This window comes from Lentilactobacillus buchneri, assembly GCF_018314255.1.
GTDB classification, from domain to species: Bacteria; Bacillota; Bacilli; order Lactobacillales; family Lactobacillaceae; genus Lentilactobacillus; species Lentilactobacillus buchneri.
The window spans coordinates 1,557,126-1,672,468 of record NZ_CP073066.1 but is presented as its reverse complement, the minus strand read 5'-3'; the positions used below and the strand labels follow the sequence as shown (position 1 = coordinate 1,672,468).

General features: G+C 45.2%; 104 protein-coding genes and 1 pseudogene. 40 read left to right on the top strand and 65 right to left on the bottom strand.

Going from position 1 to position 115,343, the window contains the following annotated elements; translation table 11 throughout:
- Positions 1–84 precede the first annotated feature (84 nt).
- Positions 85–531, top strand: a complete 447-nt coding sequence (locus KE627_RS07855) for an Lrp/AsnC family transcriptional regulator (RefSeq protein WP_013727227.1) — start codon at positions 85–87, stop codon at positions 529–531.
- A gap of 205 nt (positions 532–736) precedes the next feature.
- Positions 737–2,137, top strand: a complete 1,401-nt coding sequence (locus tag KE627_RS07850) for an amino acid permease (RefSeq protein ID WP_013727226.1) — start codon at positions 737–739, stop codon at positions 2,135–2,137.
- A 123-nt stretch (positions 2,138–2,260) separates the two neighbouring features.
- Here the strand turns inward: KE627_RS07850 and KE627_RS12350 are convergent, their stop codons facing one another.
- The 8 genes from KE627_RS12350 to KE627_RS07810 form a co-directional block, all read right to left on the bottom strand.
- Positions 2,261–2,503 carry an HsmA family protein gene (locus KE627_RS12350; protein ID WP_225424178.1) on the bottom strand — a complete coding sequence of 81 codons (243 nt, stop codon included), beginning with the start codon at positions 2,501–2,503 and terminating at the stop codon, positions 2,261–2,263.
- Between the two features lie 106 nt (positions 2,504–2,609).
- Complete coding sequence (xylB, locus tag KE627_RS07840) at positions 2,610–4,121, bottom strand: xylulokinase (protein WP_056939257.1); 1,512 nt, start codon at positions 4,119–4,121, stop codon at positions 2,610–2,612.
- 75 nt (positions 4,122–4,196) lie between these two features.
- Positions 4,197–5,534, bottom strand: coding sequence for a xylose isomerase (gene xylA, locus KE627_RS07835; RefSeq protein WP_013727223.1), 1,338 nt, complete (start codon positions 5,532–5,534; stop codon positions 4,197–4,199).
- 144 nt (positions 5,535–5,678) lie between these two features.
- Positions 5,679–7,007, bottom strand: coding sequence for a glycoside hydrolase family 30 protein (locus KE627_RS07830; RefSeq protein ID WP_013727222.1), 1,329 nt, complete (start codon positions 7,005–7,007; stop codon positions 5,679–5,681).
- 95 nt (positions 7,008–7,102) lie between these two features.
- Complete coding sequence (locus KE627_RS07825) at positions 7,103–8,404, bottom strand: MFS transporter (RefSeq protein WP_013727221.1); 1,302 nt, start codon at positions 8,402–8,404, stop codon at positions 7,103–7,105.
- Between the two features lie 460 nt (positions 8,405–8,864).
- The gene (locus KE627_RS07820) at positions 8,865–10,010 is read right to left on the bottom strand and encodes a right-handed parallel beta-helix repeat-containing protein (protein WP_240034479.1); all 1,146 of its coding nucleotides are present in this window, start codon (positions 10,008–10,010) and stop codon (positions 8,865–8,867) included.
- A gap of 67 nt (positions 10,011–10,077) precedes the next feature.
- Positions 10,078–11,007 (bottom strand): IS30-like element ISLpl1 family transposase, encoded by a 930-nt coding sequence (locus tag KE627_RS07815; RefSeq protein ID WP_211772853.1) that lies wholly within the window; start codon positions 11,005–11,007, stop codon positions 10,078–10,080.
- Positions 11,008–11,278: 271 nt separating this feature from the next.
- A complete protein-coding gene (locus KE627_RS07810; protein ID WP_049775760.1) occupies positions 11,279–11,863 on the bottom strand; it encodes a DUF1565 domain-containing protein in 585 nt (194 codons plus the stop codon).
- A 126-nt stretch (positions 11,864–11,989) separates the two neighbouring features.
- Between KE627_RS07810 and KE627_RS07805 the strand changes: the two genes are divergently transcribed.
- Positions 11,990–12,793, top strand: a complete 804-nt coding sequence (locus KE627_RS07805) for a helix-turn-helix domain-containing protein (RefSeq protein WP_013727220.1) — start codon at positions 11,990–11,992, stop codon at positions 12,791–12,793.
- A 105-nt stretch (positions 12,794–12,898) separates the two neighbouring features.
- On the opposite strand, the gene KE627_RS07800 is transcribed toward KE627_RS07805, so the two are convergent.
- The 5 genes from KE627_RS07800 to pyrF all read right to left on the bottom strand — a co-directional run bounded on the left by KE627_RS07800 (position 12,899) and on the right by pyrF (position 19,266).
- Positions 12,899–14,065: an ROK family protein gene (locus tag KE627_RS07800; RefSeq protein WP_056938865.1), complete on the bottom strand. Its 1,167-nt coding sequence runs from the start codon at positions 14,063–14,065 to the stop codon at positions 12,899–12,901.
- A gap of 280 nt (positions 14,066–14,345) precedes the next feature.
- Complete coding sequence (locus tag KE627_RS07795; RefSeq protein ID WP_056938864.1) at positions 14,346–16,871, bottom strand: excinuclease ABC subunit UvrA; 2,526 nt, start codon at positions 16,869–16,871, stop codon at positions 14,346–14,348.
- 104 nt (positions 16,872–16,975) lie between these two features.
- Positions 16,976–17,920, bottom strand: coding sequence for a dihydroorotate oxidase (locus KE627_RS07790; protein WP_013727217.1), 945 nt, complete (start codon positions 17,918–17,920; stop codon positions 16,976–16,978).
- Positions 17,910–18,557, bottom strand: a complete 648-nt coding sequence (gene pyrE, locus KE627_RS07785) for an orotate phosphoribosyltransferase (RefSeq protein ID WP_013727216.1) — start codon at positions 18,555–18,557, stop codon at positions 17,910–17,912. The genes KE627_RS07790 and pyrE overlap by 11 nt, the downstream gene beginning before the upstream one ends.
- Complete coding sequence (gene pyrF / locus KE627_RS07780) at positions 18,547–19,266, bottom strand: orotidine-5'-phosphate decarboxylase (protein WP_013727215.1); 720 nt, start codon at positions 19,264–19,266, stop codon at positions 18,547–18,549. Before pyrF ends, pyrE begins: the two co-directional genes overlap by 11 nt.
- Positions 19,267–19,530: 264 nt before the next feature.
- Here pyrF and KE627_RS07775 point away from each other — a divergent pair, with 264 nt between their 5' ends.
- From KE627_RS07775 to yaaA, 6 genes are all read left to right on the top strand, one after another.
- Positions 19,531–19,761 carry a hypothetical protein gene (locus KE627_RS07775; RefSeq protein ID WP_013727214.1) on the top strand — a complete coding sequence of 77 codons (231 nt, stop codon included), beginning with the start codon at positions 19,531–19,533 and terminating at the stop codon, positions 19,759–19,761.
- Positions 19,736–20,101, top strand: a complete 366-nt coding sequence (locus tag KE627_RS07770) for a type II toxin-antitoxin system PemK/MazF family toxin (protein ID WP_056938863.1) — start codon at positions 19,736–19,738, stop codon at positions 20,099–20,101. The genes KE627_RS07775 and KE627_RS07770 overlap by 26 nt, the downstream gene beginning before the upstream one ends.
- An 86-nt stretch (positions 20,102–20,187) precedes the next feature.
- Positions 20,188–21,438: an MFS transporter gene (locus KE627_RS07765; protein ID WP_056938862.1), complete on the top strand. Its 1,251-nt coding sequence runs from the start codon at positions 20,188–20,190 to the stop codon at positions 21,436–21,438.
- 114 nt (positions 21,439–21,552) lie between these two features.
- Positions 21,553–22,251 (top strand): HAD family hydrolase, encoded by a 699-nt coding sequence (locus KE627_RS07760; protein WP_056938861.1) that lies wholly within the window; start codon positions 21,553–21,555, stop codon positions 22,249–22,251.
- Between the two features lie 277 nt (positions 22,252–22,528).
- Positions 22,529–23,407: a proline iminopeptidase gene (gene pepI, locus KE627_RS07755; protein WP_013727210.1), complete on the top strand. Its 879-nt coding sequence runs from the start codon at positions 22,529–22,531 to the stop codon at positions 23,405–23,407.
- 2 nt (positions 23,408–23,409) lie between these two features.
- The gene (gene yaaA / locus KE627_RS07750; RefSeq protein WP_056938860.1) at positions 23,410–24,150 is read left to right on the top strand and encodes a peroxide stress protein YaaA; all 741 of its coding nucleotides are present in this window, start codon (positions 23,410–23,412) and stop codon (positions 24,148–24,150) included.
- 197 nt (positions 24,151–24,347) lie between these two features.
- On the opposite strand, the gene purD is transcribed toward yaaA, so the two are convergent.
- The 11 genes from purD to purE form a co-directional block, all read right to left on the bottom strand.
- The gene (gene purD, locus KE627_RS07745) at positions 24,348–25,580 is read right to left on the bottom strand and encodes a phosphoribosylamine--glycine ligase (protein ID WP_013727208.1); all 1,233 of its coding nucleotides are present in this window, start codon (positions 25,578–25,580) and stop codon (positions 24,348–24,350) included.
- A 492-nt stretch (positions 25,581–26,072) separates the two neighbouring features.
- On the bottom strand, positions 26,073–27,602 hold the full coding sequence (purH, locus tag KE627_RS07740) for a bifunctional phosphoribosylaminoimidazolecarboxamide formyltransferase/IMP cyclohydrolase (protein ID WP_013727207.1): 1,530 nt from the start codon (positions 27,600–27,602) through the stop codon (positions 26,073–26,075).
- Positions 27,602–28,189 (bottom strand): phosphoribosylglycinamide formyltransferase, encoded by a 588-nt coding sequence (purN, locus tag KE627_RS07735; protein ID WP_013727206.1) that lies wholly within the window; start codon positions 28,187–28,189, stop codon positions 27,602–27,604. Before purN ends, purH begins: the two co-directional genes overlap by 1 nt.
- Positions 28,186–29,202 carry a phosphoribosylformylglycinamidine cyclo-ligase gene (gene purM / locus KE627_RS07730; protein ID WP_013727205.1) on the bottom strand — a complete coding sequence of 339 codons (1,017 nt, stop codon included), beginning with the start codon at positions 29,200–29,202 and terminating at the stop codon, positions 28,186–28,188. The genes purN and purM overlap by 4 nt, the downstream gene beginning before the upstream one ends.
- A 10-nt stretch (positions 29,203–29,212) precedes the next feature.
- Complete coding sequence (gene purF, locus KE627_RS07725; RefSeq protein WP_056938866.1) at positions 29,213–30,655, bottom strand: amidophosphoribosyltransferase; 1,443 nt, start codon at positions 30,653–30,655, stop codon at positions 29,213–29,215.
- Complete coding sequence (gene purL, locus KE627_RS07720) at positions 30,640–32,874, bottom strand: phosphoribosylformylglycinamidine synthase subunit PurL (RefSeq protein ID WP_136861087.1); 2,235 nt, start codon at positions 32,872–32,874, stop codon at positions 30,640–30,642. The genes purF and purL overlap by 16 nt, the downstream gene beginning before the upstream one ends.
- Positions 32,867–33,550 carry a phosphoribosylformylglycinamidine synthase subunit PurQ gene (purQ, locus tag KE627_RS07715; RefSeq protein ID WP_013727202.1) on the bottom strand — a complete coding sequence of 228 codons (684 nt, stop codon included), beginning with the start codon at positions 33,548–33,550 and terminating at the stop codon, positions 32,867–32,869. The genes purL and purQ overlap by 8 nt, the downstream gene beginning before the upstream one ends.
- On the bottom strand, positions 33,547–33,810 hold the full coding sequence (gene purS / locus KE627_RS07710) for a phosphoribosylformylglycinamidine synthase subunit PurS (RefSeq protein ID WP_056938858.1): 264 nt from the start codon (positions 33,808–33,810) through the stop codon (positions 33,547–33,549). The genes purQ and purS overlap by 4 nt, the downstream gene beginning before the upstream one ends.
- On the bottom strand, positions 33,810–34,541 hold the full coding sequence (gene purC / locus KE627_RS07705; protein WP_013727200.1) for a phosphoribosylaminoimidazolesuccinocarboxamide synthase: 732 nt from the start codon (positions 34,539–34,541) through the stop codon (positions 33,810–33,812). The genes purS and purC overlap by 1 nt, the downstream gene beginning before the upstream one ends.
- Position 34,542: 1 nt before the next feature.
- A complete protein-coding gene (gene purK / locus KE627_RS07700) occupies positions 34,543–35,676 on the bottom strand; it encodes a 5-(carboxyamino)imidazole ribonucleotide synthase (protein WP_013727199.1) in 1,134 nt (377 codons plus the stop codon).
- Positions 35,657–36,145 carry a 5-(carboxyamino)imidazole ribonucleotide mutase gene (purE, locus tag KE627_RS07695; RefSeq protein ID WP_013727198.1) on the bottom strand — a complete coding sequence of 163 codons (489 nt, stop codon included), beginning with the start codon at positions 36,143–36,145 and terminating at the stop codon, positions 35,657–35,659. The genes purK and purE overlap by 20 nt, the downstream gene beginning before the upstream one ends.
- A gap of 270 nt (positions 36,146–36,415) precedes the next feature.
- Here purE and KE627_RS07690 point away from each other — a divergent pair.
- Positions 36,416–37,392, top strand: a pseudogene (locus KE627_RS07690) (aldo/keto reductase).
- A gap of 67 nt (positions 37,393–37,459) precedes the next feature.
- A complete protein-coding gene (locus KE627_RS07685) occupies positions 37,460–37,771 on the top strand; it encodes a hypothetical protein (RefSeq protein WP_013727197.1) in 312 nt (103 codons plus the stop codon).
- A 74-nt stretch (positions 37,772–37,845) separates the two neighbouring features.
- Here KE627_RS07685 and KE627_RS07680 read toward each other — a convergent pair whose 3' ends face one another.
- The 3 genes from KE627_RS07680 to KE627_RS07670 are packed head-to-tail and all read right to left on the bottom strand — an operon-like array spanning position 37,846 to position 40,565.
- On the bottom strand, positions 37,846–38,394 hold the full coding sequence (locus KE627_RS07680; RefSeq protein WP_013727196.1) for a ferritin-like domain-containing protein: 549 nt from the start codon (positions 38,392–38,394) through the stop codon (positions 37,846–37,848).
- Positions 38,395–38,403: 9 nt separating this feature from the next.
- A complete protein-coding gene (locus KE627_RS07675) occupies positions 38,404–38,625 on the bottom strand; it encodes a heavy-metal-associated domain-containing protein (RefSeq protein ID WP_003582479.1) in 222 nt (73 codons plus the stop codon).
- Between the two features lie 20 nt (positions 38,626–38,645).
- Complete coding sequence (locus KE627_RS07670; RefSeq protein WP_211772852.1) at positions 38,646–40,565, bottom strand: heavy metal translocating P-type ATPase; 1,920 nt, start codon at positions 40,563–40,565, stop codon at positions 38,646–38,648.
- 124 nt (positions 40,566–40,689) lie between these two features.
- Between KE627_RS07670 and KE627_RS07665 the strand changes: the two genes are divergently transcribed.
- The 3 genes from KE627_RS07665 to KE627_RS07655 all read left to right on the top strand — a co-directional run bounded on the left by KE627_RS07665 (position 40,690) and on the right by KE627_RS07655 (position 43,177).
- The gene (locus KE627_RS07665; protein WP_170174835.1) at positions 40,690–40,848 is read left to right on the top strand and encodes a hypothetical protein; all 159 of its coding nucleotides are present in this window, start codon (positions 40,690–40,692) and stop codon (positions 40,846–40,848) included.
- 80 nt (positions 40,849–40,928) lie between these two features.
- Positions 40,929–41,561, top strand: a complete 633-nt coding sequence (locus KE627_RS07660) for an NAD(P)H-binding protein (RefSeq protein WP_013727194.1) — start codon at positions 40,929–40,931, stop codon at positions 41,559–41,561.
- Between the two features lie 281 nt (positions 41,562–41,842).
- Positions 41,843–43,177 (top strand): ammonium transporter, encoded by a 1,335-nt coding sequence (locus tag KE627_RS07655; RefSeq protein ID WP_013727193.1) that lies wholly within the window; start codon positions 41,843–41,845, stop codon positions 43,175–43,177.
- Between the two features lie 96 nt (positions 43,178–43,273).
- Here KE627_RS07655 and KE627_RS07650 read toward each other — a convergent pair whose 3' ends face one another.
- Positions 43,274–43,783 (bottom strand): type 1 glutamine amidotransferase domain-containing protein, encoded by a 510-nt coding sequence (locus KE627_RS07650; protein WP_056938856.1) that lies wholly within the window; start codon positions 43,781–43,783, stop codon positions 43,274–43,276.
- Between the two features lie 103 nt (positions 43,784–43,886).
- On the opposite strand from KE627_RS07650, the gene KE627_RS07645 reads away from it, so the two are divergent.
- Genes KE627_RS07645 through KE627_RS07635 form a run of 3 tightly spaced genes read left to right on the top strand, consistent with a single transcriptional unit; the run spans position 43,887 to position 45,736 of the window.
- A complete protein-coding gene (locus tag KE627_RS07645; RefSeq protein ID WP_013727191.1) occupies positions 43,887–44,297 on the top strand; it encodes a winged helix-turn-helix transcriptional regulator in 411 nt (136 codons plus the stop codon).
- Positions 44,294–44,785, top strand: coding sequence for an 8-oxo-dGTP diphosphatase (locus tag KE627_RS07640; RefSeq protein ID WP_013727190.1), 492 nt, complete (start codon positions 44,294–44,296; stop codon positions 44,783–44,785). Before KE627_RS07645 ends, KE627_RS07640 begins: the two co-directional genes overlap by 4 nt.
- 45 nt (positions 44,786–44,830) lie before the next feature.
- On the top strand, positions 44,831–45,736 hold the full coding sequence (locus KE627_RS07635) for a diacylglycerol/lipid kinase family protein (RefSeq protein ID WP_013727189.1): 906 nt from the start codon (positions 44,831–44,833) through the stop codon (positions 45,734–45,736).
- Positions 45,737–45,845: 109 nt separating this feature from the next.
- Here the strand turns inward: KE627_RS07635 and KE627_RS07630 are convergent, their stop codons facing one another.
- The 5 genes from KE627_RS07630 to KE627_RS07610 form a co-directional block, all read right to left on the bottom strand.
- The gene (locus tag KE627_RS07630) at positions 45,846–47,270 is read right to left on the bottom strand and encodes an NAD-dependent succinate-semialdehyde dehydrogenase (protein WP_013727188.1); all 1,425 of its coding nucleotides are present in this window, start codon (positions 47,268–47,270) and stop codon (positions 45,846–45,848) included.
- A gap of 191 nt (positions 47,271–47,461) precedes the next feature.
- On the bottom strand, positions 47,462–48,811 hold the full coding sequence (locus KE627_RS07625) for an MFS transporter (protein ID WP_013727187.1): 1,350 nt from the start codon (positions 48,809–48,811) through the stop codon (positions 47,462–47,464).
- Positions 48,812–48,891: 80 nt separating this feature from the next.
- Positions 48,892–49,338, bottom strand: coding sequence for a universal stress protein (locus tag KE627_RS07620; RefSeq protein ID WP_013727186.1), 447 nt, complete (start codon positions 49,336–49,338; stop codon positions 48,892–48,894).
- Between the two features lie 72 nt (positions 49,339–49,410).
- Entirely contained in the window at positions 49,411–51,003 is a 1,593-nt protein-coding gene (locus tag KE627_RS07615) for an Nramp family divalent metal transporter (RefSeq protein ID WP_056938855.1), read from the bottom strand.
- 136 nt (positions 51,004–51,139) lie between these two features.
- Positions 51,140–51,625 carry a MarR family winged helix-turn-helix transcriptional regulator gene (locus KE627_RS07610; protein WP_013727184.1) on the bottom strand — a complete coding sequence of 162 codons (486 nt, stop codon included), beginning with the start codon at positions 51,623–51,625 and terminating at the stop codon, positions 51,140–51,142.
- Positions 51,626–51,740: 115 nt separating this feature from the next.
- Here KE627_RS07610 and KE627_RS07605 point away from each other — a divergent pair, with 115 nt between their 5' ends.
- Complete coding sequence (locus KE627_RS07605) at positions 51,741–52,334, top strand: NAD(P)H-dependent oxidoreductase (RefSeq protein ID WP_056938854.1); 594 nt, start codon at positions 51,741–51,743, stop codon at positions 52,332–52,334.
- Between the two features lie 39 nt (positions 52,335–52,373).
- Complete coding sequence (locus KE627_RS07600; RefSeq protein ID WP_056938853.1) at positions 52,374–53,240, top strand: tyrosine-protein phosphatase; 867 nt, start codon at positions 52,374–52,376, stop codon at positions 53,238–53,240.
- 270 nt (positions 53,241–53,510) lie between these two features.
- Here the strand turns inward: KE627_RS07600 and KE627_RS07595 are convergent, their stop codons facing one another.
- Entirely contained in the window at positions 53,511–54,368 is an 858-nt protein-coding gene (locus KE627_RS07595; protein ID WP_013727182.1) for a helix-turn-helix domain-containing protein, read from the bottom strand.
- A gap of 176 nt (positions 54,369–54,544) precedes the next feature.
- Between KE627_RS07595 and KE627_RS07590 the strand changes: the two genes are divergently transcribed.
- Genes KE627_RS07590 through KE627_RS07580 form a run of 3 tightly spaced genes read left to right on the top strand, consistent with a single transcriptional unit; the run spans position 54,545 to position 57,429 of the window.
- Positions 54,545–55,663, top strand: coding sequence for an acyl-CoA dehydrogenase family protein (locus KE627_RS07590; RefSeq protein WP_013727181.1), 1,119 nt, complete (start codon positions 54,545–54,547; stop codon positions 55,661–55,663).
- 13 nt (positions 55,664–55,676) lie between these two features.
- On the top strand, positions 55,677–56,450 hold the full coding sequence (locus KE627_RS07585; protein WP_013727180.1) for an electron transfer flavoprotein subunit beta/FixA family protein: 774 nt from the start codon (positions 55,677–55,679) through the stop codon (positions 56,448–56,450).
- A gap of 13 nt (positions 56,451–56,463) precedes the next feature.
- A complete protein-coding gene (locus KE627_RS07580; RefSeq protein ID WP_056938852.1) occupies positions 56,464–57,429 on the top strand; it encodes an electron transfer flavoprotein subunit alpha/FixB family protein in 966 nt (321 codons plus the stop codon).
- A gap of 265 nt (positions 57,430–57,694) precedes the next feature.
- Here the strand turns inward: KE627_RS07580 and KE627_RS07575 are convergent, their stop codons facing one another.
- From KE627_RS07575 to KE627_RS07545, 7 genes are all read right to left on the bottom strand, one after another.
- Complete coding sequence (locus KE627_RS07575) at positions 57,695–58,396, bottom strand: DUF4430 domain-containing protein (RefSeq protein ID WP_013727179.1); 702 nt, start codon at positions 58,394–58,396, stop codon at positions 57,695–57,697.
- A gap of 17 nt (positions 58,397–58,413) precedes the next feature.
- Complete coding sequence (locus KE627_RS07570; RefSeq protein WP_013727178.1) at positions 58,414–59,460, bottom strand: prenyltransferase/squalene oxidase repeat-containing protein; 1,047 nt, start codon at positions 59,458–59,460, stop codon at positions 58,414–58,416.
- Positions 59,461–59,476: 16 nt separating this feature from the next.
- Positions 59,477–60,187 (bottom strand): ECF transporter S component, encoded by a 711-nt coding sequence (locus tag KE627_RS07565; protein WP_013727177.1) that lies wholly within the window; start codon positions 60,185–60,187, stop codon positions 59,477–59,479.
- Complete coding sequence (locus KE627_RS07560) at positions 60,177–61,838, bottom strand: ABC transporter ATP-binding protein (RefSeq protein WP_013727176.1); 1,662 nt, start codon at positions 61,836–61,838, stop codon at positions 60,177–60,179. Before KE627_RS07560 ends, KE627_RS07565 begins: the two co-directional genes overlap by 11 nt.
- Positions 61,826–62,701, bottom strand: coding sequence for an energy-coupling factor transporter transmembrane component T (locus KE627_RS07555; RefSeq protein ID WP_153108638.1), 876 nt, complete (start codon positions 62,699–62,701; stop codon positions 61,826–61,828). Before KE627_RS07555 ends, KE627_RS07560 begins: the two co-directional genes overlap by 13 nt.
- Positions 62,702–62,823: 122 nt before the next feature.
- Positions 62,824–63,423 (bottom strand): pentapeptide repeat-containing protein, encoded by a 600-nt coding sequence (locus tag KE627_RS07550; protein ID WP_013727174.1) that lies wholly within the window; start codon positions 63,421–63,423, stop codon positions 62,824–62,826.
- A gap of 1 nt (position 63,424) precedes the next feature.
- Complete coding sequence (locus KE627_RS07545) at positions 63,425–64,798, bottom strand: cytosine permease (protein WP_013727173.1); 1,374 nt, start codon at positions 64,796–64,798, stop codon at positions 63,425–63,427.
- Between the two features lie 300 nt (positions 64,799–65,098).
- Here KE627_RS07545 and KE627_RS07540 point away from each other — a divergent pair, with 300 nt between their 5' ends.
- From KE627_RS07540 to metF, 6 genes are all read left to right on the top strand, one after another.
- Positions 65,099–65,836, top strand: coding sequence for an ABC transporter ATP-binding protein (locus tag KE627_RS07540; RefSeq protein WP_013727172.1), 738 nt, complete (start codon positions 65,099–65,101; stop codon positions 65,834–65,836).
- A complete protein-coding gene (locus tag KE627_RS07535) occupies positions 65,814–66,983 on the top strand; it encodes an ABC transporter permease (RefSeq protein WP_013727171.1) in 1,170 nt (389 codons plus the stop codon). Before KE627_RS07540 ends, KE627_RS07535 begins: the two co-directional genes overlap by 23 nt.
- 9 nt (positions 66,984–66,992) lie before the next feature.
- Entirely contained in the window at positions 66,993–67,670 is a 678-nt protein-coding gene (locus KE627_RS07530) for a TetR/AcrR family transcriptional regulator (RefSeq protein ID WP_056938851.1), read from the top strand.
- A gap of 409 nt (positions 67,671–68,079) precedes the next feature.
- Entirely contained in the window at positions 68,080–68,553 is a 474-nt protein-coding gene (locus KE627_RS07525; RefSeq protein WP_013727169.1) for an S-ribosylhomocysteine lyase, read from the top strand.
- Between the two features lie 375 nt (positions 68,554–68,928).
- Entirely contained in the window at positions 68,929–71,214 is a 2,286-nt protein-coding gene (metE, locus tag KE627_RS07520) for a 5-methyltetrahydropteroyltriglutamate--homocysteine S-methyltransferase (RefSeq protein WP_013727168.1), read from the top strand.
- Positions 71,192–72,091, top strand: coding sequence for a methylenetetrahydrofolate reductase [NAD(P)H] (gene metF / locus KE627_RS07515; protein ID WP_013727167.1), 900 nt, complete (start codon positions 71,192–71,194; stop codon positions 72,089–72,091). Before metE ends, metF begins: the two co-directional genes overlap by 23 nt.
- A 457-nt stretch (positions 72,092–72,548) precedes the next feature.
- Here metF and KE627_RS07510 read toward each other — a convergent pair whose 3' ends face one another.
- Positions 72,549–73,667 carry an aminotransferase gene (locus KE627_RS07510; RefSeq protein ID WP_013727166.1) on the bottom strand — a complete coding sequence of 373 codons (1,119 nt, stop codon included), beginning with the start codon at positions 73,665–73,667 and terminating at the stop codon, positions 72,549–72,551.
- 225 nt (positions 73,668–73,892) lie between these two features.
- Between KE627_RS07510 and KE627_RS07505 the strand changes: the two genes are divergently transcribed.
- The 3 genes from KE627_RS07505 (at position 73,893) to KE627_RS07495 (ending at position 76,580) form a co-directional block, all read left to right on the top strand.
- Positions 73,893–74,303, top strand: a complete 411-nt coding sequence (locus KE627_RS07505) for a Spx/MgsR family RNA polymerase-binding regulatory protein (protein ID WP_044502584.1) — start codon at positions 73,893–73,895, stop codon at positions 74,301–74,303.
- 84 nt (positions 74,304–74,387) lie between these two features.
- Positions 74,388–75,455 carry a YdcF family protein gene (locus tag KE627_RS07500; protein WP_013727164.1) on the top strand — a complete coding sequence of 356 codons (1,068 nt, stop codon included), beginning with the start codon at positions 74,388–74,390 and terminating at the stop codon, positions 75,453–75,455.
- 21 nt (positions 75,456–75,476) lie between these two features.
- Complete coding sequence (locus tag KE627_RS07495) at positions 75,477–76,580, top strand: VanZ family protein (protein ID WP_013727163.1); 1,104 nt, start codon at positions 75,477–75,479, stop codon at positions 76,578–76,580.
- A 114-nt stretch (positions 76,581–76,694) separates the two neighbouring features.
- On the opposite strand, the gene ppx is transcribed toward KE627_RS07495, so the two are convergent.
- From ppx to KE627_RS07480, 3 genes are read right to left on the bottom strand one after another with little or no spacing between them, the layout of a single operon-like run.
- Positions 76,695–77,642, bottom strand: a complete 948-nt coding sequence (ppx, locus tag KE627_RS07490) for an exopolyphosphatase (protein ID WP_013727162.1) — start codon at positions 77,640–77,642, stop codon at positions 76,695–76,697.
- Positions 77,642–79,819 (bottom strand): RNA degradosome polyphosphate kinase, encoded by a 2,178-nt coding sequence (locus KE627_RS07485; protein WP_013727161.1) that lies wholly within the window; start codon positions 79,817–79,819, stop codon positions 77,642–77,644. The genes ppx and KE627_RS07485 overlap by 1 nt, the downstream gene beginning before the upstream one ends.
- Positions 79,816–81,360: a Ppx/GppA phosphatase family protein gene (locus KE627_RS07480; protein WP_056939213.1), complete on the bottom strand. Its 1,545-nt coding sequence runs from the start codon at positions 81,358–81,360 to the stop codon at positions 79,816–79,818. Before KE627_RS07480 ends, KE627_RS07485 begins: the two co-directional genes overlap by 4 nt.
- Positions 81,361–81,603: 243 nt before the next feature.
- Here KE627_RS07480 and KE627_RS07475 point away from each other — a divergent pair, with 243 nt between their 5' ends.
- From KE627_RS07475 to rpmG, 3 genes are all read left to right on the top strand, one after another.
- Positions 81,604–82,473 carry an aldo/keto reductase gene (locus KE627_RS07475; RefSeq protein WP_014939341.1) on the top strand — a complete coding sequence of 290 codons (870 nt, stop codon included), beginning with the start codon at positions 81,604–81,606 and terminating at the stop codon, positions 82,471–82,473.
- A gap of 154 nt (positions 82,474–82,627) precedes the next feature.
- Positions 82,628–84,451, top strand: a complete 1,824-nt coding sequence (locus KE627_RS07470) for a heavy metal translocating P-type ATPase (protein ID WP_056939214.1) — start codon at positions 82,628–82,630, stop codon at positions 84,449–84,451.
- Positions 84,452–84,575: 124 nt separating this feature from the next.
- Positions 84,576–84,725: a 50S ribosomal protein L33 gene (gene rpmG, locus KE627_RS07465; RefSeq protein ID WP_013727157.1), complete on the top strand. Its 150-nt coding sequence runs from the start codon at positions 84,576–84,578 to the stop codon at positions 84,723–84,725.
- Between the two features lie 124 nt (positions 84,726–84,849).
- Here rpmG and KE627_RS07460 read toward each other — a convergent pair whose 3' ends face one another.
- The 9 genes from KE627_RS07460 to menB all read right to left on the bottom strand — a co-directional run bounded on the left by KE627_RS07460 (position 84,850) and on the right by menB (position 95,572).
- A complete protein-coding gene (locus KE627_RS07460) occupies positions 84,850–86,337 on the bottom strand; it encodes a hypothetical protein (protein WP_013727156.1) in 1,488 nt (495 codons plus the stop codon).
- 103 nt (positions 86,338–86,440) lie between these two features.
- Entirely contained in the window at positions 86,441–87,226 is a 786-nt protein-coding gene (locus KE627_RS07455; protein ID WP_013727155.1) for a MurR/RpiR family transcriptional regulator, read from the bottom strand.
- A 9-nt stretch (positions 87,227–87,235) separates the two neighbouring features.
- The gene (aguA, locus tag KE627_RS07450) at positions 87,236–88,324 is read right to left on the bottom strand and encodes an agmatine deiminase (RefSeq protein WP_013727154.1); all 1,089 of its coding nucleotides are present in this window, start codon (positions 88,322–88,324) and stop codon (positions 87,236–87,238) included.
- Positions 88,325–88,462: 138 nt separating this feature from the next.
- On the bottom strand, positions 88,463–89,422 hold the full coding sequence (gene arcC / locus KE627_RS07445; RefSeq protein ID WP_013727153.1) for a carbamate kinase: 960 nt from the start codon (positions 89,420–89,422) through the stop codon (positions 88,463–88,465).
- An 11-nt stretch (positions 89,423–89,433) separates the two neighbouring features.
- On the bottom strand, positions 89,434–90,531 hold the full coding sequence (gene aguA / locus KE627_RS07440; RefSeq protein WP_013727152.1) for an agmatine deiminase: 1,098 nt from the start codon (positions 90,529–90,531) through the stop codon (positions 89,434–89,436).
- Between the two features lie 32 nt (positions 90,532–90,563).
- The gene (locus tag KE627_RS07435; RefSeq protein ID WP_013727151.1) at positions 90,564–91,979 is read right to left on the bottom strand and encodes an APC family permease; all 1,416 of its coding nucleotides are present in this window, start codon (positions 91,977–91,979) and stop codon (positions 90,564–90,566) included.
- Positions 91,980–92,012: 33 nt separating this feature from the next.
- Positions 92,013–93,047 (bottom strand): putrescine carbamoyltransferase, encoded by a 1,035-nt coding sequence (ptcA, locus tag KE627_RS07430; protein ID WP_056939215.1) that lies wholly within the window; start codon positions 93,045–93,047, stop codon positions 92,013–92,015.
- A 270-nt stretch (positions 93,048–93,317) separates the two neighbouring features.
- A complete protein-coding gene (locus tag KE627_RS07425) occupies positions 93,318–94,742 on the bottom strand; it encodes an o-succinylbenzoate--CoA ligase (protein ID WP_013727149.1) in 1,425 nt (474 codons plus the stop codon).
- 8 nt (positions 94,743–94,750) lie between these two features.
- A complete protein-coding gene (menB, locus tag KE627_RS07420; RefSeq protein ID WP_013727148.1) occupies positions 94,751–95,572 on the bottom strand; it encodes a 1,4-dihydroxy-2-naphthoyl-CoA synthase in 822 nt (273 codons plus the stop codon).
- Positions 95,573–95,607: 35 nt separating this feature from the next.
- Between menB and KE627_RS07415 the strand changes: the two genes are divergently transcribed.
- The gene (locus KE627_RS07415) at positions 95,608–95,979 is read left to right on the top strand and encodes a PaaI family thioesterase (RefSeq protein ID WP_013727147.1); all 372 of its coding nucleotides are present in this window, start codon (positions 95,608–95,610) and stop codon (positions 95,977–95,979) included.
- Positions 95,980–96,212: 233 nt separating this feature from the next.
- Here KE627_RS07415 and KE627_RS07410 read toward each other — a convergent pair whose 3' ends face one another.
- From KE627_RS07410 to KE627_RS07390, 5 genes are all read right to left on the bottom strand, one after another.
- Positions 96,213–96,908 carry an ABC transporter ATP-binding protein gene (locus KE627_RS07410; RefSeq protein ID WP_013727146.1) on the bottom strand — a complete coding sequence of 232 codons (696 nt, stop codon included), beginning with the start codon at positions 96,906–96,908 and terminating at the stop codon, positions 96,213–96,215.
- A 2-nt stretch (positions 96,909–96,910) separates the two neighbouring features.
- Entirely contained in the window at positions 96,911–97,975 is a 1,065-nt protein-coding gene (locus KE627_RS07405) for an ABC transporter permease (RefSeq protein ID WP_013727145.1), read from the bottom strand.
- The gene (locus KE627_RS07400) at positions 97,975–98,499 is read right to left on the bottom strand and encodes a TetR/AcrR family transcriptional regulator (protein WP_013727144.1); all 525 of its coding nucleotides are present in this window, start codon (positions 98,497–98,499) and stop codon (positions 97,975–97,977) included. The genes KE627_RS07405 and KE627_RS07400 overlap by 1 nt, the downstream gene beginning before the upstream one ends.
- A 138-nt stretch (positions 98,500–98,637) precedes the next feature.
- Positions 98,638–99,702: a hypothetical protein gene (locus tag KE627_RS07395; protein WP_056939216.1), complete on the bottom strand. Its 1,065-nt coding sequence runs from the start codon at positions 99,700–99,702 to the stop codon at positions 98,638–98,640.
- A gap of 53 nt (positions 99,703–99,755) precedes the next feature.
- Complete coding sequence (locus KE627_RS07390; RefSeq protein WP_146971951.1) at positions 99,756–100,685, bottom strand: IS30-like element ISLpl1 family transposase; 930 nt, start codon at positions 100,683–100,685, stop codon at positions 99,756–99,758.
- Between the two features lie 140 nt (positions 100,686–100,825).
- Between KE627_RS07390 and KE627_RS07385 the strand changes: the two genes are divergently transcribed.
- The 4 genes from KE627_RS07385 (at position 100,826) to gap (ending at position 106,547) form a co-directional block, all read left to right on the top strand.
- Positions 100,826–102,595 (top strand): DUF5776 domain-containing protein, encoded by a 1,770-nt coding sequence (locus KE627_RS07385; RefSeq protein ID WP_082602325.1) that lies wholly within the window; start codon positions 100,826–100,828, stop codon positions 102,593–102,595.
- A 118-nt stretch (positions 102,596–102,713) separates the two neighbouring features.
- Positions 102,714–103,571 (top strand): DegV family protein, encoded by an 858-nt coding sequence (locus KE627_RS07380; RefSeq protein WP_056939251.1) that lies wholly within the window; start codon positions 102,714–102,716, stop codon positions 103,569–103,571.
- A 332-nt stretch (positions 103,572–103,903) separates the two neighbouring features.
- Positions 103,904–105,322, top strand: a complete 1,419-nt coding sequence (locus KE627_RS07375; RefSeq protein WP_056939250.1) for an MFS transporter — start codon at positions 103,904–103,906, stop codon at positions 105,320–105,322.
- A gap of 205 nt (positions 105,323–105,527) precedes the next feature.
- Positions 105,528–106,547, top strand: a complete 1,020-nt coding sequence (gene gap, locus KE627_RS07370) for a type I glyceraldehyde-3-phosphate dehydrogenase (RefSeq protein ID WP_013728858.1) — start codon at positions 105,528–105,530, stop codon at positions 106,545–106,547.
- 63 nt (positions 106,548–106,610) lie between these two features.
- On the opposite strand, the gene KE627_RS07365 is transcribed toward gap, so the two are convergent.
- The 5 genes from KE627_RS07365 to KE627_RS07350 all read right to left on the bottom strand — a co-directional run bounded on the left by KE627_RS07365 (position 106,611) and on the right by KE627_RS07350 (position 112,755).
- Positions 106,611–107,009: a hypothetical protein gene (locus tag KE627_RS07365; protein WP_013728859.1), complete on the bottom strand. Its 399-nt coding sequence runs from the start codon at positions 107,007–107,009 to the stop codon at positions 106,611–106,613.
- A 210-nt stretch (positions 107,010–107,219) separates the two neighbouring features.
- Positions 107,220–108,953, bottom strand: a complete 1,734-nt coding sequence (locus KE627_RS12345) for a MucBP domain-containing protein (protein ID WP_056939249.1) — start codon at positions 108,951–108,953, stop codon at positions 107,220–107,222.
- Positions 108,890–110,125, bottom strand: coding sequence for a MucBP domain-containing protein (locus KE627_RS12340; RefSeq protein ID WP_240034484.1), 1,236 nt, complete (start codon positions 110,123–110,125; stop codon positions 108,890–108,892). The genes KE627_RS12345 and KE627_RS12340 overlap by 64 nt, the downstream gene beginning before the upstream one ends.
- A 193-nt stretch (positions 110,126–110,318) precedes the next feature.
- Complete coding sequence (locus tag KE627_RS07355; protein ID WP_013728862.1) at positions 110,319–111,944, bottom strand: ABC-F family ATP-binding cassette domain-containing protein; 1,626 nt, start codon at positions 111,942–111,944, stop codon at positions 110,319–110,321.
- Positions 111,945–112,095: 151 nt separating this feature from the next.
- Positions 112,096–112,755, bottom strand: a complete 660-nt coding sequence (locus KE627_RS07350) for a histidine phosphatase family protein (protein WP_013728863.1) — start codon at positions 112,753–112,755, stop codon at positions 112,096–112,098.
- A 185-nt stretch (positions 112,756–112,940) separates the two neighbouring features.
- Between KE627_RS07350 and KE627_RS07345 the strand changes: the two genes are divergently transcribed.
- Positions 112,941–113,762, top strand: coding sequence for a ZIP family metal transporter (locus KE627_RS07345; RefSeq protein WP_013728864.1), 822 nt, complete (start codon positions 112,941–112,943; stop codon positions 113,760–113,762).
- A gap of 377 nt (positions 113,763–114,139) precedes the next feature.
- Here KE627_RS07345 and KE627_RS07340 read toward each other — a convergent pair whose 3' ends face one another.
- Positions 114,140–115,069, bottom strand: a complete 930-nt coding sequence (locus tag KE627_RS07340) for an IS30-like element ISLpl1 family transposase (RefSeq protein WP_068479136.1) — start codon at positions 115,067–115,069, stop codon at positions 114,140–114,142.
- Positions 115,070–115,343 lie beyond the last annotated feature (274 nt).

Here is a 115,343-nt window from a genome sequence, read left to right as displayed (position 1 = left end):
ACGCATTTACCAACGAGCTTTCTCAAAACCATTCAAAATGGTGAATGGTATAATGTACGCAAACTATTTTTAAGGAGAAAACGAATGGACAAATTAGATCGCAAAATTTTAAATATCATTCAAGAAGACGGCCGGGCATCCATCAAGAGCATCGCTGAAAAATGTTTCATCTCCGCGCCATCCGCGTCCGTTCGCCTGCAAAATCTTGAAAATCATGGGTTCATCAACGGCTATACCGCCAATGTCAATTACGAAAAGTTGGGCTATTTGATCAAAGCATTTGTCCGAATTGACGTTAGTTACGTTGAAATGCCTAAGTTTGTTGACTTCATTTCAAAAATTCCCAATGTGGTGGAATGCAACTACATCACCGGAGACGCCTCGGTTCAGCTGAAGGTTTTCTATAAAACCATGACCGAACTGAATGAATTCAACGCGTCTCTTAAGGAGTTCGGCTACAGTCACACAAACGTTGCCTTCACAACGAATATTGGCCCTCGCCCACTAAAACTGCCGGAAAACGACGAATAGTCAAGAGCTGCAAAAAGTTTTTTATTTTCATAGGCAAACCGGCAATCCTGCCTTTTTTTCATGAAAAAATAATCAAAATCACAAAATCATCTGAAAACTTCCTCTCTAAAATGCCCGATTTAGACACCGTGGTGTTAGTATAATGACAAATTAATTAGAGGCCTCTAATTTGATTCATCATTACCAACAGAGAGGAAGTTTATTCATGCAAAAAACAGAAGTAACTGAAAACGCAGACGGCACCCGCCGCTCCTTGAGCAACCGCAACGTTCAGATGATCGCTATCGGAGGCACGATTGGAACCGGCTTATTCTTAGGTTCCGGGACCACCATCAGTAAAACCGGCCCATCAATTTTATTAGTCTATTTAGTGTTAGGTATCTTTTTCTTCTTAATGATGCGTGCCATCGGTGAAATGCTTTATTCAGATCCATCACAACACACATTTGTCTCATTCATTACCCGATATTTAGGACCCACCGTCGGCCACTTTACCGGCTGGACTTACTGGCTGGGACTTTCATTTTGTGCCATGGCAGAAATTACCGCCATCTCTACATATGTTCAGTTTTGGTTCCCAAATATCCCGTCGTGGCTGATTCAAATTGTGTTCTTAGGAACGCTGGCAGCTGTTAACTTAATCGCCGCCAAGGTCTTTGGTGAGGCTGAATTCTGGTTCGCTTTAATCAAAATCATCGCGATTGTCGCCTTAATCGCCACCGGGGTCTTCATGATGTTTACCCACTCGACCACCCCACTTGGCCACGCATCCGTTCAAAATATTTTCCATAACTTCTCAATGTTCCCTCACGGTGGCTTGAGTTTCATCTCAGCCTTCCCAATGGTCTTCTTTGCCTTTCAAGGAATTGAATTTGTCAGCATTACCATCGGTGAAGCCGAAACACCGCATCGAATCATCAAAAAAGCCGTTAACGAAACGCTACTGAAAATTTTGATCTTCTACTTTGGCGCTTTAATCGTGATCATGGGCATCATCCCATGGACCCATTTGACGCCTGCCAGCAGCCCATTTGTCCAGGTCTTCAAATTAGCCGGCTTCCCGGCAGCAGCAGCTGTCATTAACTTTGTTGTTTTGACATCCGCTTCATCGTCTTTGAACAGCTTTATCTTCTCGGCTGGCCGTCACTTCTACCAGCTGGCTACTGAGACGCCTAAGGATAGCTTTATGAACCGCCATTTTGCTAAGATTTCTAAAAATGGGGTTCCAGCCGCTGCGATTGGCTTTTCCGCATTGTGCCTCTTGATTACCCCGTTGATGAGTCTGACCAACGCCACGGCCTCAGTCTTTACGATCGTTGCTGGTTCTTCAAATGACATGTATATCCTGGTATACGCCTTGGCAATGATGGCTCATCGGAAATACCGTGAATCCAGTGACTTTCTGCCAAATGGTTTCAAAATGCCTTGGTACAATTTCACCAGCCCCCTCACCATTGCCTTCTTCGCCATTATCTTTGTGACCTTGTTCTTCATCCCACAAGATATTATCGGTGCGGTCGGTGCCATCATCTGGACAGTTGTCTTCGGCGGTGTAACCTACCTGCATCAACGCAGTTTGGCGGTTGCCGAAGCTCAGAATGATTAATTGAAAAATGGCATTCGTTTTAATTTCAGATATGTCGTTAAAATAATCTTTTCAACCAAACTAATTGTCAAAAGGGTCAAAACATCATCAAACTGGTGTTTTGACCCTTTCGTGTCCGATTGCTTAGTTGCTCATTCCCATTACCAACCCGGCAACGTACGGGATCAGCCAGAACAGCCATACAAGCAAGCTGAACTTGTGGAAATTGCGTTTGGACTTTTCACTCCCCAGCCATAAAACGTAACCGGCCCACAGAAAATGAAAAGCCATCAAGACAATTGCGGCTAAACCAGTTACCAAATGCAGGACAGGCGTGGCAGCCCCCGAGGTGATGGCGATGATTGCGACAATTAATTTGAAATCCATGATGAATTCCTCCATAAAGTTGAGTTGTTTTTTTGGGAGTGACATCGCGTCACCTTTTTTAAATAAAAAATGGAACCTGCAGTTTCGAAGTTCCATCGGATGGTTGCTAACGCTGATTATCTCGTCGGAAATCAACCAGCTCATGCGTGATTTCTTTGGTACTTGGATAAATTTTTCGATAAATTTGATGCAATTGACGATACTTTTCCACGTTATCCGGCTCAGGTAAAAAGACATCTTTGAACTGGATAAAGGTCTTGGCACACTCGGAGATGTCATGATACCATCCCAGGCCAACCGCAGCCAGCATGGCAGCTCCCAGTCCCGGCCCCTGTTCATTTTGCAGGGAGACCACTTTGACATTGAAAATATTGGCCTGGATCTGCTGCCAGAGGGGACTCTTGGCTCCGCCGCCAATCGAGATGACTGTCTCAAATTGGTTTCCTTTCGCCTCATACAAATCCAAAATATCTCTGAAGGAAAAGATAATTCCCTCCAATACGGCGCGAACAAAATCGTGGCGCTGATGGATTCCGTCAATGCCGATAAAGCTGCCGCGGATGTCCGCATCGGCGTATGGCGCCCGCTCACCAACAATGTACGGGGCAAAGAGCAACCCATTAGCGCCGACTGTTGATTTGGCGGCACTATCCACGACTGCAGTAAAGTCCTCGTTTTCGGCAAAGGTCTTTTTGAACCAACTCAGTGAAAATCCTGCGGCCAAGGTAACGCCCATTGAGTAATAGGCATTGGGAATGGCATGGTCCTCGTATTGAATCACGCCATCATAATTGGTTTCCTTTTGGGGTTCATATTTTAAAATCACTCCGGAAGTTCCAATGCTGGAGAGCACCTTTGTGGGTCCGTCAATGCCGGCACCCACTGCGCCACAAGCATTATCAGCACCGCCGCCAAAGGTTTTGGTGTGGGTGGATAATCCAGAATATTCTGCGTACCACTCATTAATATTCCCCGTCTCATCAATGGATCTGACTAATGGCGGACAAATCTTCTCGGGAATATCAAATGCATCTAAAATCTCTTTGCTCCATTGCTGTTTGTCGACATCAAACATCACAGTTCCAGTTGCGTCCGAGGAATCAATTGCCAATTGACCAGTCATTCTGAACCTTAGGTAATCCTTTGGCAATAACATCGTTTTAGCCTGCTGAAAGATCTGGGGCTGATTTTCCTTCACCCACAACAGTTTGGGCAGCGTAAAGCCTTCCAACGGCTTGTTATGGGTAATTTCTATGAACCGACTACCCATTTTAGCCATGATCTCTTGGCGCTGTTGGGTAGAACGAGTGTCATTCCAAAGCATGGCTGGACGCAGGACTTCATTATTGCTATCGAGCAAGACGAGCCCATGCATCTGACCGGAATAACTGATACCGACAATTTGGTCGGGGGTGAGCTTATCTTTTAAAATGAGTCGAACAATTGAAACAGTCGTGGCACTGACCCAGTCTTCGGGGTCTTGTTCCGCGTAACCCGGTTGTGGCTGTTGTAGTGGGAAATCCATTCCTTCCTGGGCAATGATTTCACCAGTCCGACTTACCGCAGTTACTTTAACAGAGCTGGTGCCTAGATCGACACCCAGTACGCATTCAGTCATATCTTCTCCTCCTCGAAAAAAATGAGAATGAAAAATTAATCCCATTCCCATTAATTATTGTATTTGATCAGGATGTTACTTTAAAGTCTGAATGATGTAATGGTTAATTGTATCTTTAATCTCTTCAAGATGATCTGAATGAGTTGCATCGCGAAGATCTTTTTGAGTTTTATCCAGTGAATAATTTTCAAGATCTGCCATACTTGCTTTTCCAGATTCAATATCTGCACCAATTCCTGAGTCAAATGAACTATAGCGGTTTTTAACGATGTCATCAAGGACGCCGTCGTTTTTCATTGCAACAGCAACTCTCAAGCCGGCTGCAAAGCTATCCATTCCGACAATGTGGCCATAGAACAAGTCATTTGGTTCAAATGAAGAACGTCGTGGCTTGGCATCAAAGTTCAATCCGCCGCGAGGTCCAATACTACCATTTTCAACAACTTCAGTCATTGCCGCAGTCGTCTCGTATAAGTTTGAAGGGTATTCGTCAATATCCCAGCCAATCAGCTTATCACCTTGGTTGGCATCCAATGAGCCCAACAAACCGGCTTCTCGAGCAACTCGGATTTCGTGTTGATAGGTATGGCCGGCCAAGTTCGCGTGGTTACCTTCCAAATTAAGCTTGAAGTCTTTATCAAGGCCATATTCTTTCATAAAGGCAATCGTAGTGGCAGCATCAAAATCATATTGATGAGTGGTTGGTTCCTTTGGCTTTGGTTCAAGCAGCATTTGTGCATCAAAACCAATTTCGTTGGCGTAGTCTTTAGCCATATGGAATAATTTGGCAGCATGTTCTTGTTCACGTTTCATATCAGTGTTCCAAAGTGATTCATAACCTTCACGGCCGCCCCAGAATACGTAGTTTTCCGATCCGACACGCTTACCAATTTCCAAACTGTGCTTTAATTGCGCTGCTGAGTAAGCAAAAATGTCAGCATATGGTGAAGTACCGGCACCCTCAACAAAACGGGGATTGGTAAATAAGTTGGATGTGTTCCAAAGCACTTTCATTCCAGAAGTTTTTTGGTTTTCAACGATTTTGTCAACAACCTTGTCCAGGTTTCTATTGGTTTCGCGAAGCGTATCGCCTTCGGGAGCTAAATCCCGATCGTGGAAACAAAGAAAGTCAACGCCTAATTTATCATAAAATTCAAATGCGGCATCCACTTTAGCCAACGCTTGATCCATTGGGTCAGTGTACTTGTCATATGGGCGAATAGCCGTTCCATCACCAAACGGATCGACTAACCGTTGGTCAAATGTGTGCCAATAAGCGACCGCAAAGCGTAACCAATCACGCATTTTCTTACCACCAACGACTTCATCCGGATTATAATATTGAAATCCTAATCCTGACTTTTTCTCTCCGGTACCAACATACTTAATTTTATCGACATTCCAATAACTCATAATAAGCAAGCCTCCAGGTTTTGTTAGTTAGTTAGTTGGTTATATAAACCAACTTACATTTTAAATTTATCATGTCGCAAATACTTTTTCAAGCTCTTTTAAAATATTTAAATCTATCCAGCCGTTTTTTCAGCCCGCGCCTCGTTAAGAGAAAACGAATGTGTTGAATGAATGTTCTTTTAAGTGAGCCTCGTATGTTTTGCCCTTAACATCAATCGAGATGTCTCGATCATGGTTCATACTATTAGACATCACCACAATGACACTACCATCGGTATTCTCATAAGCAGTTGCTTCCCCAGCAGCGTGGCCGCCATACGAAAGCAAGTGAGCACCTGGTCGAACGTAATGTGCGTAATGCTTCATAACGTAATATTCAGGGTTATAGGTCGTCTGACCAGTCTTTGAATCAACCGAAATCATGCTGTTCTGTAACCAACCCCAAGTGCTTTCACCATCTTGTAAGACAGAATTCCAGTACATATATGCGTTCACACCATTACTGATATAGTGACGGAATAAGTTAAAGACGTATTCCCCATAAGTCCAAGTATTGTTACCATTGCCACATTCAGATTCTGACTGGAAATAGTTCAATTCCGGGAATGCTTGTACAGTCCGTTGAAGAACAGACTTGCCTGCCCATTGATAGGTAACCCCTTTAATATACCGATAAGCATCGGGCTCTGAAAGAACCGTTTCAGTAATGACTGGATAGTCGGTGGTTTCATCCTTGGTCATTTCAGTATCTTCGAGCGGCGAGTTGATAGTTCCTAACCAGATGTCGGTATTCAACCCTGCTTTTTCAAAAGTTGGCCCAAGGTAATTCTTGATGAAGTCACGTAACTCCTCACCAGTCCAGTAGCATGAAGGAAATTTCTGATCTCGTTGAGGCTCATTTTGTGGGAACAGTTGGCTAATGTGAATTCCTTCAGTCTCATATGCCTGAATGAACTTTACAAAGTAATTTGCATATGCTTGTTGAGTCTTCTTATCATGTTTCAAGATTCCATAATTGTACACGGGTTTTGTCTTCATCCATGTAGGCGGGCTCCATGGTGAAGCGGAAAAGACGATGTCTGGATTCCGTTTTTGGGCAGCTTTGATATATGGAATTAAGTATTTCTTATCACGCTCGATGGAGAAATCTTTTAACTCATAATCGCCTGGTGTTTCATCTAATGAATACCAATTCAAAGCATAGTCACTGGCACCAACGGGGATCCGGCAAATTCGATAATTTTCACCCTCTCCGGGTTTGAACAAATCGTCCAAAATCTCGTTACGCTTTTCTTCAGATAGGCTTTGTAGTGCTTGCCAGCCCAACTCGTTAAATGTTTGACCAAAGCCCCAAATTTCTTGACGTTTCTCGGTGCCAACTTCGAGATTATTATGGAGCTTCTCACTCGTGGTGCTCAACTGACTCTCAACCAGTTTTGAATCTTGAGTACTTTCGATTTGTGTAGCAGTCATGAACGTTTTCACCTCTATCGTATATTTGTCCTTACATTAATTAGAGTAATCCTTGGTTCATAAGGACTAAGGGCCAAGGATTGTTAAAACTGTCCTTATTTGGCATTCTCTTCTTGAACCTTAACATCACGATGTTCATTAACGAAGAGAATCATAATACCACCAACGAGGGCAAGACCTGCACATACCGGGAAGATTCCAAAATAGCTACCGTGTGAAGCTGTGACAATTGCAGCAGCCACAATCGGTCCAATAATTTGTGAACCAGTATTGGCCAAGTTCAGGATTCCTAAATCCTTAGCAGCTGTTTGTGGGTTTGGTAATACTTCTAGGTTAAGTGCCTGGTCGACCGCGAAGAAAATTCCCATTCCTAATCCGGCAAGCAATCCATAAACCACCATAGTCCAAGGATTATTACTTAACATCGGGAAGGCCACCCCAACAGCAACCAAGAATGCGGCAATAAATACCGGGATCTTTCGGCTCTTCATCCAATCGGATACAGGTCCAGCAGTAATTGACATGATAATCGCAGTTACCATCAGCATCATGTTGATGATGGAAATGTACTTCTGTTGGCCACCCGTATTTAACTGAATGTAATCACTCAAAATGTACAATTGGTAACCCATAATTGCTGTAGTTGCAGTGTTAATCAACAATTTTCCAAATAGAGCTAAGTAAAAATCTTTTGCCTGATGTAATGGGAAAATAAAGTTTTGAACAACCATTCCTGCTGTAAAATGCTTCTTAGGCATTCCCAAGCTTGAAGGCTCACGAACGATAATTGCAGCAATTGGTCCTGAAAGTAATGTTAGAAAAGCCATCACAACAATACCAGTACCAACGTGGCTCAGAAATTGAGCCCCAACAACTTGACCACCATATTGTCCAATCACATATCCAAAAGCATAAATGGAAGAAATCGTTCCGCGGTTCTTAGGGGCCACTTGGTCTTGTAAAAAAGCAAGCAATGGCGCAACAATCGCATTCAAACAAACTTGATACGAGCACCAAGCAACCACCATCATTGGCACTGTCGTTACCATATTGAACCACAGCAGTGTTAATAAACTTCCAACTGATCCAGCAATTATCCACGGTGTTCTGCGACCAAACTTTGATCGCGTAATATCCGAGAATCCGCCAATAATAATATTCGCTAACGTTGCTGCGATCATGGCAGCAGAAGCAAGTAAAGCAACTACCTGAGCTTTTTCATTAGGAATAATCTGCTGAACTTTTGCTGGAAGCAAAACCCCATTAACACCCAAATAGGGTCCTAACCACAGCAGTGCGCCAATCCCAGTGGCAATCCCAATTTTAATTGGTTTCTTAGGTTGTTCACTATCTAAAACAGTGCCATGCCATTCTGGAACATTTTCATTTTGTGCCATTTTATTCACCTTTTCCGTTCATTAGAATATCTTCAATAATCGTTTGTCGTCTTAAAACAAATAATTGAAGCCGCTTACAATTATCATCAAAAAAATTTGCTGATTGCAACAATCACTAACGGTCGTCACCGCCACTTATCTTTGGTACACGAATCATCACATATGCAATTAGGCCAGAACGCTATCACCTTAAAAAGCGCATTCATTATCAGTTACTTGAAACGCTTTCAGAAAAGTTGATCCTTAATTAAGTACATGGTTAGTTTATCTTTTAAACAAACTTACCGATATGCTTGTATTTGACATTTATTGGACATTATTTGTCATCTAATATTTAAAACTGGATTTTAGTTTGCGCAAAATCGCCACAATTAGTTTGGAATACTATCGATAAACAAAAAAGTAAGTGGGTTTCAGTTCACACATCCCACTTACTTTCACTTATCTTGTATATCTATTATCAATCAGGCTCCAAATCGTCAAATAATACGATTTGATTGACTCCTTGATGTAGCTGAGAAAAAGGACCGATAATTCGCTGACTTAATCCGGTCTTTTTATCAATGCCATTATTAATAGTTAAAGCGGACCCATCTGGGTTATCAAAAACTGCATCAGCCAGCCGCACTTTCCCGAGCGAACGCGTTTTCTGAACTGGAACACAAGTGTTGAACAATTCCTCGGGAACGTTGAGTTGTAACACGATATGCGAGTCTACGCTGGTTAGCTTCAACTTTGCATCCCAATTACGTAATCGGATATTGTTCTGTTCTTCTGAAAATGCATCAGCATCGCCAAGATACGCATTGTCGTTGATATAGACTGGTTGTCGGATGGTTTCAAACAACTCAACATCACCCGGTAGTCTTTGCTCAACCGCCGCAATATATTCCTTCATTGATGTTGGACTACCATCGTACTCTGCAGTTCCAATGTGATTGTCGTCTTCTGAAACGTCAGTCTCGGCGACGAACAAATTGTTAAAATAACGATCATCTCCGCCATAAACACAGGCATAACCCTTTATTATAGTAGTATGTGGCTGATGGTAAGGAGTCGTCCGGTTGAGGACCGACTGAATTGCGACCTCACCCGCAATGAGATTGTTAACATATGCACCACCTTGCGAATATTCATTAATAGCCACTTCAGAGAGCAACACATTATCATCTACCAAAAATGGGCCATGATTGACTTCCAGCAATAAATCACGTAGGTTATCAAAGTATATATTCCGAGACAGCCGCGTCCCTTGAGCCTGCCAATCCAACCATGTTCCCAATGTGCAGTGATCTATCAAGTTGTGCTCAACTCTAACATCAATTGGTGCATGCAGCTTGATTCCGGCAATTTCCCAACCACCAAATTCATATCGTGTACCAATGTTATAAATATGATTGTTAGAAATCGTTGAGAAAATACCGCCCAGAAAACCAATAATCCCAGCCTGTCCACAATCATGAATTTGATTATTACAAATTAAATGGGAACCAATATGATCTTGATCCCAGTTGTTATCATATGCTTTAAACATCGTTTCAATTTGATACTGATATCCTGGTCGATCATGGTACCTTGCAAATTGGTTCTGTTGTCCTTTCGACAACGGGTAAGATCCAAGACTAATTCCACAACACTTAGAATCATGAATATCGTTGTGGTAGATTGCAAATTTAATCCGAATTTTTGGACAAATTTGTCAGCATAACCTGATACGGTGTTTGCCAGTCGAGTATTTTAAGCGGTCGCTGGTTAATTTGGAGTAACGTCGTCGTTAAATCTTGAGCACTAATGTGCTCAAAACGAGTCCCTTTAGGATAAAAATAACGTAAATTCCGATTAAAGCGTTCATTACTACCACGTTCAGCTGGAGTATAAGCATGGCAGTAATAGGTCTTAATACCATATTGTGATTCAAGTGATACTAGCCCACTAAACTCAGTGCCACGGTCCACAGTAAAGCTGTGCACCGGACCATTAAAAGTGGTTAGGAACTTAGTTAGTGCTTCATTAACAGTCGCTGTCGTCCGATCTTTTAACCGGTATGCCCAAAGGAACCGTGATTTGCGATCGATTAAAGTTAATAAAACTGCCTTACTATGCCCACGAGGACCAATGACTGTATCTAGTTCAAAATCGCCGATGCGATTACGTTGATTAATCATCATGGGACGCTGTTCAATTGATCGCCCCAAAGATTGATTATATTTGGATCGTTGGTCAACGTTACGCCGTTGGCGTACGCCATGTTCAGGTAGATCATTCAAGGAGAAATCAATTCTCCCCTGATTTAGCCAATTATAAATAGATTTAGTAGCTAGTTTAAATTCGTGAGCAATCATTCCTGGTGACCAGCTTAGACGTAAATGGTTGAGAATTTTTTGCTTTAACTCATCGCTCAGCTTAGTTTTCCGACCACATCGTGATCGCTTGTATTCGGCATCTGTTTGTGCTAATTCAGCCTGATAAGGTTGACATCGAGATAATTCATAAGAAATTGTTGACGGTGATCGGTTCAGCCGAACGCCCATTTGGATATTGGACAGCCCTAGTTCACAAAAGGTTTCGATTTTAATTCGTTCGGAATAGGTTATACTAGACAAAAGATCAGCTCCTAAAAGATGGGTTTGTGGTAAACACCATTTTAAAGGAAGCTGATCTTTTTTGTCCGAACAGCGTTCGGATTAATTTTACAATCTACCTTGTCTTTAATAATCCAACCTTTTGACCAGTTCACACCAATTAGGCCTTCCTGCTCCGCAGTCGGTGGCGCCCAATTAGTGGCACCCTGTGCCATCTCAAACCCGGTTACTTTAATATAATTTCGGCCAGGCCGGTCAGGATAAAAGCAATATCTTCGAACGCTGATTTCAACTAGTTGGTCGTCAACGTTAAGCCCATGGAAATCAGATAAATAATCGTCTGATTGTCATTGACTTTTGCATACCACTTATCCTCTTCTTCCCTGGTGGTAGTCCTGTGTACAAGCTTTTGCGTAATATATTCTCGCGTTTTTGTGGGCCCAGTCCCCATCACCAGCTCATTATAATCCGCCGCCTCAAATAACGCTTTCCCGTTGACGTAGACTGCCCCAGCGTGACGCCCATTACTTTGTTCCAGCCAATCACCTTTTAAAGAAAAGGCAAACGGGTTGAAGTTTCCAAATACATGGTTATCAATTACCATTCTCCAGATACCGTTTTCCATTTTATCAATGTGATCAACAACTTCTGATCCCTTGATTGTAACATGATCACCTGTAGCCGCCTGATATGCCACCATCTCACCAAGTCGACCCCCTCGAGCAGGATTCACCCGTTCACGATAAGTCCCTTCATGGACGATAACTGAATCTCCTGGGCCTGCCAATTGGGCGGCATGATTAATCGTTAGTAACGGTGAACTTTTTTGCCCATCGTTTTGATCAGACCCATTTTTAGCAACATGAAATATTGTCATCTGCAACTCCTTCTCTCGTCCAGTATCAACTGCAAACGGGATGCCTACCTTCATTGTAAAATTGCAAAAAACCTGATTATCTGCTATAAATGAAACAATAACTGTCATAGCAAAGAAGGCGATCTTTTGGTTTTATTTCAACATTTTGGACTTGAATCCTCACCAATCTTTAAACACTTTGACATATCCGACTTAAACTACCCCATTCATCTTCACCGTGCCTTCGAAATCTTATATGTTCGTAAAGGCCAAGTTCAAGAGCAAGTCGACAACCGCATCTATCACGTTAATCCCCATCAATTTATCATTGTTTTTCCCGATCAGCTCCACGGCTTCGACATGTCACCAAATACCACAGCAACAATTATTTTGTTTTCGCCAGAAATTGTTAGCGCATTCAGTGAACAATATAAGGATCATATTGCAGACAACCCAGTCATTTTCGATAATGTTCCGCCAGAATTTGAGCATTTGGACAATATTTTTGGGATCAAGAGCTTTTTATACGGGCTTTGCAATAAGGTGGTGGAACAGACCCAGCTAACGCTAAAAAAGACTTCTTCTCAATTGACGACAATCTACCAAATTATTAACTACATTAATGACCATTACACAGAATCATGCACACTCAAGCAAATTGCTGACTCAATCGGCTATGACTATGTATACTTATCCAAACTCTTTCAGAAAACAATCAACCTTTCGTATACTAAATACCTCAACAGTTTTCGTATTTCCAAAGCACGTGAACTACTAAAGAACACTTCATTACCAGTTACCGACATTGCCTTTAACGTGGGCTATGAAAATCTAAGGACCTTTAACCGTAATTTCAAAGACGTCACCGGGAATACACCAGCACAGTATCGCAAGTCATCCAAAGTGACTAAATATGATAAGGCGATCCAAGAGAATTACATCTCTGGATAAATCAAAAGTTGACCTTTTTGGAAGAGTATTCTTTCAATATTGGTCAACTTTTTAAATATACTGACCTACTACTTGCTCAAGAAAATCACTGGCCATAATATATTGTTATTTCTGACTTGTAAATGTCAAATCATACTCATCCATGTCCAAAACCCGATGTGTCAACAGTGAGCAACACCCCAAAAGCGTTGCATAGCCTGAATGGGGGATTAGCCGAATGGGTATCTTCATCCCAAGCTTCTGAGCATTATCAACGATATCGTCAAACAACGTTGGAATATCTTCAATCAATGGTGAGTTCAAGTAGAGTTCTTGGGGGGCAAAACTAATTGCAACATTATAAATAACCCGCGAAATTGCATAAGTAAAATGTTTAAGTTCACTTTGAACAACTTTATCACCAGCACGATTTCTCTGTACGATATCCTCACGTGTTAAATTTTCCTGATGAGTCTGAACTTCTACTTGCTCAATAATTGCATCTTCTGAGCAAAAGTCTTCGACCTTATCATTTTTACTGCCAGTAAAATTTTCGGTAAACATCAACGAGCGGCCGATTTCTCCCGCTTCGCCATTAACGCCTCTGTATAACTGCCTGTTCAAAATAATGCCTGCGCCAATCCCCTTATGAATACTAATGGCAATAATATTATTCTTATCCTTGCCGTCATTGAAATCGCGCTCATAAACACCTGAAAGATTTGCCTCATTTTCAAGAAGGACGGGTACTCGATACTTTGTGGAGTACAATTCGACCAGATCCACACCCTCCATATCAATAAAAGGCGAATTGATCACCTGGTTATCTTGAACAATTCCATGAATGGAAAAACCAATTCCGAGTAGTCCACGCTTGGTCTGATCGTTTTGCATTGAAACTTTGATCTGATGATCAATCATTCCCAGAATTTTTTGAATATCTCTACTGCCAAGCTCAATTCTTTGATAGTAAAAGACCTCACCACTAAGATAATTGCCCATCACATGAAGGTGACGGAAACCAAGATCAAAACTGATCGTATATCCATATTGCTCATTAATCTTGACTAAGACCGGTTTCCTACCACCAACATTGGTTGATTGCCCTGAACCGACTTCCTGCAGCAGACCCTTTTCGTCTAGTTCATTATACAAAGCAGATACCGTTGATTTATTTAAATTTAACGTGTGTGAAATATCAATTCGCGAAATAATACCATTGTTAAAAATTTGTTGCAGAACTAGATTCAAGTTTCGCTTATGAAGCTGCTCCCTCCCCGTTGCATTAGTCATTAAATTATTCCCTCCATTTTTTATCACTAAATTCAACAATCAACCTAACTGAGCCACGAGATACCGCTATATTTTCACGAAGGCAGTGATTACGATGATGACACCTTCAGATTAAATACGATATTTTGGTTGTAGCATCAAAGTTGTTCTAAAAAACCAACTATCTAAATCAATTTACAATTTTCATCTAACGGTGTCAATAGCATTTTGTGAAGGCTTACATACAATTTCAATCAACTCAGAACCAATCCGCAAGATTGATTAGTAGGCGGGAGTTTACCTACTTTTGAAATTTTTGAAAATGTTCCGCCAAATATTTTGTCGTCAAGCTCCGCGGATCCTTAACCAAATCCGCCGGCCGACCCTTGGCGACAATCCGACCACCCTGATCACCACCACGGGGTCCCATGTCAATCAGATAATCGGCATTGGCCATTAGGTCAAGATCATGGGTAATCATCAAAACGGTGGCCCCCTGGTCAATCAACTGTGAAAAGACTTTTAACAACACATGCACATCCAGTGGGTGCAGCCCGACTGTGGGTTCGTCGAAGATAAATAACGTATCATTTTGGCGGCTCTTCATATGAGAAGTCAGCTTCAATCGCTGGGCTTCACCACCGGATAGACTCGGGGTGGCCTCCCCCAAGTGAAGATAACCCAGGCCCATCTGCTGGAGAACTTCCAAGGTCTTCAAAATGGATTCATCGTCTTTAAACAAATCAATCGCGTGATCAACGTCGTAGTCAAGGACGTCGGCAATTGATTTGCCATTCCATTTGATATTCAAAATATCCTGGTTAAACCGGCGACCTTTGCAGGTTGGACAGGTTTCAACCATGTCAGGCAGATATTGAATATCCAGCGATATTTCACCAGTTCCCCCACAAGCGGGGCAAGCCCCCTGCTTATTATTGTAGGAAAAATAACTTGGGGTATAGTGATGCTTCTTGGCATCAGGCAGCTGGGCAAACTTCTTGCGCAGATTGTCCATAATGTTGGTGTAGGTTGCCAGGGTTGACCGGGCGTTTTTCCCGACCGGAGTCGCGTCCACACTGACGATATGCTTCATTTTGCCGGGTTCAAACTTGCTAATATAACTCGGTAATGAATGGTTGTGAAACTTGGCGGTGAAGGCATCAAGTAAACCATCCAAAACGAGCGTCGTCTTACCGGCACCTGAGAATCCGGTGACCGCAATCAACCGGTTAACCGGAAATTCTGCGGTAACATCGTTTAAATTAAACCGCTGGTTGATTGTCAGCATCACAGCCCCTTTGGCAAAAACATCGTCATTGGCAATCTTTCGGGTCACCAACTGCGCTTTCCCAGTCAAAAACGGTCCAATTAATGAATGCTGACTCTGGCGAATTTGAGCCGGGGTTCCTTGATCAATCACTTGGCCGCCATTGACCCCCGACCCCGGGCCAATTTCAATGATGTAATCCGCCGCGTTAATAATCGCCGTTTCATGGTCAACGACCACCAACGAATTTCCCTGGTCAACCAGTTGGTGAAAAATCTTGATGAGACCGGCAACATTGTCGGGGTGCAGGCCGACCGAGGGCTCATCCAAGACATACAGAACCCCGGTAGTCTGAGTTCGCAACGTCCGGCCGAGTTGGATTCGTTGAAGCTCACCGGTCGAAAGAGATGCGCCAGCCCGATCCATGGTTAAATAATCCAACCCCAGGTCGAGCAATGGTTGCGTTTGATTGAGCAATTCAGTCGTCAAGTTTTGGGCCAATTTCTGCATATTGTCCGGCAACCATTGTTTGATTCGGTCAACAAAGGCCGGCAGCTTCCCAAGTGGCATATGGCTGGCTTCGGCAATGTTCATGCCGTCAATCAGCTGTCCCAGACGATTGGGATTCATCCGGGTTCCGTGACACATTGGGCAGGTGAAGAAACGGTAAAAACGATTTAGCCGTTTCAAGGCAATCTCACTCTTCGTCGTTTTCATGCTGTCCTCAATGGCGTTGTAGGCATTTTCGTACAAGGCGTTGTCCATATGAAAGACCCGGCCGTTCTTGCTGGGAATATCGATGGTGTAATGTTTCTGTTGACCATGCAGGACCATATCTTTTTCTTTGTCCATTAATTGGTTATAGGGTACATCAATTCTGACACCTGCCGCCTGGGCAACAATCGGCATGAAGTTTCTGCCTGGTGTCCGCCAAGCGGCAACTGCCCCCTCACGGATGGTTTTGGTTTCATCGCCAATCAATCTGTCCGGATCAAGCTGTTTGGTGATCCCCAATCCTTCACACTCTGGGCAGGCACCGTCGGAATTAAAGGCAAAGTCTTCGGCACCAAACGCGTGGAACTTGACGCCACAGGTTGGACAGGTAATCACACCCATTTGGTCGCCCATGACGTCCATGGCTTCCGCAATCTTAATGGTTGGCGGGACTTGGTGGCCGTTGGGACATTTTGGCGAACCCAACCGGGAATACATCAACCGCAGCACGTTGAAAATTTCGGTCATTGTGCCAACGGTCGAGCGGGCACCGGGAACAGTTGGTCGCTGCCGCAATGCCAAGGCAGATGGAATATGCTTAACCGAGTCAACATTGGCCCGGCCAACTTGGCTAATCCGTCGCCGGGTGTAGGTGGCCAGAGAATCCAAATAGCGGCGGGCACCTTCTGAATACAGAATGCCCATGGCTAAGGATGACTTACCTGAACCGGACAACCCGGAGACTGCCACGAATTTATGTAACGGAATATTGACGTTAATGTTCTTCAAATTATTCACTTTTCCACCAATCACTTCAATATGATCGGGAAGCTTACTTGCTGGCATAGGATGACTCCTTTCAAAAATGGTGTTGTTTCAATTTTACCGCACCATTGGCTTTAGTGAATATAAAAAGGTCAAACCATTGCTGGCTTGACCTTGAATCATACTTAAATTGTTTTGAGTTTTCCTCTGAAATCATCGAGCGTCTTGTAACCCTTTTTGTCCATGATATCTTTGAGTTCTTTTGAAATTCGTTCAAAAATCGGTGTGCCTTCGTAACCAAATGCGGTACCAATTTGCACCAAATTAGCGCCACAGAGGACGTGTTCGAAAACATCCATGCCTGACTTGATCCCACCAGTCCCGATGATCGAAATTTCCGGGTTCAAGCGTTGACGAAGGGCCCGCACGTTGGCCAATGCAGTTGGCTTGACGTAATCGCCACCGAGGCCGCCAAAGCCACCCTTAGGTTTGATCACCACTGATTCGGTTTCCGGATCAACGACTAACCCATTACCGATTGAGTTGATAACGTTGATATAAGTAATTGGGAAATCATTCAAAACTTCAGCAATCCCATTAAACTGGTTAAAGTCAAAGTATGGTGGCAGCTTCAAGCCAAGTGGCTTCTTGAAGAACTTGAAGGTTGAAGTTAAGACGTCCCGAACGGCATCGAAGTCGTAACCAACTTGTGACTTACCTTTAACGTTTGGGCAGGAAAGATTCAATTCAGTCAATCCAGAGAATGAACTTTCTTGGACTTTTTTGAGCATCTCAATATTTTGGTCAATTGACAAGCCGGCAATCGATAAGATCACTTGTTTACCGTTCTTGCCTTGATTTTCTTCAGCAAATTTCAAATAATAATCGATCCCGTGATTGGGCAGACCCATCGAGTTGATACTGCCAAGCGGTAATGCCTTCATGCGGGGACTTTCGTTACCGGCCCGTTCTTCTGGTGTGGCACTCTTAGTGACACAGCCACCTGCCATTGAATCCAGGGTCTTATTCAGCTCGTCTGTGGTTGAGCAGCGAACGCCAGCTGCGTTTAACAATAAATTATCGAATTGATAGTCGCCAATGTGAGCGGCGAGTGAGATATTATTTTGCATTTGCTTCCTCCCGTTTTGTCCAGTCCCAAGGGGCTTTGTGCCAAGTTGATAAGCGTGAATACTCTTCATCTGAGAATTTATTTTCTTTGTGGCCTTGGGCAATTAAATCAGCGTAACTCAGTAACGGAACCAATTTGGTGTCAGCGTCGGCAATATTCTTGTCGGCGTCCGGCAACCCGTAAGTGAAGACTGAAGCAACCCCAATCACGTTGACGCCTTCGTTGCGAACCGCTTTAACAGCACCCAAAACACTGCCGCCGGTGGAGATCAAATCATCAATCAAAACCACTTTGTCGTCCTTGGTAATTCGACCTTCAATTTGCTTACCGGCACCGTGATCCTTGGGCTTGGCCCGAACATAAATCAGCGGCAGGTTCAATCTTTCGGCTACCCAAGCAGCATGGGGAATCCCGGCAGTCGCAACCCCGCCGATGACGGTGGCATCAGGATAATTCTCTTTGATATTTTCTGCCAAACCGTCGGCAATCATATCTCGAAGGGAAGGAATCGAAATGGTTAGTCTAAAGTCGGTGTAAATTGGTGATAAGATTCCGCTGGCGTATCTGAAGGGTTTTTCAAGATTGATACTGACAATTTGGTGGTCAATCAGTGATTGAATAATTTGATTAGTTTGCATAATTCCATTCCTCCAACATTTTGTGATAAGCAGCAACCGGATCTTCAGCTCGAATGATTGGCCGGCCGACAACTAAAGCTGAGCTGCCGTATTCTGCGGCCTGTTTAGGCGTTGCGGTTCTTGATTGGTCATCCTTAGGGAAGTTCGCCGGACGAATTCCTGGGGTCACATATAGGAAGTCATTGCCAACCTGTTCTTTCAGTGAACTGACTTCCAACGGGGAAGTGATAACGCCATCGGCACCCGATCGCTTGGCCAATTTGGCCAGGGAGACAACTTGATCAACCATGTCTAATTTACAGTTCTGCTCATTTTCCAAAGCATCTTCAGTAATTGAGGTCAGCTCGGTCACTGCCAATAACTTGGGAGTCGGCACCCCAGCTTCTTCACTGCCAAGCTCAAGGCCCTCTTTGGCAGCCGCTATCATTTCCGAGCCGCCCAATGCGTGAACCGTCGTATAAGTGACGCCCATCCGACCAATTTGCATCATCCCCATCTTAACGGTATTGGGAATATCTTGAAGCTTGAGGTCGAGGAAGATTTTGAAGCCCTTGTTCAGCAGTTCTTTGACAATTGTGGGCCCTTCGCCGTAAAACAGCTCCATGCCGATCTTGACGGTCATCCCTTCGTCGGTTGGAAACTGGTCAATGATCTTGAACAAGCCTTCTCGATTCCAAACATCAAGTGATACAATAAGTGGTCCTCGCATAATTACCCTCCTGGTTAATGACAGAAAAAGAGCCCGAGACTGTGTATTCAGTACATCCCTGTACTAAATCCCACAAAATCACGGACTCTTAGATTAATTGTCGTCCGCTTTTGGCCTCTCTGAACCAAATTAAAGCTCTTTTATTTGTTTATAACTTTATCACGATGGACCAGGTTGTTCAAGTGAAACTTAGTGATCATATTTGCTGAACATCAGATGCATTATGTGTATACTTCGTGTATACGAAAGAAGGAAGTGATATCCATGTCAGTTAAAATTCGCAAAGTTGGCAACTCGAATACCTTAACTGTACCAAATAGTATCAAGCCAATCGCACACGAGTTTGATGTTTTTCAGGGTAGAGATGGGGTAATTGTTTATGTCCCAAAGCATGATAATCCATTCCACAATGAGGCGTTCATAGAATCACACGATTTAAAACAACCAGAAGAATTTGGGGGTAAATTAGTTGGCAGAGAAATCCCCAAAGATTAGCCCATACGTCCCAAATCAACAAGACATCATCTACATTGATTTCAATCCATCCGTCGGTCATGAAATCAGAAAGCGACGCCCTGCTCTAGTTTTAAGCAATCAAGGGTACAGTCGAATGACTCACTTGGTGGTGGTTGCTCCCATAACCCATGCAATGAATAACTCCTTACGAGAAAGTGGCTTTTTAATCAGAGTTAATAATGACAAAATTGATGGTTTTGTGAATCCACTTCAATTTTTTACTTATGACTTTCAAAGTCATCATGCAGAATTTGTGAGCGTACTTGATACACCATCTTTTGTCCGAGCTAAGCAAACAATCACAGATATCCTTAATTGACCAACTTGCATTTCCAAAACATCCATGTAATAATGTGAACAGCAAAAATAAAGAATGTCAGCGAGCATTCATTTGGAGGAACGAACATGGAAAATACAAACGCAGCACTTACGCACAGCCATACTTTTACGAAGAATCAGAAATGGGTTATTGCTTCTACCAGTTCTGGATTCGCGCTGGAAAATATGGATGTGCTATTTTTATCTTTTGCAATGAGTTCAATGATTGGCCAACTTCATCTTAGCGGTGGCGCTGCTGGATTGATTGGCTCAATTACCAACTTGGGAATGTTATTTGGCGGGATCATGTTTGGTCTGATCGGTGACCGCTTTGGCCGGGTTAAGACTTTCACCTACACAATCTTCATCTTCGCATTTGCGACCGCAATGATGGCCTTCGCCAATAACATCACATTGATTTACATATTAAGGTTCTTGGCAGGAATCGGTGCCGGTGGTGAATATGGCGTCGGGATCTCAATGATTGCCGAATCCTTCCACAAGAATCAAATCGGCAAGATGACATCGGTTGCCGCAATTGGCGGCCAAATCGGTGCCATCCTGGCAGCGATCACCGCCGCAATCGTCATCCCACATCTGGGATGGCACGCATTGTTCCTGGTTGGAATCGTTCCGGTCGTCTTAACTTATTTTGTCCGTCGTCACTTGACCGAGACTGAAGAGTTTGTCGCAGCCAAGAAGGTTGAAGCCAAGAAGAAAGAATCCACGACCAGCGCCGTCTTCAAGTACATGTTCAGTTCACCCAAATTAGCCTATCAAAGTTTTGCCTTAATGATTATGACCACCGTTCAAATCGCCGGTTACTTCGGCTTGATGAACTGGCTGCCAATCATCGTGCAAAAACAACTTGGCTTAAACGTTTCCGGTTCATCACTGTGGATGATTTCCACTATCATCGGCATGAGCTTGGGAATGATTACCTTCGGCTCAATCCTTGATTACTTTGGCCCACGTCGAGCATTTGGCATCTTCTTGATTGCTTCGGCTGCCATGGTCTTCACAATTACCCTGGCCCACAATACCATTTCGCTCCTCATTATCGGTGCCATCGTCGGCTTCTTCTCAAACGGCATGTTTGGTGGGTACGGTGCAGTTATCAGCCGCCTCTACCCAACTGAAATTCGTTCGACAGCCAACAATGTGATCGTCAACATCGGCCGTGCCGTGGGGGGCTTCTCATCAGTTGTCATTGGCATTTTAATGGACAACTACTCATTGACGGTTGTCATGGGCTTTCTCTCAATCCTCTACGTCATCAGTTTCATCACAATGATTACATTACCAGGATTGAAAAAGATGAGTTTAAAACGGGCATAATTCAATGAAAATTTTCAAAAATCGTCGACATCAAGCCGGCGATTTTTTTATTCATTTGAATAATTGTGCCTAGTAGCAGATAATAGTTGTATAGGCTCATTTAGGAACCCTGTCATGAAGTGCACATCCGGCAGGGAATCCTGGTCATGCACTTCGAAAGGTAGGTCAAAAATAGTAATGGAAAAAATTATTGCGTTTGATATGGATGGAACGGTTGCCGAGACTTTCCCGGTAATCTTTGATTCGTTTAGAAGAACCGTTCACGATTATACTGGCAAATGGATCAGCAACCAGGTCATCCTCGCCACCTTTGGAGCAAACGAAGTTGGGATGTTAAAGGAGTTGATCCCTGATTATTCCGATGAGGTCTTGGAAAGCTTTCACGAAAACTACCGGCGGGCGCATTTGCAATTACGGCATCCGTTTGAGGGAATTGAAAAGCTCATTAAGGAACTCCACGACCGCGATGTGATCACGCCAATGATTACCGGCAAGGGTGAGCAAAGCCTCCAAGTCAGTCTGGACTCACTTGGATTGGCGGATGCATTCTCCCCTGTCTTATCAGGATCTCCTGACGGCTCGATCAAAGCAGAACAATTTAGTGACATGATCAAACAATTTAACGCCACCAAAGACGATATGGCATACATAGGTGATGCTCCAACCGACGTCGTCGCCTGCAAGCAAGCTGGGATTAAATGCTACTCGGCTGCTTGGTCAATTAATGCCAAACACAAAGAGCTGGAGAAAATTAATCCCGGTGAGGTTTATACTTCAGTGGATCAATTACGAGATAAATTAATCAATGATTAAATCGACTTACAAAGGGGCCGGGACAAAAGTGAATGCTTTGCCCCGGCTTTTATGTTACCCAGCCAAATAGTGGAAAAATAAACAGTTTCCGGCCATATCAGGGCGTGATTCAAACATCCAAAATCTGGATATTTGAATCACGCCCTGATATTCTGGCAACTAAGCGTTTATTTTTCCACACTGTCTTAATTATGATAAATCCTCTAATAATCGACTGCCAACTGGCGTATAATGGATGCCAATCAAAGATTTTTACTGGAAAGGACTGGATAATCGAATGAAAATTGAAGAAGGTTACATGCCATTTAAAGGCTACAAAACATATTACCGGATCGTTGGCGAGAAAACACCTGGAAAAGCCCCACTGCTGCTGATTCACGGTGGCCCGGGTTCATCACATAACTATTTCGAATTACTCGATGATTATGCCGAGACTGGCCGCCAACTGATCATGTATGACCAAATTGGCTGCGGCAAATCGTCGATTCCAGACGACGAATCCCTCTACGTTAAAGAGACTTGGGCAGAAGAATTAATTGCCCTGAGAAAATATCTTCATTTGGATGAAGTACATATGCTGGGCCAATCATGGGGTGGCATGCTGGAAATGCTTTATTTGACTCATTATAGCCAAGAAGGTGTTAAAAGCGTCATGATCGATGGCTCCCCATCTTCTATCAAGTTATGGATTCAAGAACAGCACCGGCTCTTGAAATATCTCAGCTACGAAGATCGCCAGGCAATCGCTGAGGCAGAGCGGACTGGAAACTTCTCTGGCCCCAAATATGCCGCAGCCAATGACCGTTACATGGAAATGTACTGCTGGGATGATCCAGACGAAAATTCGCCTGAACCACTCCGCCGGCCAACCAACGGTAAAAAAGCCAGTTTGATCGCCGAAGGCCCCAATGAGTTTACCGAGAACGGCACCATCAGCGATTTTGACGTCACTGATGACTTAAAGAATATTCATGTCCCAGTATTGGTTACCAACGGCACAGACGACCTCTGCACCCCGTTAATCGCCAAGACGGTTTATGATCATATTCCTGGTGCCAAGTGGCATCTATTTGCCAACAGCCGCCACCTTGCTTTGCTGGATCAGCATGATGAATTCATCAACGTTCTTGACAGCTGGCTTAATGAGAATGATTAGCGATGAAAGTCATTATTTCACCAGCCAAGAAAATGGTCGTCAATCAAGATGATTTTGATGTGCAGGGAATGCCGGTGTATTTGAAACAGACGACTGAAATTTTAGATGCATTGCGTCAGCTGAGTTACGACCAGCTCAAAAAGTTGTGGCATGCGAGTGACAAGCTGACCCAAGCTAGTTACCAGCAATTACAGACTATTGACCTGCATCATCGATTAACCCCAGCCATTCTAAGTTTCTCCGGCATTCAATACCAGTACATGGCGCCAGACCTCTTGAGTGCAGCGGCGCTGACTTATCTGCAAGAACATTTACGCATTCTCTCGGGATTTTATGGCATTCTGAAACCCTTTGACGGCGTGGCTCCCTATCGTTTTGATATGGATTCAAAGTTAACGATCAGTCCTGCCAAAAATATGTACCAATACTGGGGAGATCGCATTTACCAGTCTTTGGCAGACGATCAACCAATTATCAATTTAGCCTCCCAAGAATACGCCAAGACCGTCACCCAATTCTTAAAACCAACCGATCGTTTCATCAATATCACCTTTGGTCACTTGGTTGACGGCAACATTAAAACCAGGGCAACCTTTGCGAAAATGGCGCGTGGTGAAATGGTCCGGTTCATGGCCGAACATCAGGTTGAACAAATTTCTGACCTGAAAGATTTCGATTCACCCAACTATCGGTTTAGTGAAACTGACTCAACAGCGGACAATTTGGTTTTTCTGCGCAAATAATCATTGATCCAGATTGAGGCACCGACTCCCAGTGGCTTCGGTGTCTTTTTTGCCATCATTATTGCTTGAAATCACTTTGATAAGTCCGCTCACTGACTGTGACAAAGCTAGTAAGATTGGCCAGCCACACTCAAATTATAAAAATCAAAAACGGGTATCCAAACTCTGGATACCCGTTTTGTGTTGTTCAAATAGTTTTATAAATCTCGAAAGCCAATATCTTTTCGGTAATAGAATCCTGACAAATCAAGCCGGCTTAACTCAGCGTATACTTTTGCCTGGGCACATTCCAGAGTCGAAGCATGATTGTATAACGTAAAGATTCGCCCGCCTGAACTGTAAAGTTTCCCATCTTCCTCTGTTACCCCGGCATAAAAAATATTCCGTGGTAAATCATCGGGCAGCGCAATATGTTGCTTGGGCGAAGTTGGGTATCCTGGAGCAGAAACCACGACGCCAAGATAGAACTCACCCTCCTGCCACTCAACTTTTGGCATTTGATGGTCGATCAAATCAGAGGTCATTTGGTAAAAATCACTCTTCAACTGGGGTAATAGAACTTGGGTCTCCGGATCACCCAGCCGCAAGTTGTATTCGATCACTTTTGGCCCCTGTTTGGTCAGCATGCAGCCGATGTAAATAATCCCGGCGAACTCTAAATCCTCTTTCGCCAGTCCAGCCATCGTTGGGTTAACAATCTTTTGAACTGTGGCATCCAAAACATCTTGGGTGATGTGTGGAACCGGTGAATAAGCACCCATTCCACCAGTATTCGGACCCGTTTCACCTTCATAAATCTTTTTGTGATCTTGTGAAATTGGAAAGATTACCTTCTTGTCACCGCCAACAAACAGCATCAGTGAAAATTCTTCACCTTCCAGAAATTCTTCAATTAAAATTTCACCGGCTTTATCAAGTGCGTGTTGGATGGTTGCTGCCAGGTCGGCTGAGTCTTTCACAATTGTGACTCCTTTACCGGCGGCCAGACCATTTTCCTTCACTACCAGTGGCAATGACAAACTCTCAGCGTACTTTTCGGCATCATCAAAGGTCGTAAATGTTTTGAACTGGGCAGTTGGAATGTTGTTTCGGGCCATGAATCCTTTCGCAAACGTCTTGTCACTTTCGAGGCGGGCGGCAGACTCATCTGGGCCGAATACCCGCAAACGAGCGGCGATAAAGGCATCAACAATCCCTTTGGACAACGGCACTTCCGGCCCAACGAACGTCAAATCAACCAGATGCTCTTTGGCAAACTCCACCAAGTTGGGAAAGTCCATTTCATCGATATCCACAATTTGAATGTTATCCTTCTTCATTCCAGGATTACCGGGAGCACAATAGACATTGGTAACCTGGGGACTTTTTAACATTGTTGCTGCAATTGCGTGTTCACGTGCACCGGATCCGATAACCAGAACATTTGTCATGATTTGATCTCCTTTTTGATTGTTGATGGTTGGTTTATGTATGAAGGCTGATGGACAGCCTTGTTGTGCTTATTTGATTTGTGGTTTTACTTGTTGGAAACGGTTAGGCAGCCAAGCCGAAACGTGCTCCTCGGGGCAACAACCTGCACCTAAGCCGGCTTTGGGCGAAATCAAAACCAATTTCCCCCAAAGCCAACTTAGGCTCCGGTTGTTAACCGCCCCGATCCGCACTCTGCTCGAAATGCGCTCCAATGCCCCTGCCCCCTAACGTGTAAGCCAAAAATTCAAACGATGAACGAAACCCGTTCATCATTTAAATTTCCGCCTTACACACCGGGGACACCCGGGGCTCGTCGCGCTCTGCTTCTAAAATACGCTCCGACGGGCCTGACCCTAACTTCCAAGGGTACTTTGATTACAGTCCCAAACCCAGGGACTTCAATCAAAGTACCCTTGGAAACCGGGTCAACCAGCCCTTGTCGCGCTCTGCTTCTAATGTCTAAAATGTCTTACCCCGGTCATCACCATGGCAATTCCAAACTTATCAGCCATTGCAATTGAATCCTTATCCTTGATACTGCCACCGGGTTGGATAATGGCCTTGATATCATGCTTGGCTGCGTATTCCACACAGTCATCCATTGGGAAGAAGGCGTCCGATGCCATAATGGCATTTTCGTAACCGTCCTTCGGCATTGCCTTTTGGATAGCAATCTTAGCTGAGTCAATCCGGTTAGGCTGACCCATGCCGACACCCAAAGTCTTGGTATCGGTTGTTACAACCACCGCGTTACTCTTAACGTGCTTAACCACGTGTTGGCCAAATTGCAAAGCCTTCAATTGCTGTTCAGTTGGTTGGACTTTGGTAACCACTTTGAAGTCAGGAATCTGATCAATTTCATGGTCGCTTTCTTGAATTAACATCCCCCCACTCACCGTGATTTCTTCGAAGCGATCAGGTTCGTTTCGGTGACTCAAATCAGCTTTCAGCAGACGAATATTCTTCTTTTTAGCTAAAATTTCAAATGCTTCATCAGTGTATGATGGCGCAATCACAATTTCCAAGAAAATTTTGTGCATCTTTTCGGCCGTCGCAGCATCAATTTCTCGGTTGACAGCAATAATTCCACCAAAGATCGACATCGGATCTGATTCATAAGCTTCATCCCAAGCCTTTTCGATGGTATCAGCCACACCAACCCCACATGGATTCATGTGCTTCATCGCAATAACCGTTGGTTGATCAAATTCAGCCACCATATTCAATGCAGCGTTAGCATCTTTGATGTTGTTGTATGATAACTCTTTACCATGAAGCTGGTTGGGAATAATCGACAGTTTTGACGGTAACGCCTTGCGGTAGAAGGCTGCCTTTTGGTGACTGTTTTCTCCATAACGCAATGACTGTTGCTTTTCGTAAGTTAAAGTCAGTTTTTCTGGAAATTCTTCTTCCGTCAAATAATTCGAAATGAGGGCGTCATATGCGGCAGTGTGTCTGAACACTTTAGCTGCCAAATGTTTTCTGAAATCGGCGTCATCAGTGTGTGCCTTCAGAGCATCAATCACTGGTTGATAGTCAGCTGGGTCAACGACTGTCAGCACGCCGGCAAAGTTCTTTGCGGCTGCCCGCAGCATTGATGGTCCACCGATATCGATTTGTTCGATTGCTTCTACTTGAGTGGTCTCAGGTTTTTCAATCGTCTGTTTGAATGGATACAGATTAACGGCAACCAAGTCAATGGGTGTAATGCCGGCATCTTTTAATTGTTTCATATGGTCGGGATCGTCACGCTTGGCAAGAATTCCGGCATGAATCTTTGGATGAAGGGTTTTAACCCGTCCATCGAGCATTTCTGGAAAACCGGTGACTTCTTCAACGCCGGTCACTTCAACGCCAGCGTCTTCCAAGGCTTTTTTGGTGCCGCCGGTCGAAACGATTTCAAAATCCAAATCCTTTAACTGTTTAGCAAAATCAACCAAATTACTTTTATCAGAAACACTTAAAAGGGCTCTTTTCGACATTAAATTTCTCCTCTTTCTAATAATTGTTTGACAACGCTTGGATATAACACGTGTTCCGTCGCATGAATCCGCTGTTCAAGGTCACTCAACTGGTCATCCTTGTGGACTGGCACCTCGCGTTGAGCAATGATTTTTCCGGAATCAATCCCGGAATCCACCCAGTGAACCGTGACACCGGTCGTATCGACACCAGCTTGATAGGCATCTTCAATCCCATGGCGGCCAGGGAACTTCGGCAGCAGGGCCGGATGAATATTAATAATTTTGCCTTCATACTTGGCTAACAAGGTGGGGCCGATGATCCGCATATAACCGGCCAAAATGATGAAGTCGATTTGGGCTTCCTCAAGCTTCTGGGCAATCACCGTTTCAGCGGCAGCTTTATTGGGATAATCTTTGAAGTTAATCACAAATGTTGGAACGGATTCCTTATGTGCCCGGTCGAGGACGTGAACGTTGGAATGATCACAAACCAACAACCTCACATTGAGCGGTAAGTGTTCTTTTTTGAAAGATTCCGTCAATGCTGTGAAATTGGTTCCCTCACCGGATGCAAATATCGCTATGTTTTTTACGTCAGATTTCATTGCTGATCCTTTCGAATGATTACTTGTTTGTCGCCAGAAATGAGCTTACCAACCCGTGAAACGGTTTCGCCAGCTGCTTTTAATTGTGATTCAACGGCATCGGCATCAGCTGGATGAACGGCAATTACCATGCCAAGTCCCAAGTTGAAGGTGTGCAAGAGATCATCAAATGATAAATGACCAATTTCTTGCAAGTCTGTCATGATCGCCGGCACCTGCCAACTGCCATACTCAAATTCTGCCGAAAGGTTATCCGGTAAAATCCTGGCAACATTTTCTGGTAACCCGCCACCTGTGATATGAGCGATTGATGCGATTTTGCCCTGCTCGATCACCGGTAACACTGATTTTACATAGATCTTGGTTGGGCGCAACAGTTCACGCTTCAAATCATGCTCACAGCCGGACAGCTGATCATTTAATGAATAGGCATTCTGTTTGAACAAGATGTCTCTAACCAAACTGAAACCGTTGGAATGAAGACCATTGGAGGCAAGTCCCAACAAGACATCCCCTTCACGCAAATTGTCAGGGCTTAAGAGCTTATCGGAATCAGCAATACCAACAGCAAATCCAGCTAAATCATAATGCCCATGAGTATACATATCGGGCATTTCGGCAGTTTCGCCACCAACCAATTTTGCCTGAGCCTGAGAAACCCCTTCGACCACGCCGGCTAAAATTGCTTTGGCTTTTTCGTTATCCAGGTGACCAACTCCGAGATAATCCAAGAAGAACAACGGCTTTGCGCCTTGGGCCAACACATCGTTGACACACATCGCAACCAGGTCGATCCCAATGGTTTGGTGTTGATTGGCTTTGATAGCGATCAACAATTTGGTTCCCACCCCATCCGTTCCAGAAACCAGAACCGGGTTTTGATAGACACCCAGCGACAAGGGAAACAACCCACCGAATGAGCCAAGGTCTTTATTGTTTGATAAATTCTTAATATCATCGACTAACTTGTAACCGGCGTTAATATCGACACCGGCCTTTTTATAGGCGTCCATTCGAATTACCTCATCTCATTGATTGTAGTTGGGCTTGATCACGGTCGTATTCTTCCTCGTAATCGTAAAGCGGGGTTGGATATTTGCCGTCAAAATATGCAACACAGAGACCCTTATTAGGTGCGTCGGTCTTCAAATTAACTGAATCAATCACCCCTTGAACACTCAGGAATCCCAAAGAATCAGCCCCGAAGATTTCGCGCATTTGTTCAATCGTCTTGTTAGCGGCAATCAGTTCGCGAACGTGCTGGATATCGATGCCGTAAAAACATGGATAACGCAGCGGCGGTGATGCAATCCGCAGGTGAACGGAGGCCGCCCCAGCATCCTTGAGTAATTTGACAATTCGGCGACTGGTGGTTCCGCGAACGATCGAATCATCAACCAACACCAGATTCTTACCCCGAACGACCCCTTTAACAGCAGAGAGTTTCATATTCATACCCTGTTCACGGAGTGCTTGAGTGGGTTCAATGAATGTTCTGGCAGAATATTGATTCTTCACCAGACCCATTTCATAAGGCAAGCCTGATTCTTCAGCGTATCCCATTGCCGCCGACAAGGACGAGTTGGGAACTCCAATCACCATATCGGCATTTTCAACCGGCTGTTCCTGAGCCAAGCGAGCCCCCATCCGTTTTCTGGCAGAATGGACATTAACACCGTAAATGTCAGAGTCGGGGCGAGCGAAATAAATAAATTCCATCGAGCAAATCGCCAACTGAGTATCGTCGGTATATTTATCAACGGTGATGCCGGAAGCATCAATTTTAATTAACTGACCTGGTTGAACGTCAAATTTGAACTCAGCGCCAACAGCATCCAAGGCGCAAGTTTCGCTGCAGACGACGTAAGCACCATTTGGCAGCTGACCGACAACGAGCGGCCGAAAGCCATTGGGATCAAGGGCAGCATACAAGCGATCCTTAGTCATGACCAAGTAGGCAAACCCACCCTTAATGATGTTGAGGGCTTCTTTCATCTGGTCGTCCAAGTTGTCTTCTTGGCTCAACCGGATCAAATGCATCAGGTTTTCAGTATCGGAACTGGAATGATAGATCGCACCACGGTCTTCCAAGTTCTTTCGAATTGAAATGGCGTTGGTTAAATTACCATTATGAGCAAGCGCAAATTGGGTATCGCTAAAGTTAAAGGGCAGCGGTTGAATATTTTCCAATAAGTTACTGCCGGCAGTCGAGTAGCGAACGTGACCGATAGCAGCTTGACCGGTCATTTCATCAACCGCGTTGGGTGAATCAAAGACGTCGGTCAACAAGCCAAACCCCCGCTTGGTGGTCAAATGGCCTTCATTATTAACCGTAATCCCGGCACCTTCTTGGCCACGATGCTGGAGGGCAAATAAGCCAATGTAGGTCAATTTGGCAGCGTCAGGCGTTCCCCAAACACCAAAGATCCCACATTCTTCATTTAAACTTTTTACTTCAGACGGCATGGCAATGCCCCTTTCCAAATACCAAATGCTTTATCAACATCAAGATCAAAGTAACCATCATTGGCTTGGACAAATAGGTGATTGTCATCGACTACCTTTCCAAGCTTTTCTGCGTCATTGCCAACTAATTGCTCAAATTCGGCCTGCTTTTCTTGTGGAACTGAAACGACAAATCTTGATTGGCTTTCGGAGAAGAAGTCAGCAACGGTTAAGTTACCTGACAGGTCAACGCCAAGCTGATTGCCAAAAGTACTTTCAGCAATAGCAGTAATCAGACCGCCCTCAGAGATGTCATGAGCTGAATTCAACAAATGTTGTTGAATGGCAGCTGTAATTAATTTTTGAATTTTCACTTCATAATCTAAATCAAAATTGAAGAGCTTGCCGGCAATTTTTCCGGTTTGCATTTTTTGAATTTGAGAACCGTTAAATCCCGGTTCAGTTCGACCAACTACATAAACCAGGTCGCCGGCTTGCTTAAAGTCTTGAGTCGTGATGTGGTCCAGGCCCTTGATCAGGCCAACCATCCCCACCATTGGCGTAGAATAGACTGGAATATTATCGTATTCATTGTTAAGGGAAACGTTACCGGAAATGACAGGAGCTTCAAACTTTTCACAAGCCTCACTCATTCCCATCACTGCTTGATCCAATTCATAGAACTGATCGGGCTTTTCAGGATTACCAAAGTTCAGGCAATCGGTAATTCCCAACGGTACGGCACCAGATGCAACAATGTTGCGGGCAGCTTCAGCAACCGCCATGGCACCCCCGACTCGAGGATTCAAGTAGAGGTAGCGACCATTAACATCAGTTGTGATTGCCAAGGCCTTGTCGTGGTGTCGCACCCGGACAACGGCGGCATCGGATCCAGGAGCCACAACCGTGTTGGTTTGAACCTGGGTATCATAGGTTTCATAGATACTTTCCTTAGAAGCAATGGTTAATTGGCCAAGCATTTCTTTCAAGGTTTCAGTTGGGTTGCTAATTTGAGGTTGATACTGATTCTCATCGGCATTTTTCAAGTGTGCTGGTACAGCTGATTCACGGTGATAAACCGGTGCTTGAGAAGCCAGGGAGTCAACCGGCACATCAGCAACGACTTTGCCGTGGTGAAGAAGTTTGTAATTATGGCCTTCAGTCACGTGGCCAATAACGACGGCGTTAACGCCATGGTCCTTAAAGACATTCAAAACTTCATCTTCATGACCGGCTTTGACACACAACAGCATCCGTTCCTGCGACTCTGAAAGCATTAATTCAAAGGCGGACATCCCGGCTTCACGTTGTGGGACCAAATCCAAATTCAATTCCATTCCGTTGCCGCCAGCCTTGGAGCCCATTTCTGCCGAAGATGAAACCAGTCCAGCAGCACCCATATCTTGAATTCCGACTAAGGCGTCCGAATGATTGTTGATGACGTCAAGGCAACCTTCCATCACCAGCTTTTCTTCAAATGGATCACCAACTTGAACGGCTGAACGTTGACTTTCATGTTCAGAATCAAATTGGAAAGAAGCAAACGAGGCCCCGTTAATCCCATCACGACCGGTTTTATGGCCAACGTAGATAATACTGTTACCAACGCCGGCAGCTGCACCAACTTCAATCTTATCGAGATCCATCAAGCCGACAGACATCACGTTAATCAGTGGGTTGTGGGCGTAGGCATCGTCAAATGCCGTATCTCCGCCAACCGTTGGGATCCCAATACAGTTCCCATAAGCACTAATGCCGGCAACAATTTGTTGAATAAAATACTTGTCCGCATCGGTTTTCGGTTCGGCAAATCGCAAGCTGTCCATGCTGGCAATTGGTCGGGCACCCATTGAGAAGATGTCTCGTAAAATACCACCAACGCCGGTCGTGGCCCCTTGGAAAGGTTCAACTGCTGAAGGGTGGTTATGGCTTTCAGCTTTGAAAACAACTCCTTGATTATCGCCAATATCAATAATACCGGCACCTTCACCTGGTCCTTTGACAACGTGTTTGCCTTTGGTAAAGAACTTTTTAAGAACCGGCTTGGAGTTTTTGTAAGAACAATGTTCACTCCACATTCCTGAGAACAAACCGACTTCGGTGTAGTTAGGCAGCCGATGCAAGACATCATCTTTAATCAAACCATATTCGTGGTCTGTCAATCCCATCGATTGGTACAACTTGTTATCACGAATTTGTTCTGGTGTCGCTTCAGTTGTTTGATCCATTACACTATTCATAGATTACCCCTCGACTTTTAATGTGATTAACGATCGACTGGAAGACGCCCTTCCCGTCATCAGACCCAAGCATTGCTTCAACGGCCCGTTCCGGGTGGGGCATCATGCCAAGAACGTTGCCGGCTTTATTGGTGATGCCGGCGATATTATCAACGCTCCCATTTGGATTATTGGCATACTTGAAAACGATTTGATCATTGGCAACCAGTTCCCGCAAAGTATCTTGGTCACAGTAATAATTGCCGTCACCATGCGCAATCGGTAAGCTGATCAACTGCCCAGCTTGATAAGCTGAGCTAAACATCGAGTGGTCATTATTAACGACCAGAGGTTCAGTCTTGCAGATAAACTTGGCAGAAACGTTCTTCTGCAAGCTTCCTGGCAGTAATCCGGCTTCGGTTAAAATTTGAAATCCGTTGCAAATTCCCAGAACTGGTCGACCACTTTTGGCAAAATCCTGTAATGCAGGAATAATCGGTGAAAAGCGGGCAATGGCACCACTTCGTAAGTAGTCACCATATGAGAAACCACCAGGAATCAGAACAGCGTCAAAGCCGGCAAGTGAATCGTTCTTGTAAGAAACCAGTTCAACATCTTCTTTGATGATATCTTTAATTGCATTGTAGAGGTCCATTTCACAGTTGGATCCTGGAAAAGCAAGGACAGCAAATTTCATTGGGCAGCCTCCGTTTCAACAATCTCATAGTGGTAATTTTCCATGTTGTAATTAGCGAGCAATTTGTCACAAATTTCGTTAATTTCTTTATCAATCTCTGCTTTGGATTTGCCGTCAGCAATGGTTAATTCAAAGTATTTACCCAGCTTAACGTCCTGAACATCGCTGTATCCCAACCGTTTCAATGCTTTATGCACGGCTTCTGCTTCGGGATTTAAGATTGATTTCTTGTAGTTAACATAAACTTTTGCAAGAGCCATTATTTAACATCCTCCACTTTTTCAAGGCGGCCAAGAATTTCTTTATATACTGGTACTAAGGCACCGAGGCCTTTTCTGAAGACATCTTTATCAAGTGACTTTTGCGTATCGCGGTCAATTAATCGGCAGCTGTCAGGAGAAATTTCATCGGCCAAAATCAATTGGTTGTCGGAATCAATGCCAAATTCAACTTTGAAGTCCACCAGATCAATGTTCATTTCTGAGAAAATTTCTTTAAGGCGGTCATTAACTTTCAGTGCAATCGCCCTCATCTGATTCATTTGATCTTCGGTTGCCACCTTCAAAGCCTCAGCTTGGAAATCGTTAATGAATGGATCATCCAATTCATCGCTCTTATAGAAAAATTCTTGAACCGGCTTGTCGAATTTCATTAAATGCTTAACGGCAAATTTCTTTTCAAAACTGCCGGAAGCAAAGTTTCTGACAACTGTTTCCAATGGAATAATCTTTACCCGTTTAACCAACTGATTGTTGGAATCAATTTGCTTGATAAAGTGGTTCTTAATACCATGATTGGCGAGGTCCTTGAAGATCAAGGCTGAAATTTCACAGTTTGTTTGACCCTTGCCTGCCATTTGAACTTTTTTCTTGCCGTTAAAAGCCGTTACTTGATCCATGTAGTGAACCCACATGATGTCAGGATCGTTGGTCGTGTACATTTCCTTAGCCTTACCTTTATACAACAAATCTTTTTTCACAATTTCAGTCATTTTAGTCTTCTCCCTTTAACATGTCGGTTGATTTCAGTAACTGGTCGATGTTGTCACCAACGACGGTAACGTGGCCCATTTTGCGTTGTGGTCGAATCTCTGCCTTGCCGTAATCGTGGAAGTGCCATTCCGGATGTTCCTTGAGTAGATTGCGGGCAAGGGTTAAATCGGTTCCTAACAGGTTTCTCATCACTGCGGGTTTTTCCTGAACAATTTCAGGAATCGGCAAGCCGCAGATGCTTCGAATATGTGCTTCAAATTGAGAGATGTTGCAGGCTTCGATCGTGTAGTGACCGGAGTTATGTGGACGCGGTGCCAGTTCATTAACCATGACGTCTTGGTCATCAATTACAAACAGTTCAATGCCTAGAACCCCATATAAATCAAGCTGATTAGCGATAGTTTCGGCATACTGTTTTGCTTTAGCATGGACCGTCTTGGAAAATCTGCCTGGGGCAATCGTCGTATGAAGAATGTGATTCTTATGACGATTTTCAACCAGTGGGAAGGTAATCACTTTGCCATTCAAGTCTCGCGTAACCATAACGGAGGCTTCAGCAATGAAGTCTTGGCGGGCTTCCAAAATACATTCCGCTTTGGAGTACAGTGACGAGGCTTCAGCAAGATCGTCGGCAGAATTAATATCCATCTGACCGTGACCATCATAGCCACCGGAAACGGTTTTGAGAATTGCCGGATAGCCAACTTCGTCAACAGCAACTTTAAGTGACGCTTCATCGGACACCGCAGCAAACTTGGTTACCGGAATGCCACAATCCTTGATGAAATTTTTCTCGTTCAAGCGCTGCCCAGTGATATGAAGTAAGTTGACGCCTTGAGGCAGCTCAGCCACCTTCTTTGCCTTGAGCAGTGAATCTTCGTCGACATTCTCAAACTCGTAGGTTAACACATCGCTTTGTTCAGCCAACTTCATCAATGAGTCAACGTCGTCATATTCGGCAACAATTTGGAAATCAGCAACTTGCCCAGCCGGAGCGTGAGGTGTTGGATCTAAGATGCCCACGTGATACCCCATCGACTTGGCAATCAGTGCCATCATCTGTCCGAGTTGGCCGCCACCGACAATGCCAATCGTAGCTGGCGGTAAGATAGTTTTAATCAAACTGCTGCTCACTGTTTTTGGCCTCCACTCTCTGGGTTTCTTTTAAATCAGCCAACTTCTTCGCGATAGCTGAGTCAGTTGTTCCTAAAATTTGAGCTGCCAATAAGGCGGCGTTCTTGGCACCAGCCTCACCAATACTGACGGTGGCGACCGGAGCCCCAAATGGCATCTGGACAATTGAAAGCAATGAGTCAACACCATTTAATGTTCGTGTTTTCATCGGAACTCCAATGACAGGAAGTGTCGTGTTGGCTGCAATCATTCCCGGCAAATGAGCTGCGCCACCAGCACCCGCAATGATAACTTTCATGCCCTTGTCCCTAGCTGTCTTGCCAAATTCTTGAAGTTCATCGGGCATTCGATGAGCTGAGATAACGTGCTTCTCATAAGGGATTCCAAGACTTTCAAGTTGTTCACAAGCCAGTTTCATCGTTGGCCAATCAGAAATTGATCCCATTGCCACACCGACAACGTTTGCCATTCCAACCACTCACCTTTTCAAATTTATTTAGTGTCTATAGGATACTTGCCATCATCATGGAAGTCAACGTCATTGTTCGTGTTTAAAACGATATATTGCAACTTTTACCAAAAATATTTGATTAATTTACGTGTTTGGAGCCGTCCAAGTTTCAAAAGATGGTCAATTTTTAACGACCGTGGACCTGTCCACCACCAAATACGCTTAGTTAAAGTATCAACCGAGATGTTATGATTGAAGCAAGTAGATTGCCATTTGGAGGTAACACTAATGAAATTCAGAACACTTGGTAAAACTGGTTATAGTGTCAGCGAGGTTTCCCTTGGTACCTGGCAGTTAGGTGGAAAATGGGGCACCCCGTTTGACCCTAAAGATGCTCGGGACACACTCGAGGAAGCTTATGATCGTGGTGTCAACTTCTTTGATACAGCTGATGGCTACCAAGATGGCCAAAGTGAAAAAGCCGTGGGTGAATTTGTCAGGAATCATCCTGATGTTCACTACACGACTAAAATTGGCCGAAAAGAAATGCCCTTGGATATTAAGCACTTTGACCCGACTCACTTGGACCGGTACGTTGATGAGTCATTGCAAAACATGGGTGTCGACTCATTGGACATGGTGCTGCTGCACTGCCCGCCAATGATGAATTACTACATGCCTGAAACCTTTTTGAACTGGACAAGCTCAAGCAAGCTGGAAAAATTCAGAACTACGGTGTCAGTGTCGAGCGGGTCGAAGAAGGCATCAAAGCCCTCAGTTATGACATCTCGGCTGTCGAGATCATCTTCAACATGTTTCGCCTTCGTCCTGCCGATCTCTTCTTTGGCTTAGCGAAGAAAAATAACGTCGGCATTTTGGCCCGGGTTCCACTGGCAAGTGGTCTTTTGACCGGAAAATTTACCGCGGACACCAAGTTTGCACCCGAAGATCATCGAACAACTAATCGGCATGGTGAACAGTTCGATAAAGGTGAGACCTTTTCCGGCGTTGACTACCTGACCGGCGTTAAAGCTGCTGCCGAACTGAAGCAACGTTTGGGAACCGATAATCTTGCAGCAATGGCTTTGCGTTTCATCCTAATGTATGACGCCGTTTCTGCGGTCATCCCTGGTGCAAGTAATCCCACTCAAATCGAGCGCAACACCACTGCAGCGGATCTACCCGCGCTGACTGATGCTCAGATGCAAATTGTCCGTGACGTTTACGATCAACACATCAAAAATCCAGTTGAATATCTCTGGTAATTTGTTCTTGATGGCAATCTGCCATCACTCGTCCAGTGAAGTAGTGTGCCCTTAAGGAGTGGTGAAAATGAGAACTCGGCGGATTATACTGACTAGTGCAATCAGTATCTGCGTCCTGTTAATATTTGTCTCAATCAATGTTGCACTCATTGGCCTCATTCTGGTATTGTCATGGACAAGCTATCAGCTTCTGATCAAAAAAGACTATACGTTGCTGCAGACTAGCATGTTTCAAAATGCCTCACTTAGGATGCCGGATTTTGATAAATTAAGTCAGGAACAAATTTCAACCTATCAGCGGACAGCTTATCGGGTTGGCTGGTGGATCCTGGCAAGTACGATTGCCTGTGTTATCGTGCTGATTTGTTTGAATCTTTGAATTCGAAAAAATGATATTAAAAAAGTTCCGGGGCAAATTTTGCTTCGGAACTTTTTTCGTATCTAGGTTAATGATTAATCTTCGTCGTCTTCCTCGTCCAAGCCCTCTCGCGGTGTCTTCCCAAGTAAGGCCTGCAAGGTAGCGATGTTGTGGTTGTTATCCCGCAGTACGCCAACCAAATGTTGTGCCAAGACTGGACGGTCTTCTTTTTCAGCCAACTTAATTGCCCGGGTGACAAACATGTTCTCAGTGTCATAGTCATGGACGAAGTCGTTGACCAGCCACTCTGCAGATTCATATTTATTCTGGCCATTTTCTTCCAGCATGGTGTACTCCGTGAATTCCTTTTGGGTACTTGGCGTGATTAACGCTTCATCGATTAAGACCGTGCCCAAGGCATCCTTTTGGTCATACGCCTGCTTAAGTAAGTCGCCGAATAGGACTTTCAGCTGTTGGGCCGACATTCCCTTCACATACCATTTTGCCATCTGGAGTTTGTTGGATAAAACTTCCAAATTGGCAACAATGTGGCCAGTCATCGCACCAGCCGTTGGGGTATGGTGGTCGATATCTGCTTGCTTAACTTCTGCTTCAAATAATTTTTCTGGGGTTGCTGTTGTCATATTCTTCACCTATTTCACTTTCATTGATTGAACTTCATAGCCTAAATCAGTTACCGTGTCTGACAGTTTGTCTGCGGAAATTTTATCGCCGTCAAAATCAGTTTTGACTTTGGCTGCATTGAACAACACTTTGACGTTTTCCACACCATCCTGCTTTTCAAGTGCGCCCTTGATTTTCTGCATGCATGACGGGCATGACAGCGCGTCTAATTGTAAAATTGCTTTACTCATATTGATAACCTCCATCTCATTTACTGTTTTAATGATAAATCATATTCGCCAACTGATAATTGATCTGGATCAAGTTTGGCGGCTTTTGGTTGATAATTAATTAATCGCATTGCGTTGAAGATGACAACCAGGATACTGGCTTCATGGACAAACATTCCGCTGGCCATGTAAATAAAGCCGAGAATCAAGCCAATCAGTAGGGCGGCAACCGTCGCAATGGCAATAAAAATGTTCTCCTTGGTGTTGATGACCGTTTTTTTGGAAAGTCCATATGCATGGATCAATTCATCGAATCCTGATGACATCAAGACGACATCAGAGGTTTCAACTGCCACGTCGGTTCCACTTCCCATGGCAATTCCGATGTCAGCGGTTACCAATGACGGACTGTCGTTGATGCCGTCGCCGACAAAGGCAACCTTGTGGCCTTCCTGCTGGAATTGTTTAACGTATTCGACTTTTTGTTCCGGCAAAAGTTCTGCGTGCACTTCGTCGATGCCGATTTGTTCTGCAACGGCATTGGCGGTCTGCAGGTTATCACCGGTCAGCATAACCGTCTTCTTGATGCCGAGTGACTTGAGGGTTGCCAGGCTTTGCTTAACGCCTTGACGAATCACATCCGAGATCCCAAGAATGGCTTGAATTTGCCCGTCGAAGGCAACGATAACCGTTGAGCTGCCTTCGCCTTGGATGTTTTCCAAGTCTAGACGTTGCTCAGACGTCAAATCAACGTTTTCATCGTTCATCATTCTCAAGTTACCAATTAAAACATTCTTACCGTTGGCAGTTGCCTTAACGCCACGGCCTTTGACTGTGTCAGCATCGGCAACTTGAACGTCATCAAACGGAATATGATGATCAGCTGAGAATTTAACAACCGCTTGTGCCAACGGATGATCCGACTGCTTTTCAACGGCTGCAGCAATTTGCAAGGCCAACTGGTCTTTTGAGTAGTCTTTGAACTGAGTAACCGCCGTTTTCCCTTCAGTCAGGGTCCCGGTCTTATCGAATACCAACGTGTCGACATTGGCAAAGGTGTTCATCACTTCACCGCCCTTGATCAAAACACCGTTTTTCGCACCATTACCAATTCCAGCCACGTTTGAAACCGGGGCGCCGATAACCAAGGCCCCAGGGCATCCCAAGACCAAAACGGTAATCGCTAATCGGAAATCTTTGGTAACCAAGCCCACAATCAGTGCAATGATCAAAACTGCCGGAGTGTAATAAGTCGCAAATTTGTCAATAAACTTTTCCGCTGGAGACTTGGTGTCTTGAGCATCCTCAACCAGTTCAACAATTTTGCCAAACGTGGTGTCGTCGCCAACCTTGGTTGCCCGAACTTTAAGTGTTCCGTTGTCTAAGATGGTGCCAGAGAATACCTGATTGCCAGTGCCCTTAGTGACTAATTTTGATTCGCCGGTAATACTGGCTTCGTTGATGTGACCGGATCCATCCACAATTTCACCGTCAACTGGAATCTGACCGCCGGCTTTGACCAAGACGACGTCGTCAACGTCGACAAAGTCAACATCAGTCTCCTCAGTGTTGCCGTCATCGTCTACAACCATTGCCGTAGTCGGTGCCATTTCCGTCAAATCTTTAATTGAGTGGCGGGTTTTGGCCAACGTTTTGTCTTCCAAAAACGTCCCAAATAAGAACAAGAAAGTGACGATTGCTGATTCATTGTACTCGCCAATGATGAAAGCGCCAATCACAGCAATACTGACAAGTAATTCGATGCTGATCGTTTTAAATCGGAGTGCGGAAACTGCCCGAAGAACGATCGGCACAGCCGAGATAATTGAAGCGGCGATAAATGAAACCGTGTAGACCATATCGCTGTCAACAACTTTCCCCAAGAGGCCTACGCCAATTAATACTGCCGTTATCAGTGTAATTTGATTTGTATGTTGATTAATATATCTTTGGAATTTCATAATCTCCCGCTCCATTTCTCAATTGATGTCTTTAGTATATGGTGGTTCGGTCGATAAAGAATTGACGTGGATCAAGTTTGAAATTTTGTTTGGTAATTGATGGCGAATATTTTTTGGTTTTTCGGTGATTCGCGATGGTGACGTTTCAGAGAGCATGTCGATCGTTAAACTTTCAGCGATCGACCTTCCCCTGGTCATCGTGATTCTGGTTGTCGCACTAATCGTTGCTTTAAAAATCACCCACTGCCTGCTTAGTACGTTAGATTTGCAAAAGAAAGATTAGGCCAATGTCAATCTTTCTTTTGCATTCCGGTCTTATATCTACCATAATTGAGCTAATAAGGATAAGGGAGGATTCCAACAATGAAAATTATCGTGATTGGTGCAACTGGCCGGGTTGGTTCAAACGTTGTCGCCAAACTCGCCAAAAATTCTGCAGACGAAATCTATGCCGGTGCCCGCAAGCCGGAAAAAGTGCCAACGTCTGAGAACGTGACGCCGTTTAAATTGGATCTCAATGACGGGATGGATGAGATTAAAGAGGCCTTACCAGAAGCCGATGCAATTATCTTCACTGCCGGATCGGGTGGTCGAGACCTGCTTAAAATTGACTTACATGGTGCCGTCAAAGTCATGCAGGCAGCCGAAGAAAAAGAAATCAGCCGTTTTGTCATGCTGAGTTCCAAGGGATCATTGTCACCAGACGAATTCGCCGACTCTCCGCTTGAGAATTACTTGATCGCCAAATACTATGCTGACGAATGGTTGATTCACAACACCAATCTGGACTATACAATCCTCCAGCCAACCGCGTTGGTTGAAAAAACCGGGTCAGGCAAAGTGACTTTGGGAGCCTATAGCACCAATGAAAATAGCATCGATAATGTCGCCGACGTATTAATTGGTTTAGTCGAAAACCATGCCGGCATCAAAGAAGTCATTGAGATGAGTACCGGGAATGAACCGATTCCTGAAGCCATTAATGAGTTAAATTAACAAAGAATATCGTGATACAGAGTATGTAATAAGGGCCGGAACACATTGAAGCAGCACTTGTGTTCCGGCCCTTAATGTTAGTTTTAATTACATATACCAATTAGCGGGCTTCACCTTTTTAATAAAATTTGATATCTTAAAGACGCCTTACCCAGCGCCATTGGCACCGTTTCCATCGCGATTAGATACATTCTAATTTTCTAACCAATTTCAAAAAGTGCTGGACGTTCCAAAAATATGATGTTAGAATTTATGACATTAAAAGAGAAGGAAGCGATGTTATGAATGCTGCAAATACTTCGTTCATGATTTTATCCAGTATTTTGGTCTTATTCATGACTCCCGGATTGGCGTTTTTCTATGGGGGCCTGGTTTCAAAACGAAACGTGGTTAACACGATGCTGTCGGTTTTCATTATGACCGGTGTTGCCATTGTTCTTTGGATCGTGATTGGTTACTCGTTATCATTTTCCGGAGACATTGGCGGAGTCATTGGAACCGTGAAGAACTTTTTCATGAATGGCGTTGATCTGACTTCATTGACGGCAACCAAGATTCCGACTGGGATTTTTTCAGTATTTGAAATGATGTTTGCTATTATTACCCCTGCCTTATTCGTAGGTGCCGTTGTTGGCCGGATCAAATTCAACTTTTTGTTGGTTTTCTTGATTCTTTGGTCGATTATCATTTACTACCCAATGGTCCATTTGGTTTGGAGCCCACACGGTATCCTTTATGGATTAGGCGTATTGGACTTTGCCGGCGGAACCGTTGTCCATATTAATGCCGGTGTCACTGCCTTTGTCCTTTCCGCTTTCTTAGGGAAACGGGTTAAATTCGGCGACATCCCTCACACCCACTACAATTTACCATGGGTATTGCTTGGTGCCACCATCTTGTGGATTGGCTGGTACGGATTTAATGCCGGTTCAGCACTCGGTGTTGACAACATTGCGGCTCAGGCAACCATTACGACGACCATGTCAACCGGTACTGCAATGGTTACCTGGATGATCTTGGATATGGTTATCAGCGGTAAGCCAACCCTGGTTGGTGTTTGTACCGGAACGCTTTGTGGACTAGTTGGTATCACCCCTGCCTGTGGCTTTGTAACAATCGCCGGATCATTTTGGATTGGCATGTTCTCAACTTTCGCCAGCTACTTCTTCGTTAACTATTTGAAAGATCGAATTGGTGTTGACGATGCTTTGGATGCCTTTGGCTGCCATGGTGTCAGCGGGATCGTCGGCAGTATTGCCACCGGTTTATTCGCTACCAAGAGCGTCAACCCGATTGTTGCCCACAATGGCGCCTTTTATGGCGGCGGTTGGCATCAAATTACCGTCCAGATCGTCGCAACTTTGGCAACGATTATCTTTGTTACCATCGCGGCTTCAGTGATTATCAAATTACTGAGTTTAGTGATGCCAATGCGAGTTGACCGTAAAGAAGAAAAGCTTGGTTTGGATAAAGGTGAGCACGGTGAAGAAGTTGATTATACCGTTGACATGAGCGACAACCTTGACGCCTACCGTTCAGATTTGAACCTGTATTCCAAGGAATTCAGAGGCCAGTTAGGTGGACTGGATCCTAATAAGGACCCTCATTTGCATTGAGTTAGACATTCATAACATAAAAAGCAAAAAGACCGGAACAGGCGTTGAAAAGCGCCTTGTTCCGGTCTTTTTGCAGTCAAGTTACTTTAAATTCAATTACTTCTTCAAAATAGCCAGCATAGCACCATTAAAATCGTCTAAATCATCAGGAGTGCGGCTGGTAACCAAATTACGGTCAACCACCACCGGCTGATCTTTCACACGGGCGCCGGCATAATACAAATCCGGTCGAACAGTCAGGTAGGCGGTCATTGTCCGACCAGCCGTCAAGCCGGTTTGGATGAACAGTTGCGGACCGTGGCAAATCGCAAAAGTTGGTTTGTCGTCCATCAAAAAGGCTTTGACGAAATTAACAAATCGATCATCAGCTCTCAGTTGATCTGGTGAAAAGCCGCCAGGGATCAATAAGCCGTCAAACTCATCCGGCTTCACGTCCCCGATTCCCTTATCGGCAGTCAACTTAGTGCCGTGTTTGCCGACGATTTGATTGCCAGCTTCATTTTCAATGGTTACCACCTCATGGCCGGCATTCTTGAGTGCTTCAACCGGTGATGTGTATTCAATATCTTCAACATCGTTGGTCACGATGACAGCTACTTTACTCATCAAATTCATCCTTTCTTGTTCCAAGATACTATCTACTTTATACTAGGTATCAAAATGATACAATAACGCACTTTCAGGTGCCTAAAATCTTGGAGGGATACAAATGACTGATGTCATCAGAAAAGATGTCAAAGACCGTCTGAAAAACGGTGACTACAACTGTTCCAAGGAGCTCACTTTATCGATGTTCAGCGGCAAATGGAAATTGGTCATCTTATTTCACTTGGGAACTGACGGCGCCTACCGCTTTAACGAATTAATGCGGCTGTTACCCAAAGTCACCCACAAAGTGCTCACCAATCAGCTGCGGGAAATGGCTGAAGACGGCCTCATTACCCGGCATGTCAACTCGGGATCTCAAACAAAGGTAACCTATGAAATCACCGAGCTCGGTCAATCACTGATGCCCATTGCCAATCAGATGTATGAATGGGGCGAGAATCGGATCAAAGCCCTTAAAGTGACTCCACAATTCAGTGTCAACGAAGAAGTTGAGCGGGAGGCAGCCAAATGACCTATTCCAGAACCGAATCAATTGAATTGGTAAATATGTGCATGATTTACAATCCAGCCACTCAAGAAGTCTTGGTGGAAGATAAAACCGACGTCGCCTGGAAATTTGGCCACACTTTTCCCGGCGGCCACGTTGAAAAAGGTGAGAGTCTTTACGACGGCATGGTTCGAGAAGTATTTGAGGAAACCGGCCTGACGGTCAGTCAGCTCGAATCCTGTGGAACTGTTGAATGGTTCAACGAAAGCCCTGCCTACCGCCGGCTCGGATTTCTCTTCCGCACCAGTCATTTCTCAGGCACCCTCAAGCAGTCTGAGGAAGGCAAAAATTATTGGCTGCCGTTAAAGGACCTCAACGAAGCTAATACAGCTGAAAGTTTTATGAAATTCCTGCAGATCTTCACCGACCCCCACATCGTTGATGCAACGTCGCCGGTCATGAACGGATCGTTAACCATAATCCCCAAAGACGACCATTCCCCAAAAGCGTAATATAATAAAGTTGTCATCCGAATCATTCCTTTGAGGAGGTGCAACATGAAAAAATATTTAATTATTTATAATGGCAGTGCCGGTAAAAGCGACAACGAAGCGATTGCCAAAAAGGCTCAATCCTTATTGGAAAGCAATGGCAAGTCGGTGACCCTTAGTCAAACCAAGTCACGTGATGATGCGGTCAAACAGGCCCAAAAATCACCCGAAAACTATGACTGCCTGATTACGATTGGCGGTGATGGATCGATCAATACCGCCTGTGAGGGCTTCTTGAAGGCTGGCCAATCAATTCCGCTGGGAATCATTCCTGGCGGCACGATCAATAATTTTGCCAGAGCCCTTCACATCCCTCTGAACACCGATCAAGCCATTAACAATCTGTTGGATGGCTCACCAGCAGAGGTCGACCTCGGGGCTGTGGGGAAAACACCAATGGTCAGCAGCCTCACCCTGGGAAGATTGGCAGATATCGCTCGAAACGTCAAGGACGACGAAAAGAAGCGCTTTGGCAAAATGATTTATTTGGTCAAAGGCTTCAAGGAGCTGTTCACCAATCGTTCTTACAAATTAAAAATCACAGCCAATGATCGCTCCGAAGTCTTGCGAGCCCAGATTCTACTGATCACGACGACCAATTCGGTTGGTGGTTTCATCGCCTTTAATCCGGATGCGTCCTACGACGATGATTATCTCCATGTCTTCTTGCTGAAGAGCTTCACTCCCATGAAACTACTCACCTACTTGAGTTATTTCATCACCGGCAATCTCAAAAATGCCCAGGGGGTTCGCTATTTTAAAACCACAACCGTTAAAATAGATAACCTGTCAAAACGCGACATTCAGGCCAGAATCGATGGGGATCCAGCGATGTCTCTGCCAATTACCGTCACAACCAAGAGTGACTTTTTACAGGTAATTGTGCCAAGAGCATCGCACGAAGAATCTTGATCCTAGGATTTAAACAAAATAACAATGGCACGCAAAAGAAGCCGGGAGGTAACGAACAAAACGTTATCTCCCGACTTCTTTACTTTTCAGTCAATTTATTTTACGTTCATTATTCTTGAGGATCAAGTGCAACCAAGCCACCGGCAAGGTTACCCATGTTAGGCTTGTCAGTCTTGACGATCAACTGCTCGTTAACAAAGGCCATCTGACCAATGTGGCTCATTTCACGGCCGTAACCTGAAAGTTTAACCCCACCAAATGGCAATTCAGGTAAGGTGGACATGAAGTTGTTAACAAAGACCATTCCAGTTTCGATTTGTGAGGCAACTTCTGCACCGTGATCAGCATCGCCGGCAAAGACAATGCCACCAAGTCCGTAAGGGTTGTCGTTGGCCAAGTCGATTGCTTCCTGCTCACTGTGAACCTTGTAAACAGCAGCGATTGGACCAAACATTTCTTCACTGTATGCTGGGTTATCTTTGTCAATATCCGTTAAGATCGTTGGCATAAAGAATTGACCAGGTAAGTCAATTGGTTCATTACCATAAACAACTTTGGCACCAGCTGCGATAGCATCGTCCAATTGTTTCTGTAACTTGTTCTTTGATTTTTCGGTGTTCATTGGTGCTAAGGTCGTCTTAGGATCCATTGGATCGCCAGGCTTCAAACCAGCAAACTTCTTCTTCAAATTCTCCACAAATTCATCGTAAACATTGTCCATCACGATGAATCGCTTGGATGAAGTACATACTTGACCAGTGTTGTAAATTCGGGCACGCCATGCAATGTCATTGACATCATCCATGTTGGCATCACCTAAAACAACAAATGGATCCATTCCACCAAGCTCCATGGTGTTCTTCTTAAGCGCTTTACCAGCGGCGCCGGCAACAGCTGTACCACCACGCTCAGAACCAGTTAAGGCAACCCCTTGAACACGAGGGTCATCAATTGCTTCAGTCACTTGGTCGTATGAAAGGAACAAGTTAGTCAACGAACCTTTAGGCGCACCGGCTTCGGCGACAACGTCAGCAAACATTTTAGCTGATGTTGGCGTGTTGGCAGCGTGCTTTAAGATCATTGGATTTCCAACCATAAAGTTAGGTGCAAACACACGCATGATTTGGTAGTAAGGGAAGTTCCAAGGCTCAACCATCATAACAACTCCGGTTGCGTGATGTTGAATTTCAGCATCACCGGTTGCAATGGTATCGATCTTTTCAGGCTTCAGTAAGTCCTCACCATGATCTGCGAACCAGTCAGCAATGATCGCAACCAGTTCAACTTCACCCTTTGATTCACCGATTAATTTACCCATGTCAATCGTACATGCACGAGCTAATTCATCTGAGTGCTCACGCAGCTTGGAAGCAACGTTATGCAGAATTTTGGCTCGCTCAGAAATATCTTGCTTCTTCATCGTTTCGTATAAATCATGACCCGTTGCCAAGGCTGATTGTAATTCGTCCTCAGTCGCAAATGGGTACTCCTTCACAACTTCATTGTTGTAAGGGTTTACAGTCCGATATGCCATTATATGACCTCCTAAAATTTGGATAAATCCGTAACGTCTTCAGCTATCCTAGACATTTTTACATCCAGATATAGGATAGCATGCCGTGAAAACAGATACAACAAAATGCATTGTGATTTTCAAAGTGGTTGACGAACGCAATGGTTAACGTATATTACTTGTGAAAATAGTTTTCATTTCACAAAGCCAAATTAAGCTTTGCCCGCCTGCTGTTGCGTATCCTTAATTTTGAGGACCAAGAAAATGGCAATGATTTCCAGAATGAGAAAGGTGAGGAACACGCCGTTGAAATTCCGGTCTCCTAATACAACTGTCGCAATGACAATCGCGGTCGACCCCAAAATTTGCCTAATCGTCGCAATAATCGAAGAGCCGTGGGGAATCAAATCGTTGGTTAAAGAATTGGCTCCCAGCGTGGTGGCCGGCATCATGGCAAAGGCATTCCCAGATTCAATTACAATTGAACATAGAATGGCAATCCAAATATTTTTCAACCCTGATAGCAACAATAAACCTGCCCAGCCAACGATGAATAATCCAAAACCAATCATAATGACTGGCTTAAACCCAATGCGATCCGCTAGCCGGCCACTCCGTCGATTTAACCAAGACAAGATAGCTGCGGCAGGAACCAGTGCCAGGCCTGACCATAACGGCGTCAATCCCAGTATCTGCTGGTAGTATAGCGGCATGATAATGGTGACCGTGATCAAGGACATATAGGACAATGAAGTTAATAAAACTCCCAAATCAAAGTTAGTGATCGACAAAATATCCAGTCGCAATAATGGCTGTGGCATGCGCAATTGTCGGCGAACAAATAAGACCAGCAGAACCAAGGAAACCAATAAAATCCCCCAGTTCCAGTAGCTAGTGACAGTCATATGAGAAATTTCGTTGATAAAGTACAATAAGCCAATAATTCCCAGCGACATGAAGACTGAAGCAAAATCAAACTGAGTTGATTCAATTTTCAACGGACTAATGACGGTCTTGAGTGCCAACAAAAAGACCACCGTCAGAATAATCAAGAAGAACGCAAAGATGGCTTCCCACGGGAAAAATTGCAATAAGACCCCCGAGATGATGGGTCCAACAGCCAGTGCGGATCCCATGACCAACCCCACAGTGCCCATCACACTGCCACGATGATCGGTTGGTGTGATTTCAAGTATGATCGATTGATAAGATGGAAATAAGACCCCAACACTGAATCCTTCCATTAATCGACCCACCATCATCACCAGGAAATTCGGTGCCCAGATAATAATCAAGGTTCCAACGACGAAGTTTACCAATAATGAAAGATATAATGGCTTAAATCGAAAGTTCTTCATCAGCCATGGTGATAATGGCATAACCACTGACATAATCAGCATAAACCCCGTCGTCAGCCAAGCAATCGTGCTGGCCGGCAGATCAAAATACCTCATAAATGTCGGATAGGCAGTCGATAGTGACGACTGACTGATTGACATCGTAAATGTTCCCAACAGTAATGTGGCAATGAACCACCTGCGGCTTTTTTCTGTTAACTCCAAGATTATTCCCCCTAGTGTCTAACAAAATAGGACCGGAAATATTCTTCCCGATCCTGTTTTAAAATCATTTTTAAATCCGATTAACGGACAATCATCACTGAGATTGGTGAGTACTTAGCCATATAGGCTGCTTGCGAACCAAAGTACTTACGCACACCGGTCTTAGAAAGTGAACCGACAATCAGCAGGTCGGCCTTGGTAGCCGGAATAACCCGTTTGACGATTGTCTCGCCGGGATCGCCTTCCTCGATGACCGTATCCACTTGCTTAACACCGGCACGTAAAGCTAATTGCCGATAGTCTTCAATATGCTTGGCAAGCGCTGAACGCTCCCCATGAACAAAATCTTTGCTTAATGCTTGGAAAACGTTAACGTTATCGTCTTCCAAAATTGAAGTAATGATCAAACGTGCATTGGATTGACGAGCTTCACGAATTGCATATCTAAATGCTAATTGGGCATCTTCCGAATCATCAACACCCACAAGAATTCGATCGAATTTTTGACCGCCTTCAGTATTTGCCATTTTGTAACATCCCTTCTTGATGATGAATTATTTGGGTACAAAAGAAATCTCTTTCAATTGATTATTATACTATTATTTCTCCGCCTCGGCTGCTTTGCTTTCAGCTTCGGCAGCTGCTGCTTCAAAACGCTTGTTGCTCTTGTGGATATCCCAAATCATCCATACCAATAAAGCAACGACCAAGACAATAACGACGTACGAGGCATTATCAGCCATTGAAATTTGGCTCTGGGTTGGATGATCACCTAGAAATGCTTCGAATTGGCCAGGAAGACCTTTCATATTCAAAGTCGTCAGGGCGATAACAGAGAACCAGCCAAGAATCTTAACAATCCACGAGTTTTTGAAACGGTCATGCATTTCTAACGAGTTATTGGTAAACATCAATAACGGCAGCATCGAGAATGGCAGGGCAAACGCCAAGAAGACCTGAGAATTATTCATCAGGGTGTTCAACGCTTCGTGCTGCTGAATCGGGGTTTCACGACTCGTCATACCCACACAAATCAAAACTGGAACCACCGAAATCAAACGAGTCACCAACCGGCGCATCCAAAGCGGCATTTTCATGTGGATGAACCCTTCCATGATAACTTGTCCGGTTAAGGTACCAGTGATAGTGGAATTCTGACCTGACGCTAGTAAAGCGACCGCAAACAAAATCGATAAAATCCCTGACTTGGCAACCGTAATCAGAACACCATTACTTAAGGTCGAAGGATCCGAAAGTGCCTGGAACAGTCCGAAGAATGACGGATCTTTAACTGCCCCACTCTTGAAGACGGCAACTCCCATAATCAATAGCAGTGAGTTCACCAAGAATGCCATTGATAATTGAATGTTAGAATCCCAAGTTGAGAAACGAACGGTTCGGGCAACATCTTCTTCATCACTGTGATCCACCTTACGAGTCTGTGAAACAGCTGAGTGGAGATACAGATTATGGGGCATAACTGTCGCTCCAATGATCCCAAGTGCACCAGTCAGTGGCGTTTGACCGCCAATTTGAGGAGACGAAGAGAAGGTCTCGCCATTTGGAACCAAGCCCTTAAAGACCCCGAGCCAATCAGGATCAGACAGGATCACTTCATAGGCAAACACCACAAAGATCACACAAATTAAACAAACAACAATGGCCTCAATTTTACGGAAGCCAATTTTGGTCAACAATAATAATAGCAGAACATCAAATACGGTAATAAATACTGAAATGACCAACGGAATGTGGAATAACAGATACAACGCAATCGCGGCACCGATGACTTCGGCAATATCAGTCGCCATAATTGCCAGTTCGGTTAGAATCCACAAAACATACCCCAGCGATTTGCTTGTCCGGGCTCTAATCGCCTGGGCCAAGTCCATCTGAGTCACAATGCCCAGTTTAGCCGCCATATACTGAAGCAACATGGCAATTAAACTCGACATTAAGATGACGGACATTAACAGGTATTCAAAATTCTGACCACCGGTGATTGAAGTCGACCAGTTACCAGGATCCATGTAACCGACTGCAACTAACGCGCCGGGACCGGAATAACCAAATAGCGTACGCCAGAATCCCTTGCCTTTGGGCACAACCACGGTTCCGTTAATTTCTTCCAGTGAAGGCCCATTGGCGTAATGAATCAAATGTTCCTTTTGGGACTTTTTTTCTTTTGACATCCCATTACCTCCTTATCTTCTGTACAAATCTAATGGTAGCATATTTTCTAGACTTGTAAATCTTTAATTAGGGAAACCTAACTTTCTTTTTATAAGCAGTAGACAGGAGTTTTTGATATAGTAAAGAAGAAACCGGTTACTTCAATTCAGAATTATTTTGCCGGATTTGATTGAGGCTGGTGACAAATTCTGCAATCATCTCCAGTTCATTTTTTGAATAACTGTCGGCTAACTCAGCCAGTTTGGCCTCTTCTTGACCATGGTAGTCGCTATGAATTTGATTAATAGTTTCCCCAGGCGCCGTGAGTTCTACAAACGTGTCCTTGCGGTTATCAGGGTGGTGCGATTTTTGAAGCAGGCCCCTTTCAGCTAGCTTGTTGACGGCTTTGGAAACGGCGCCTTGCGTCATGGGTACCTGGTCGACAATCGCGGAAATCTTCACACCATCCTTGGCAGCAGCAGCGCGAATAATATGCAGATCGTTAATGGTAATGCCATTGGCCAGAGCAGCGTTTAACCGATCGTTTTGCCTGATGGCCGTCAGGATCTCACGATCAACATCATGACTTCTAAATATTTCTAGTTGGTTCTTGATTTGTTCAATTGCATTTTTCTTTTTCATTTTAAATTCCTCGGAATATATATTGACTTTTCATCATCGGAGCTTATACTAATTATATTCCTTGGAATGTATTTTGGAAAGTCAAACTGTCAATTTTAAAAAAGAGGTTTCTAATATGAAATATGTCATTATATTTGACCACCCTTACACCCTGTCGGCTGCAAATAACGAGCCCCACCATCGCAGCTATAGTGCAGCGGTTGCCAAACAAACGATCAATTATTTAACTGCCCAAGGCCACGAGGTTGATGTCATCGACTTGAATCAAGATCACTTCGACCCGGTGATGCACGCAAAAGACCTGAGTGCCTGGCGAACACGGACACCGATTAACGACCAAGTTGACCGTTATTTCGAACGCCTAAAAACCGCCGATGAAATTATTTTTATTTTCCCAATTTGGTGGGAGCTGATGCCGGCGATGACCAAGGGTTTCATTGATAAAGTTTTTAGCAAGAACCGGGCGGTATCCATGCATCCCAGAGTGGTCCTGGAAAAGAATCCAATCATCCGGATCTTCACAATTGCCGGCACACCAACGTTTCTCTATAAACTCAAATATGGTAATCCCATTATGAAGGCCTTGGCCACGGGCACATTCAAAAAGATCGGTCTCAAGAAAATCAAGTGGCACAACTTCAACGCTGAAGATGAATCACCACAAAAGCGCCAGGCGGATTTGGCCCACATCCAAAAATTTCTGTCATGATGACTGCCCAGTCCTATAATGAATGTTGGGGGTGAGTGGATGAAGTCATTGAGTCAAATCATGAGTCGGACATTACTAGTGACAGTGATACTCACTGCTAATTTTGCGATTTGTTCTGCCAACAACACTCCTTCATTAGGCTCCACCATTCATCTCACGACCACGCCCAATGCCCACGATCTCGGTGGGATTCGGACGAAAAATGGTCAGCACATTCGCCAAAATCGACTCATCCGATCGGCTGCGCTAACCCGATTAAATCATCACGATAAATGGCTACTTTATAAGCAGCACGTTAAGGTCATCTTGGATTTCCGCTCAAGTGGTGAAATCAAACGAACACCAGATGCCAAAATTTCTGGGGTTCGTCATCTCCACCTATCCGTCATGAGCAGCCCAAATTTCGGCGTCCACACGACTTCTCAGTATGCCGGTCAGTTAGCTGCCAAACAGCCAAATTTTATGGAACAATTTTATCAGAAAATGGTTCTTGAGTCCCACTGTGTTAAGGCTTATCGCACGATGTTTCATTATCTGCTCAAGCAAAGATCCGATGCGATTCTCTATCACTGCACATATGGCAAATATCGCACCGGTGTAGCGACCATGCTGATTCTTTCAAGTCTTGGCGTTCCCAAAACGACCATTATGAAAAACTATTTGGCATCGAACCATTATCTGAAGAAAACGACGGCCAAAGAATATCGACAGATGGCCCGTTATACGCATAACCCAACCGTGCTCAGGAACCTGAAACGTTCAAAAACCGCTCGATCAGCCTATTTGAATGCCGCCTATTCAGCGATTTACCACTGTGATGGCACAATGAAGCATTATTTACATCAGCAAATGCGGTTGTCGAATCATGATATTCGGCAATTGCGAAACCAATATTTGACGAAATGAGAGGCCCGGACACAACTAATTGTAAGTTATGTCTGGGCCTCTCTTTAGCTCCACTGTTATTTAGTTTAAACGTGTGAAAGAGGACAGCAGTCGAAATTTAAGCCGCTTCAGCCGAAAACCTGACTCGGTTTCCTGGTGTTTTACTGTGATTTGGATTAAACGTGTGAAAGAGGACAGCAATTGAAATTTAAGCGCCGCCAGCCGAAAACCTGACTCGGTTTCCGTCCAGCGGCGCTTAAATTTCAATTGCTAAACGTCCTCTTTCACACTCTACACTCTTTTTTTAGCATACAAATCAATCTGCTTAATTAAATTCCGATTCCGATTAAATCGGGCGAACGCAAAGGCGTCACTAATAAGTTCGGAGAAGCGCTGGGTTTTGCCATTGACCGAATATTCGTTATCCGCCAATTGATACTGAGCCCGAGCCACATAAAAAGTTACGTGCCGATCCGAACTGAGATTAATCAAAGACTGTAGCAGCATATTACTGATCTCGATTTCATTTCTGGCCGCATAAAAATTGCCGGTGTAAAACAGCATCGTCAATGATTTCCACACCGAATCAACGTCTTTATTTGCATTGGTCTTCAACCGTTCCGGCATCTTGGAAAAATAAAACTCAGCTTTGTCAAAATTGCCAGCCTGTTGGTAGGAAATCCCCATCCCCACGTATGCCAGCGGTGAATAAACCGTCGTGTGGGCCTCGTCATAGCCATTCAAAATCTGGTCGAAGCAAAAAATCGCCTCATCAACATCTCGTTTGCTTAAAGCCAGTGCATATCCGCGGATAAATAAATATTCCATTTGGATTTGTTTATCATCAATTTGATCAATTTCAAGCGATCGTAAAATTCCCAACGCATCATCATATTCAGTGGTAATTAAATCAAATTCGGCCCGCCGCAATTCCGCTCGAACCGCTGAATCACTGTCGGCCTCGCTGGGGAAAATATCGTTCAAGGAAAGTCCCAACCGCTGGCATAACTGCGTCAGGATCTTAGTGGAGATCATTTTGCCGTTGTTCTCAAATTTGCTGATCGTGGCCTGGGTACAAATCCCCTTAGCCAACTCGCTTTGGGAATAACCGAGTTCTTTTCTGCGATCAATAAATCTTTGGATGTTCACTATTATCAAGCCTCCTGGCCGATTCGGATAAAATAATAACTTAATATTACCATATTATATAATGTGACGCCAAATAAGATTGCTAAATATTCCATTTATATATTGACATTAGGAATATTAGGATATATAATTTTGGAATATAAAGTATTGTGAAAGTATGCACAGGAGGACTCAATATGTCGATAACAAATGATCAAACTAAAATGCTGATTCAAATGATTAAGGAGTTTACGGCCAACGAATTGGCACCGCTCGATATGGAGATTGATCGTGCCGGTAACTATCCGGACGGCTTATTTCAAAAGGTCGTTAACACGGGCTTGCTTGGCATCACCCTGCCAAGAGAATATGGCGGTGCAGCCTTTGATTACCAAGCAGCTGCCGAATCCCTTGAGAAAATGGCCACAGGTAACGCCAGCATGGCCGTAACTCTTGAAGGCCATTTCAAAACGATCGAACAGTTTATCAAATATGGGAATAAATCATTGAATGACGAATACCTTCCAAGTGCAGCCAAACGAATTTTTGCCTTCTCGATGACCGAACCATCCGGCGGCTCGAATCCTAAGGGCATCGCCACTCGGGCAATCAAACAGGGTGACAACTGGGTGATCACCGGTGACAAAATCATGATTACCAATGGTGGCCTAGCAGAAGTCTACTGCGTCCTCGCTAAGACTGAGGATGACCAAATGGCCGTCTTCGTCGTTGACAAGGACATGCCGGGATTCAAATTCGGCAAGCGGGAAGATTTTATTGGCCTCAAGGGCGTGCCTGTCGGCGAAGTTGTCCTTAACCACGTGGTTGTTCCTGATAGTCATTTATTGGGAAGAATCGGACAAGGATTGGAAATTGGCGACAATGCCCACGCTGACGCACGAGTTTTGATGGGCGCCGTTCTAGCCGGAATTATGGAACACGAGCTACAAACCGCCGTGAACTACTCCAAAGAGCGAAAGGCTATGGACACACCGCTCTACCAACTCCAAGTCACTCAGGAAAAGATCGCTGATATCGCAATTGCCAAAGAAAACACCACCGCGCTGTATCAGAAAGGTGCCGATAACAAGGTCGCCAACAAGCCATATGCGGAAGTTGCCGCCATGGCAAAATCGTACGGCAGCCGATCAGCTGTTGCATCCGGTGATAAAGCCCTGCAGATTCTTGGCGGGTATGGATACAGCCATGAATATCCAGTCGAACACCTCATCAGAGATGCCCGAGCAATGGAATTGGCTGAAGGTACCATTGAAAAGATGAATTTAGAAATTACCAACGCAGAGATTGCCAAGTAAAGGAGTCCGCACTATGAAAATCGTTGTCGGGATTAAACAAGTTCCAGAAACCGATTCAGTTAAAATTGATCCAAACACAAATAACCTGGTTCGTTCAGGAATCCAGGGCATTATTAATCCATTTGATAAAAATGCAATTGAAGCTGCCCTTCAGCTTCGTGATCAAGCCGGTGGCGAAGTTATCCTTCTCAGTATGGGGCCGGATAGTTACACAACCTCACTTCGAGATGGAATGGCTATGGGCGCCGACCGGGCTGTTTTGGTGAGTTCCCGGGCATTCGGTGGGGCTGACACTTTGGCTACCGGCTACACGCTGGCCAAAGCAATCGAAGCAATTGGCGATGTCGACTTAATCCTATTCGGCAGACAGTCTGTCGACGCTGACACTGGTCAGGTTGGCCCGATTGTGGCGGAATTCTTGCAGTTCCCCCAAGTGACTTTTGCAGAAACCTTGGATTTGGACTCAGAGAAGACACTGGTGGCCAAACGCCAACTTGACTCCGCCGTCCAAGATATCAAGCTGACCCTGCCTGCTGTGGTGACTGTCCGCAAAGAACTCAATACGCCGCGTTATGAAACGCCAGTCAATATCAAAGAAAGTTTTGAAAAGCCAATTACCACTTGGACTGAAGCCGATTTGAACCTTGACCTGGCAAAAATTGGCCAGGCTGGATCACCAACGAAAGTGACCAAAGTTTATGCACCAACCAAGGATGTTAAACAAACAGTCACATTGTCACCAGACCCCGCTCAAGCAGTTTCTGAACTCTTGAGTCAATTGGACTGAGAGGAGCACAAAAATGGATAATAACGAAATTTGGGTATATGTTGAAACCGTCGGCTCCAGAATCGAACCAACCAGCCTGCAATTGATCACCAAGGCCAAAGCCATTGCTGACGGCAGAAAAGTGGTTGCCGTGCTTCCTGAAGCCTCGACAATCAAGGCTGAAAATAGCCTACAAGCTTATGGACCCGACCGAGTTGAAACTTTGGTCGATGATCACTTTACTAACGCAACCGATGAAGAAATCGCTGATGCTCTATTCCAAGTACTTGATCAAAATCGCCCCAACAGCCTCTTGTTTCCGGCAACCATTTTAGGCCGATCAATTGCGCCGCGGCTGCAGGCCAAACTCCAGACTGGCTTAACCGGTGACTGTTTGGATATTTTTTACGAAAATGACCTACTGGTTCAGGTCAAACCGACCTATGGCGACAACGTGATGTGTGACATTGTCTGCCCGGAAAAGCGGCCTCAAATGGTAACGGTTCGGCCAAATACTTTCCGTGCTGAAAGAGTGACTGATTCCCAGACCAAGGTGGTTAAGGCCAGCTTTACCTTCCACAAAGAAGGAAACAGCCAAATCATCGCCACTGACCCGATCATCAACAGCTCCTCCAAACTCGACGATGCTAAAGTCGTGATCGCCCTTGGCCGAGGCGCTTACAGCGCAAAAAATATTCAACTGGCACAGGATTTAGCTGCCAAGCTTGGCGGAATGGTTGGCGTTTCTCGCCCTCTCACTGACGAAGACGAGTTCACCCATGATGATCAAATTGGGATTGGTGGCGCCAGCCTCTCAGCCGACCTGTTGATTAATTTGGGAATCTCAGGTGCTGTTCAATACACGGTTGGTATCAAAAATGCCAAGAAAATTGTCTCTGTCAACATTGACAAAGACGCCCCGATTTTCGATGAGTCAGACTTTGCCTATGTCGGTGATGTCACCGATTTTTTGACTGCTTTAACTGCTCAAGTCCGATAATAATTGATAACACAAAACCGGCAGTGATGAACGAAATTTGTTCATCGCTGCCGGCTTTGTAGTGGTGTAGTTAGGGTTATTTTGCTTTGAAATGGATTCTGGCGCGCTGGAGCACGGTTGTTATTCTCTTTGGTGCTCCCTTCTGCTTTGAAAACACGCTCCGACGCAACTGATGCGGTGTGTAAGGCTGAAAAGATTTAAATCCAAGACCAGGATTTTAATCTTTTCAGCCTTACACACCGCATCACCCGTTGCTTGTCGCGCTCTACTTGAATCCCTCCGTCGTAAAGTACCAGTGAACCTTATCTCCCGGTTTAATCAACTTATCACCAGCTGACTTATCAACGTACTTGCCGTTCACCGAGTACATCCAGCCGCTGCCGACCTTAATGTCGTTTTCTTTCAGCCCATTGATGGCACTGACGTAGATTGCCGGGCTACTGGTGTAGGTGATCTTCAGCTTGGTTTGCTGGAGCAATGTAAACGCGGTCGTCTTCTTAATAATGTGCAAATTGCCAGAATAAAACAGCTTTTTGTATCCGGAAACCTTTAGATAAGCCTTACCAGTTGACGCTGGTGAGGCTTTTTGCTTTGGCCGAGACTGCTTAGAAGTCGATTTAGGCTTATTGGTTACTGCCTGTTTTGTCTGTGATTTCGAGCTCGAACTGCTGGGCTTGTTACTGGTAACTTGACTACTTGACGACGAGTCAGCAGTGCTTGATTGACTGGCCTTTTTGGCTTGTGATTGATGCTTTGCCTGGGAACCTTTGTCTTTGGCTTTTCTCGCCTTAACTGGATGGCTCACTTGAGAACTTGAGGTGGCCTTTGGCTGACTGCCCGAATCCATCTTAGCGGCTTTCTCGGTTCGAGGATGCTGGGCGGCCTGATTTGCGATGACCTCCCTGACGCCAAATGCCATCCCCAACACCAAAATCACACCAATGACAATTCCAATTGCTTTTTTCATAAACTCATCCTTTAATCTTACTTAATTGAATAAACCGATCGGTGTGCCAAGGCTTGCCGATAAGCGGCGTTTGCCAAATTGACCTGGCCGACTCCTAACGTTTGAGTAGCAGCCCCCTTAATCGAGCCGGTTGACCGAACGTAGCTCATCATTGCCCGCATTGGAGAGGTAGTCTGGCCTGATTTGAAGACGCTATTCACCAATTTGACCGTCTTTTGTTTGGTTGAGAAGGCAATGATCGCTTCTGCAGTTGAATTAGCGTTCGGGAAAGTCTTGCCCTTATAAGCATAACCAAACGCCCCGTTTGGATAGACAGCATCTTTGAGATAACTCTGGCCCTTCGTGATTGCAGACGTGACGGCGGAACTGGTCGATTTACTCCGAGCAAGGGCCGTTACTGCCATCGCGGTGGTGTCGCTGTCAGCACTGGCAGCTTGATTATTATACGCCCAGCCATTATTGCTCAACTGATTCTTAACGATGGCGTTGCTCAAGCTGGTCTTGGAAAATTTGGCATTGCTTGGTCGTTGATACGAACCAGTTGATAAAGCAATCAGCGCCTGGCTTTGAACGTTGACAGTTTGCTTGGTCATCGAACGGTGATAAAGCGCGCTGACCAGGTTCAAGTTCGTTTTAGCGCCGGTTTGATGCAGCTTTTGCGGGTTCAAACCAACGGCACGGGTGGCAATAATTGCGGTCGCCAAATCGGCAGCCGTACTCTTACGGTTCAATACCAAACTGTCGGCAACCTTGGTCCGTTGAGCCTTGGTAAATTTGTAGCCCAACCCTTTCAATCCCAAGAGAAAGTCCGAGTAGCCATAGACGGCACCGGTTGTTGGATATGCCTTTTTACTAAATATGTAACTTGTCTTACCAGAAAAGCCAGTTCGATTCTTAGCCAGCATCTTCTTGGCATAGCTGTAACTGGCCTTGGCCTTTGAAGCCTGATAAGAACTAGAAGCAGTCTTGGCGCCGGCAGCATGGACATTTGTGAGTGGTGCAGCAGCACCAGCCAATAAGAGGCCAGTCATCGATAAGGTGATTAATTTCTTGATTGATTTCATGATAGATTCCATCCCTTTAATGAGTTTTGGTTGGTAAAAAATTATATTTCCGATTCAGTCGGTCAATTAATTTTTCCCAGGAACGATACAACAATGCAATTAAGACAACGTTGGAAAGACAGTGCACAAGATCGAAACCGGCGCTGGCGGTAAAGGCCAAAATAAAGGACTTCATGGTCAGCGGATTGACATATGCCAAGGCAAACCACAGATCCATGATCCAGCCGTAGACAAATCCCCAGACACCGCCAAAGATAATCATTGGCATTACCTTGTGGCGAAGCTGAGTCCGGCCAATCAGCCCGGCAGTCAAGCCCATCAATCCCCAGGCAAACATCTGCCACGGCGTCCAAGGTCCCTGTCCCAAGAACATATTTGAAACTAAGGCGGTGGTCGAGCCGGTCACAAACCCCAGCTCCGGTCCCAGCGAAATCCCGCCGAGGATAATGACAAAGCTGGCAGCCTGAACACTGGGAAGCGAGGCGAACGGCACTCTGCCGGCGACCGCCAAGGCAATCAGAATCGCCAAAAACATTAGCGTTTGGGTCTTTAACGGCTCGCGCTCAAACCGCCAATAGGCCGGCAAAATACTACATAACAAAAGCATGAAGCTAAACAACAAAAAATGCTTATTTTTCAGTAACGTCGTCAATACCAAAAACCCGGCGATCAACACCGAGACGAGCAATATTTGACCGATCACTTTGGCTCGCCGCTTATTCGACATGTTCACTCGTCCCTTCAGATAATCTAACGTCACTCACCAGCATTGCATCGGGCACCTGCCTTCTCAGCAGCCGATTAATCGCGGTGGTAAAAAAGAAATTCCCAGAAAAAAACGATCTGGTTGGTAAGACTGTGTTCAAATGGCCGTCAAACATGAAGGCGCAGTGCAGTGAGTATGCCGCGCAAAATTCCATATCGTGACTGGCCATCAGGATGGTCGTTCCAGCCTGGTTGATGGTCGTCAATAACTGTCCCAAAGCTTGTTTGGCCATCGGATCAAGCCCCTTAGTCGGTTCATCCAAGATTAACAATTTCGGGTTAGCCAGTAACGCAATGGCAATCCCCAACAGCTGTTGTTGGCCGCTGCTCAAATCAAATGGACTTTGGTCAAGCAGATCGTTAAGTTGCAATCGGTCAACTATCATTTTAACCTGTTTGTCGGGAAATTCTAGCTGAAGTTCGGCAGCTTGCTGGTGCAACTCCTCTTGGACCGTTTCAGCCCCAAACTGCAGGGCCGGGGTTTGAGAGAGAAAAGAAAGCTGCTGGATTCTGGCTGCTGTTGGAATCCGCCAGACCTTTTGATTGTTAAAAGTAATTTTTCCATGCTGTGGAACTCGCAAGCCAGCCAGCATCGTTAACAGCGTTGACTTGCCAGAGCCGTTCTTGCCGACAATCGAAAGCCAGTCGCCAGCAGGTAATTGCAAGTTCAAATGATCAACCACATTTACCTGTTTGTCGAATGAAAACGAGATCTCTTTGGCTGCTAAGATGGTCGTTGACGACTCGACGACCATCGGCTGGTCCGTGTGAGCGGTGAACTCCAGGTGGTGCTTGCTGATAGCTGCCTGACCGGCGGCAACGGAAATTGGCAGCCCGGTTGTCTCAAGATGATTATCCAAAAATAGCCGCGACACAGCTGGCACAAAAGCCGCCAGATCGGGATCTGTCATCATCTTCGGAATGCCGACTGCCGGCTGCCCTTGAAAAGTAACCCGCTGATTTTGTAAGAGGATCATCCGGTCAGCCAATCCCAATGCGGTTCCCAAGTTATGCTCGGTCATTACAATCGTCATTCCCAGCTCTTGATGAATCCGTTCCAAAACATCAAAAAAATGCCGGCTGGAAAGCGGATCCAGTTGGGCAGTCGGTTCATCGAACAAAAGCACTTCCGGCCGCAAAATTAACACCGAGGCCAAATTAACCAGTTGCAATTGACCACCGGACAGTTCATGCATATCTTGGTGCAGTAGTTCGTCCAGGCCCAAATAATTAGCCAATTCGGCGATCCGCCGTTCAATTTCAGCGCTCTTGATACCGATATTTTCAAGGCCGAACGCCAGCTCGTCAATCACCGTTGTCATAATCGGCTGAGTAGTGGGATCTTGCCCAACGTACCCAATTGTTTTAGCGCTGGCTAATTTGGAAAGATCCGTAATGGCTTGCTGCTTAACCAATACCTTGCCGCTTCGGTGGCCATTGGGGAGCAGTTCTTTTTTGAAATGATTAATTAACGTGGTTTTACCGCTGCCAGTCGCCCCGGCGATGACGATAAACTCCCCTCGGTTGATGGTCAAATTAACCCCTTGCAAGACTGGGATGGAAGCATCGGGATATGTAAATGTGAGCTGTCTAGTTTCAATTAATTTGTCCATGCGCGATACACTCCTTCGGCCGCCAGCGGTAATAATAGTAATCCTCCCAGCCCGGATAAGGCAACCAGATCCTGGCTCATCCAGCCACGGGTGAATTCGCCGACTGATGTCGACCAACCGGCTGACTGAATTCGGGAAACCACGGCCCAGACAAAAATCAAGGTCGACGCAATCATAAATGCCCAGTCACTGACCTTCCAATGGTAGGCCCGGTAGTGAGTCCGCTTACCAACCCCGAATCCCCTGGCGTCCATTAATCGGGCAGTTTCCATCCCCGATGCGAGTGCGTCCTCCAATAAAATCCGCAACAGGCGACCAGCATTCCGGATGCGACTAAGTACCCCGCCACCGTTATCCTGAACGTTTCGCGTCTGCTGGAGCATCGCCAAACTAGCCAGGGTGTGGCTAAAAGTTTTCACTAAATTCATTGACATAACCACTAATAAGCCCAGTTTCGGCGTCACTGGTGACAAGACATATACCAATTTAGGCGCCGGTAAAATGACGTTCAGAACAGCAAAAGCCATGAGCATCTCAACTAACATCAACCCCATAACGACACCGTATAGCAGTGCCGGCAAGGTGAGTTTGAATGACACATCACCCACGGAAAACTGACAGAGGATCGGCCCAAACCGCTGATTTAACAACACATTAAAAAAGACGATCATCAATAATAAGCTCAAATTCCACTTGAATTGCCGCCATACCGCTGATTGTCCGGTATAAAAAATGCCCACCAACAGTAATCCTACATAACCGGTCAATGCCGTCGCCAAATGGTTAAACAAGAGCAGACTCAAAATCGCCTCAAAAAAATAAACTGCCGAAACGACTGGATGAAGTTGATAAAAAAATGTCATTCGTGTCGGCAATTTATTCACGGCTGGACGTCCCCTTTCAAATCGATGTTGACCCTGAGTGATTATTATATCATCAGCTGCCACTCGAAATTGAAGGAATCCCAGAAAATATTTAATTAAAGCTAATCGACAACAATCACACCCAGCATAGCGACAATCTGCCCTGCCTGCCAAGGATTGATTTTTAAGCCCTTGATCAACTCGGGATTCACAATTAAGTCGTCAAAGCGGGCTTGAGACAAATCGATCCCCTTCATTCGCGTGTCCAAGAAGTCGATTTGGTTAATTTCACAGGCGTTAAAGGATAATTCTTTCTTGACACTCACTGCCTGAAAACTACTTTCGACCAGATTACAGTCCATAAAGAAGCTGGCTTCCATTTTAGTTTCACTAAAGTTGGCATAGTGCAGGTTAGAATCATGAAATTGACATTTCTTAAGCAGCGTTTCCATCGAAAAATCAGCCCCCATCAGCTGCACATTCGTGAATTTGCAGTTGGAGAAATAACTCTTGTGGAAAGTCGCGTTTAGGAAATTGCAGCCTTTAAATTCCACGTAGCCCCAATCACTGCCGTCAAAGTTGCTCTGCTCGAACTGGCAGTGGTCAAACACAACGTCATTAATCCGAATCAGCTCGTTAGAAACCGTCAACGTACAGTTCACGTATTCATTGTCCGGTTCAACGTCATCCAAAGACAAGGTTTGTTTGGTAAAAGTTGCCACTCTAATCCTCCTGAAGTTGACTGCGACTGGTCAATCGACTGCCGACCCAATAAATGACGGCAGCAATCAACATCGAAATGAAGGTTGCGCCGACTGAGTCCGCCAACACGGCCACCGTTTTAATGTATCCGTATGCAAGGACAGCGATCAGCCATGAAGCAATCGCAATCCAGTTAATACCACCAGTATACCAATATTGACCGGTCCGGGAGGCAAAATGGTCAACTCGATATTTCCGTTTGGCAACCAGATAAAAGTCGGTCAGAAAAATGGCGATTTCGGGTCCTAAGAACATCCCGATGCCGTCCAAAAAGGCAGTGAAAACGTTCAGGAATGTTGAGTAGAAAATGGGAATGAAGGTCACAAAGACGGCCACCAAGGTCACCAGCACAATACTGACAGTCAAGGATAATCGTTTAGTCATATTGGTCAACGCAGATCCGGCAGACATCAGGTTAACGGCATTTGCGGTGGTACTGGTAATGATGATGACAAGCATCGCCAAGACACCCAAGCCAAGTTTGCTGGCAATCGTTGATGGGTCTGAATTATTGGCATCAAAATGATTCAGGGTAATGGCAGTCGCGATCGTTGAAATGATTCCGATCATCGCAAACCAGATCAATCCCAGATTGGCGCCAAAGAACGGTGCCCAAGTGGAGCTGGAACGCTTCTTAGAAAAGCGGGTGAAATCACTGGCAGCTGTTACCCAGGCTAAATTAAAGGCAGCTAGGACATCAACGGCTTGACCTGGTGACATCTTCAAGGCACTGGGTGCATGCCAAGAGACAATTTCAGATAACGACACATTTTGGAAAACAACGATAGATTCCCAGATTACCAAGATGAAAACTAAGACAATCCCAATTCGCTCGATGATCCGGACTGATTTTTCACCCATCGAGATACTCAATAAATGCAGAATACTCATCACCACAATTCCTGAGATCAACCCTTTCAGGCCGCCCGGCTTGCCGTATACCGGCCAACCCAAGACATCGTGGAGAATATAACTGATCGATGTGGCCGCGATAAACGTATTCACGGCGGCCCAGCCGATAAATTGGACGACATTAATCACCGATGGCAGGAAACTGCCTTTGAGGCCAAACGAAGCTCGGGTTAAGGCCATTGCGGGCAAACCGGTTTCGTACCCCATATAGCCGGATAATGCCAGTAAAAAATATGTAATCACACCTACGATAATCAGAGTCGTCGAAGCCGTCGCAAACCCACAAGCAGCGATAACCCCGCCAACATACCAAGTACCATTATTCGCATTCGCCCCCACCCAAGTAGCAAACATATCCCAATAGGATTGATGCCGATGAGCCTTTGGGATGGACTCAACGCGACCGAAACTTTTGTCTTCCATGATAGATCTCCTTGTTGTCCTTTAAATCATTCCAAGCAAACTAAAATGCTCATTAGCAAATAAAAAAGCACTTCAACCCACAACGAGTCGAAGTGCTCATTCCCAGACTATTGCTGGTAAAAACAACGTTCACTAATGGCTTCCTTGACAGACTCGCTGGACTATTTAAAGGACTAAATTTTAATGTCATTATACGTGAGACCGGCAAGAAAAGCAATTTGTGAGTTGACACTCACTTTGAATGGGGTATGCTGAAGTCGTAAATGAGTTAGCACTCACTCACAAAAGGAGGAATCAACTATGGATGCTGTTGTAACAGTGACTCACGTCGATAAAAGCTTCAATAAAAAACGAATTTTACATGATGTTAACCTAACTGCCTCAAGCCATGAGATTTTGGGTTTAATTGGGCCATCAGGAGCTGGCAAGACAACGATTATCAAAAATATCATGGGCATGGAACAGCCCGACGGTGGCGAAGTGACTATTTTTGGTAAACGAATGCCCAATCGCCCCGTCCTGCAGCGAATCGGCTTTATGGCTCAGGATGATGCCCTATATGAAAGTTTGACCGGCAAGGAAAATCTCAAATTTTTTGCTCAACTGTTCGGTGTCAAAAAAGAGCAGCTGAAGCAACGGATTGACTACACGGCAGGCGTTGTCAATTTAAACCAGGATTTGGACAAACGGGTCAGTAATTATTCCGGTGGTATGAAGCGCCGATTATCACTTGCCATCAGTTTAATTCAAGATCCGGATTTGTTAATTTTGGATGAACCAACAGTCGGCATCGACCCGGAACTTCGCCGCCAGATTTGGGATGAACTCAGAAAATATGCCCAAGCCGGCAAGTCAATTATCATCACCACTCACGTCATGGAAGATGCGGCTGAATGTGACGAACTATTGATGATTCGCGAAGGTCACATCATCACCCACGGGTCACCCACCAGTTTGGAAAAAGAATACGACGTGGATAATTTGGAACAGGTCTTTTTGAAAGCGGGGAAATCAAATGAGAATTCTAACAATCACTAAACGTATCTTTGTGGAAATGTTCCGCGATAAACGAACGCTTGCGTTAATGTTTATTGCGCCGCTGTTCATCCTGTCATTGATGTATTTCTTATTTCAGTCAAATACCAACACGGTCGCAGACATCGGCACCTATAATGTGTCTAGTTCATTGGTCAAAACAATCGACAACAAGCACATCAAAATTCATCGGATGGATTCGAATGTTTCAGCAAAAAAGACCATTCGTAACAAAGACTACGCCGGTTTCATCAAAAAAACTGATGGCCACTTAGTCGTCACGTATCAAAATGCCGATCAGAGTAAGACCGCGATCATCAAGAAATCAGTTCAGATGGCTCTGATAAAAGTTCAAATTAAGCAGCTGGTTTCTACCACGAAACAGTCCAAAGCCGGCTTAATGAAGATGCAAGCTCAGCTCCAGCAAATTAAAAAGCAGCTGCCAGCGACCCTCAGCAGTCGGATTCCGGCAGCGTCCGCTCCAAAAAACGTCCAAAAGCCAACCAACCTGAAATTAACCCAGCACTATCTTTACGGCAAGAGTAATTCCACCTTCTTCACAACGATGCTGCCTGTGTTCTTGGGCTTCATGGTCTTCTTCTTTGTCTTCCTAATTTCTGGAATTTCACTGTTAAATGAGCGAAACTCCAGAACTTTGGACCGACTGCTGGCAACACCGGTTAAACGAAGTGAAATCATTTACGGCTACCTAACCGGTTATGGCGCTGTGGCGATCATTCAAACAGCGGTGATCGTGTTATTCTGTATCTATGTCTTAGGGATCTCCATTCTTGGCAGCATCTGGGTCGTCTTATTGATCTGTTTTGCTTTAGCAATGGTTGCGCTGTCGATGGGGCTGTTTGTTTCGACCTTTGCCGCTTCAGAATTTCAAATGGTCCAGTTCATTCCCATTGTCGTTATTCCACAAATTTTCTTCTCAGGTTTGATCCCAGTTGCCAACATGGCAGGCTGGCTGCAGGTTATCGCCCATATCATGCCGCTGTATTACGGGGCCAGTGCGTTAACCGACGTCATTCAAAAGCAGGCCAACTTTTCGGCAATTGTCCCACAATTTACAGCTATCCTAGCATTCTTGGTCGCCTTCATTGCTTTAAATATGATTGGAATGCGCAAGTATCGGAAAGTGTAGGTGATTAACATGGCATCAACTTCGATTCAGTCATTTTATTCGGAAGATATTGATTCCACTTATTCGGAAGATATTGATTCCACAAAAGATTTACCCCAAAAACAAAAACAGGTGCTGAAAGCCTGCTTGGACTTGTTTGCGGCCAAAGGATTTGAAGCCACAACGACGGCGGACATTGCCGAAAGAGCAGGCGTTAGTCAAGGCACGGTTTACAAACGATTCAAAACCAAAGAACAGCTGCTCCAAGCCGTTGTTCAGCCATTATTTTCGCAAACCGTTCCCAGAGCTGCCCAAGAGTTCTCAGAAGACCTCAAGCGTTTCAAGTACGATAGCTTGGCAGAATTCTTAAAGCCGACTTTAAAAAATCGATTGACCTTTGCCAGCGAAAACAAGCAAATCCTCAAAATTTTATTTATGCAGGCCGTCAACGATCCCCAATTATTGTCAGAATTGGTCGTTCCAGTTAAGGCTGTGCTGACCACCACTATTCCTAAGGTGATTGATCAGCTCAAAGAACGCCACCTCTTGGTGGACTGGGAGACCTCCCGAATTTTGGAGTACGTTCTTTCAATTGGTGCCGGCTTTGGTGCCCAAATTATATTACTTGATCGGAAAGTCGATTTGGACCGGGATATTGACCAAGCTGTCGAGTTTTTGGTCAAGGGCCTTTCGCCGGATAATAAATAATTTAGCATATCAGGTTGACAATCATTAGAACTACGACTAGTATTATCACTAAATTTTAATGCTAGTAAATTAAAGCTCTGAAGAGAAGAGTAATTAGTGAACGAACCCTTAGAGAATCCGGTCGGTGAAAAAGGATGGTTCATAAGCTAACGAACATGAACTCTGAATAGCGGTTTCGAGTTAACGCTTGAACCCCGGGTGCGACCGTTACATCGCCGAGTATCGAAGTCTGGTACTTTCAGAGGTGTTGGTTGTGAGGCCAAGACAAATTCAGGGTGGTAAAGCGAAACATTCGCCCCTCCGTCAGATTAATTCTGATGCGAGGGACGGATGTTTTTTTGTGTCCTCAACTTCGGATGGTGATATTAGCATTAAAAACAAATTAAATGTTATGGGAGATTGATCATTTATGGCAAAAGTTGAAAGTTTTACATTGGATCACACAAAGGTTAAAGCACCGTACGTTCGTTTAATTACCACAGAGACCGGCCCCAAAGGAGACGTGGTCTCAAATTTTGACCTGCGATTGACCCAGCCAAATGAAACCGCCGTTCCAACTGCCGGCTTACACACAATTGAACACTTACTGGCCAGTTTACTGCGGGATCGCTTGGATGGCGTCATTGACTGTTCACCATTCGGCTGCCGGACGGGATTTCATTTGATTACCTGGGGGGAACACAGTACTACCGAAGTCGCCGAGGCCTTAAAAGGTTCATTGGATGAAATTGCCAACCAAGTTGAATGGAAAGACGTTCCCGGCGTTGATAAATACAGTTGCGGCAATTACCGCGACCACTCACTGTTTTCGGCCAAAGAATGGAGCAAGAAGATTTTGGCTGAGGGGATTTCCAATGACCCATATGAGCGGCACGTGATTTAGGGGTTTGTGAAACGTATTTGTTTCGCTTAATTTTAGTTGGCAACGAGTCTTCATCAAAAGGCATTGTTAAATAAATGCTGAGACCTGCTGCTGGCACACTCACTTTTACTTTGATGAAACGTGCTCTTTGGGGCAGCTCCCTCCGCTTTATCTAACAACGAGTCTTGACGCCAAAAACGCGTCAAAACTCATTGTTAAATAAATGCTGAGCCTGCCGCTATCTACACTGACTTTTACTTTGATGAAACGTGCTCTTTGGGGCAGCAACCTGCACCTAAGGCAACTTGGGACAAAATCAAAATCGATTTTCCCCCAAGTTGCCTTAGGCTCCGGTTGCTAACCGCCCCAAATCGCACTCTAGGAGGATACAAACACATGACAACCACCATTATCGGCTTTCCGCGCATCGGTCACCATCGTGAATTAAAATTTGCTACCGAACATTATTGGAAGCACAAGATTGATCAAAATGAATTACTAAAAACCGCTTATCAAATCCCCAAGAATCACTGGCAGGCGCAACAAGACGCCGGCATTGACCTGATTCCTGTTGGGGACTTCTCGTTTTTTGATGGGGTCTTAGACACCGCCAACCTCTTAAACATCGTTTCTGACCGCTACAAGGCCCTCAACTTATCACCGCTTGACGAATACTTTGCTCAAGCCCGTGGGTACCAGAACGGTTCTGAAACCGTCAAGGCGCTGCCAATGAAGAAGTGGTTCAACACCAATTATCACTACATCGTTCCTGAATTCACTAAGACGACGGACATTAAATTAGTCGGTGATAAATTATTTAATGAAGTCGACGAAGCACTCAAATTAGGGATCAATGCCAAGGCCGTCATCACCGGCCCTTACACACTACTCAAACTCAGTCGTTTCCTTGATGGGACGACACCCAATGACTTTGTTGATGCCTTGATTGCTGCCTACTCACAAGTCATTGAGCATCTAAATCAACAAGGGGTTAACTGGATTCAAATTGACGAACCTGCCCTAAGCTTCGACGTCAATTCAGCTGAAAAAGCCCTTTTTGACAAATTGTATCACGGCATTCTGGCTGCCAAAGGATCCAGCAAGATTCTGCTGCAAAATTACTTTGGTGATATCCGCGACATCTATCATGACGTCACCAGCCTGGATTTTGACGGAATCGGTCTTGACTTTGTTGAAGGCAAATACAATCTAGAGCTCGTCAAACAAAACGACTTCCCCGCTGACAAGGTATTATTCGCCGGAGTTGTTAACGGCAAGAATATTTGGCGCAACCATTACGCAACAACCATCGACCTGCTAAACAACCTGAATACGGACGCCAAAGTTGTTTTGAGTTCCTCTGCTTCTCTATTACACGTGCCATACAGTGCCGCAGATGAAACCAAGGTCCCATCAGACGTCAAACAGCACTTGGCATTTGCGATTGAAAAGCTTGCCGAAATTAAAGAACTGGACACCATTTACCACGATGAAGCCGACGGTAAATCAGCGCTCGAAAAAAATGACGCCCTTTTCCGCAACGTCAAACATCCCTACAATAAATCCGTCCATGAACGGATTAACAATTTAACCGATGATGACTACACCCGTTTACCCGCCCGAAGTGAACGCGAAAAGATTCAAAAAAAGGAATTCAATTTGCCAATTTTGCCGACCACGACAATTGGCTCCTTCCCACAAACCAAAGATGTCCGCCAGAACCGGGCAAAACTCCGCCACGGTGAAATCACCAAAGCAGAATATGATAAATTTAATGAAGATAAAATTCGCCGCATCGTCAAAATTCAGGAAAAGATTGGGCTCGACGTCCTGGTGCACGGTGAATATGAGCGTAACGACATGGTGGAATACTTTGGTGAAAAATTAGCCGGCTTTGTCTTTACCCAAAACGGCTGGGTTCAATCATACGGCACCCGGGGTGTTAAGCCGCCAATCATCTGGGGTGATATTAGTCGAACCGCACCAATCACGGTTGCGGCCTCAGTCTTTGCCAAAAATTTAACCGATAAACCAATGAAGGGCATGCTAACAGGCCCGGTCACAATTTTTAACTGGTCGTTCCCACGTGAAGACGTGACGCCAAAAGAATCGGTGACCCAGATTGCTTTAGCCTTGCAAGATGAGGTCTTGGATTTGGAAAAGCACGACATCAAGATTATCCAAATCGATGAGCCGGCACTCCGTGAAAATCTACCCTTGCGAAAGTCCAACTGGTACTCTGAATACTTGGACTGGGCAGTGCCGGCCTTCCGCCTCGTCCACAGCAAGGTTCAACCCAGCACCCAAATTCATACCCATATGTGCTACAGCGAATTCGGTGACATCATTAAAGCCATCGACGCTTTGGATGCCGATGTGATTTCCTTTGAAGCCTCCCGTGCCGATTTCACTTTGATCGATCAGCTGGTGGCCGCCAAGTTCCAAACAGAAGTTGGACCAGGCGTTTACGATATTCATTCACCACGAATTCCTTCCGAGCAAGAAATCGAAGGCTTAATCAAGCAATTAGTTGCCAAGCTGCCAGTGGATAAAGTCTGGATCAATCCTGATTGTGGTTTGAAGACCCGCTCTGAAGACGAGTCATTTGAAAGCCTGAAGAATATCGTTGATGCCACCAAGAAGGTTAGGAGTGAGATCAATGAGCCTAACAGCGTTGTTTAAACAAAAAACCGTCTTTTCGCTGGAAGTATTTCCACCTAAAAAGGACTCCCCAACTGATGCGATCCTGCCAACTCTCAAACGACTTCAGTCACTGCAGCCGGATTTTATCTCGGTCACTTTGGGTGCCGGCGGAACCAATCACTGTGATGGGACTGTGGCAGTGGCTGATTTGATTCAAAATCAGCTCAATATCCCGGCGGTTTCGCACGTTCCCGGGCTTTATCAGAGCAAGGACCAGGTTTTGGCACTTCTGGATCGACTTGATCAGATCCACGTCAAAAATATCCTCGCTCTTCGCGGTGACCGCATCCCCGGCAAAGAACCGGTTGGCGACTTCAATCATGCCAATGAATTGGTCAAATTTGTCCACGAGCAGCGCCCCGATTTCAGCATTGCCAGCGCTTGTTATCCCAACTGCCACACAGAGGCAGCCGACTTTGTCGATGACATTAGCCACCTCAAGGAAAAAGTGGCTGCCGGAGCCGATCACTTAATCAGCCAGCTTTTCTTTGACAATCAAGCGTTTTACGATTTCAAGGAAAAAACTGAGATTGCCGGCATTAACGTCCCGATTGAAGCTGGGATCATGCCCTGTACCAACAAAAATCAAATTGAGCGGATCACCCAAATCTCCGGGGTGCCGATTCCAAAGAAATTTGCCGCAATTATGGACCGTTACCAAGACAGCAAAGAAGCCATGCTGGATGCCGGGATTGCCTTTGCGGTTGATCAAATCATTGATCTGGTCTCTCAGGGAGTCGATGGTATTCACCTCTACACGATGAACAAGTCGAAAATTGCCAAGCGAATCTGGGAGGAAACTGAATCAGTCTTTGCTGCTTCCAACTTAGCCAAGCAAAAAGCAAATCAAAATTAAAAAATCGCTGTGTCAGCTTAACCGGCTTGAACGATTAAGTGGCACAGCGATTTTTTTGGAGGAGTGGTTCTGGTTTAGTTCGCATGGGCAATCATGCGTGACCGTTGGAAAACGCGTCCGGCAACCACTAAGGCAATGGCTGTCGCCGCAATTCCAGAGGTAAAGTAAAGACGTTTTCGCTTCATAGATGACTTCCTTTCCTGTAGCCCAAATGACAATGCCTTGTAGAAGAATCATATCTTGGAGGAGACAATCTTCAATCTCATTGTTGGCACTTTAAGTCATTGGCTGCACTTATCATGGTGACAATCAGTTACTGATCCCTTCTTTCTTATTTGATTGTCCATAGATTACAAGGGCCAGCTTAACCCAAACTTAAAGTTGGGCCAATGTGGCTTTTCAAGCGATCACCTTTAAACAAACGCAAACAACTTTAAACATTCATAATCAAATCAGCTTAATCGTACTGGCGCAAAAATGTGGATAGCCGTTTCAGACCTTCCCTGAGTGTTGCTTCATCGGCACAATATCCTAAGCGAACATGGCCAGGCATATCAAATCGATTGCCTGGTACCAGTAAGACGCCGGTCTCTTTGAGCAGGCGAATACAGAAGGCTTCAATATCTTCCGGCACATCCAACTTGGGAAACGAAGTTGAAACCGCTTGGGGCATCACGACACTGGCTCGAGGTTCCGAGTCAATCCAGTCACGATAAATTGCCAGATTATTCATCACCAGCTGTCGATTTCTCGCCAGAACTTGGTCACGATGCTTCAAAATGTAGGTCGCCATCAAATCATTAAAGACGCCGGCACAAATCATCGTGTAATCGCGATACTTGCGAAAGAGATCGGCCACAGTCGCATTTGAAGCCGTCCAGCCGATTCGAATTCCCGGCATTGAATAGGTCTTTGACAAAGAATTGGTCGCAATCCCCTTGTCGTACAAGTCGACAATGGAAGTAAATTGATCGGGATCATCCAATGGCAAATAAACCTCATCTACCAAGACGTAGGCGTCCACCTGCCGGGCCAATTCGACAACTTGTTGCAAAAATGCCTTATCCAGTAGGGTTCCCGTCGGATTGTTGGCGTTGTTCAAGCAAATCATCTTCGTGTTGGGTCTGATCAATGATTTTAATTCGTTAATGTCTGGATACCAATTCTGATCCTCATGGATATGCCAAAAATCGACGTTGGCACCCAAAGACTTAGGGATGTCATACAGCTGTTGATAGGAAGGGTACTCTGAAATCACGTGGTCGCCCGGCTCAATCAATGCGTACAATGCCAAATGATTGGCTCCGGTGGCACCATTGGTTTGCAAAATGTTGTCCGCGTCAATATGGGCGTACAGTTTAGCAACTTCCTGTTTGAATTCAGGTGAGCCTTCAATCCAGCCATAGTTCATCTTTTCTTGATCCAGTTGTTGATAAAATGATGCGCCCTGCTGGCCATCAAGTGCCAGGGCTTCTTGCATCGTCATTGATGAAATCGTGCTTTGAGAAATGTCATAAGTTGCGGATTTCTCCCATTTATTTAACCATTCTTCAACGCCAAATCCAGCAATTTTCATTGATCTTCACTCCTTCAAAATTTGAATGATTCAGATTAAATATTAAGAATTGCTTAACCTTTCACAAGGGTCGGGACCCTTGATGTAGCAAGGCCTTATTAACCTGTTTCTTATAGCGAACATTTGACTTTAGTTATAATTATGATAAGATGAAAGTGGGGATAGGTTGATGAGCCGGTGCATCAATCCGCATTGTCGTCACAGTCAGTAAAGGAGATGGCAACCATGCTTAGTTTATATTTGTCGCCTGGCAGTTCATCGTGTCGACGGGCAAGAAAGTGGCTCACCGACCACCACATTGATTTTGTGGAACGAGATATCTCCAAACAAACTTTGAACGCAGATGACATCAAGCAACTGCTCAGACTGTCGGAAAATGGCACTGAGGACCTGATTTCAACTCGTTGTCACAGTTATCGCAAATTAAAAGTCAATTTCGATAATCTTACTGTATCACAGTTAATTGACCTGATGGTAAAATATCCAGATTTACTCAGAAGGCCGCTGATCTTCAATGATGAACAGCTCCAGGTTGGCTTTAGTGAGGAAAACATCCGCAGCTTCCTGCCACGCCAAACCAGAAGAGAAATGCTCAATGATATGCTGGCACATGCCGAGGCTGTCGGAATGAGCTAAAAAGTTAAAGTTTGCCTACGGGAAGCGACCGTGCTTGTTTTCCACTACCCCTTTGAAATATAATGTTTCAAAGGGGTGTTTTCTATGACTTTACTGATACCGACCGCGATTATCTTCATCGTCCTGGTCGGATTATTCTTTACATACTTAATTAAACTGAGAAATTCCTTATATATCGGCACCCTGGCAAACTTATCGCTGCTGGTTCTGCTGGTCTTGCTGGTTGAAATTATCTCGGTCCTCAACAGCCAGTTCTGGGGCATCATTTTAGGGCTGGCGGTTGCTTTGGTTGGCTTACTGGTTTTCTTGGGGTTGACGTTAAGCTTCATCTTCTTTTTCATTAACGCCTTTATTGTGTGGAAACGTGAAGGTTATAGCCTCAGTAGTTCGCTGACCTTGATTACCGGGATTGCCGTCATCGCCGTTGACCTGTTATTCTTCTTCAATCCATCAGTTGGGCCCAAACCGCTTCAAGGGGCCATCACGATGTTTTTGACCTTGCTAATTGGCTACGTCCTATTAACGGTTTGGAATACGATTTCGTCGATGATCTTATACCGACTGTACTTTCCACGAAAAGATAAAGATTACATTATCGTCTTAGGAAGTGGTTTGATCGACGGCTACAAAGTTGGTCGACTGTTGGGCAACCGGATTGAAACAGCTCTTTCTTTTTACCGAAGTGAGATCAAAGCCACCGGCAAACACCCAAAGCTGATCTTTTCTGGCGGTCAAGGCGGTGACGAATTATTGCCCGAAGGTGAGGCCATGCAGAAATACGCTTTGGAACATGGCATCCCGAAAGTTGATACCTTGGTTGAAGATAAGTCCATCAACACCGAACAGAACTTAGCCTTCTCCCGGAAAATCATCGAAAAAGACAGCGGCCGAGACGACAATAAAGTGATTTTTGTCTCCAACAACTATCACATTTTGCGGGCCGGCGTGCTTGCCCGGAAGTTGAAATTTGCCGCATTCGGTGTTGGCGCGCCAACCCCATTTTACTTTTTGCCCAACGCAGTCATCCGCGAACACCTCGCCTTTCTGGTAATGAACAAACGCGCCAATATCGCAATTATCGTTTTGATTGCCTTAATTGCCCTTGGAACCGGGCTGTTACTCTATTTTGTCCCCGGTGAGCCCATTCAATAAAATAAAGTTTAGGAGATTTCCATGTCACAGTACATTCACGTTATTTATACGGCTGCAATTATTTTTCCAATTCTAGCAATTTTTATTACCTTACCGATTCTGTTAGTGAACTACCACAAGTATGGCGCAATTCCCAAGTGGAGTATTTTTATGCTCTACACATTTGTCTTCTACATGATGTGCGCCTACTTTCTCACCATTCTCCCATTGCCAAGCCAATCGTTTGTGGCCCATTTGACGACCCCGACTCACAATTTCGTGCCGTTCACATTCGTTCGGGAGTTCATTAAATACAATCCGTTTTCACTGACGCATCCCGGAACGTGGGTTGCGGCCTTAAAAGCCCCCACGGTTATCCAACCGGTGTTTAATATCTTCTTAACGGTACCATTTGGCTTTTACCTGCACTATTATTTCCAGCGGTCATGGAAACAGACAATCTTATTCACATTCTGCTTATCCCTATTCTTCGAGTTAACCCAACTCTCCGGTCTTTACGGCATCTATCCCCGTCCTTATCGACTATTCGATGTCGACGACCTGCTGTTAAATACCACTGGTGGGATCATCGGTGCTTGGGGAGCTTCCCTGCTTGGCCGTTTTCTACCAACCAAGGAACAGGTCAGAGCCCGGACAATGGCGCTCAGTAAAAACGTTTCGCCGCTGCGGCGTGGAGTCGCTTTGGCGGTGGATTGGATCATCATTGGTCTGCTGACCAATATTTTGGGCATTTTCCTGATTCCACACTGGATTGGCATCGCGATTGGCTTTGTCATCTTTATTCTGGTACTGGAACTCAGCCGCCAGCAGACGATTGGCATGCGCCTGGTTGGCATCAAAGTGATTAACCGTAATGGCCAAACAGCCAGCTGGTCGAAAATCTTAATCCGGAATTTGTTTGGCTACGGGGTGATCGGTAGCCTATACGAGATTGTCGGCCGGCTGTTAGACATGACGGCAACCGCCCCCAAAGCCCAGTTAACCAGCATTCTCCACGTTGTGCTGATTCTATCGTTTGGTCTGCTGCTAGTCTTTGTCGACTTACTGATTGACTGGTTCTCACAAAAACACCTGCTGTTCTTTGAACGGTTGAGTGGGACAGATACCGCGAGTGTGGGAAAATAAGCGGTTAGATTCACACTATTCGATGAAACCATATTGAAAATTAGAATACAAACGGGCCTGAGCAAAACAGTTAGTTTTGCTCAGGCCCGTTTGTGAGTGAATGAAAGAATTTAATTATTCCTTGGTTTTAATATTCTCTTGAATAATATCATGCAGCCGTTCGAACAAGATCCCCTCTCGCAGGCCGCTGGTTGAAAACATAATTCTGTCTGAATCCAAATAGTTCATCAGTAAAATGACGGGGATCAGACCGCCGACAATAATGTCAGCCCGTTCCTTGTTAATCCCGGGAACCTTTTTGCGTTCGTCAAGATTCATCCCAATAATGCGTTCAAAGGTTTCATTAATGGCGTCATCCCTTAATTGATAGCCGTGGATGTCATTGGTATCCAACAGATTATTGAAACGCCGGTTAATCTTAGCCAAGGTTCGATTACTACCGCCTAAGCCAATAATTGGCAAGTTCAAACCGTTTCGCAGCCACCAGACACTTTGGAAAATTTTGTTAACGAAAATCATTGCTTTAAAGACTTCAGTAGCAGCAATGTCGTCAGCCAAATCGAATTTTGATGATAAGGTGACTGACCCAATTGGAATACTGATCAGGTTACTGACCTTGCCGTTTTGAACCAGGACGATCTCGGCACTGGCACCGCCGGTATCGATAATCACCGCATTGGTTGCCGGCAGTGTCTCACTGACACCAACGTAATCATAGTAAGCTTCCCGGGTCCCGGAAATCACGTTGAGGTTAATGCCAATGTCATTTTTGACCCGTTTTAAAAATTGCTTTTGATTGGTCGCTTGTCGAACCGCCGCTGTGGCCACCGCAACAATATTGAGATGGTCAAGCTTGGAATAAATCGTTTTAAAGTTCTTCAAAGCGCCGATGGTTCGTTCAATGGCTTCGGGCTGAAGAATTTTTTCAACCCCCATATTCTCAGACAGTCGAACATATTCCTTTTCTTGAGCAACTGTCTCGTAGGTGCCATCGTCACTGATTCGGCTAATGGTCATCCGCACTGAGTTGGATCCTAAATCAATCACCGCCAAATTTTTCATTACTGGTTGTCGCCCCCATCTTCATCATTGAATGGATCAGGCTGATTTTGCGGGCTCATCATTGGCTGAAACTGGGCCCCACTCTTGGGCCGATTCTCTCCTTGCTGAGCCTCGGTCAACCGAGTTGCCTGAGCTGCAAAGAATTCTTGAGAATCCAATGGCTCACGGCCTCTTCTGTCCACTCGTTTGTAGACACCGTTCTTATCCAAGGTTCTTGTCTTGACGTTATCATTCCACATGGTGGTGTAGATGCTGACCACTCGCTGGGCCAAATCCGGTTGAAGGACTGGAAACATCTGTTCAACTCGTCGGTTCAAATTCCGAGTCATCAGATCGGCACTGGCAAGATAAACTTGTTGTTCACCGTCAAAATTAAACATGTAAATCCGACTGTGTTCCAAGAATCGACCAACGATCGAATGGACCGTGATATGATCACTGACATCTTTGATGCCGGTCTTTAAGCAGCAGATTCCCCGGATAATCAAATCAACAGTCACACCAGCGTGGGATGCTTCATACAATTTGGCAATCATATCCTGATCAGACAGCGAATTCATCTTCATTTGAACATGAACCGGTTTGCCCTGCTTGGCATATTTAATCGCTTCATCCAGTCGCTCGGTGATAAATTCACGAATCCCATTTGGTGAAATATGCAGTTGGTGGAAGTATGGCGGCCGTGAATAACCGGATAACATGTTAAAAATATTCGTGACGTCAATGCCAATATCAGTATTGCAGGTCAACAGACCCAAATCGGTGTAGAAGTGGGCAGTGACGTCGTTATAGTTCCCAGTTCCCATGTGTACGTAGCGACGGATCCCATTTTCTTCTCGACGAACGACTAATGACAGCTTGGAGTGGGTCTTTAACCCAACCAGGCCATAAATCACATGGCAGCCCATCTTTTCCAGCTGACGGGCCCAATGGACGTTGTTTTCTTCATCAAACCGCGCTTTAACTTCAACTAAAACCGTCACCTGCTTGCCATTTTGAGCAGCTCGTCCCAGATATTTGATGATTGGCGAATCACCGGATACACGGTAGAGGGTCATCTTAATCGCTAAGACTTCACTATCGATGGATGCCTGACGGATAAATTCAACAACGGAATCAAATTTGTCGTATGGATGCTGCATCAGCCAATCATGTTTTTGAATGGCATCAAAAATGTTGTGATCGGAGTCTAAAGCTGCCGGTTGATAAGGCTTGAACGGTCGATATTTCAAATCATCATGACCGATTACTTTACCAGCTAATTTGCTCATGAAGGTCAAGTCAAGTGGGCCGTTAACTTCATAGACCGAATCTTCGGCCGTCTGGAGTTCCTTGACCAGCCGCTTTCGAAGTTTGCTACTGATGGTTGAATCCACTTCCAAACGAATCACTTGGCCGTGTTCACGCAACTTCAGCTGCTGTTGAACCTTTTTCAACAGGTCAGAGGTATCTTCTTCAGCAACATCCAGGTCCATGTCCCGAATCACCCGGAAGACACTGACTTCTTTGATCGTGTAGTTAATGAATAATTGATCGACGAATTGCTTAATAATATCTTCAATTAAAATAAAATCGTTATCGCCACCGGGCAGTTTGATGACCCGTGAGAAGATGCTGGGGACTTGAAGCGTCGCATACAGTGTCTTGCCCTCCTCATCATCTTTCTTGTTAAGCCGCAGTGACAAATTCAATGAGTCATTGTTAATAAATGGAAACGGGCGCGAACTGTCATCCGCCATTGGGGTGAGCACTGGATAAAGCTCATCGTGGAAGTATCCTTTAATGAACTGGTATTGCTCGGGTGTTAAGTCACCCACTTTTAGTAAATGAATGTCGACCTGGTTGAGCGCCGGCAACAACGACCGGTTTAAGGTGCTGTACTGTCGAACCAGCATCTCATGGGCTTTCACGTTGACGTCTCGGAGCTGCTCTTCTGCAGAACGGCCAGATGAATCTTTGCCATCCCACTTAACTTCAACCAATTTTGCCAGTGACGCCACCCGAACCATGACCCACTCATCGAGGTTACTTTGGGTGATCCCTAAGAATTTGACCCGTTCTAATAATGGATTGTTTTTATCCCGGGCTTCTTCTAGGACGCGTTCGTTAAAATCCAGCCAACTTAGTTCGCGGTTGTTATAGTATTTGGGATTTTTAAAATCAATTTTGTCTGTCATTTTGCCTTTACACCCCTTTGTTTGAGAACGGCTTTATAACCATATGCTTCAGTAAAGAACTGACTCTTGGTGTTGAAGATCCAGTTTTCGTAGGCCAGATTGGCATTGCTGAACGTTGTGATGACAACTTTAGATTCCTTGATTGAAACCGAGATTTTTTTAATCTTCTGCTGGCGGTCGTCGTCCAAGGCATCTGCCAAACGCAGAATTGCCGCTAACTTGGCAATTAATCGCCGGCTTTCAGCTGAGATATGCTGAAAGTGAATCAGATCTTCATTAGGCGTCGTCGAACTGTGATATCTGGCAATTGCGGCGATCACCCGAATATCATCCCGGGACAACCCAATGATTTCTGAATGGAGAATAATATACTCGGAATGCAGGTAGTGTTCATGGATGCCAACGTAGTTCCCAACATCGTGGAGAATTGAGGCAACCTGAAGCAGGATTCGCTCACGGCGGCCCAGTTGGTGCAGCGGCTTTAACTGATCAAATAGATGAAGGGCAAATTTAGTTACCAAATCCCGGTGGACCGGCTCAACATCATAGTGTTTGGAAAGGTTTAAAGCCAAACGAATAATCTCGGGTGTGAAATCCCGTTTTGAGTAGCCCTGTTCCAAGGCTTCCTGATTGACCAGACCATCAACGACCCCAGAATCGGAAAACCCGATTTCAGAAGCATTGGTTAATCTCAAAATCCGTCTGGTCAACAGCAGTTCCGGCAGCACCAAAGGAATGTAGTCCGGATCAACTTGGAGCCGTTCAATCAAAAATTGATCGGAAGCATCCACCAAGTCGTCCACTAATCCAGTGAAATCGCTGGCAGTAATCGTGTCGCTGGCCTTAGTGTGCTCGTAATTTTCCACCAGCCGTTGCAAAGGCAGCGACCCCAGCAAAATGATCTTGGTGGGAACTTTGCTGGACACGACGCTGGCAGGATTCCCGATGTAAAAGTCGTTCAATTTGGAATCAATGTAATCGTTCAACAGCCCAATTGAATTGGGTGCCGTTTGCCGCAGGCTCTGCAAGTCCTCGGCAATTTTGATTGGCCCCAAGGCAAAACTGGTGGAGTCGACAAATTTACCTTCCTTGAACTCCGTAATGGCAGTATTTCCAGAAGTGATGCCCACCAAAAAAGTGGTGCGCTTATCGTTTTGCTTATCCTTCGTCAACTCAACTGAAATGTTTTGATTTCTGAAATAAGTTTCTTCACTTGTTGAAAGCCACTCAATATTCATGCCGGTATGTAAAAAGAGCTGATCGGCAATAAAATCCGAGTTGAGCGCTTGGTGAAGGGCATTGCTGCCAAATAGTTTGTAGTTGGTCACACCGTAATCATTCAAAATTTGAATGAATCCGGTCAAAGCTTCGGACACCCGGTTAACGGATTCGTACTTCACGGGTTGGTCCTGATAGACATCGTCTCCCAGGTTAATATCTTTTTTGACGTGCTCGAGTGGCTTCAGGTTCTTTAAATTCACGATCAACAATTCAGAGCCCTGAACATTCACCATCATCACGCCATAATACTTTACTGCCATCGTTTTCACCTTCTGTATGGATTCCCCAATCAAACACAGCTATTCATAAATCTCTCTTATCAACGTAAGTATACAATATTTTACAGGGTGCTGACCCATCCGTATAGCTTGGATAACAACTTTTTGTCATTTTTCGTAAAATTGATTAACCACAAACGATTGCGCGTTTGTTTGATTGACATCAGGCAGCAACGGTTTGAAAATAGACTTGTACCAAATTATTGTCAGAAAGAAGTGTATTTGATGACTGAACTAAATGCAGCAAACGCTGGCACTTACAAATTTGATGATCAATTTGTCGTCAACCGCCTGGGATACGGGACCATGCAGCTGACTGGTAAAGGCACTTGGGGTCCATACGCTGACCCTGCCCGTGCAGCCGATGTTGTTACCCACGCGACTGAACTTGGAATCAACTTTTTTGACACTGCCGATTCTTACGGTCCGTGGTTCGCCGATCGCTATCTGGCTGAAGGCTTAAAGGGCGCCGCCAACCGTGATCAGATTTTCATTTCTGATAAGGTTGGACAAACTCGCCAAGGCCCGGGTATCTGGACACCTCATGGTGAGCCCAACTACCTGCGCCAGCAAGTCGAAGTTTCTATGATGACTTTGGGGATTGATCACGAAGACTTGGTCTTCCTTCACCGAATTGACAGTCACTTCCCAGTCGCTGAGCAGGTTGGTGAACTCAAGAAGATGCAGGATGAAGGTAAAATTAGGCATATCGGCTTGAGCCAAGTCAGTGTTGATCAACTCAAAGAAGCCCAAAAGTACGCCAAGATTGACGCTGTGGAAAACCTCTATAACGTTTCCAACCACAAGGATGACGATGTGGTGGACTACGCACAATCCCAAGGGATGGCCTTTTTACCATGGTTCCCACTGGACACTGGTCGTTTAATTGGCGCCGATAGTCCACTCAGCACCATCGCTAAAAAGTATGGTGTCTCAGAAGCCCAGATCGCTTTGGCTTGGTTACTCAAACGTTCACCAAACATTTTACCGATTCCTGGAACCAGCTCGATTCAACACTTGGAGGATAACGTCGCTGCTGCTAATGTTAAATTGAGTGATGAAGACTTTGAAGCTTTGAGTCAACTTTCCAAATAATCCCAATAATGTCTCACTGGCCTGCCCGATGATGGCGGGCCATTTTTGTACATATTTTGCCTGAAAATGGTAACCCATGGAGTTATAGCTCGCCTTTCTACTTTAGAATTGTTATAATCTAGATAGAAGATTAAACCGGATTGGAGGGCTTATTATGAACAAACTAACCAACTACATGCGTCTAATCGGCGTCTTAATTGTCGCGGTGATCGCCTTGGTTCTACAATTTGGGCTGCACTTGCCGCTTTACGCTCAGATTGTTATCTCAACGCTGGGGTCACTAATTGCCCTTTTGATGTTTATCGACATGGTGAAAACTTTACGCTCCGGGAAATTTGGTGTCGACCTGCTGGCAATTACGGCTGTCATCGCAACGATTGCCGTGGGTGAATACTGGGCCGCTCTCATCGTTTTGCTAATGTTAACCGGCGGCGACACTTTGGAAGATTATGCGGCCAACAAAGCTAACTCCGAACTGCAGTCACTGCTGGAGAATTCGCCCCAATCCGCTCATTTGCTGAAAGACGACAAAATGGTCGACGTCAAAATTGACCAGGTCACTGTTGGCGATCGAATTGTCGTTAAGCCTGGAGAAGTCATCCCGGTTGATGGCACCATTACTGACGGGGTGACTTCGGTTGATGAATCCTCTCTAACCGGTGAATCCCGCCCCATCGATAAGGTCGTTGGTTCAACCGTCATGTCCGGAGCGATTAACGGCGATGCATCCTTTGACATGATTGCTGACAAAACGGCCGATGACAGCCAGTACCAAAACATCATCCGCTTAGTTAAACAGGCTGAGAGCACCCCTGCCCACTTCGTGCGGATGGCGGACCGCTACGCCGTACCATTCACCTTACTGGCTTACGTCATCGCCGGAGTAGCTTGGTACCTGTCCAAAGATCCGGTCCGGTTTGCTGAAGTCCTGGTGGTTGCCTCACCGTGCCCACTGATTTTAGCTGCGCCAATTGCCTTAGTATCCGGCATGAGCCGTGCCAGTCGAAATGGGATCATTGTCAAGAGTGGGACGATTATCGAAAAGCTGGCCAATGCCAAAACGTTTGCCTTCGACAAAACCGGGACGATTACCAAGGGGCATTTGACCGTCAGCCGGGTCTTCGCGATAGCTGGTTACACCAAAGATCAGGTCTTGGCGCTAGCTGCCGGAGCCGAACAGCAATCCAGCCACATTCTCGCCCGTTCACTGGTGGCGGCGATTCCGGATCAAATTCCGACTGCCACCAACGTTATTGAAACCACTGCCCAAGGAGTCCAGGCAACCATTGATCAGCAAACGATTCGGGTTGGTAAACCGGCTTATGTTTCCGATGACCCAATTGACCCGCTTGATCAAACGGCAGTCTACGTATCCGTCAATGGCAAATATGTCGGGTACGTGGCCTTCTCAGATGAATTACGACCGGAAGCCAAGGCTGTGATGGATAGTCTCCATCAGATGGGAGCCACAGAAATCATGATGATCTCAGGAGACCGAAAACCGATCGCTGAAGAAATCGCCGATCGAGTTGGGATTGATAAGGTCTACGCCGAGCGGCTGCCGGAAGAAAAAATTTCCGTCATTGAAAAGGTCGAAAAGAAGTTCCGCCCAGTCGTGATGGTCGGCGATGGTGTCAACGATGCCCCATCATTGGCAATGGCTGACGTCGGCATTGCCATGGGAGCTCACGGGGCAACCGCTGCCAGTGAATCCGCGGATGCCGTCGTCCTCAAAGACGATTTGAGCTTGGTCAGTAAAGCGGTCAAAATCTCAGACGACACCATGAACGTTGCTCGTCAATCCGTTTTGATTGGAATCGCTATCTGTACGATTTTGATGTTAATCGCCAGTTTTGGCGTCATCCCTGCGATCATTGGCGCCCTCTTCCAGGAAGTCGTCGATACTGTGACCATCCTGTGGGCATTAAGAGCCCGGGCAGGTGACAAACGGGAAAGCAATCTGGTACCAGTACAATAACTAAATGATTTTTGTTGGCCAATCGAAGCTCAAACCAGTTCAACCAGTGAGGATGACTTGACAAATTCGGTCAGTGCTTTATATTTGTAATGATAACAATTACCATTCGTGAGAAGGTAAGATAATGAGAATTCATGTTGTAATGCATAACAAAGAAACTGGTGAAGAATACCTAACCACCAAGAACCGTCGTAACAACCCAGATCGGTTAAAGTTAATGAAGTATTCACCAAAGCTGCGTAAGCGCGTTTTGTTTGAAGAAAAGAAGAGCTAGTTTTTAAAGCTGAAAGGCGGCCACAGTACAAGTTGAAAGACTTGTGCTGCGGCCGCCTTTTTGATGTGGCGTTTAATAAGAATTCCACTCCAAGCTGTCAGGCTCTTGGAGTGGAACTTTTTGACTATACAACTGTATTAATTTGAGTCTGAACGATTTCCAATCCCTCTAAAAAGCTGGTTTGGCCGCTCAAGCGCTGTTTAAGTTCATCCACCCATTTTTGAACCGTGGTGGCATCGTGGCTAATTTCCAAGAAGTTGCTTAAATCCTTCTCAAGCTGCTTTGGCGCATTGGCGGCTGTCTTCTGCGACTGAGGAATCAGGACAACGTCATGATACAGTGGAATCATTTTATTTTTAACCGCCGGATAAATCTGTCGCAGATAATTCCGGATCATTGGTGCGCTTTGATACTTCTTCAGTTGTTCAAACAACTTTGAATATTCCCGTTCCAAAGCTAAAATATCACCATATTCATAGCGCGACAGTTTTGTTTCCAGTTGTTTCAACAAATCAGGGTAAACCCTCTGCCACTCATGACGCTCGACTAACAGCTGCTTATATTGTTGGTAGACGGCGGTTTGATGGTTTAACAACCGCTTCCTCAACAGCGCAATTAATTCGTCGGTCTCACCCAATTCCTGATACATATTGGACAACAATTCGTCCCATTCTTTTCTTAGATATCGGGGAACGTCAAGTGCCAATTCTTTGGCTTCATCATAACGATGGCGGCTTTTCAAGACAAAAAACCATTGTTTGCGGACATCGTCATCGTCCATATTTGCGATGGCTATCTCTTGGGCGACCCCCAAATCTCCCAGTGCCAGGTAAAGATGTAACCGCAACATCAGGTGATGTTTCTTGCGTTGATCTTCATCCCACAAAGTACTTTGCTTCATAATTCTTTCAGAGGCCTTAATGACTTTATTGGCAGTCTGCTGAGTGACCAAACCGAGAACGTCATCGATAAACTCATATCGAAAAGCTTCCAAATCTTTGAACACTGGACTGCCGAACAGTTTCAGCGCTTGGTCCAGATATTTTTCACGTTCATTCACTGGTAAATGACTGCCGGATTCATTGATCAAATCGATGATAACGCCCAACACATTGTTAACTGAATCCTCCAGAGTCATCGGCGAAAGGCTATCCTCTGAAAAGACCTTCATTTGATTTTGGACCACCATTAGGGCAACTGGGAAGCCTAATGCAAACGGGACTTTGAGTTCACCGGTATCGTCAATGACTTCCCCTAGCAGATCAGAAAAGAAGTTGACCAAATTGTTCATACCGTTCCAGTCCCAATCAGACTCACGGGCAATCTGAAGCTGGTTGGAAATAACGCCGCGAACATGGCGAATTTCTTCTTCAATCGCTTGCGGGTCGGTATCCGGATTGGTTGATGGTAGTGGATCTGCCTCGACAGTATCATGATCAACTTCAAAGCCGGCGTCGATATCTAAATCAACAGGAATATCGTTAAAAATCGCCAAAATTAATGCAGCCATGTCGGGGTCAAGGGATCCCATTTTTAGCAGCACATTTTTTAACTTTTCAGGTTTAGCCTGATTGATTGTTTTTAAGAGCTCTTGTTGCGAGTTGTTTGCCATCTCAAATTCCTTTCGAATCAATTTGTTTCTTGAATTTTACCATATGTGGGCTTGAAGACAAACAAAATCGGGTACGGAAAGTAAGCTGTTAGCTTCCAATACACTATTGTTTTGACTTCTCATACTCCATAAATTGATACAGCAGCAATTCCATAATCACAATTAACGAAACGTGCGACGTCATATCAACTCCGCTGACTTTGAGTTCGTCCGTGAACAGATAGAGGTTTTCGTCACTCATGTTTTGAATCGTATTGTTATTCGCGCCGGTAATTGAAACCAGCAAGGCGTATTCCTTTTGGCTTTGCAGATTTTGAATAATTTGAATCAGTTCATCATCCTCACCTTCATAATCAAAAACAAAGACAACGTCGTTGAGCTGTACGTTGCGGTAGGCCAGCCGGCGCTGCTCGTGATTCTTTGGGAAAATTACAATGAACCCGTTCAAAGTATATAAGTATTCAATGTATTCGGCAGAGTACTTACTGAAGCCCTTGGCAAAAAAGTACAGCTTGGGCTGATGGTCCAACACCTGACAGATTTTTAACAGTTTGCGCTCGTCAAGCACCCGGACAGTTTCTTCAATATTTTTCAGATATTCGTTACGATATTTGGACTGTTCTTCAACAAACGGTTCAGCCTTGTCTTCCTGCTTATCGCTGTTCAGGACCGTGTACTTAATCACGGTGCTAAATTCACTATAACCGGAGAAGCCGATTTTTCTGACAAAACGCAAAAAAGTGGTGGTCGAAACATAACAGGCCGCCGCAATTTCTCGGATACTCTTGTTTTGGATTTTATCCATATTCTTGATCACATAGTCGAGTAAGCCGTATTCATTTTTATTCAATTTTTCGACATATGGTTTAATGATCTCAAAAAAGTTCATATAAAACCTCTAATCTGGAACCCCGAGGACGATCGAGTGGATGTCGCCGCCGCCAAGCAGCAGTTCACGGGCGTACACGGGTTCAATTTTTCGATCTGGAAAGATTTTGGTGTATTGGTCGATGGCCGCCTGGTCGTGCTCATCGCCAAAAATGGGCAGAATCACGGCGCCGTTCACCAAGTAACAGTTAATGTAAGTGGCCATCAAACGATCACCTTCGTAACGCGGCAGCCGACCGTTGACCGGGTCAACGCCTTCACTCTCGGCTTTGGTGATTAATAATGGTTTGGGCATCTGGACCCGGTGAATCTTGAAATGCCTGCCGGACGCATCGGTCGCCGCCTCTAGAGTTGCCAAGGCTTCATGGCAGATTTCATACATTGGATCAGTCTGATCTTCGGTCCAGGTTAAGGCCACTTCACCAGGGCGGACAAAGTTGACCATGTTGTCCACATCGCCATTGGTTTCGTCCATGAAATAGCCCCGGGCCAACCAAATAATCTTGGTGACGTTCAAATAGCGTTTAAAAACCGCTTCAACATCTGCCTGATTAACTTGGCCGTTGCGCCCCTCGGATAAGACCGATTCTTCAGTGGCAATCAGCGTTCCTTCGCCATCGGTCTGGTACGCGGATCCTTCCAAGACAAAATCGGCTTCATAGTAGTCGATCCGGTCCAAGTCACTGACTTTCCCGGATACCAGGTTGTCCTGATCCCACGGGAAGTAAAGGCCGTCGACCAGGCCGCCCCAGGCATTGAACTGCCAACTGACGGCTCGGACGTTATTTTGGGCGTTGACCAAGTAAGTTGGGCCGACATCCCGCATCCAAGCATCGTTGTAACTCATTTCCACCACCCGAACCGATTCCGGCAAGGCATGCAGGGCGTGCTCGTATTGTTGACGCGAAACCAGCATTGTCAGCGGCTCATACCGACTAATCTTCGCAGCGACTTCACTGAAAACTTTTTGAGCGGGTTTGGCTCCATCCCGCCAGTTATCCGTGCGTTCCGGCCACATCATGTAGGCCTGCTGGTGTTGATGCCATTCAGGGGCCACATTGTATTTATCCTCTTGTGGAGTTGTCTTTTTGATCTTCATTATTTACCTCGATATTTTCTCGCTCAATCATAACATTTTTGCTGTGAAAGCACTATCATTCTGCTAATACCCCATCAATCGACGCAAAACGAGGCATCAACAAAACCGTCGTTTCGTCCATGCCTCGTTCATTTTAAACTATTTAACTGCTGCGGGAACAGCATCCTTAACGATAGTTGTACCTTCGTTGCCTTCGATGATTTGTTCAACATCTTCCAAATCACCGATCACAGCGGGATTGCCGGTACTGCGGACAAAGGCGACTGCTGCTTGAACCTTTGGCATCATACTGCCCTTGGCGAATTCATTGGCATCAATGTGTTTTTGAATGTCGTCAATGCCGACTTCTTTGAGCTCAACTTGATCAGGCTTGCCGTAATTGTAGTAAACCCCTCCGGCAGACGTCAGGATGATCAATTTGTCAGCATCAATTAATTGGGCGATCTTTGAAGCACTGAAATCTTTGTCGATCACGGCTTCCTTCCCAATTAAGCGGTTGCCTTTTTTGACAACGGGAATGCCGCCGCCACCGGAAACGATTGGCACGATACCTGCGTCAACGACCTTCTTGATCGCTGCGTACTCGTTAATTTCCAACGGTTTCGGTGATGGAACCACCCGTCGGTAGCCGCGACCGGAATCTTCAATGATTTCCCAGTCAGGGTGCAGTGACTTGATCTCAGGCAAATCCGTTTCCTTATAGAAAGGACCAATCGGCTTGGAAGGATTTTCAAAGGCTGGATCGTCCTCATCAACGATCGTCTGGGTGACAATTGCCATCACATCTTTATCGATGCCGTTATTCAGGAGCTCTTCCTTCATGGCATTTTGGAACCAGTAGCCAATGCCGCCCTGGGTCATGGCACCACAGGTATCCAGCGGCATTGCCGGATTGACTTCACTGTCGGCGGCATTTTGCTGAAGCAATAAGTTGCCGACTTGGGGACCATTTCCGTGAGTGATGATCAACTGATCACCGTTCTTGATAAATTTAACCAACTCTTTGGCAGTCTTTTTAACTGCCTTCATTTGCGCTTGAGCGGAAGCATCCTTTGAGAGGATGGCATTTCCACCTAATGCGACGACAATTTTGGCCATTGCGATTCCTCCTATCTGCCAGCTGGCACTTGTTGAGTGATGCAGTGAATGTTACCGCCACCAAGTAAGATTTCTCGGGCAGGAACACCAACAATCTTGCGGTCTGGGTACAAGCGCTGCAGAGTTTCTTGTGCTTTAGCATCGTTTGGATCGTCAAAGGTTGGGAAGACAATTCCGCCATTGGCTGTGTAATAGTTGACATAACTGGCAGCCAAGCGGTCGCCTTCACGACGTGGCAAACTGCCGTCAACGGCATCAACGCCTTCGCTTTCTTCTTTGGTAATTGTTACCGGCTTTGGCACATAAAGCTTTTCAACTTGAATCTTGCGGCCTTTGGCATCAGTTGCGTTGCTTAAAATGTCGTAGTTTTCTTTGGAAATCTCGTATTGCGGATCGTTTTGGTCATCCGTCCAGGCAAGGGCAACGACACCAGGTTTAACGAAGTTGGCAATGTTGTCCACGTGACCATTGGTTTCATCCAGGTAGATCCCACGTTTGAGCCAAATGACTTTGTCCAAATTGAGATATTCCTTCAAGACATTTTCAATTTGTTCTTTGGATAACTGAGAGTTGCGTCCCTTTGAAAGCAGGCATTCTTCAGTAGTGATCAGTGTTCCCTCACCATCCACATGAATTGAGCCGCCTTCCAAAATGAAGTCGTCTAAACGGTAACGGTCGGCGTGCTCCATTTCAGTCACTTTTTGTGCAACCCGGTCGTCTTTGTCCCATGGGAAGTACAAACCGTCAACCAAGCCGCCCCAAGCGTTAAATGTCCAGTCAACACCGCGAAGGTCGCCATCGTCATTGACGACAAACGTTGGGCCGCAGTCTCGGATCCAGGAATCGTCACTGGAAATTTCAACCACTTCAACCTCGTCTGGCAGCATGTGGCGGGCATTGGCGTATTGGGCATCTGATACCCCAACCGTTACGTGCTCGAACTGGGAAATCGCTTTAGCCACGTTCACAAAGGTATGCTGAGCTGGCTTGGCACCATTGCGCCAGTTATCCGGCCGCTCTGGCCAAAGAATGTAGACACCCTTATGATGTTCAAACTCGCCGGGCATTCTGTATCCATCTTTTTTAGGTGATGATTGTAAAGTTTTCATCGTATTTGCTCCTCTTGCATTATATTCAGAAATTAGTTTTTACTTAAGGCTTCTTCTGTGTGGTGACTGCTCGCCTTGACTTTTTTCTTCAACGGATGATTCTTTTCAGCGGCTCTGATGCAGACCTCACCAAGTAAGATTGTAATAATCGTTCCAATTAAAATTGGAATCTTGGTGTTAAGCTCTTCGGCACTGCCGTTGAGTGGGAATGCTGACAGAATTGTCGTGATGGCAAGCAATGCCACCGGAATCCAAGTCATCAAGTTAATCATCAAATGATTGCCGGGAACTTTGAATGGCCGCTCAGTATCAGGATCAATTTTGCGGAGTTTCCAGAATGATGGAAACATCAGTAGGTATGAGCCCAACAAGGCAACGACATTCAGTGAGAAGAATGCCCAGAAAATGTTTTGATTGGGAATCAGTGGTGAAATGACCACCAGAACGGCCGCAATCCCACCGTTCAACAGATTGGCACCGGTTGGCATCCCGGTCTTCTTGCTTTCAATACCAAATACCTTTGGCAAGTCGTGGTTCTTGGCAGCGTATGAGGCAACGTAGTTCACCCCGGCAGACCAGGAAATCAGGTTGGCCGCTAACGTATACATAAACAGTAACGCAATCAGGATGACGAACCAATTATTCCCACCGATCAAAAGTAGGATACTTTCCATCAAACCACTGGAAGTTGACAGTTCGCTGCTTGGAATTGCCACGCCCATGCCAAATGCGGCAAAGACATAGAAGACAGCGATTAAGATACCGCCCCAGATAATGGCCTGGGGAATTTGTTTCTTTGGATTAGGCATTTCACTGGCCATGGAAGTAACCACTTCAAAGCCAAGGAAGTTAAATAGGATCACTGAGATGTAGCCAAGACTTTTAACGTCCATCTGCGGCAACATCGTCTTAACGGTGAAGTTGCTGGCAACGCCTTTGGTCATGGCAACGTAAATGCCCAAAGCACCCAGGCTGACCATGATAATCACTTTGGCAATCGCAGCCAGATTCAAAATCCATTTACTGTCGGCAACTGGATATGAGGAAATCAAAGTGACAATCCCGATGAAGACCAGCTGGATTAAGACGTTGGTCCACGTCCCGAAATGAGTCGGGAAGACTTGGCCAATCACACCGGTAAACAGAACGGCCAGGCTGGCCATCCAAATTGGGAAGTTGATCCAGTACAGCCAAGCTGCCCGACCACCCCAACGGCGGCCAAAGGCTTTTCTCACCCAGTCATAAATCCCGCCGTCTTCGTCATAGGTCGTCCCTAGTTCGGCAGAAATCAACCCGTATGGCAGGAAGAAGAATACCAACAGGATTCCCCACCAGAAGAATTGCGACGGGCCGATTGCGGCAGCCGGAGCAACTGATTCAACCACCAGGACAACGACCACCGACATCAGCACGGCATCAAATAGTCTAAATTTTTTCTCTTTTTGCATTTCTTTCACCTGCACATCCGTTGCGTCAGCTCATTAATGAGTCGTGTCGTCAACTAAGTTTAAGATCATCGACTTCAATTTAGGATCGTTCAAATCATCCAATTGTTTTTCGGTGTAGTTCATCCGTGGTGCCATCAAGTAAACCAGCAAAGCGCGCATTGCAGTCAAACGGTTTTCGGCTTCATCCCAGGCAATTGAGTGTGGTGAGTCGATCACGCTGTCAGTAACTTCTTCGCCGCGGTTGGCTGGTAAGCAATGCATGAACATTGTGTGGCTGGTGCCTTTAGCCATTAAATCGTCATTAACTTGGTACTTAGGATAAAAGATCTTCATTCTTTCATCGTATGAAAGTGGGGCTTCGTACAGGCCATACCAAACATCGGTGTAGACAAAGTCGGCATCTTTCATCGCTGCGTCGGCATCTTCGGTGATTTCAACACTACCACCTGATACTTCAGCATTCTTCTTGCCGATTTCCAAGGTTTCCGGCTTGATTTGATAACCCTTTGGTCCGAATTGAACGAACTTCATGCCCATCTTAGAAGCGATGAACATTAATGATACACAAACCTGAGTGGCGTCACCGACGAAGACAACCTTGCAGTCGCTGAGTTTCTTACCTGCTGGTAAATGCTCTGCCATGGTGATGATGTCGCCAATTTCTTGAGTTGGATGGTTGTAATCACTCATTCCGTTGAGAACTGGAACCGTGGCAGTTTCAGCCAATTTTTCAACTGTTGAGTGCTTAGCAACTCTGGCCATCAGGATATCAACCAAGCGGGAAAGAACAATGGCAGTATCGCCTAGTGATTCACTTTCAGCTGAACCTAAATGAATTTGACCTGGTGCGAGGTACTGAGCGTGACCGCCAAGTTGAGTCATTGCAGTTTCAAATGATACTCGGGTTCGTGTGGATGATTCTTCAAAAATCATTCCCAGTGTCCGATGTGATAATAAGTCGGGATAGTTTCCATTCTTAATGTCGCGTTTAATTTGTAAACCTAAGTTGATCAGGTATTGGATTTCTTCTCGGGTGTATGTGTTGGTATCGATAAAGTCTCGTTTCATAATTGGCATCTCCTATAATTTTGTTTGTCGTTTGGATCTCAGAAATTCTCGAGGATTTCTTTACGCTCTTAATATAACGGATGTAAGCGCTAAAATATATAGTTTGAGGCCTTCTAGACGCCGTCAGAACAACGATGGAGTTTGTTCCACCTTTGTTAACATGTTACACGAGGCTGATGTAAACCGGTTTAACTCACTTTTAAGCCAAAACAAGCCCGCAACCTGAGTAAAATGATTTACTCATGATTGCGGGCTTGTTAACGTTTCATTTTATAACAACTGTTTCAGCTTGAATCGCTGCACCTTACCGCTGACATTGGTGGGAAGTTTGTCAATTCTAATAAATCTCGTTGGTACCTTGTAGTGGGCTAACTTCTGTCTGCCATAAGTGATCAGGTCTACCTGATCTAAGGGCGCATCGCTGACCACAAACGCAACGGGCACTTGACCCCATTTGGCATCATCTTGGCCAACCACGGCAATCTCGCCGATGTCTGACCGATTGACATAAACGGCTTCAACCTCATCCGGAAAGATATTTTCGCCACCAGAAATAATCATATCATCCAGTCTGCCATCAATGTATAAAAAGCCATCATCATCAAAATGACCAACATCACCGGTTCGATACCAGCCGGTGTCATTTAGCTTATCTTGAAAAGCAGCCTGTCGGTTCAAGTAACCCGGAGTCAATGCCGGCGTTTTGATCAGCACTTCCTGATTAACTTGACTTAACGTTAACTGAGTCAGAAACAGTGGCTTGCCAACCGAGCCAATTCGCTTGTCAGCATCCGCTGAGTTCAAGGCAATGATTTGTGAACAGGTTTCCGTCATCCCATATGACTGAACCACCGGGACTTGGAGTTGACGACATTGCTGAAGGGTTTGGCGATCAATTGGCCCACCGCCCAGCAGCATGCGCTGAAAATTGGCCTGATAAGGTGTGTTATCAGCCGTTCGATATTTTAATAATTGCTTTAACATGTACGGGACAACCGAAATCGTCGAAATGGGTTCATGTTTCAATACGTAGTCAATCAATTCAGCATTGAAGTGGCCGACCAAGCGGACTGCCATTCCATATATCAAGCCACGCATCATAATCGAAAAACCACTGATATGAAAAATTGGGACGGAGCAAAGCCACTCGTCACCCGGCATGACCCCAAGGTTAAAAGCTGAGGCGGTTGCTGAGGCGAGGTGATTGCCAAAGGTCTGCATCACACCTTTGGGTCTACCAGTCGTCCCAGACGTATACATAATGCTGGCCACCTCTTGAGAGCGAAATTCGGGAACTAATGTGATCTGAACCGCCGCTTGATCAGTTATCGTGCTAAAGGTAATAAACCGTTGGTCAAAACTTTCTCGAAAAAGATCATCCGCCACCAGACAGGCCGCTGGTTCACTATCTGATAATTGGCGATGGATTTCATCATCAGACAAACGCCAATTAATCCAAACGATTGTCTTACCGGATCCTAAGACCGCCATGGCCATCAGATAGCCTAGTAAAGAATTCTTGGTCATAATCCCAACTCGATCGCCATCCAACACGGAGGCAGCCTTCAATTGTCCAGCCAGTTGAGAAACCTGCTGCTTGAGTTCCAGAAACGTTAGCTGGGTGTTGCCGTCATCGACCGCGAGCCGACCAGGGGCAGTTTCCGCCTGCTTTAAAATCCAATTATCCACTTTCATCAACCTTCCTATGGGAACTTAGGAAATTGATCAAAATCAGGCTGTCGTTTTTGATTAAAGGCGTCCCGGCCCTCTTTGCCCTCATCAGTGGTGTAAAAGAGCATCGTGGCATCCCCACCCAACTGCTGAAGGCCAGCCAAACCATCGGTATCAGCATTCATGGCTGCCTTGATGAATCGAAGCGCGGTTGGCGATTTCTGGAGAATTTCGTTACACCAATCCAATGTGGCCGACTCAACCTCTGAAAGTGGGACCACTTTATTGATCCAGTTCATTTCATAAGCCTCTTGTGCACTGTAGAAATGGTTTAAGAACCAGACTTCTTTGGCTCGTTTATGGCCAATCACCCGGGCCAAATAACCGGATCCGTAGCCAGCATCAAAGCTGCCGACTTTCGGGCCTGTCTGCCCAAATTGAGCGTTGTCAGCTGCAATCGTCAAATCACATACCAGCTGAAGAATGTTGCCGCCGCCAACTGACCAACCTTTAACCATGGCAATCACGGGTTTGGGGATGATTCGAATTAAATGCTGAAGATCCAGCACATTTAGCCGGGCAATGTGGTCTGAACCAACATAGCCGCCATTCCCCCGAACCCCCTGATCACCGCCAGAAGAAAAGGCTTTGTCGCCAGCGCCGGTTAGGATAATCACGCCGATTGTGCTATCATCACGACAGATATTGAATGCATCAATCATCTCTTGGATGGTCAGTGGTGTAAAAGCATTCATTTTTTCCGGCCGGTTCATCGTAATCTTTGCGATTTTATCGGCCCGTTCAAAAATAATTTCCTGGTAATCTTTTACCGATTCCCATTTAACTGAAGTCATAATCTCGATCCTTTCAAAATTGGAGTGTGAATACTTTGTCTAACTTAATTGAATTGCTTGGTATCAAAACTGTCTCTGTCAGCCAAGCTGAGGTTATTATATCACTAGAAGTTACCGATTCGGTCAAACAGCCATACGGCATTCTTCACGGCGGCATCAACTCGGTGTTGGCCGAAACGGCGGCTTCAATCGGTGCCAACGAACGATTGGATAACAGCCATTACGCAGTGGGCGTCGACATCACCACTCAGCATTTGCTGCCGGTTTTTGATGGCAAGCTGGTGGCAACCGCCACCCCGTTGCATGCCGGCGGGCACTTGCAAACGTGGCGAGTTGCGATTCATAATGGCAATCGACTCACTAGTTTTAGTACGGTTACTTTGACCAACGTCGCTCAAAAGTCTTAACTTCTTTGGTAACTACCATGCTATTTTGTTGTCAATTGTTCTCCTACCAAAAGGTCATTGGACAAACCCGGTAGTTGGCAATCACCAAATATAAAAAAGTGAACCCAGGCAGGGGTTCACTTTTTTATGATTATTTGCTTTTACTGTAGCGTCCTTTTTGCCACATTTTCCGGCTGGTAGTCAACGAAAATGATAGCTATAAAGCAGGAATTATTTGAGCTATAACATATAGTTTACCGATCGGTGACATGTCCCTTGTCCTTAAGACTAATCTTCCCATCCAAAATCTCATAAGTCTTATCCGCAAAATCCAGCAGCCGAAGATCATGGGTGACCACGACCACCGCCTTATTCCTGGTTTCTGCGAGATTTTTGAACAGTTGGCCGACCTCGGCAACCTTTTCACTATCAAGGGCAGCTGTTGGTTCATCGGCCAACACAATATCCGGATTGGCATACAGTGCTCTGGCAATCGCCACTCTTTGAGTTTGGCCGCCAGATAGTTCGCCGGGGAACTGGTTGACCAGCTGAGAAATGCCCAGCTGATCAAGCAAATCCGCTAATTCTTTCTGATCTAAATTACCGTCATGCTTGATTTTATCCACAAACTCAAATTGTTCTTTGACTTTCAAGTACGGCACCAGATTATATGATTGAAGGACAAAGCCGATTTGATTTAACCGCAGCTGATCTCGTTGCGCTTTTGTGAGTGACTCAACTGCTTGACCTTCAACTTCCACTGAACCGGAGGATGGCGTCTGCAGGCCACCCGCAATGGTCAAGAAGGTACTTTTCCCTGATCCAGAGGGACCAACCACTAGGATCAACTGTCCCCGATCAGCCGCAAAATTGACATCCTTCAAAACGTGAACCTTGCTAATACCGGATCCAAAGTACTTATTAATGTTTTTTAATTCAATCACTGACATAACTAACCTCCAATAACACTGACAGGGTCAACGGTTGCGATCTTTTGCGCTGGAATTGCCGCACCAATGACGCCCATAATCATCAAGCCAATGGAAATCCAGGTGAGCACCGGAATATCAAAGGCCATCGGCACACCGACCGGAATTAACGATCCCGTCAGAGCCGCCAAGAGACCACCAATGATAATTCCCGAAGCCATCAAGATCAAAGATTGGCTGGTAATCGTCGTCACCAAAGCTCTCGCTGGAATTCCCTGGGCCCGCAATACTGCGTAGGTTGGCAGAGCCTGCATGGTCAAAATGTACAGGAACACGGCAATGATCACCAATGAAATAATCATCAAAAAGCCGATCATGAAGCCAAACGTGGTGTTTTGCGCAGAATAACCGGGCAACTTATTAATGAATTCATTCATCGAATACGTCTTTAACTGGCTATTGTGAGCACTGTACTTAGCATTCTTTGACACAATCGCACTGCCGGCAATCGGAACCCGGTCCATCCCCCGCAAATGTTTCCACGTTGGCAGACTACCATAAATCACTGGAGCAATGTTTAACTTAGCGTTCTTAGTGAACCCGACAATTTCATATTTGTCACTCACAGAGTTCAACGTCACCTTGTCACCGAGTTTGTAGCCATCGGTCTTGAACTTTTCGTCAACCACCACTTGATGGTTGTTGCGAGCTTTATGACCCGAAGAGATTTTTAATCCCTTATAGATGAACTCACTCTTCTTGATGCCGACAAATTGGGCAGAAATCTTTTCTTGACCTTTGTGTTTGGCAACCACCGGCGTCGACCCAATCACTGATTCCTTAGCCGACAGTTTGTCGTCCTTGGCTTGGGCATTGGTAATCGTCGACTGAGACAGATTAATATTGGAATCCTTATTCAAGACCACGCTCTTGGCATCCCAGGAATTGATCGCCTGGGTGTTTTCCCCAGCCAATCCGAATGCCAAACCCGTCAGGATAAAAATTAAGTATGCAATCAAGGCCACCATGGCAATAATTAGGCCATACCTCAACTTTTCGTGTCGAATTTCTTTTAGTGCCAAATACATTATGCATTCCCCTTCCCGGCTAACAAGTTCAATGTTTCAGAAAACTTTTTCATGACTACTGATTCATTTTGCGGCTCAATCATGATTTGCTTAATGGCCTCATGACTGAGGATCATCGTCGCCCATTCCCGCGAACTAACCGTGTTGGGGTCAATTGATCCTTGCGAAATCAGTGATTCATTTTTCATTAGGTGCATCTTGATCAATCCCAGATACTGACTATCGCGAGCACCTTTGATGAACGCCTCGACTTGATCCAAATAAAACTGCGGGTCAAATTCAGTTCCCACCTCGTTGTTCACATCACTGTGAATATCGCGCATCGCCACGCCGTATAAATATTTGTAAGCGTCGGTTAGATCATCAAAATACTTATAAAAGGCCCCCCGGGCAATCCCGGCAGTCTTGACGATCGGGGCAACTTGAGCGGTTGCCAGTGGTTGATCTGTAAATTCCTTGAGTAAGGCTTTTCGAATTTTGGTCTGCTTCTCATCACTTAGATTGGTAAAGGTTGTTGATACCATAATTGTTCTCCTTTGCGTATGACACCGTGTCATCAATTTATGAACTGAGTATACCCCATCGGTGACACCGTGTCAACATAAAGTCTCAAAAAATCCGTCACCAAGGCAGCAGCCTTGATCTGACGGATTTTAATGGTATTAATATCTGGTTGTTGAACGTAATAGTTCTGGATTACGGTTCGACAGCAGCATGGCGTGCCCGGTTGAGTCAAAAATCATACTTTCAAACTCACGGTGAGAATTAAAACGAGTGTATTTAATGTCACTTGGACGCAAACTGCCACTGCCGTTTAATTTACGAGCCGGCAGGGTTTGAATTGAGTCATCGGAAACCAGGTACAGTCGGCCGTTGTGCGGGTTATACCCCATAGACTGCTGGTGAGTTCCGGTCTGCTTTCTCAACAGCTGCTTGGCTAAACGAACATGGATCGAGCGGCTGCCCAACTTGCCTTTGTAAATTTTAACGTGGCCGCCGGAAATCCCCCACCAATAAGCGTTACCGGAGTTGTCAAACGTTAGGTCATGGCCGGCCGGCACCATTGCACCACGGTTGTTCATGTGAAACTTAATGGCACGATTTGGCTTCAGCGACGACATGCTGATTCGTTGAATGGTTGACCAGGCAGTCGGCTTCATGTCAGCCCGATCCCGCCACATCCAAATTGAATGCTGCTTCTTATTGTAAGCCAGCGATTGACCGTGACCGACATCAAACATTGGACCAACTTTCATACCGGCAGTCTTTTTAAGCAGAGAATCTTGAGCCTTGGCCAAACTCATATGATCCAGGGTACTGCGGTTATATCTGACCACAAAGCCCTTCCCATGAAATTGGTGCGGCGCATACAGCACGAACAGATATTTCCCGCCAAATGCGGCAGCTTGAGGATTGGTCAAATCACGACTGGATTTCCCCAATGCCATATGCGTACTTGGGAGGAGATATTTGGTCTTCAGCGTCCACTTCGTACCATGGACACTCTTGATGGTCTCACTACCGCTGGGATTCTTTGACCAGCCATAGTTGCCATTGGCTTTGACAAACTGGACTTTACTGTTATTCAAAATGCGTAAACTGGCGCCTGAATATTGGCTGATGGCGTTGCTTTTTTGCACATACGTCGCCGCATCAACAGTACCCACAAATGACGTACTCAATAGAATCGCTGTGGCGATCCCCACCGATAACTTTCCCAATTTCATACATACCCCTCCAGATATTTGGTTATATTGATATAACATGGTAGATTGCAAATTTAATCCGAATTTTTTGACAAATTGGTCAGCATGACCTGATAAGGTGTTTGCCAGTCAAGTATTTTAAGTGGTCTCTGATTAATTTCGAGTAAGGTGGTTTTCAAGCCTTGAGCACTAATGTGCTCAAAATAAGTCCCCTTAGGATAAAAATAGCGTAAGTTCCGATTAAATCGTTCATTACTGCCGCGCTCAGCTGGCGTATAAGCATGGCAGTAATAGGTCTTAATACCATATTGTGATTCAAGTGATACTAGCCCACTAAACTCAGTGCCACGGTCCACAGTAAAGCTGTGCACCGGACCATTAAAAGTGGTTAGGAACTTAGTTAGTGCTTCATTAACAGTCGCTGTCGTCCGATCTTTTAACCGGTATGCCCAAAGGAACCGTGATTTGCGATCGATTAAAGTTAATAAAACTGCCTTACTATGCCCACGAGGACCAACGACTGTATCTAGTTCAAAATCGCCGATGCGATTACGTTGATTAATCATCATGGGACGCTGTTCAATTGATCGCCCCAAAGATTGATTATATTTGGATCGTTGGTCAACGTTACGCCGTTGGCGTACGCCATGTTCAGGTAGATCATTCAAGGAGAAATCAATTCTCCCCTGATTTAGCCAATTATAAATAGATTTAGTAGCTAGTTTAAATTCGTGAGCAATCATTCCTGGTGACCAGCTTAGACGTAAATGGTTGAGAATTTTTTGCTTTAACTCATCGCTCAGCTTAGTTTTCCGACCACATCGTGATCGCTTGTATTCGGCATCTGTTTGTGCTAATTCAGCCTGATAAGGTTGACATCGAGATAATTCATAAGAAATTGTTGACGGTGATCGGTTCAGCCGAACGCCCATTTGGATATTGGACAGCCCTAGTTCACAAAAGGTTTCGATTTTAATTCGTTCGGAATAGGTTATACTAGACAAAAGATCAGCTCCTAAAAGATGGGTTTGTGGTAAACACCATTTTAAAGGAAGCTGATCTTTTTTGCCCGAACAGCGTTCGGATTAATTTTACAATCTACCTTACATATAATTATTGAGGGACAATTGAAAGGGGAATTTTTATGATAAATATGAAGCATAATTTGCGTCGTCATATCTTACAAGCAGCCTTTACGCTTGTTGGTGCAGCAACGCTTGGTTTAGTGGCTGCTGGAGGGACAGCATCTGCTGCGGATTCAAATCCTGTCAGCGCGAAAATCTCGTTCTCAGCTACAATTAATGGAAACGAAAAGGAACTTGTATCTGCTGATCAATATAGTAATAATGAGCCAGCAGACCCAAGTCTAAGTGACGCTACACCGATTAATGTCGATAAGGCATCCAACATCAAAGAAAATGTTGTTGTTACAAACACGGGAGCCACACCCCAGAAAGTATATGATGTTCTTCAGCTACCAAGTCTGGGTGATATGTCTTCTGCGCCTCTAATCAACAATTCAACGGTTGGAAAGCCAACTTTCTCCCAGCCAACTGATGGTCCATTCCACTTAGGATATAAATATCCATCTGTCGGTGATACTTATTCAGTAACATATCCAGCTAACGAAAACCTCTGGGCTGTTCAAATCGGGCAAGATGTCTCCAATGGATATATTGGTCCTGAAGAGCTAGGTGCCGGCCAAACTCTCAACTTATCAGTTCCGCTAAAAGTGGACACTTCTAATTCTAATCCTTCACAACTTGCTATCGGGCGAAATTCGAAAGATGTCCAAGGTTATATGGAGGTAACATATTCCTCTCCAATCGCATTAAAGATTGTTCATTCAATCACTGCAAAAGATTTCAATGATGCCAACTATAATTCACTATGGTCCAGTACAAATAAAGGTGTCGTTAGTCTTTATGATGCTGATGGTAACGCCGTAAGTGATGTAGCAAAAGCAACTGTCAAGTCAGTTACGCCTACAAATAACCCAGCTCAGTACCAGGTCATTTACAGCTATGATGGTGTGGACAGCATTCCCGTTACCGCAACTATCGCCGACAAAACATTTATCGATGCTAAAGATTTTACAATTCCTTATGGTAGCAATTGGGATTCACAAAAGTTTAATGGTTTAACCAAACATCTCGGATCAGATGGCAATGCTGTAACTCCGTTATCAAAAGATGTGACTGTATCTACCAACAAAGCAGTTGATACCACCGCCGCTGGTAGTACGTATGATGTTACTTACACAATTGACGGCATTACCAAGATTGTCAAGGTAACTGTAGGTCAACGCAGTGTCACACCAAGCAACAACTCAAACAATAACAATTCAAACACTAACAACAACGGCAACTCCGGCAACAGCGCCTGGAACCCGTCAAACCCAAGCAACCCAAACGGAACCGGCCTACCAAACTACGCCGCCGTTAAAGGTTCAGCGGTTTACGCAACCAAGGGTATCTACATGTACCGCAGTGCTAATTTCACGAAGTCACAACGAACTGCCACTTATCCTAAGGCTAAGCGGGTTAACCGCCCAATGTTTGTTGTTTTAGGCTATGACAAGTCCAATGGTGGCGCCCTTCGTTACAAGGTTCGTGACGTTAACCACGGTAAGAAGACCGCTGGCAAGATTGGCTACATTACCGCCAACCCGAAGTACGTTGTCAACGTTTACTACAAGACAATGCCTAAGAGCCACAAGATTACCGTTATTAACAAGAAAGGCATTCACGCCTACAAGAACGTGAACTTAACCGGTCGCGCTAAGACCTTCAAGAAAGGCACTCATGTAACCGTTAAGAGTTTTGAAAAGCACAACCTGACCACCCGTTACAAGTTAAGCAATGGCACTTACATCACTGCTAACAAGAAACTGGTTATTCAAGGTAACTACTAATATGTAGGAATTAGGAAGTCTCGACCTTCGTCGAGGCTTCTTTTTTGTGGACTTCCTTTGTTTTGAATCAAAATAAGGGTTAAAATACAATTACAACCCCGAAAAGAGGATAATCGAAATGAAAACAGCCGTAATTACCGACAGTGCCAGCTACCTCGATCCAGTGGTCGCTGCCCAATATAACATCACCGTTCTGCCGATTACCATCATCTTCGGCATCCAGGAATACCACGATGGCGTTGACATCACCTCGCAAGAATTCCTGAAAAAATTGGCGGAGACTGACAAATTGCCGACAACTGCGCAAGTCACCATGGCCCAAATGCAGGAAGCCTTTGATACCTTGGCTGACAAAGGCTACGATGAAGCCATCTGTGTCAACCTATCATCTGGCATCACCACCTTCTACGAGAACTTAGTGGCCTACAGTCGCCAAGTCACCAACATCAAGGTCTACCCGTTTGACTCGAAAATCGCCAGCGCCGGCGAAGCTGACTTATGCTTGTTAGCGGGTAAGATGGCCGAAAATGGTGAGAATGCCGATGTGATTATCCCCAAGCTTGAACAGCTGCGCGACTCGATTCATGTTTCCTTAGTCGTAGACAGCTTGGATCATCTGCGCAGAACCGGCCGGATTTCCAACACCTCCGCATTTTTTGGGAACATGCTGAAAATCAAACCAATTCTAACGTTTGACGACGCCGGCAAAATCGTTCCAGAGGCCAAGGAGAGGACCATGAAACAAGCGCTCCAGCACATCATCAATTCCATCGACCAGACGACTTTCGATTCGCCAATGCGGATTTCAGTGGTTGACGCCAACAACCCGGACTTAAGTAAAGCCTGGGTGACAGCCTTTCATGAGCATTTCCCGAAGGCCAGCGTCAGCACCTACCAAATCAGCCCGGCGATCGCTGTCCATACCGGCGAAAAAGCCATGGGCGTTGTCTGGGATTTGGATTGGAATCAAATTTAAAGCCACCAGCAAGTAACTTGAACCGGAGTGAGTGAATTGCCACTCGCTTTTTTATTGCCCTGGAATTTGTCTGAGAAGTTTTGAGCATCTGCCATTATTTAAAAGTCCGATCAGCTTAACTCCTCGACTTTTGAAGTATCGGTATTATTTGCAAATTCACTTCAGTATTTGCCATCGACTTTTAAAATATCGGCTATTTTTCAAAAGTCAGCATCCAATCAAGCGATGACTTTGCAAAAATCGCCGTTATTTCAAAAGTCGACATTCAAAGTATCACCAAGAATTCAAATTAAATTCCATTTTTAACTATTGAATCAGAAAGAGATGAAATCATGTCCAACACTAACGAAAAAATCAGCCGGCAAACCTACCTTGCCCTGCTGGCTGCCGCACTGCTCTCATTTACCGGAATCCTGACCGAAACGTCAATGAACGTCACCTTTCCCGAATTAACCAAAGTCTTTAACGTCACCCTGGACACGGTCCAGTGGATTACCACCGGCTACCTGTTGATGGTGACGATTGTCATGGCAACAACGGCCTTTCTGCTTAAGAAATTCAAATCGCAAAGCATCCACTTACTGGCCGCGATTGCCTTTGTGGTCGGCGACATCATGTGTGCCACCTCAGCGAATTTTCCAATCTTAATGAGCGGACGCTTAATCCAGGCGATTGCGACCGGGTTGTCGACGCCGTTGATGTTCCACATTATCTTTAACAAAATTCCCGCGGGCCGAATCGGTTCGATGACCGGTCTGGCTGGGATGGTGATTTCTTTAGCACCTGCGCTTGGGCCAACCTATGGCGGAACCGTGTCATCGACCATGTCCTGGCGGATGATTTTCTGGTTGATTCTGCCAATCATCGTCATCAGCTGGTACCTCGGATCCCGCTATATTCGGATTGATCCAGTCGGCACCGGCGGCTTTGACGTTATCAGCCTGATCTTCCTGGCTGCCACCCTGTTCTCATTTGTCTTCGGCGTCAGCAAAGCCGGTAAATACCCAATGTTGAGCGGGCAAGTCTTGATCCCGTTTGTCATTGGCTTCATTAGTCTGGCAATCTTCATCTACTCCGACACTCATGGTAAAACCCAGCTGCTGGACATCCGAATTTTGAAATGGCTGTCGTCTTCGCTGTCGGCGTTCACCTACTTCGTCCTGCAATTCGTCAACATTGGCGTGTCGTTCCTGATCCCCGTCTATTGCCAATACGTTCTCCACAGTTCGCCATTCATCGCGGGACTGGTCTTGCTGCCAGGATCACTGGTTGGTGCGGCAATTTCACCATATGCCGGTCACCTCGCCGACAGCAAGGGATACGCCTTGCCAATTATTCTGGGGCTCAGTTCAATGACGTTGGGCGGCCTGATTTTCTTCGGCATCCAAGCCGTCTTGACGGCCTGGATTGTCCTGTTGAACTACACCTTCCTGCGTTTTGGCTTCAATATGGGCTTCTCGAACACCATTTCCAATGCCATGTTAAACGTGCCACGGAAGTATACCGCCGATGTCAACTCCTTGTTCAGTATGATTCAGCAATTTGCCGGCTCAATTGGAGTTGGGATTATGGCTGCGGTGATGGCCATCAGTCAGAACAATGGTACCGGAAGCTTGGCTGCCCGTTCGTTTGTCGGTGGAAAATATGACTTCCTGTTGGCAACCTTACTGAGTGCAGCCGCATTGATTGCTGCTGTGATTAACTTTAGACTGCAGAAACGAATGAAATTGAATATTGAAGAATCTGATTAGGTCCTTCTAAGCTGAGGTCGTTGTGCAAGTCGATTTACTTGCATGGCGGCCTTTTTTGAGTGCCATTCATAGTTCAAATTGCCAAGTCTCTTTGATTGAATTTCCCCCTCAATCCGCTTAAACTTATTTTGATGATTACAACAGGTTGTACACAAAGTAATTATCATGTCGACTGTCGATCAGAATTGTAAGGGGGATTTCACTTATGGTAAAGATAGGAATTAATGGTTTCGGTAGAATCGGTCGGTTAATTTTACGCCGGATCTTGGAAATCAACGATCCTGATTTGGAAGTTGTTGCGATTAACGATTTGACCAGCCCATCCATGCTGGCTTATCTCTTCAAATATGACTCAACTCACGGTACCCTGCCATATGAGATTTCGTCAACCGATGACTCACTGGTCGTTGATGGAAAGAACTACCGTGTTTATGCAGAAAAAGACGCAAGTAACATCCCTTGGGTAAAGGAAAATGGCGTTGATTTAGTCCTTGAATGTACAGGTTTCTACACTTCCAAGGAAAAATCCCAAGCCCATTTGGACGCCGGGGTTAAGAAAGTCTTGATCTCAGCTCCTGCCGGCCCAATGAAGACCATCGTGTTTAACGTTAACGACGATACTTTGGATGCCGACGATCAAATCATCTCAGCAGGTTCTTGCACCACCAACGCTTTGGCACCAATGGCTTACTTCCTGAACAAGGAATTCGGCCTCGAAGTTGGTACCATGACCGCGATCCACGCATTTACCAGTTCACAGATGATTCTTGACGGCCCTAAAGGTAAGAAGTTCCGTCCTAACCGTACTGCTTCAGCCAACACGATTCCTCATTCAACCGGTGCTGCTAAAGCAATCGGCCTGGTAATCCCAGAACTTGAAGGCCATTTACAGGGCCATGCTCAACGGGTTGCCGTGGTTGACGGTTCAGTTTGCGAATTGGTTTCAGTTCTCAACACCAAAGTTACCGCTGACCAGGTCAACGATGCCATCAAACCGCACACCGTTGATAACCCGGCATTTGGCTGGAACGAAGATGAGATTGTCTCATCTGACATTATCGGCGACACCCACGGGGCGGTCTACGACCCAACTTTGACTGAAGTAACCTCTAACGGTGACTTCCAAGTTGTTAAGACCGCTACCTGGTTCGATAACGAATATGGCTTCGTTTCCAACATGGTTCGGACTGCCAAGAAATTCGCCGAAGTCTCCGGCTTGAACTAATTTAACTAAGCAATCAAAAAAATCGTCACACCATTTATTGAGAAATAAATAGCGTGACGATTTTTATTGTGCCCGAGTTAAGCTGACAGTCAAAACATTATCTTTGGTGGTGCTGTAGCTGGCCAAGATGCCGTTAACGACGTCGGCGGCCTTGCCATGACTGGAAGTTGAGCGATGGTAAGTATTAATCCAAGTTCCCAGTGCTTCCATGCCAAATTCGAAGCCTTCAAACACCCGCATGTACTCCAGTGACTGGGGTTTTGGTGTCACAATCGTGATCTTTTGTACTCTCTGGTCGGCAATGACCATCGACAATTTGATCACGTCTGTGTCGAAGAAAACCTGAGTCCCATCAGCCACGCTCGTCGGCAGTTTGTAATCCGGCAGCTGAATGTTTTCGTTGTACACCCGTGAAACGTACTCGTATGTCCCCAAATCGGTGGTGCCTAATTCTTGTGTCACAGAAAATCCCCCCTAGAAGTGTTACGTGACTTATTGGTACTTACAATGATTATATATTGGTTTGGGTATTTATTGGCAAAATTAGCTTGCAGAAACGTACTGTTATGGAGGGATAATCGTGAAAAATCCGGGACCAAAAGCCAGTAACTTCCTTGCTGACGGCAAACAAAAACACCATTGAGATTGACTTCTCCAATGGTGTTATTTGAACTATTTGATCACTTTGACATACTTCTGATTAGCAGTCACATAACCGCCCTTCACAGCATAGCGCATGGTTCCGGACTTGGTCAGTGAAGCTTCATGACTGAAGGTATAACGCTTAATCACGAGTTTGGTGCCTTTCTTGAAGTGCCCGTTTCGCTTGGCCAAATTTGGATCGGCATACCGGTTGATGAAGTGGGTGGCTTTCAATTGGTGAGGCTGCTTGATTTTACCCATCTTAACCAGCTTCCGGTTACCGGTAATGTAGTGGCCGTTGCTCAGAACGTAACGGGTGGTCAAATTGTGTTTGACGAAACCGGTTACGTGAAGAACCGTTCCCTGCTTGATGTTCTTCACTTTGCCCGTCAAATTCTTGTTGAGGTATTCATTAACACCGCGGGGATTGATCACCGTCAGTGTTTGATGACTGCTGTGGTAGTAGACGGGTCGAACATAATCAAAGTTGGTGGTAATATAGCCGGTCCAGCCGTCGGTCTTGCTCAAGTGGTTGACGTCGCGGACTTTGTAACGCAACCGGCCAGCATTGGACTTAGCGTAATCAGTGACCACAAACATCGGTCGGAAGACCCGTGGCTTCTTGACATAACCAAATTGACGATCGGCCTTCTTGAAGGTTTTATCTTTGTAAAGATAAATCTTCTTCAAGGAGTAAACCACTTCGCCCTTCTTAGCAATCTTACCGAATTGGTTGTCAGTAGTCGTTCCGGGAGTCGGTTGTGGACTCGGCGTCGGCGTTGGGTTGACCGGTGTTACCGGGTTAACCGGATTAATTGGTGGATTGACCGGAGTCACTGGGGTTTGTTTTTGCTTGTAGTAGTAATTCACATCAGGTGTCTTGTCGCTGTACGTCCCAGTGATATTATTCGGCAGTCTGTCAGTATCCAAAGTGTAAGTCTGCCCATTAACGGTGAGTGTTTGTGGTTGATAGGAACCGTCGGCTCGGTATGAATCGTTAATTTTACCGTAGATCTTTTTGGATTGAATCAGGGCGCCGGTTGCTTCATTGATGTAGTTGACAGTGACTGTCGCCGAGTTATCGGTTGGGGTTACCGGAGTGGCATCCTTTTTGTAGTAATAGTTGACTGCAGGTGCATTTTCGGTAAACTTCCCGTTAATATTATCAGGCAGCTTAGCCTTATCCAAAGTGTAGCTGTCGCCGTTGACGGTCAGCTTGTCTGGTTGATAAGGGCCATCAGCTTGGTAACTGTCACCATTTTTGCCATAGATTTTCTTGGATTGAATCAAATCGTTATTTTCTTCGTTGATATAGTTGACGGTCACTGCGGCAGAGTTATTGGTTGGCGTTACCGGGGTGGCATCTTTCTTGTAGTAGTAGTTCACTGCTGGTGTTTGATCGGAAAATTGGCCTTTGATATTTGCCGGCAGTTTGTCTTTATCCAAAGTATAGCTGTCACCGTTAACGGTCAGCTTATCTGGTTGATAAGGGCCATCAGCTTGATAGTCGCCACCGATTTTACCGTAGATCTTTTTGGATTGAATCAAGTCTCCGGTTGCTTCGTTGATGTAGTTCACGTCAACTGTGGCCGAGTCGTTGGTTGGGGTCGGCGGTACGTCCTTTGGGGTGTAGTAGACATTGATGGTATCGTCTTTGCCTAAGACGCCTTTGACTACCGGCTGATCGGCTGTGTAGCCAGCTATTTCCGGAGAATCAATTTCGTAGGTTCCCGCACCACTGGCCTTGTATGGATCAGCCAGCACTTTGTTAGTGCCCTTTTCGAGGTAGTTGATAGTGAGTTGATAGTGAGGTGGTATTCAGTGATGGGTTCGTAGACAAACGTTAGTGGGTTACCGACGGGTAATGGCATCGATGCCGTCGCATAGGTCCGAATCATGCCATAACTGAAATCAGCAGCGATAAAGCCACCCGGCGTCGCCTTAACAGTCACAGTCTTACTTTGAGCTTTGCCAGTAAAACTAAAATCGGGAATCTTCGAGTAATCAAATATCATGTACATCTGTTGGGTATTTTGGTCGTCGATTACTTTTCTGGCAATCGTCACGTACCGATTAGATTGCTCAAATTGCCAATCACCTGGTGTCGTGGCCGTAATGTTATTGATTAAAAATTGATGGGCGTTATTCATATAGGGAACTCTCACAAGTCGATAGCCAGGAATGGTGGGGTAATTAACATCCACAAAAGTTCCTGAATAACCGGAGATATTCTGGGTTGGCGCCAATTCGTTTCCTTTGGCATCAACAAATTTTGCCGGCACATTATTTAAATAATTAAGCGGATTGGCGGAACTTGACGCATACAGATCATTATTCTGTAAATCCAACTCAATATGACCATTTTGCCAGGAAAATTGAACATTACCGGCATTATAGGTCCAGTTGGGATTGAAATCACTCGCCGTTGGCCCTGGAACCTCAATCGTATTCGTCAATTTTCCATCGCTATCGACGTTATGCAGATAAAATCTCGAGTTGTCCTTGGCCCAGCCGATCATCCAGGCATTAGAGCCGGTGTAATAAGCATAGTTGATCGTTTCATCTGGATTGGGTGCTTGAATATAATCATTAGAGTTGATGGTTCCCTGTGTATCGGAAATTGTCTGGGAGCCCACTTTCGCATTGGTGCCCATTGGGTTGGCCAATTTTCCGGAAACGTAGACGGGTGCTTGATGAAAAACACTTCCTTTGTAAAAATTAGTCACTGGAATATCCGAGTGTTCTTTAGGATCAATCGTTGGGTTGTCAGTCTTATCAGCCGGATCGGGCGCCTTCACCACTTTCATCGGCGTCACAATCGTCCCGTCCGGTACCGCATCATCAGCAACTTGCGTGGTCGCGGCATGGGCCACATCATTTGAAGTCATCGTCGAATCTGCGTTGGCAAACGTCAGGATTCCCCCTGTGCTAATCACGAGAAGTGACATTAGCAAGTATTTATTGACTTTCATATTCGTATTCCACTTTGGTTATTGTTGCTATTAGTTATCTTATATATCCAAACCCATTATAACGAACATATCCCAGAAATGACATTAACTTGCTTGCCGCAAAAGACAAAAAAACGCCCACTTTGAGAAGTCTCAAAGTGGGCGTTAAATCGGCATTTTAATCGTATAAATCACTTAATTTTTTCTGAACGTCTGGGTGATTAATGAACTCATCGTAGGTTGTATCCGCCTTATCGATCAGACCGTTGTTTGATACTTCGATAATGTGGTTGGCGATCGTCTGAATGAACTCGTGATCATGAGATGTAAAGATGATCGACCCGGGGAAGTTCACCAAGGCCTCGTTCAAAGCCGTGATTGATTCCAAATCCAAGTGATTGGTTGGATCGTCCATCAGCAAGGTGTTGCCTTTTTGGAGCATCATCTTCGATAGCACGCAGCGAACTTTTTCGCCTCCGGAAAGGACGTTGACTTCCTTGTTCACATCATCCCCAGAGAACAACATTCTCCCCAGGAATCCGCGCAGAAAGGCGTCATCATCGCTGCCCTTTTCAGCAAATTGCCGCAGCCAGTCAATGATCCGCTGATCGTTATCTTTGAACTCGGAAGCAAAATCCTTCATCAGAGCAGACATCTCAACCGTTTGGCCCCATTTGATCTCACCACTATCAGGCGTGAGTTCACCAGCCAAAATCTGCATCAAAGTCGTCGTTGCCAAATCGTTACGGCTGACCAAGGCAGTCTTCTCACCTGGACGCAGAGTGAAGGTCACGTTATCAAGGATCTTGACACCGTCAATTGACTTGGAGAGCTTGTCGACTCTCAGCAAGTCATTCCCCAGCGGCCGGTTCTCCTCGAACTTGATGAAAGGATACTTTCTCGAAGACGGCTTGATGTCTTCCAGGGAAATCTTGTCTAGTTGCTTTTTTCGCGAAGTTGCCTGCTTGGATTTGGAAGCATTGGCACTGAACCGGGCCACGAAGGCTTGCAGTTCCTTGATCTTGTCTTCCTTCTTGGCGTTCGAGTCAGCCCGCATCTTGGCAGCCAATTGACTGGACTGCAGCCAAAAGTCGTAGTTACCGACATACATATTGATCTCACCAAAATCAACGTCACACATCATCGTACAAGTCTGGTTCAAGAAGTGACGGTCATGAGACACGATGATTGTAATCTTGGGGTAGTCAGCCAAGAAGTTCTCCAGCCATTCGATTGAGTAGACATCCAGTCCATTGGTCGGCTCATCGAGCAACAGGATATCCGGTTCGCCAAATAAGGCTCGGGCCAGCAATACCTTAACCTTTTGGCCTTCAGTCAACTCGCTCATCAATTGTTGGTGCAGATCTTCAGGAATTTCCAGTGACTGCAGCAATTGTGAAGCATCTGATTCAGCGTTCCAGCCGTCCATTTCAGCGAATTCGGCTTCCAAATTGGCGGCCTTGATGCCATCTTCGTCGGAAAAATCAGCTTTGGCATACAAAGCATCCTTTTCCGCCATAACGTCAGCCAAATGTTGGTAGCCTTGAATCACCGTCTGCATGACGGTCTGATCTTCAAAGCCATAATGGTCCTGGCTTAAGCTGGAAATCCGCTCGTTCTTATCAATGTGGATTTCACCGCTGCTTGGGGTCAATTCCCCCCGCAACAGTTTTAGAAAAGTTGATTTACCGGCACCGTTCGCGCCAATCACACCGTAACAGTTGCCCGGCGTGAATTTTAAGTTAACATCTTCATAGAGTTTTCTACCTGAGAATTGTAATCCCATGTTTTGAATCGTAATCATTGATTTACCTCGTTCAATAGCCTGCGCGCAGTCGCGTTCAAAAATACACCGACAGCCCACGTTTCCCATAATCAAAAACAATGGCCAGGGCTTGATTCGTCCTGACCAATACATGTCTTACAAATATATCATATTAATAGAAGAGAAACAACTAGACCTCGCCGAGATTGTTGAAGTACTCAACGTCAATGTCATCATCAGTGATGATCAACTTGGTGACACTGCCGTTCTTGGTGGCGACACCCAGATCCAGTTTCGGCGCGTAACGGTCAACAATTGAGCGGATCGTCATCCCGTGGGAGACGATCAGGATATCCTCGCCGTCATGGGTGTTTTGGCGAATTTTATCGAATCCGTGGTCGAGGCGCTCCCAGAACATGGCGTTATTTTCAGCATTGTTGTACAAGTCGGCCCGGTGAATCAAGTCTCGTGCCCGCTCCAAGCCAAAGTTGGTCAATACTTCTTTCTCGGTGGTCTCTTGAACTTGGGCGCCGACGAACTGCCACATTTGATTGAGATCGTTGCCTTCGAAATAACCGTGAAATTGTTCTCGTAATTCGGGATATTGGTAACTAACAATATTCATGTTATGCGGATTAGCTTTCAAAATAATTTTTCCGGTGTCGATTGCCCGACCGGAGTCACTGGTAAAGGAAGCGGCAAAATTAATCTTTGAGAGTCGTTTCCCAGCACTTTTAGCATCTTGAATTCCCTTTTCAGTCAGCGGAGAATCAATCCAACCTTGAACCTTGTTGTACATGTTCAAGTATGTTTGTCCGTGACGGACCATGTAAGCAGTAACCTTCGTCAAAAAATCATCCCATTTCTCAAAAATTTGCTTTTACATACCCTAAGTATAGCGGACTTATCATGGTTTAGCATTAAAAGTCACTTTGAATCTGAGAAATGTGAACCTGCCGCCAGACTGGCTTTCACTGCCAGCTTCTTGTTATACTTATGGTAGAAACTGAACTTTACTTATAAAGCGAGGTCGTTATGGACACTTTAATGAATTTTGCTCCCTGGCAGCAGGCACTGTTCGCCACATTATTCACGTGGGCAGTCACGGCACTGGGGTCGGCATTGGTATTTGCTTTCAAAACCATCCGCAGTCACGCTTTGGCCTTGATGTATGGGTTCGCAGCCGGTGTGATGATTGCGGCATCTTTTTGGTCGCTGTTGGATCCAGCCATCAACTTGGCTGAGCAGCAGGACCGGATCCCCTGGCTGGTCGTTGGTATTGGTTTTGCCGCCGGCGGATTCTTTTTGTATCTGGCAGATAAAATCATTCCCGGAATTTATTTAAAACGCGCTCGAACCGAGGGTAGTTCCCGAGCGACGGTTAAGCGGGCGATTCTACTGGTCTTTTCAATTACCCTGCATAACATTCCTGAAGGTCTGGCAGTCGGGGTGGCCTTTGGGGCTATCGGTGCTGCCGGTAATGGCGAACAGGCGGCAATGCTGCTGGCAGCCACGACGGTTGCCATTGGGATTGGCCTCCAGAACTTCCCAGAAGGCGCAGCGGTTTCGATTCCACTCCGTCAGGGCGGCATGAGTCGGTTCCGAGCCTTTATGTATGGTCAAGCCAGTGGTGCGGTTGAGCCGATCGCCGGGGTGTTAGGCGCCCTGTTGGTTGCTTCGGTCAACTCGCTATTGCCGTACGCCCTGTCGTTTGCGGCCGGTGCGATGATCTACGTCGCCTGCAAGGAGCTCATCCCGGAAGCCCACGCCAGGACTAAGGAAGAATCTCACTGGGCGATCTTTGGGATTATGGCTGGGTTTACGTTGATGATGGTGCTGGATGTGGCGCTTGGGTGATCCATCAGAAAACTAATATTTTGCATTTTTGAATGTCACATCATTTACAGCTCAGTATATATCAGTTATTTTGGTCCGTATCGGAAATTTCCAAATAACTTTGGATTCCAGCTGTACCTTGATGCCGTTTACCTTTGCTAGATAATAGACAGTATCGCCAGAACCTTGGTTATTTGAAAGCAACTTAATATGGATCCGCTTCGTCCGATAGTAACTTTGACGTAGCTTAACATTGATTCTTCTTTTTACGCTAATTTGTATCGTGGAATTATGCCCATTATTTTTAAATTCCCTAGACAATTGTTCCTGAGATTGTGATTGAACAACGGAATCCAAGGCAAAAAAATAATAACAATTGTATACGGTAGATTGCAAATTTAATCCGAATTTTTGGACAAATTTGTCAGCATAACCTGATACGGTGTTTGCCAGTCGAGTATTTTAAGCGGTCGCTGGTTAATTTGGAGTAACGTCGTCGTTAAATCTTGAGCACTAATGTGCTCAAAACGAGTCCCTTTAGGATAAAAATAACGTAAATTCCGATTAAAGCGTTCATTACTACCACGTTCAGCTGGAGTATAAGCATGGCAGTAATAGGTCTTAATACCATATTGTGATTCAAGTGATACTAGCCCACTAAACTCAGTGCCACGGTCCACAGTAAAGCTGTGCACCGGACCATTAAAAGTGGTTAGGAACTTAGTTAGTGCTTCATTAACAGTCGCTGTCGTCCGATCTTTTAACCGGTATGCCCAAAGGAACCGTGATTTTCGATCGATTAAAGTTAATAAAACTGCCTTACTATGCCCACGAGGACCAACGACTGTATCTAGTTCAAAATCGCCGATGCGATTACGTTGATTAATGATCATGGGACGCTGTTCAATTGATCGCCCCAAAGATTGATTATATTTGGATCGTTGGTCAACGTTACGCCGTTGGCGTACGCCATGTTCAGGTAGATCATTCAAGGAGAAACCAATTCTCCCCTGATTTAGCCAATTATAAATAGATTTAGTAGCTAGTTTAAATTCGTGAGCAATCATTCCTGGTGACCAGCTTAGACGTAAATGGTTGAGAATTTTTTGCTTTAACTCATCGCTCAGCTTAGTTTTCCGACCACATCGTGATCGCTTGTATTCGGCATCTGTTTGTGCTAATTCAGCCTGGTAAGGTTGACATCGAGATAATTCATAAGAAATTGTTGACGGTGATCGGTTCAGCCGAACGCCCATTTGGATATTGGACAGCCCTAGTTCACAAAAGGTTTCGATTTTAATTCGTTCGGAATAGGTTATACTAGACAAAAGATCAGCTCCTAAAAGATGGGTTTGTGGTAAACACCATTTTAAAGGAAGCTGATCTTTTTTGTCCGAACAGCGTTCGGATTAATTTTACAATCTACCATACAAGTATAAGTCCTATTGCGACATATACTATTGCAATTAAAATCGCTACTTGTCGTCGTTTCATAATTTTCCTTTTTTTACAAAGAATCTAAGTTGTTTTATGGTGATAAGGTCTTAAAATTAGAATTTTAGGTCAAATACATCTTAACAAAGGAGAAATATATCAACAAGG

Bases quoted from the DNA above. Each gene is read 5' to 3' on its own strand.
- KE627_RS07855 (WP_013727227.1), top strand. From the start codon at position 85: ATGGACAAATTAGATCGCAAAATTTTAAATATCATTCAAGAAGACGGC.
- gap (WP_013728858.1), top strand. From the start codon at position 105,528: ATGGTAAAGATAGGAATTAATGGTTTCGGTAGAATCGGTCGGTTAATT.
- menB (WP_013727148.1), bottom strand. From the start codon at position 95,572: ATGACTTCAGTTAAATGGGAATCGGTAAAAGATTACCAGGAAATTATT.
- pepI (WP_013727210.1), top strand. From the start codon at position 22,529: ATGAAAATTGAAGAAGGTTACATGCCATTTAAAGGCTACAAAACATAT.
- purL (WP_136861087.1), bottom strand. From the start codon at position 32,874: ATGAATAGTGTAATGGATCAAACAACTGAAGCGACACCAGAACAAATT.
- KE627_RS07505 (WP_044502584.1), top strand. From the start codon at position 73,893: ATGCTTAGTTTATATTTGTCGCCTGGCAGTTCATCGTGTCGACGGGCA.
- KE627_RS07635 (WP_013727189.1), top strand. From the start codon at position 44,831: ATGAAAAAATATTTAATTATTTATAATGGCAGTGCCGGTAAAAGCGAC.
- purE (WP_013727198.1), bottom strand. From the start codon at position 36,145: ATGGCAAACGTTGTCGGTGTGGCAATGGGATCAATTTCTGATTGGCCA.
- xylB (WP_056939257.1), bottom strand. From the start codon at position 4,121: ATGACTGAATGCGTACTGGGTGTCGATCTAGGCACCAGCTCTGTTAAA.
- KE627_RS07565 (WP_013727177.1), bottom strand. From the start codon at position 60,187: ATGTCGAATAAGCGGCGAGCCAAAGTGATCGGTCAAATATTGCTCGTC.
- KE627_RS07345 (WP_013728864.1), top strand. From the start codon at position 112,941: ATGGACACTTTAATGAATTTTGCTCCCTGGCAGCAGGCACTGTTCGCC.
- KE627_RS07580 (WP_056938852.1), top strand. From the start codon at position 56,464: ATGGATAATAACGAAATTTGGGTATATGTTGAAACCGTCGGCTCCAGA.
- KE627_RS07480 (WP_056939213.1), bottom strand. From the start codon at position 81,360: ATGGCAGTAAAGTATTATGGCGTGATGATGGTGAATGTTCAGGGCTCT.
- KE627_RS07475 (WP_014939341.1), top strand. From the start codon at position 81,604: ATGACTGAACTAAATGCAGCAAACGCTGGCACTTACAAATTTGATGAT.
- KE627_RS07650 (WP_056938856.1), bottom strand. From the start codon at position 43,783: ATGAGTAAAGTAGCTGTCATCGTGACCAACGATGTTGAAGATATTGAA.
- KE627_RS07395 (WP_056939216.1), bottom strand. From the start codon at position 99,702: ATGAAATTGGGAAAGTTATCGGTGGGGATCGCCACAGCGATTCTATTG.
- KE627_RS07640 (WP_013727190.1), top strand. From the start codon at position 44,294: ATGACCTATTCCAGAACCGAATCAATTGAATTGGTAAATATGTGCATG.
- KE627_RS07570 (WP_013727178.1), bottom strand. From the start codon at position 59,460: ATGAAATCAATCAAGAAATTAATCACCTTATCGATGACTGGCCTCTTA.
- KE627_RS07410 (WP_013727146.1), bottom strand. From the start codon at position 96,908: ATGTCAGTGATTGAATTAAAAAACATTAATAAGTACTTTGGATCCGGT.
- KE627_RS07655 (WP_013727193.1), top strand. From the start codon at position 41,843: ATGAATGCTGCAAATACTTCGTTCATGATTTTATCCAGTATTTTGGTC.
- KE627_RS07620 (WP_013727186.1), bottom strand. From the start codon at position 49,338: ATGGCAAATACTGAAGGCGGTCAAAAATTCGATCGAATTCTTGTGGGT.
- KE627_RS07510 (WP_013727166.1), bottom strand. From the start codon at position 73,667: ATGAAAATTGCTGGATTTGGCGTTGAAGAATGGTTAAATAAATGGGAG.
- KE627_RS07765 (WP_056938862.1), top strand. From the start codon at position 20,188: ATGGAAAATACAAACGCAGCACTTACGCACAGCCATACTTTTACGAAG.
- pyrE (WP_013727216.1), bottom strand. From the start codon at position 18,557: ATGCAAACTAATCAAATTATTCAATCACTGATTGACCACCAAATTGTC.
- KE627_RS07760 (WP_056938861.1), top strand. From the start codon at position 21,553: ATGAAGTGCACATCCGGCAGGGAATCCTGGTCATGCACTTCGAAAGGT.
- purS (WP_056938858.1), bottom strand. From the start codon at position 33,810: ATGGCTCTTGCAAAAGTTTATGTTAACTACAAGAAATCAATCTTAAAT.
- KE627_RS07670 (WP_211772852.1), bottom strand. From the start codon at position 40,565: ATGAAATTCCAAAGATATATTAATCAACATACAAATCAAATTACACTG.
- KE627_RS07680 (WP_013727196.1), bottom strand. From the start codon at position 38,394: ATGACAACAGCAACCCCAGAAAAATTATTTGAAGCAGAAGTTAAGCAA.
- purF (WP_056938866.1), bottom strand. From the start codon at position 30,655: ATGCCGTCTGAAGTAAAAAGTTTAAATGAAGAATGTGGGATCTTTGGT.
- KE627_RS07610 (WP_013727184.1), bottom strand. From the start codon at position 51,625: ATGAAAAAGAAAAATGCAATTGAACAAATCAAGAACCAACTAGAAATA.
- xylA (WP_013727223.1), bottom strand. From the start codon at position 5,534: ATGAGTTATTGGAATGTCGATAAAATTAAGTATGTTGGTACCGGAGAG.
- purD (WP_013727208.1), bottom strand. From the start codon at position 25,580: ATGACAAATGTTCTGGTTATCGGATCCGGTGCACGTGAACACGCAATT.
- pyrF (WP_013727215.1), bottom strand. From the start codon at position 19,266: ATGCGAGGACCACTTATTGTATCACTTGATGTTTGGAATCGAGAAGGC.
- KE627_RS07585 (WP_013727180.1), top strand. From the start codon at position 55,677: ATGAAAATCGTTGTCGGGATTAAACAAGTTCCAGAAACCGATTCAGTT.
- KE627_RS07405 (WP_013727145.1), bottom strand. From the start codon at position 97,975: ATGTATTTGGCACTAAAAGAAATTCGACACGAAAAGTTGAGGTATGGC.
- purN (WP_013727206.1), bottom strand. From the start codon at position 28,189: ATGAAATCTGACGTAAAAAACATAGCGATATTTGCATCCGGTGAGGGA.
- metE (WP_013727168.1), top strand. From the start codon at position 68,929: ATGACAACCACCATTATCGGCTTTCCGCGCATCGGTCACCATCGTGAA.
- KE627_RS07830 (WP_013727222.1), bottom strand. From the start codon at position 7,007: ATGACTGCTACACAAATCGAAAGTACTCAAGATTCAAAACTGGTTGAG.
- aguA (WP_013727152.1), bottom strand. From the start codon at position 90,531: ATGAAAACTTTACAATCATCACCTAAAAAAGATGGATACAGAATGCCC.
- KE627_RS07645 (WP_013727191.1), top strand. From the start codon at position 43,887: ATGACTGATGTCATCAGAAAAGATGTCAAAGACCGTCTGAAAAACGGT.
- KE627_RS07575 (WP_013727179.1), bottom strand. From the start codon at position 58,396: ATGAAAAAAGCAATTGGAATTGTCATTGGTGTGATTTTGGTGTTGGGG.
- KE627_RS07810 (WP_049775760.1), bottom strand. From the start codon at position 11,863: ATGACAATATTTCATGTTGCTAAAAATGGGTCTGATCAAAACGATGGG.
- KE627_RS07605 (WP_056938854.1), top strand. From the start codon at position 51,741: ATGAAATATGTCATTATATTTGACCACCCTTACACCCTGTCGGCTGCA.
- KE627_RS07850 (WP_013727226.1), top strand. From the start codon at position 737: ATGCAAAAAACAGAAGTAACTGAAAACGCAGACGGCACCCGCCGCTCC.
- KE627_RS07615 (WP_056938855.1), bottom strand. From the start codon at position 51,003: ATGTCAAAAGAAAAAAAGTCCCAAAAGGAACATTTGATTCATTACGCC.
- KE627_RS07470 (WP_056939214.1), top strand. From the start codon at position 82,628: ATGAACAAACTAACCAACTACATGCGTCTAATCGGCGTCTTAATTGTC.
- KE627_RS07775 (WP_013727214.1), top strand. From the start codon at position 19,531: ATGTCAGTTAAAATTCGCAAAGTTGGCAACTCGAATACCTTAACTGTA.
- KE627_RS07375 (WP_056939250.1), top strand. From the start codon at position 103,904: ATGTCCAACACTAACGAAAAAATCAGCCGGCAAACCTACCTTGCCCTG.
- KE627_RS07685 (WP_013727197.1), top strand. From the start codon at position 37,460: ATGAGAACTCGGCGGATTATACTGACTAGTGCAATCAGTATCTGCGTC.
- KE627_RS07455 (WP_013727155.1), bottom strand. From the start codon at position 87,226: ATGAACTTTTTTGAGATCATTAAACCATATGTCGAAAAATTGAATAAA.
- KE627_RS07675 (WP_003582479.1), bottom strand. From the start codon at position 38,625: ATGAGTAAAGCAATTTTACAATTAGACGCGCTGTCATGCCCGTCATGC.
- KE627_RS07600 (WP_056938853.1), top strand. From the start codon at position 52,374: ATGAAGTCATTGAGTCAAATCATGAGTCGGACATTACTAGTGACAGTG.
- KE627_RS07540 (WP_013727172.1), top strand. From the start codon at position 65,099: ATGGATGCTGTTGTAACAGTGACTCACGTCGATAAAAGCTTCAATAAA.
- KE627_RS07795 (WP_056938864.1), bottom strand. From the start codon at position 16,871: ATGCCAGCAAGTAAGCTTCCCGATCATATTGAAGTGATTGGTGGAAAA.
- KE627_RS07460 (WP_013727156.1), bottom strand. From the start codon at position 86,337: ATGGCAAACAACTCGCAACAAGAGCTCTTAAAAACAATCAATCAGGCT.
- ptcA (WP_056939215.1), bottom strand. From the start codon at position 93,047: ATGAAACGAGACTTTATCGATACCAACACATACACCCGAGAAGAAATC.
- KE627_RS07555 (WP_153108638.1), bottom strand. From the start codon at position 62,701: ATGACATTTTTTTATCAACTTCATCCAGTCGTTTCGGCAGTTTATTTT.
- KE627_RS07545 (WP_013727173.1), bottom strand. From the start codon at position 64,798: ATGGAAGACAAAAGTTTCGGTCGCGTTGAGTCCATCCCAAAGGCTCAT.
- KE627_RS12350 (WP_225424178.1), bottom strand. From the start codon at position 2,503: ATGGATTTCAAATTAATTGTCGCAATCATCGCCATCACCTCGGGGGCT.
- KE627_RS07790 (WP_013727217.1), bottom strand. From the start codon at position 17,920: ATGCAAAATAATATCTCACTCGCCGCTCACATTGGCGACTATCAATTC.
- KE627_RS07825 (WP_013727221.1), bottom strand. From the start codon at position 8,404: ATGGCACAAAATGAAAATGTTCCAGAATGGCATGGCACTGTTTTAGAT.
- KE627_RS07380 (WP_056939251.1), top strand. From the start codon at position 102,714: ATGAAAACAGCCGTAATTACCGACAGTGCCAGCTACCTCGATCCAGTG.
- purM (WP_013727205.1), bottom strand. From the start codon at position 29,202: ATGGACGCCTATAAAAAGGCCGGTGTCGATATTAACGCCGGTTACAAG.
- KE627_RS07530 (WP_056938851.1), top strand. From the start codon at position 66,993: ATGGCATCAACTTCGATTCAGTCATTTTATTCGGAAGATATTGATTCC.
- purQ (WP_013727202.1), bottom strand. From the start codon at position 33,550: ATGAAATTTGCTGTCCTTGCTTTTCCAGGATCCAACTGTGAAATGGAC.
- KE627_RS07800 (WP_056938865.1), bottom strand. From the start codon at position 14,065: ATGACTAATGCAACGGGGAGGGAGCAGCTTCATAAGCGAAACTTGAAT.
- purH (WP_013727207.1), bottom strand. From the start codon at position 27,602: ATGTCGAAAAGAGCCCTTTTAAGTGTTTCTGATAAAAGTAATTTGGTT.
- KE627_RS07525 (WP_013727169.1), top strand. From the start codon at position 68,080: ATGGCAAAAGTTGAAAGTTTTACATTGGATCACACAAAGGTTAAAGCA.
- ppx (WP_013727162.1), bottom strand. From the start codon at position 77,642: ATGAAAAATTTGGCGGTGATTGATTTAGGATCCAACTCAGTGCGGATG.
- KE627_RS07630 (WP_013727188.1), bottom strand. From the start codon at position 47,270: ATGGCATATCGGACTGTAAACCCTTACAACAATGAAGTTGTGAAGGAG.
- KE627_RS07535 (WP_013727171.1), top strand. From the start codon at position 65,814: ATGAGAATTCTAACAATCACTAAACGTATCTTTGTGGAAATGTTCCGC.
- KE627_RS07495 (WP_013727163.1), top strand. From the start codon at position 75,477: ATGTCACAGTACATTCACGTTATTTATACGGCTGCAATTATTTTTCCA.
- yaaA (WP_056938860.1), top strand. From the start codon at position 23,410: ATGAAAGTCATTATTTCACCAGCCAAGAAAATGGTCGTCAATCAAGAT.
- metF (WP_013727167.1), top strand. From the start codon at position 71,192: ATGAGCCTAACAGCGTTGTTTAAACAAAAAACCGTCTTTTCGCTGGAA.
- rpmG (WP_013727157.1), top strand. From the start codon at position 84,576: ATGAGAATTCATGTTGTAATGCATAACAAAGAAACTGGTGAAGAATAC.
- arcC (WP_013727153.1), bottom strand. From the start codon at position 89,422: ATGGCCAAAATTGTCGTCGCATTAGGTGGAAATGCCATCCTCTCAAAG.
- aguA (WP_013727154.1), bottom strand. From the start codon at position 88,324: ATGAAGATCAAAAAGACAACTCCACAAGAGGATAAATACAATGTGGCC.
- KE627_RS07400 (WP_013727144.1), bottom strand. From the start codon at position 98,499: ATGGTATCAACAACCTTTACCAATCTAAGTGATGAGAAGCAGACCAAA.
- KE627_RS07435 (WP_013727151.1), bottom strand. From the start codon at position 91,979: ATGCAAAAAGAGAAAAAATTTAGACTATTTGATGCCGTGCTGATGTCG.
- KE627_RS07385 (WP_082602325.1), top strand. From the start codon at position 100,826: ATGATAAATATGAAGCATAATTTGCGTCGTCATATCTTACAAGCAGCC.
- KE627_RS07660 (WP_013727194.1), top strand. From the start codon at position 40,929: ATGAAAATTATCGTGATTGGTGCAACTGGCCGGGTTGGTTCAAACGTT.
- KE627_RS07560 (WP_013727176.1), bottom strand. From the start codon at position 61,838: ATGGACAAATTAATTGAAACTAGACAGCTCACATTTACATATCCCGAT.
- KE627_RS07590 (WP_013727181.1), top strand. From the start codon at position 54,545: ATGTCGATAACAAATGATCAAACTAAAATGCTGATTCAAATGATTAAG.
- KE627_RS07485 (WP_013727161.1), bottom strand. From the start codon at position 79,819: ATGACAGACAAAATTGATTTTAAAAATCCCAAATACTATAACAACCGC.
- KE627_RS07500 (WP_013727164.1), top strand. From the start codon at position 74,388: ATGACTTTACTGATACCGACCGCGATTATCTTCATCGTCCTGGTCGGA.
- KE627_RS07425 (WP_013727149.1), bottom strand. From the start codon at position 94,742: ATGAAAGTGGATAATTGGATTTTAAAGCAGGCGGAAACTGCCCCTGGT.
- KE627_RS07355 (WP_013728862.1), bottom strand. From the start codon at position 111,944: ATGATTACGATTCAAAACATGGGATTACAATTCTCAGGTAGAAAACTC.
- purC (WP_013727200.1), bottom strand. From the start codon at position 34,541: ATGACTGAAATTGTGAAAAAAGATTTGTTGTATAAAGGTAAGGCTAAG.